General features: G+C 41.0%; 80 protein-coding genes (2 of these 80 cut by a window edge). 52 read left to right on the top strand and 28 right to left on the bottom strand.

Annotated features, from left to right (window positions below):
* From R2S10_RS17255 to R2S10_RS17275, 5 genes are all read left to right on the top strand, one after another.
* Positions 1-231, top strand: partial view of an OmpH family outer membrane protein gene (locus R2S10_RS17255; protein WP_316841650.1) — the final stretch only. Its footprint begins 300 nt before the window's first position; 231 of the gene's 531 nt are visible here — the last part of the coding sequence; its start codon lies beyond the left edge, outside the window; its stop codon occupies positions 229-231.
* A 51-nt stretch (positions 232-282) separates the two neighbouring features.
* The gene (locus R2S10_RS17260; protein ID WP_316841651.1) at positions 283-837 is read left to right on the top strand and encodes an OmpH family outer membrane protein; all 555 of its coding nucleotides are present in this window, start codon (positions 283-285) and stop codon (positions 835-837) included.
* 63 nt (positions 838-900) lie between these two features.
* Positions 901-1,731, top strand: coding sequence for a glutamate racemase (gene murI / locus R2S10_RS17265; protein ID WP_316841652.1), 831 nt, complete (start codon positions 901-903; stop codon positions 1,729-1,731).
* A 226-nt stretch (positions 1,732-1,957) separates the two neighbouring features.
* The gene (locus tag R2S10_RS17270) at positions 1,958-2,497 is read left to right on the top strand and encodes a GIN domain-containing protein (RefSeq protein ID WP_316841653.1); all 540 of its coding nucleotides are present in this window, start codon (positions 1,958-1,960) and stop codon (positions 2,495-2,497) included.
* A 213-nt stretch (positions 2,498-2,710) separates the two neighbouring features.
* Entirely contained in the window at positions 2,711-4,612 is a 1,902-nt protein-coding gene (locus R2S10_RS17275) for an amidophosphoribosyltransferase (protein ID WP_316841654.1), read from the top strand.
* Between the two features lie 57 nt (positions 4,613-4,669).
* On the opposite strand, the gene R2S10_RS17280 is transcribed toward R2S10_RS17275, so the two are convergent.
* Complete coding sequence (locus R2S10_RS17280) at positions 4,670-5,296, bottom strand: LysE family translocator (RefSeq protein WP_316841655.1); 627 nt, start codon at positions 5,294-5,296, stop codon at positions 4,670-4,672.
* A gap of 198 nt (positions 5,297-5,494) precedes the next feature.
* Between R2S10_RS17280 and R2S10_RS17285 the strand changes: the two genes are divergently transcribed.
* Genes R2S10_RS17285 through R2S10_RS17305 form a run of 5 tightly spaced genes read left to right on the top strand, consistent with a single transcriptional unit; the run spans position 5,495 to position 11,558 of the window.
* Complete coding sequence (locus R2S10_RS17285) at positions 5,495-7,102, top strand: MFS transporter (RefSeq protein ID WP_316841656.1); 1,608 nt, start codon at positions 5,495-5,497, stop codon at positions 7,100-7,102.
* 60 nt (positions 7,103-7,162) lie between these two features.
* Positions 7,163-7,627 (top strand): dCMP deaminase family protein, encoded by a 465-nt coding sequence (locus R2S10_RS17290; protein ID WP_316841657.1) that lies wholly within the window; start codon positions 7,163-7,165, stop codon positions 7,625-7,627.
* Positions 7,628-7,670: 43 nt separating this feature from the next.
* Positions 7,671-9,203, top strand: coding sequence for a glutamine-hydrolyzing GMP synthase (gene guaA / locus R2S10_RS17295; RefSeq protein WP_316841658.1), 1,533 nt, complete (start codon positions 7,671-7,673; stop codon positions 9,201-9,203).
* Positions 9,160-10,389: an amino acid ABC transporter substrate-binding protein gene (locus R2S10_RS17300; RefSeq protein WP_316841659.1), complete on the top strand. Its 1,230-nt coding sequence runs from the start codon at positions 9,160-9,162 to the stop codon at positions 10,387-10,389. The genes guaA and R2S10_RS17300 overlap by 44 nt, the downstream gene beginning before the upstream one ends.
* Positions 10,386-11,558, top strand: coding sequence for an RsmB/NOP family class I SAM-dependent RNA methyltransferase (locus R2S10_RS17305; RefSeq protein WP_316841660.1), 1,173 nt, complete (start codon positions 10,386-10,388; stop codon positions 11,556-11,558). The genes R2S10_RS17300 and R2S10_RS17305 overlap by 4 nt, the downstream gene beginning before the upstream one ends.
* Positions 11,559-11,636: 78 nt before the next feature.
* Here the strand turns inward: R2S10_RS17305 and R2S10_RS17310 are convergent, their stop codons facing one another.
* From R2S10_RS17310 to R2S10_RS17320, 3 genes are all read right to left on the bottom strand, one after another.
* Positions 11,637-12,203, bottom strand: coding sequence for a MarC family protein (locus R2S10_RS17310; protein ID WP_316841661.1), 567 nt, complete (start codon positions 12,201-12,203; stop codon positions 11,637-11,639).
* 136 nt (positions 12,204-12,339) lie between these two features.
* Entirely contained in the window at positions 12,340-14,040 is a 1,701-nt protein-coding gene (locus tag R2S10_RS17315) for an amino acid permease (protein ID WP_316841662.1), read from the bottom strand.
* Between the two features lie 132 nt (positions 14,041-14,172).
* A complete protein-coding gene (locus R2S10_RS17320; protein WP_316841663.1) occupies positions 14,173-16,473 on the bottom strand; it encodes a sodium-translocating pyrophosphatase in 2,301 nt (766 codons plus the stop codon).
* Between the two features lie 443 nt (positions 16,474-16,916).
* On the opposite strand from R2S10_RS17320, the gene R2S10_RS17325 reads away from it, so the two are divergent.
* Positions 16,917-18,380, top strand: coding sequence for an APC family permease (locus tag R2S10_RS17325; protein WP_316841664.1), 1,464 nt, complete (start codon positions 16,917-16,919; stop codon positions 18,378-18,380).
* A 57-nt stretch (positions 18,381-18,437) separates the two neighbouring features.
* The gene (locus tag R2S10_RS17330; RefSeq protein ID WP_316841665.1) at positions 18,438-19,019 is read left to right on the top strand and encodes an XRE family transcriptional regulator; all 582 of its coding nucleotides are present in this window, start codon (positions 18,438-18,440) and stop codon (positions 19,017-19,019) included.
* A 29-nt stretch (positions 19,020-19,048) separates the two neighbouring features.
* Here the strand turns inward: R2S10_RS17330 and R2S10_RS17335 are convergent, their stop codons facing one another.
* Positions 19,049-19,252, bottom strand: coding sequence for a DUF5808 domain-containing protein (locus R2S10_RS17335; RefSeq protein ID WP_316841666.1), 204 nt, complete (start codon positions 19,250-19,252; stop codon positions 19,049-19,051).
* Positions 19,253-19,384: 132 nt separating this feature from the next.
* Entirely contained in the window at positions 19,385-19,525 is a 141-nt protein-coding gene (locus tag R2S10_RS17340) for a hypothetical protein (protein ID WP_316841667.1), read from the bottom strand.
* A gap of 142 nt (positions 19,526-19,667) precedes the next feature.
* Between R2S10_RS17340 and R2S10_RS17345 the strand changes: the two genes are divergently transcribed.
* Positions 19,668-20,432 (top strand): DUF1269 domain-containing protein, encoded by a 765-nt coding sequence (locus R2S10_RS17345; RefSeq protein WP_316841668.1) that lies wholly within the window; start codon positions 19,668-19,670, stop codon positions 20,430-20,432.
* Between the two features lie 32 nt (positions 20,433-20,464).
* Here the strand turns inward: R2S10_RS17345 and R2S10_RS17350 are convergent, their stop codons facing one another.
* The 4 genes from R2S10_RS17350 to R2S10_RS17365 form a co-directional block, all read right to left on the bottom strand.
* A complete protein-coding gene (locus R2S10_RS17350) occupies positions 20,465-21,367 on the bottom strand; it encodes a DMT family transporter (RefSeq protein WP_316841669.1) in 903 nt (300 codons plus the stop codon).
* A 70-nt stretch (positions 21,368-21,437) separates the two neighbouring features.
* The gene (locus R2S10_RS17355) at positions 21,438-22,007 is read right to left on the bottom strand and encodes a Crp/Fnr family transcriptional regulator (protein WP_316841670.1); all 570 of its coding nucleotides are present in this window, start codon (positions 22,005-22,007) and stop codon (positions 21,438-21,440) included.
* A 5-nt stretch (positions 22,008-22,012) separates the two neighbouring features.
* The gene (locus R2S10_RS17360; protein ID WP_316841671.1) at positions 22,013-22,639 is read right to left on the bottom strand and encodes a chloramphenicol acetyltransferase; all 627 of its coding nucleotides are present in this window, start codon (positions 22,637-22,639) and stop codon (positions 22,013-22,015) included.
* A gap of 27 nt (positions 22,640-22,666) precedes the next feature.
* Positions 22,667-23,356, bottom strand: a complete 690-nt coding sequence (locus tag R2S10_RS17365; RefSeq protein WP_316841672.1) for an HAD family hydrolase — start codon at positions 23,354-23,356, stop codon at positions 22,667-22,669.
* A gap of 172 nt (positions 23,357-23,528) precedes the next feature.
* Here R2S10_RS17365 and R2S10_RS17370 point away from each other — a divergent pair, with 172 nt between their 5' ends.
* The 4 genes from R2S10_RS17370 (at position 23,529) to R2S10_RS17385 (ending at position 27,198) form a co-directional block, all read left to right on the top strand.
* Positions 23,529-24,350 carry a universal stress protein gene (locus R2S10_RS17370; RefSeq protein WP_316841673.1) on the top strand — a complete coding sequence of 274 codons (822 nt, stop codon included), beginning with the start codon at positions 23,529-23,531 and terminating at the stop codon, positions 24,348-24,350.
* 194 nt (positions 24,351-24,544) lie between these two features.
* A complete protein-coding gene (locus R2S10_RS17375) occupies positions 24,545-25,012 on the top strand; it encodes a RidA family protein (protein WP_316841674.1) in 468 nt (155 codons plus the stop codon).
* A gap of 15 nt (positions 25,013-25,027) precedes the next feature.
* Positions 25,028-26,050 carry a sugar kinase gene (locus R2S10_RS17380; protein WP_316841675.1) on the top strand — a complete coding sequence of 341 codons (1,023 nt, stop codon included), beginning with the start codon at positions 25,028-25,030 and terminating at the stop codon, positions 26,048-26,050.
* A 29-nt stretch (positions 26,051-26,079) separates the two neighbouring features.
* Positions 26,080-27,198, top strand: a complete 1,119-nt coding sequence (locus R2S10_RS17385) for a D-TA family PLP-dependent enzyme (protein ID WP_316841676.1) — start codon at positions 26,080-26,082, stop codon at positions 27,196-27,198.
* A gap of 2 nt (positions 27,199-27,200) precedes the next feature.
* On the opposite strand, the gene R2S10_RS17390 is transcribed toward R2S10_RS17385, so the two are convergent.
* Positions 27,201-27,977: a DeoR/GlpR family DNA-binding transcription regulator gene (locus tag R2S10_RS17390; protein WP_316841677.1), complete on the bottom strand. Its 777-nt coding sequence runs from the start codon at positions 27,975-27,977 to the stop codon at positions 27,201-27,203.
* A gap of 58 nt (positions 27,978-28,035) precedes the next feature.
* The gene (locus R2S10_RS17395) at positions 28,036-30,660 is read right to left on the bottom strand and encodes a family 20 glycosylhydrolase (protein WP_316841678.1); all 2,625 of its coding nucleotides are present in this window, start codon (positions 30,658-30,660) and stop codon (positions 28,036-28,038) included.
* Between the two features lie 141 nt (positions 30,661-30,801).
* Between R2S10_RS17395 and R2S10_RS17400 the strand changes: the two genes are divergently transcribed.
* The gene (locus R2S10_RS17400; protein ID WP_316841679.1) at positions 30,802-33,180 is read left to right on the top strand and encodes a family 20 glycosylhydrolase; all 2,379 of its coding nucleotides are present in this window, start codon (positions 30,802-30,804) and stop codon (positions 33,178-33,180) included.
* 13 nt (positions 33,181-33,193) lie between these two features.
* A complete protein-coding gene (locus R2S10_RS17405; protein WP_316841680.1) occupies positions 33,194-34,507 on the top strand; it encodes a gluconate:H+ symporter in 1,314 nt (437 codons plus the stop codon).
* On the opposite strand, the gene R2S10_RS17410 is transcribed toward R2S10_RS17405, so the two are convergent.
* Together R2S10_RS17410 and R2S10_RS17415 are read right to left on the bottom strand one after the other, a co-directional pair.
* Positions 34,504-35,145, bottom strand: coding sequence for a hypothetical protein (locus tag R2S10_RS17410; RefSeq protein ID WP_316841681.1), 642 nt, complete (start codon positions 35,143-35,145; stop codon positions 34,504-34,506). The two genes, R2S10_RS17405 and R2S10_RS17410, sit on opposite strands and share 4 nt — an antisense overlap.
* Positions 35,146-35,540: 395 nt before the next feature.
* Positions 35,541-36,173: a hypothetical protein gene (locus tag R2S10_RS17415; RefSeq protein ID WP_316841682.1), complete on the bottom strand. Its 633-nt coding sequence runs from the start codon at positions 36,171-36,173 to the stop codon at positions 35,541-35,543.
* A 154-nt stretch (positions 36,174-36,327) separates the two neighbouring features.
* Between R2S10_RS17415 and R2S10_RS17420 the strand changes: the two genes are divergently transcribed.
* From R2S10_RS17420 to R2S10_RS17440, 5 genes are all read left to right on the top strand, one after another.
* Positions 36,328-36,894, top strand: coding sequence for an RNA polymerase sigma-70 factor (locus R2S10_RS17420; protein ID WP_316841683.1), 567 nt, complete (start codon positions 36,328-36,330; stop codon positions 36,892-36,894).
* 95 nt (positions 36,895-36,989) lie between these two features.
* On the top strand, positions 36,990-38,174 hold the full coding sequence (locus R2S10_RS17425) for a FecR family protein (protein WP_316841684.1): 1,185 nt from the start codon (positions 36,990-36,992) through the stop codon (positions 38,172-38,174).
* Between the two features lie 104 nt (positions 38,175-38,278).
* Complete coding sequence (locus tag R2S10_RS17430) at positions 38,279-41,791, top strand: TonB-dependent receptor (RefSeq protein WP_316841685.1); 3,513 nt, start codon at positions 38,279-38,281, stop codon at positions 41,789-41,791.
* A gap of 35 nt (positions 41,792-41,826) precedes the next feature.
* Positions 41,827-43,713 carry a RagB/SusD family nutrient uptake outer membrane protein gene (locus R2S10_RS17435; RefSeq protein ID WP_316841686.1) on the top strand — a complete coding sequence of 629 codons (1,887 nt, stop codon included), beginning with the start codon at positions 41,827-41,829 and terminating at the stop codon, positions 43,711-43,713.
* A 152-nt stretch (positions 43,714-43,865) separates the two neighbouring features.
* A complete protein-coding gene (locus R2S10_RS17440) occupies positions 43,866-45,323 on the top strand; it encodes an aminoacyl-histidine dipeptidase (protein ID WP_316841687.1) in 1,458 nt (485 codons plus the stop codon).
* A gap of 136 nt (positions 45,324-45,459) precedes the next feature.
* Here the strand turns inward: R2S10_RS17440 and R2S10_RS17445 are convergent, their stop codons facing one another.
* The 5 genes from R2S10_RS17445 to R2S10_RS17465 form a co-directional block, all read right to left on the bottom strand.
* Positions 45,460-46,536, bottom strand: a complete 1,077-nt coding sequence (locus tag R2S10_RS17445; RefSeq protein ID WP_316841688.1) for an SO2930 family diheme c-type cytochrome — start codon at positions 46,534-46,536, stop codon at positions 45,460-45,462.
* Between the two features lie 3 nt (positions 46,537-46,539).
* Entirely contained in the window at positions 46,540-47,823 is a 1,284-nt protein-coding gene (locus R2S10_RS17450; protein WP_316841689.1) for a parallel beta-helix domain-containing protein, read from the bottom strand.
* 23 nt (positions 47,824-47,846) lie between these two features.
* Positions 47,847-50,600 carry a TonB-dependent receptor gene (locus R2S10_RS17455; RefSeq protein WP_316841690.1) on the bottom strand — a complete coding sequence of 918 codons (2,754 nt, stop codon included), beginning with the start codon at positions 50,598-50,600 and terminating at the stop codon, positions 47,847-47,849.
* Between the two features lie 121 nt (positions 50,601-50,721).
* The gene (locus tag R2S10_RS17460) at positions 50,722-51,324 is read right to left on the bottom strand and encodes a TetR/AcrR family transcriptional regulator (protein ID WP_316841691.1); all 603 of its coding nucleotides are present in this window, start codon (positions 51,322-51,324) and stop codon (positions 50,722-50,724) included.
* Between the two features lie 192 nt (positions 51,325-51,516).
* On the bottom strand, positions 51,517-52,035 hold the full coding sequence (locus tag R2S10_RS17465) for an OmpA family protein (RefSeq protein ID WP_316841692.1): 519 nt from the start codon (positions 52,033-52,035) through the stop codon (positions 51,517-51,519).
* A gap of 104 nt (positions 52,036-52,139) precedes the next feature.
* Here R2S10_RS17465 and R2S10_RS17470 point away from each other — a divergent pair, with 104 nt between their 5' ends.
* Positions 52,140-53,483 carry a deoxyguanosinetriphosphate triphosphohydrolase gene (locus tag R2S10_RS17470; protein WP_316841693.1) on the top strand — a complete coding sequence of 448 codons (1,344 nt, stop codon included), beginning with the start codon at positions 52,140-52,142 and terminating at the stop codon, positions 53,481-53,483.
* 91 nt (positions 53,484-53,574) lie between these two features.
* Here R2S10_RS17470 and R2S10_RS17475 read toward each other — a convergent pair whose 3' ends face one another.
* A complete protein-coding gene (locus R2S10_RS17475) occupies positions 53,575-55,131 on the bottom strand; it encodes a protein adenylyltransferase SelO (RefSeq protein WP_316841694.1) in 1,557 nt (518 codons plus the stop codon).
* Positions 55,132-55,483: 352 nt separating this feature from the next.
* Between R2S10_RS17475 and R2S10_RS17480 the strand changes: the two genes are divergently transcribed.
* From R2S10_RS17480 to R2S10_RS17525, 10 genes are all read left to right on the top strand, one after another.
* The gene (locus R2S10_RS17480; protein WP_316841695.1) at positions 55,484-56,080 is read left to right on the top strand and encodes an RNA polymerase sigma-70 factor; all 597 of its coding nucleotides are present in this window, start codon (positions 55,484-55,486) and stop codon (positions 56,078-56,080) included.
* Between the two features lie 101 nt (positions 56,081-56,181).
* Positions 56,182-57,219: a FecR family protein gene (locus R2S10_RS17485; RefSeq protein ID WP_316841696.1), complete on the top strand. Its 1,038-nt coding sequence runs from the start codon at positions 56,182-56,184 to the stop codon at positions 57,217-57,219.
* A gap of 248 nt (positions 57,220-57,467) precedes the next feature.
* Entirely contained in the window at positions 57,468-60,905 is a 3,438-nt protein-coding gene (locus R2S10_RS17490; RefSeq protein WP_316841697.1) for a TonB-dependent receptor, read from the top strand.
* Positions 60,906-60,907: 2 nt separating this feature from the next.
* Positions 60,908-62,587, top strand: coding sequence for a DUF4397 domain-containing protein (locus R2S10_RS17495; RefSeq protein WP_316841698.1), 1,680 nt, complete (start codon positions 60,908-60,910; stop codon positions 62,585-62,587).
* Between the two features lie 8 nt (positions 62,588-62,595).
* Entirely contained in the window at positions 62,596-63,792 is a 1,197-nt protein-coding gene (locus R2S10_RS17500) for a hypothetical protein (RefSeq protein ID WP_316841699.1), read from the top strand.
* 9 nt (positions 63,793-63,801) lie between these two features.
* A complete protein-coding gene (locus R2S10_RS17505) occupies positions 63,802-64,884 on the top strand; it encodes a fasciclin domain-containing protein (protein ID WP_316841700.1) in 1,083 nt (360 codons plus the stop codon).
* 20 nt (positions 64,885-64,904) lie between these two features.
* Positions 64,905-66,140, top strand: a complete 1,236-nt coding sequence (locus R2S10_RS17510) for a fasciclin domain-containing protein (protein ID WP_316841701.1) — start codon at positions 64,905-64,907, stop codon at positions 66,138-66,140.
* A gap of 36 nt (positions 66,141-66,176) precedes the next feature.
* A complete protein-coding gene (locus tag R2S10_RS17515) occupies positions 66,177-67,169 on the top strand; it encodes a fasciclin domain-containing protein (RefSeq protein ID WP_316841702.1) in 993 nt (330 codons plus the stop codon).
* A 55-nt stretch (positions 67,170-67,224) separates the two neighbouring features.
* Positions 67,225-70,446: a TonB-dependent receptor gene (locus R2S10_RS17520; protein WP_316841703.1), complete on the top strand. Its 3,222-nt coding sequence runs from the start codon at positions 67,225-67,227 to the stop codon at positions 70,444-70,446.
* Between the two features lie 9 nt (positions 70,447-70,455).
* Positions 70,456-72,684: an IPT/TIG domain-containing protein gene (locus tag R2S10_RS17525; protein ID WP_316841704.1), complete on the top strand. Its 2,229-nt coding sequence runs from the start codon at positions 70,456-70,458 to the stop codon at positions 72,682-72,684.
* Between the two features lie 73 nt (positions 72,685-72,757).
* Here the strand turns inward: R2S10_RS17525 and R2S10_RS17530 are convergent, their stop codons facing one another.
* Both R2S10_RS17530 and R2S10_RS17535 read right to left on the bottom strand, forming a co-directional pair.
* Positions 72,758-73,246 (bottom strand): SRPBCC domain-containing protein, encoded by a 489-nt coding sequence (locus R2S10_RS17530; RefSeq protein ID WP_316841705.1) that lies wholly within the window; start codon positions 73,244-73,246, stop codon positions 72,758-72,760.
* A complete protein-coding gene (locus R2S10_RS17535; RefSeq protein ID WP_316841706.1) occupies positions 73,233-73,574 on the bottom strand; it encodes a metalloregulator ArsR/SmtB family transcription factor in 342 nt (113 codons plus the stop codon). Before R2S10_RS17535 ends, R2S10_RS17530 begins: the two co-directional genes overlap by 14 nt.
* Positions 73,575-73,881: 307 nt before the next feature.
* Between R2S10_RS17535 and R2S10_RS17540 the strand changes: the two genes are divergently transcribed.
* Positions 73,882-74,448 carry a hypothetical protein gene (locus tag R2S10_RS17540; RefSeq protein WP_316841707.1) on the top strand — a complete coding sequence of 189 codons (567 nt, stop codon included), beginning with the start codon at positions 73,882-73,884 and terminating at the stop codon, positions 74,446-74,448.
* A gap of 5 nt (positions 74,449-74,453) precedes the next feature.
* On the opposite strand, the gene R2S10_RS17545 is transcribed toward R2S10_RS17540, so the two are convergent.
* On the bottom strand, positions 74,454-75,152 hold the full coding sequence (locus R2S10_RS17545) for a porin family protein (protein ID WP_316841708.1): 699 nt from the start codon (positions 75,150-75,152) through the stop codon (positions 74,454-74,456).
* Positions 75,152-76,333, bottom strand: coding sequence for a S41 family peptidase (locus R2S10_RS17550; protein WP_316841709.1), 1,182 nt, complete (start codon positions 76,331-76,333; stop codon positions 75,152-75,154). The genes R2S10_RS17545 and R2S10_RS17550 overlap by 1 nt, the downstream gene beginning before the upstream one ends.
* A 175-nt stretch (positions 76,334-76,508) precedes the next feature.
* Here R2S10_RS17550 and R2S10_RS17555 point away from each other — a divergent pair, with 175 nt between their 5' ends.
* The gene (locus tag R2S10_RS17555; protein ID WP_316841710.1) at positions 76,509-77,465 is read left to right on the top strand and encodes a TIGR01212 family radical SAM protein; all 957 of its coding nucleotides are present in this window, start codon (positions 76,509-76,511) and stop codon (positions 77,463-77,465) included.
* Here the strand turns inward: R2S10_RS17555 and R2S10_RS17560 are convergent.
* Positions 77,444-77,926, bottom strand: coding sequence for an SRPBCC family protein (locus R2S10_RS17560; RefSeq protein WP_316841711.1), 483 nt, complete (start codon positions 77,924-77,926; stop codon positions 77,444-77,446). The genes R2S10_RS17555 and R2S10_RS17560 overlap by 22 nt on opposite strands.
* Before the next feature lie 318 nt (positions 77,927-78,244).
* On the opposite strand from R2S10_RS17560, the gene R2S10_RS17565 reads away from it, so the two are divergent.
* The 3 genes from R2S10_RS17565 to R2S10_RS17575 all read left to right on the top strand — a co-directional run bounded on the left by R2S10_RS17565 (position 78,245) and on the right by R2S10_RS17575 (position 81,419).
* Complete coding sequence (locus R2S10_RS17565; protein ID WP_316841712.1) at positions 78,245-79,621, top strand: ammonium transporter; 1,377 nt, start codon at positions 78,245-78,247, stop codon at positions 79,619-79,621.
* Positions 79,622-79,729: 108 nt separating this feature from the next.
* Positions 79,730-80,749 carry an outer membrane beta-barrel protein gene (locus R2S10_RS17570; RefSeq protein ID WP_316841713.1) on the top strand — a complete coding sequence of 340 codons (1,020 nt, stop codon included), beginning with the start codon at positions 79,730-79,732 and terminating at the stop codon, positions 80,747-80,749.
* A gap of 70 nt (positions 80,750-80,819) precedes the next feature.
* Positions 80,820-81,419 (top strand): DUF4468 domain-containing protein, encoded by a 600-nt coding sequence (locus tag R2S10_RS17575; RefSeq protein WP_316841714.1) that lies wholly within the window; start codon positions 80,820-80,822, stop codon positions 81,417-81,419.
* Here the strand turns inward: R2S10_RS17575 and R2S10_RS17580 are convergent, their stop codons facing one another.
* Positions 81,420-81,893, bottom strand: coding sequence for a ribonuclease H-like YkuK family protein (locus R2S10_RS17580; RefSeq protein ID WP_316841715.1), 474 nt, complete (start codon positions 81,891-81,893; stop codon positions 81,420-81,422). It lies immediately after the preceding gene.
* Positions 81,894-82,283: 390 nt separating this feature from the next.
* Between R2S10_RS17580 and R2S10_RS17585 the strand changes: the two genes are divergently transcribed.
* The 8 genes from R2S10_RS17585 to R2S10_RS17620 all read left to right on the top strand — a co-directional run bounded on the left by R2S10_RS17585 (position 82,284) and on the right by R2S10_RS17620 (position 106,787).
* Positions 82,284-82,502: a hypothetical protein gene (locus R2S10_RS17585; RefSeq protein WP_316822485.1), complete on the top strand. Its 219-nt coding sequence runs from the start codon at positions 82,284-82,286 to the stop codon at positions 82,500-82,502.
* 67 nt (positions 82,503-82,569) lie between these two features.
* Positions 82,570-83,877, top strand: a complete 1,308-nt coding sequence (locus tag R2S10_RS17590; RefSeq protein WP_410478999.1) for a DEAD/DEAH box helicase — start codon at positions 82,570-82,572, stop codon at positions 83,875-83,877.
* A 50-nt stretch (positions 83,878-83,927) separates the two neighbouring features.
* A complete protein-coding gene (locus tag R2S10_RS17595) occupies positions 83,928-84,176 on the top strand; it encodes a DUF1456 family protein (protein ID WP_316841717.1) in 249 nt (82 codons plus the stop codon).
* Positions 84,177-84,627: 451 nt separating this feature from the next.
* Positions 84,628-101,799: a gliding motility-associated C-terminal domain-containing protein gene (locus R2S10_RS17600; protein ID WP_316841718.1), complete on the top strand. Its 17,172-nt coding sequence runs from the start codon at positions 84,628-84,630 to the stop codon at positions 101,797-101,799.
* A 21-nt stretch (positions 101,800-101,820) separates the two neighbouring features.
* Complete coding sequence (locus tag R2S10_RS17605; RefSeq protein ID WP_316841719.1) at positions 101,821-102,816, top strand: type IX secretion system membrane protein PorP/SprF; 996 nt, start codon at positions 101,821-101,823, stop codon at positions 102,814-102,816.
* Positions 102,817-102,831: 15 nt separating this feature from the next.
* On the top strand, positions 102,832-104,826 hold the full coding sequence (locus R2S10_RS17610; RefSeq protein ID WP_316841720.1) for an OmpA family protein: 1,995 nt from the start codon (positions 102,832-102,834) through the stop codon (positions 104,824-104,826).
* Positions 104,827-105,090: 264 nt separating this feature from the next.
* The gene (locus R2S10_RS17615; RefSeq protein ID WP_316841721.1) at positions 105,091-105,957 is read left to right on the top strand and encodes an ROK family protein; all 867 of its coding nucleotides are present in this window, start codon (positions 105,091-105,093) and stop codon (positions 105,955-105,957) included.
* 8 nt (positions 105,958-105,965) lie between these two features.
* On the top strand, positions 105,966-106,787 hold the full coding sequence (locus R2S10_RS17620) for an alpha/beta hydrolase family protein (protein ID WP_316841722.1): 822 nt from the start codon (positions 105,966-105,968) through the stop codon (positions 106,785-106,787).
* A gap of 102 nt (positions 106,788-106,889) precedes the next feature.
* Here the strand turns inward: R2S10_RS17620 and R2S10_RS17625 are convergent, their stop codons facing one another.
* Positions 106,890-109,430, bottom strand: coding sequence for an ATP-dependent Clp protease ATP-binding subunit (locus R2S10_RS17625; RefSeq protein ID WP_316841723.1), 2,541 nt, complete (start codon positions 109,428-109,430; stop codon positions 106,890-106,892).
* A gap of 549 nt (positions 109,431-109,979) precedes the next feature.
* Here R2S10_RS17625 and ettA point away from each other — a divergent pair.
* Positions 109,980-111,659: an energy-dependent translational throttle protein EttA gene (gene ettA, locus R2S10_RS17630; RefSeq protein WP_182956710.1), complete on the top strand. Its 1,680-nt coding sequence runs from the start codon at positions 109,980-109,982 to the stop codon at positions 111,657-111,659.
* Positions 111,660-111,754: 95 nt separating this feature from the next.
* Here ettA and R2S10_RS17635 read toward each other — a convergent pair whose 3' ends face one another.
* Positions 111,755-112,672: a TIM barrel protein gene (locus R2S10_RS17635; RefSeq protein WP_316841724.1), complete on the bottom strand. Its 918-nt coding sequence runs from the start codon at positions 112,670-112,672 to the stop codon at positions 111,755-111,757.
* 235 nt (positions 112,673-112,907) lie between these two features.
* On the opposite strand from R2S10_RS17635, the gene R2S10_RS17640 reads away from it, so the two are divergent.
* The 3 genes in view from R2S10_RS17640 to R2S10_RS17650 are tightly spaced (at most 48 nt apart) and all read left to right on the top strand, a layout consistent with a single transcriptional unit that may run on beyond the window.
* The gene (locus R2S10_RS17640) at positions 112,908-113,873 is read left to right on the top strand and encodes a formylglycine-generating enzyme family protein (protein WP_316841725.1); all 966 of its coding nucleotides are present in this window, start codon (positions 112,908-112,910) and stop codon (positions 113,871-113,873) included.
* Between the two features lie 48 nt (positions 113,874-113,921).
* Positions 113,922-115,241: a Gfo/Idh/MocA family oxidoreductase gene (locus R2S10_RS17645; RefSeq protein ID WP_316841726.1), complete on the top strand. Its 1,320-nt coding sequence runs from the start codon at positions 113,922-113,924 to the stop codon at positions 115,239-115,241.
* Positions 115,242-115,253: 12 nt separating this feature from the next.
* A protein-coding gene (locus R2S10_RS17650; protein WP_316841727.1) for an FAD:protein FMN transferase crosses the window boundary here: on the top strand, positions 115,254-115,343 show its 5' portion. The gene runs 924 nt beyond the window's last position; 90 of the gene's 1,014 nt are visible here — the first part of the coding sequence; its start codon is at positions 115,254-115,256; the stop codon falls past the right edge of the window.

The raw sequence follows: 115,343 nt of genomic DNA on the forward strand, positions 1-115,343 counted from the left end.
AGAATCTTCGGCCCGGATGGGGAGCTTTTCCAAAAACGTGGTAAGTTATTAGGTCCGATTCAGGACAAAGTAACCAAGACGATTACAGAAGTGGCTAAAGGCAAACAACTGGACTTCATCTTCGACAAGAGTAGTGAAGCAACCATGATGATTTATGCCAGCAGCAACTATGATGTCAGCAATGATGTGATTAGATTACTTGGTTTTAAACCAGGAACGATCCTTAAATAAGCAAACACAAATAGATAAACAAGTAAAAACAATTTATTAAGACAAATAGAAATGAGAAAGTCAATTAACGCATTTTTTATCGTAGCGGGGTTATTGTTTACTGCTAACGTAGCAAATGCACAACAGAAATTAGCGCACTTGAACTCGGCATTGATCATTGAAGCTATGCCAGAGGTTAAAGAAGCCAGAACTAAATTAGAGGCGTTTGGTAAAACTAAACAAGCTGATGTGGAGAAAATGATTACTGAATACCAAGGTAAACTAACTGCAGCTGAAGCAAAACAAAAAACATTGAGCGAAGCTAACAAAGAAACTGTTGGTAAAGAATTGCAAACAATGGGTGCTGAATTACAAGATCTTCAAAAACGTATCGAAGATGCAAGAGCTAAAGCACAACAAGAAATGGAAGCTAAAAATGCGGAATTGTTTAACCCTATTCAAGTTAAAGCTGATGCAGCAATTAAAGCTGTTTCTAAAGAAAAAGGTTTTGCTTACGTATTTGATACTGCAAACCAAGCTTTAGTTTACTGGGATGGTGGTGATGATATCACTGCTGCTGTTAAAGCTAAATTGGGTATCACTGCAACTGCAGCACCAAAGAAATAATTAGAATTAAAATATATAAATTGCGGGATGGGGTGATAAAACTCCATCCCGCTTTTTTTTACAATGAATACTGGACAATCTATAGGCGTTTTTGATTCTGGTTATGGCGGTTTAACTGTGTTTAAATCGATAGCCAAGCAACTGCCGCAATACAATTATATTTATCTGGGCGACAATGCCCGTTCTCCTTATGGAGACCATTCCTTTGAAACGGTTTATCAGTACACTTTAGAGTGTGTAGAATGGTTGTTTGAGCAAGGCTGTCCTTTGGTGATCCTTGCTTGTAACACGGCCTCTGCAAAGGCGCTACGTACCATTCAGCAAAAGGTGCTTCCGGTTAAGTATCCCAATCATCGGGTACTCGGAGTCATCAGACCAACAGCTGAGGTGGTGGGTCAGTATACGCGCGATAAAACAGTGGGGGTAATGGGAACCCGTGGTACGGTCAACTCGCTCTCTTATCTGATGGAAATCAATAAGTTTTTTCCGGAGGTAAAAGTACTACAGCAGGCTTGTCCGATGTGGGTTCCGCTAATTGAGAACAATGAACACCTCAATCCTGGTGCTGATTATTTTGTACAGAAGTACCTGGATGAACTGTTGGAACAAGATGCTGATATTGATTGCATCCTTTTGGCTTGTACACATTATCCATTGTTGATTCCTAAACTGAAAGCGATTTTACCAGTTGGAATTGAACTACTCGGGCAAGGGGATATTGTAGCAAATAGCCTGGAGCTATACCTGAAAAACCATCCTGAGATTGTAGCGAAAATTGATCGGGAAGGGATAAGGAAGTTTTTTACTTCGGGGGATAGGCAGGCCTTCGATCAACATGCTTCCATTTTCTTTGGCGAAGCAGTCCAATCGGATCAGATGCATTTAAAACTTTAACTCATTTATTGGAGGCGGTCAATGACCGCCTTTTTCATGTCTTTTTTATAAGGCTTGCCTGTCTCGACCAATCGACGAAATAATTTCGTCGATTGGTCGAGAAGTTATGGGCGTTCGTCGAGAGGTACACTGTTGTGGTCTAAAGCGTCAAAAACCGCTGAAACGTTTCTCCCATGAGGACGTCTTAATTACAAAACAACCTTAAAAACTTAAAAAATTAAAAGATATGAAAACTGCAATCAAAACTCTAATCGCTTCAACATTAACAGCCATCGTTTTAACTTCTTCAGCCTTTGCTACCATCGCTAAAGATAAACCGGCAACGAGCATCACTGCTCCGGTAAAATTCAATAAAGTAGTAGTTACCGGAAATGCCAATGTGGTTCTGGTACAAGGAAGCAGACAAGACATCAAGAGCTTTGTTGCGATCGATGAGAATAACAACAGTGTGAAACAAAAAGGCTATACCTTATACATCAATTCTACTGATCAAAGCACGATTTATGTATATGTGAAAGACCTGCAAAGAATTGATGTGGCTAACACCGCAAACGTTAAGACCAGTGGTAACTTTGATTTAGCAGTTCTTCAGGTCTTCTTAAAAGACGAAGCTAAAGCAAACTTAAACGCTACAATAGGCAGTCTTTATACAGACATTAGTGGCTCATCTGACTTGAAATTGACTGGTTCTTCACAAGAACATGCATTGGTTAGAAATGATGTTTCTAAGTTAAATCTGAATGACTTTGTGATTGCTAAACTTTAATATAAACGGATAACATTTAAAAAGTTCAGCTGATTTTTATGCAAAACCGCTCCCTAAAGAGCGGTTTTTTTATGGCATAATAACTCATTCTATTCCCTGCTAAACGCTTTAAACTGGATTTTTTTGGGCGATTATAATCTTAATGAAAGATTGTATTTCTTTCTAGGTTCTGATAATTATTAACGGTAAATTTGCGGCTCAAATCACACACCAATGAGCGACTCGATCAAGCACGAATGCGGTATTGCCTTTATCCGCCTTTTAAAACCTCTCTCATACTACCAGGAAAAATACGGTACCACCCTTTACGGCCTTAATAAGCTTTACCTTTTGATGGAAAAGCAACACAACCGTGGACAAGATGGCGCCGGTATTGCAACCATTAAACTTGATGTTAAACCAGGTCACCGCTACATTAGCAGGTACAGGTCTATGGCTCAAAACGCGGTTTCAGATATTTTTGGATATGTACAAAGTAAATTTGTAGACATCCAGAATGAAACGCCTGAGCTAATGCAAGATTCTGAATGGTTGAAAACCAATGTTAGTTTTATCGGAGAAGTTCTACTAGGTCACCTTAGATATGGTACCCATGGTCAGAATAGTATTGAAAACTGTCACCCTTTCCTACGTCAGAACAACTGGATGACCCGTAATCTTGTGATTGCTGGTAACTTCAACATGACGAATGTGGAAGAGTTGTTAGAGCAACTTTATGAGCTTGGACAACACCCGAAAGAAAAAGCGGATACAGTAACCGTACTTGAAAAAATCGGTCATTTCCTTGACGATGAGAATCAGGAACTTTTCGATGCTTATAAGAAAGAAGGTTTAGATAACGTAGAAATCACTCACAAAATCTCTGAAGGTTTAGATATTGCTAAAATCCTTCGTCGTTCTGCGAAGAACTGGGATGGTGGATATGCGATTTCTGGTATCGTTGGTAATGGTGATGCTTTTATTCTTCGTGATCCTTCTGGAATTCGTCCCGCATTCTACTATGCAGATGATGAGATTGTAGTGGCTGCTTCTGAAAGACCAGCTATTCAAACTGCTTTCAACATTCCATTTAAAGATGTGAAAGAAATCCAACCTGGACATGCTTTGATCGTTAAGAAAAACGGTAAAGTAACAGAGGAAATTTTCAGAGAGCCTCAGGAAAAAAGAGCGTGTTCATTTGAACGCATTTACTTCTCTAGAGGATCTGATGCAGATATCTATAAAGAAAGAAAACATTTAGGCGCATTATTATGTGATCAGATTCTGAAAGCAGTTAGTGCAGACCTTAAAAATACGGTATTCTCTTTTATCCCAAATACCGCTGAAGTTTCTTTCTACGGAATGGTAGAAGGCTTACACAGCTATATCAGAGACGTACAAAAAGACACTTTACTGAATCGTAAAGAACAATTGAACGATGAAGAACTGAATGAATTGCTATCCATGAATCCAAGAGTGGAGAAACTGGCAATTAAAGATGTGAAGCTAAGAACGTTCATTACACAGGATGCCGACAGAAGTGATATGGTAGCTCATGTTTACGACACGACTTATGGCGTGATCAAAAACGGTACGGATACTTTAGTAGCAATTGATGACTCGATCGTTCGTGGAACTACTTTGAAACAAAGTATCATTAAGATCATCGACAGGTTGCATCCTAAGAAGATCATTATTGTTTCTTCTGCTCCACAAATCCGTTACCCGGATTGCTATGGTATCGATATGTCTAAAATGGGACAGTTCGTTGCATTCGAAGCAGCTATTCAATTGTTGAAAGAACGTGGTCTTGAACACATCATCGAAGAAGTTTACCAGAAATGTAAAGCTTCTTTATTGTTGCCGAAAGAAGAGATTGTTAACCATGTGAAAGACATTTACAGACCTTTCACACAAGAAGAGATCTCTGCGCAAATCACGAAAATCATTACTCCTGAAAACATCAATGCAGAGGTAGAAGTGATTTATCAGACTTTGGATAATTTACACATAGCTTGTCCTAATCATACTGGTGATTGGTATTTCTCTGGAAATTACCCAACACCTGGTGGTAACAAAGTTGTGATTAAAGCTTTCGTAAACTGGAAAGAAGGAAACAACCAAAGAGCGTATTAATTCAGCGCTTTAATAAAATACAATCCCCGTCCAGCTTAAATGACTGGCGGGGATTTTTTAATTATAGTGTTTTAATAAGACTTCTATGAATAAGCGGATGGCAAAGATGATGATCACTGCCCCGGCAACCCTGTTGAGGTTTTGTATGGTCTTCTCTTTAATGCGGTACCTGAGTTTGGCCGCGTAATAGGTTTTTACGCCATCTACAGTCAGCTGTGTGGCCATCGCGACAATAAAGAAAACCACTTTCTCCGCCATCGTTAAATGGAGTTGTACGGAGATAATACCGCCCACCATAATCCAGAACATCAATGTAGTTGGGGATAAGAGGCACATTAAGAATCCTTTAAGGATGTATCCGCGCTTTTTGATCTTCGCAATTTCACCCACATCATAACTTACTTTTACCTTGTTAAATAGGTAGTATAATCCAATCCCAAACAAAAAGAGGCCTCCAACGATGCCTATATATTGAAAATACTCTGATTTATAGTCTACAAACTGAGCGCTGAAAATGGTAAGTGTGATAAAGATAATGTCACTAAAAATCACGCCTACCGCAAGAGAAAACCCGGCTTTGAAGCCTTTCTCAATGCTAGTTTTAATCATGGAAAAGAAAACAGGACCCGTCAAAAACGAAAATAATATACCTGCACCTACTCCCTGTAATATTGCTTCAAACATTCACCTAACTTCTAAAATTATGCTAATATGCGATTTTATGAATAAAATCACCCTTATTATTTTAATAGTCTCCCTGCTATACCCATGTAATATCCCCTATAAAAGGGACATAGGAATTGTCAGTGTGTAAACATTACACTTTAGCAAACAGTTTTTTTTATTTATGTTTAGCGCACCAAAATAAGTTATCAAGATTATATGGAACAACAATCTAAAAAAAATTATGGCACCGCTTTGTACACAATTATTACTGTGTTCTTTTTCTGGGGCTTTGTTGCTGCTTCAAATGGTATTTTTATACCATTCTGTAAGGCGCACTTTAATCTGACTCAATTCGAGTCTCAACTTATAGACTTTACTTTTTACGGTGGATACTTTATTGGGTCGCTGTTGTTGTATTTCGCTTCTCAAGCCAGTAAAGTAGATATTCTGAATAAAATCGGTTACAAAAAAGGGATTATTGCCGGTTTGTTGATCTCTGCAGTAGGTGCATTGATCATGATTCCCGCAGTTCATTCCGGATCATTTATCTTTATCTTATTTACCTTTTTCGTGATTGCCCTGGGTTTCTCCCTTCAGCAAACTGCAGCTAACCCTTTCGTGGTAGCTTTAGGTGCGCCAGAAAGTGGTACACACCGTTTAAACCTTGCCGGAGGTATCAATAACCTGGGTGGTTTAATGGGGCCGGTAATCGTGAGTGTGGTTTTATTCGGTACGGCAAATGATGCCATCCCAAAAGCAGTAGAAATCAGTTCTATTAATAACCTGTACTTAATTCTTGCAGGTTTGTTTATCGCTGTAGCCATCTTCTTCGCGATTTCTAAATTGCCAAAAGTAACCAGTGATGAAAAAGTAGAAGCCAGTCCTAAGCCTAACGGTCCATTGGTAGTGATGATTCTTGGTTTCCTAATGGTAGCCGCTGCAGGTCCTCTAGCCAATGCAACCGGTATTCCTGCTTCAGTATTTGTATACTCTTCATTGGCCATTATTCTTGGTGCTTTGTTGTTCGCTTATACTGTTAAAAAAGACAACCCTGAAAAATGGGGCGCGATGCAATACCCTCAATTGGTATTGGGAATGCTAGCGATTTTTATGTATGTAGGTACAGAAGTAACGATCCAGAGTAATCTGGGTGCTTTGTTAAACCTGAAAGAATTTGGAGGTTTAGCCGAATCTGAAATCAAACAATACATCTCTCTATATTGGGGAAGTATGATGATCGGACGTTGGACAGGTGCAATCTCGGCATTTAGCATGTCTAAAATGTTAAGAAATGTATTAACTGTGATTGTTCCTTTCGTTGCTTTTGGAGTGATCTTAGTGGTAAATCACTTTACCGGAACGGATGTAGGTAACTTATATGTATATGGAATTTGTATCGCGATCATGATAGTTGCTTTTTACCTTGGACAAGAGAAACCAGCCAAAACATTGGCGATTTTTGGAACCTTAGGTGCTATTTCTATGCTGATTGGTTTATTCACTACTGGTCATGTGGCGATTTTCGCTTTCGTAAGTGGTGGATTGTGCTGCTCGATTATGTGGCCTTCGATCTTTGCTTTATCGATCACAGGATTAAACAAATACACGAGTCAGGGTTCTTCATTCTTGATCATGATGATTTTAGGTGGTGCGATTATTCCACCAATTCAGGGTGAACTGGCCGATGCAATTGGTATCCATAGTTCTTATATTGTTCCTGCAATCGGTTTTGCTTACCTGATTTTCTTTGCATGGAGAGTAAGTGCCGTGTTGAAAAGCCAGGGTATTAATGTAGAAAATATTGAGGCCGAAGGAGGTCACTAATTATAATTGAACAGAAAAGCTTCCCATTTATTCAATGGGAAGCTTTTTATTTATACGTATATGAGTAAAAAAAGTTTCGATCATATTTATATGAACTTGGCAGTAGATCTTGCTGCGCGTTCGCATTGTGTAAGGGCGCATGTTGGTGCTGTGCTGACAAAAGATACAAGGATCATTTCTATCGGTTATAACGGGCCACCACCGGAAACACACAACTGTGATGAGGAATGGCCGGAAACGGGTTGCGACAGAGATTCCAGGGGCAGTTGTTCCTTAGCCCTCCACGCAGAAGAAAATGCAATTTTATATGCCTCTAAGAATGGTGCAAAAATAGAAGGGGCTACTTTATATACTACGCTTTCTCCTTGTATCGCTTGTGCGAGATTGATTTTATCTTCCGGAATAAAAAAGGTTTTATATCAGGATTCTTATGCTGAGTACAAAGGATTGCCCAGCGACGAAGGCGTAGATTTTCTGAGAAGGTTCGGTGTAGAGGTAAATAAGTACCAAATCGAGGTTAATTGACATTCTGTCTTGTACCAGCAGGTAAGTTTTCTTAACTTTGGCCATGCTAGAAAAAATCATAATTCTCGATTTTGGTTCCCAATACACGCAGCTAATTGCCCGCAGGGTACGCGAACTAAATGTGTATTGCGAAATTCATCCCTTCAATAATATTCCTGAAATCACATCAGACGTAAAAGGTATTATCTTTTCAGGTAGTCCATTCTCGGTTCGTCAAGCAGACGCTCCACAGATTGACCTGACTAAATTCCACCTTAAATTCCCAGTATTGGGCGTTTGTTATGGTGCGCAATATATGGCGCAACAACTTGGTGGTGAAGTTCAGGCTTCATCAACTCGTGAATACGGCAGGGCTAACCTGAATTTCGTAGCTAGCGGAAATAAATTATTTAAGAACATCAATCTGGATTCTCAGGTATGGATGTCTCATGGAGATACCATCACTAAAATTCCTGAAAACTTTGAACTAATTGCAAGTACCGACAGCGTAAAAGTTGCGGCTTATCAGATTAAAGATAGTGAAACGTATGCGATTCAGTTCCACCCGGAAGTGACTCACAGTACAGACGGAAAGCAATTGTTGGAAAACTTCCTTGTAGATATCTGTGGATGTCACCAGGAGTGGACTTCTGAAGCTTTCGTAGAAACGATTATTGCTGATTTAAAAGAAACTATTGGTGATGATAAAGTTGTACTAGGCCTTTCAGGCGGTGTTGACTCTAGCGTTGCTGCAGTATTATTGCACAAAGCTATTGGTGCAAACTTACACTGTATTTTTGTTGACAACGGATTACTTCGTAAAGACGAATATGAAAGTGTATTGGAACAATATAAACACCTTGGTTTAAACATCAAAGGTGTGGATGCTAAAGATCGTTTCTTAAGCCAGTTGGCTGGTGTTACAGATCCTGAGTTGAAACGTAAAGCAATCGGACGTGTATTTATCGAGGTTTTCGATACAGAAGCGCACCTGGTTGAAGATGTGAAATGGTTGGCACAAGGTACTATTTACCCAGACGTAATTGAGTCTATCTCTGTAAATGGTGGCCCTTCAGCAACGATTAAATCTCACCATAATGTAGGTGGATTGCCAGATTTTATGAAACTAAAAGTAGTGGAGCCATTGAAGACTTTATTTAAAGATGAAGTAAGAAGAGTAGGTACTTCATTAGGATTAGAGCATTTCATCATTGGCCGTCATCCTTTCCCTGGTCCAGGATTAGCGATCAGAATTCTTGGTGAGGTAACTCCAGAGAAAGTAGCTATCCTTCAGGATGCGGATGCGATCTATATCAATAACTTAAAAGAAGCAGGTCTATATGATAAAGTATGGCAGGCAGGAGCAATCTTCCTTCCAGTACAATCAGTAGGTGTAATGGGTGATGAACGTACTTACGAGAATGCCATCTGTCTTCGTGCAGTGGAATCTGTAGACGGTATGACTGCCGATTGGTGTCATTTACCATATAACGTACTCGCCAAAATTTCTAATGAAATTATTAACAAAGTAAAAGGAATAAACCGCGTAGTATATGATATCAGTTCAAAACCACCCGCTACAATTGAGTGGGAATAAGTATTGGCTGATCATTTGTATTGCTTTCTTATTTTCGGCCTGTTCGCCGAAAATAAGAAAGTCTGCAAATAAAAACCCAGAAGGCCAGGGCAAAGAGAAAGAAATAGAAAAAGCTGTAGAGCGGTTTACACAGGCTAATATTTCCTTACTGATCCCTTTCCGCCTAAATCAAATCAATCTGAAAACAGCTTCTAAAGCTGAGGTCGATAAATCTGCAATGGCCATAGACTTTTACCAGGGTTTTAAACTGGGAGTAGATTCGGCAGCAAGTTTGGGCTTAAACTTCAAATTGAATGTTTACGATACCCGTGATTCAAATGCACAGATTGACGCCCTGCTGAGCAGAGGTACCTTAACCTACAGTAACCTGATGGTAGGACCCGTATTTCCTCAAGGCATTAAACATATCACTTCCTATTCTATTGCCAGAAATATTCCGGTAATCTCACCATTGGCAGCTACACATCCTTCAGAATTTAACAATCCTAACCTGATCTCGGTAGTCAATAATATCGACCTCCATGCAGCTAAAATTGTCAATTATATAGCCAAAAGCTATGCTCCTGAAAACACGATAGTAGTGTTGATTAATCCAAAAACCTCCAGTGATGAGGTGGTAGCAGGACCTTTGCGTCAATATTTTAAGACCAACAAAAAGGCTTTTGTGTTGCAGGAATATCCTTCGGTGTTTAGTATGGAAACGAAAATGCAGAAAGGTAAAGAGTATGTAGTGATTGTGACATCCTCCGACCGCAAGTTTGTGGTTCCAACCTTAGATAGGCTGCTGAAGATCAAAAATAAAGGTTATGACCTGAATTTATTCGGCCATCCGGATTGGATCAAACAAAACTATAATGTCGATAAATTACAGGCTTTAAATACGAGTATTACCTCTTCTTATCATGTAAATTACCGCAGTGCAAAGACGGTTGAGTTTATTAAAAAATATAGAGAAGCGTTCAGATTTGAGCCTTCCGAGTATTCTTTCAAAGGCTTTGATATCGGATTTTATTTTGGTAAATTATTTGCTGAACATGGAGCGGATTATTTGAAGTACCTGACTAAAGAAAAGTATGAAGGATTGCATAACTCCTTTGACTTTTATCACGATGATAAACTGGGGTATATCAATACCAGTTTAATGCTTTTACGCTATAAGAATTTTGCTATAAATATTGTAGAATGAGAATAGAACACCAGATCCGGGCATTTGAGCAGATTTTTAAAAGCTACGATGGGCATTTGCCTTTACATCGGTTTTTACACCTCTATTTCAAACAGAATAAAAAGATGGGCTCTTCGGATAGAAGATGGTCCAGCCGTTATATATATAGTTTTTTCAGGTTAGGAAAAGCCTTGATTAAAGAACAGCAGGTACTTCGCCTGGCGATTGCAGATTTTCTTTGCAATACCACGCCTAGTTTGGTGGTGGATACATATCTCCCAAACCTGGCTGCTCAAATCGAATTGCCATTGAAGGAGAAACTGGACATCATCCGTGCGGAATTTCCAAGCTTCGAATTATCGGATGTTTTTTCTTTTCATCAGAACTTAAGCGCGGCAGTGGAACAGGAGGATTTTTTTGAATCATTCTTTATCCAGCCAGACTTATTTCTAAGGATAACCAAAGGACACCTGAAGGCTTTACTGGCTGATTTGAAAGCACATGAAGTACCAGTAAAAGAACTTTCTGAAACGACATTGATGTTGCCGAATGGCACTAAACTGGAAAATATATTTCCCAATCAGAAGTTTTATCAGGTACAGGATCTTTCTTCTCAAAAGACAGGTTTATTTTTTGAACCTAACACGTATGATCGTTGGTGGGATTGTTGTGCCGCCTCAGGGGGTAAATCCCTGCTGCTACACGATCTTGAGCCTACAGTGCAACTCGTGGTGAGTGATGTTAGAGAAACGAGCTTAAACAACCTCGATGATCGTTTTCATGAGGCGGGTATTAAGAAGTATCAAAAGAAAGTACTGGATCTGTTGCAAAACAATGAGCAGGACTTACACGATTATGAATTTGATGGCATTGTACTCGATGCACCTTGTTCAGGTTCGGGTACCTGGGGACGTACACCAGAAATGCTGTACTATTTTGATGCGCATAAGATCAGCATGTACACCCGTTTGCAGAAAGGAATTGCCAGTAATGTAGTCAAATACCTAAAAGTTGGAAAACCATTGGTTTACATTACCTGTTCGGTATTTAAACAGGAAAATGAAGAAGTAATCCGCTTTCTGGAAGAAAACCTTCCATTGAAATTGGAGAAAATGGAAGTAATTAAGGGATATAAAGACCGTGCAGATACCATGTTTGTGGCACGTTTGATTAAAACTGAAAGCGTTTAGGCCCACCTTAAAAGGTGCAATGCCCCCAAAAAGTTAGACACTTTATGGGGGCATTTTTATGTAGGAATGGCTTTCCGATTATAAGCCCGTATTGTTTCTGAACAGTTTAATGGCGATGGCCAATAGAATGATCCCAAAAGCCTTTCTTAGGACATTTAGTCCGGCTTTACCAAGAAGGCGCTCTAAACGATTGGTATTTTTTAATACAAAATAAACAAAGATCATATTGATCAGAATACCCGCAATAATGTTTTGTGTGGCATATTCCGTCTTTAATGACAAAAGGGTAGTCATGGTTCCGGCTCCTGCAATTAATGGGAATGCCAATGGTACAATAGACACGGTTTCAGGAACATCTTCATTGAAAATCGTGAGTCCAAGAATCATTTCCATCGCAATGACGAAAATCACAAATGAACCTGCAATCGCGAATGATTCTACATCCAGGCCGATTACTTTTAATAAGGCTTCTCCCGCAAAAAGAAAGATAATCATCAATGCTGTAGCTACAAGTGTTGCTTTTTCAGATTGAATATGACCGGCTTTCTTTCTAAGTTCGATCACCACTGGGATGGCACCCAGAATATCAATAATCGCGAACATGATCATTGAGCAAGAGAGGATTTGACTGAAATTAAATTCCATAGCAGCTGTTTTATGCTGCAAAGGTATATTATTTTGTAATAAGAAGGTGACAAGCTGGAAAACAAAAAGGCCTGAGCTTCATGAAATGAACCCAGGCCTTTTTGTTTAAAAGATGCCTTCCCTTAGTAAAGGAGGCTTATAGTTTAGCTTTCACGTTTTTAGACGTGGCAGCACGGTATACGTAAATGAATATATGCACCACGGCAAATACCAGAGAGAAATAATATAATCCAGTATCAGTTCCATTGGTGGTATGGTGGTGAATGATCGCCACAATAATCAACAATACCGCTAAGGCCAGACCGATATAAGAAACTACTTTATTACTTCTTGCCAGTGTTACCGGATTGTTGTCAGATAATAAACTGTTTTTGATTCCATAGAACAAGTAAACGTTTACTCCAATAATCATCCATACCAATAAACGAACCCAGGTATCTAAAGGTAGGAACACCATCATACCTAAACATACTGCTACCCCTAAGATTGGGATTAGTGGTACCATAGGTACTTTAAATGCTCTTGGAAGATCTGGCATACGTTTTCTCAGGATAATGATACCGATACATACCAGAATAAAGGCGAATAATGTACCGATACTGGTCATTTCACCTACTACTCTTGCCGGAACAAAAGCTGCAAATAAACTCACAAATACCATGAATAGGATATTGCTTTTCGCAGGAGTACTGAATTTAGGGTGAACTTTAGAGAATACACCAGGTAATAAACCGTCTTTACTCATCGAGAAGAATACTCTTGATTGACCCAATAACATCACCAGGATTACAGAAGCATAACCACCCAGAATTGCCAGGATAATTGCTTTGTTTAACCATGGATAAGCTGGAGTAACGATTCCTGCGGCATTTTTAACACCCATATTGTCAATCGCAACAGCAACCGGTGCAATACCATCCTGACCTTTGAATAAGTCGTAGTTGGCAACACCTGTCATTACGTGTGCAAATAAGATATAAAGAACAGTACAGATGAATAAAGAAACCAGGATTCCAATTGGCATATCTTTCTTCGGATTTTTAGCTTCCTGTGCTGCAGTAGATACCGCATCAAAACCAATATAAGCGAAGAATACAATACCTGCTGCTCTGATCACACCACCCCATCCATTTTCAAAGAAACTGGCATGACCTGGTTTATCCGCAGGGATAAAATATGGAGAATAGTTGTCTGCATTGATGTATTTCCATCCTAAGAAGATAAAGATGAACACAATTACTACTTTAACTGCTACAATAACACCGTTGATGATTGCAGATTCTTTAGTACCTCTGATCAACACCAATGACATCAATACGATGATAAATACTGCTGGTAGGTTAAACATACCGTTAACGATCGTTCCATCGGCAAGGGTAGCAGAATCAAATGGTGACATCACTACCTGTGCAGGGAGGTGTAGGTCGTAATATTCGAGAAACTTGACCAGGTATCTGCTCCAGCTAATGGAAACAGTAGCCGCACCAACCGCATATTCCAATACCAAATCCCAACCAATAATCCAGGCAACTAATTCGCCCATTGTGGCATAAGAATAGGTATATGCACTTCCCGCAACAGGAATCATGGAAGCAAATTCTGCATAACATAAACCTGCAAATCCGCAACCTATTGCTGCAATGATAAAGGAAATGGTAATAGCCGGGCCGGCATTATTGGCTGCTGCTGAACCGGTAATGGAAAATAATCCAGCACCGATAATGGCTCCAATACCCAAAGCGACCAGATTTACGGGGCCTAGGGTCCTCTTCAGTGCCCCTTCTCCGCTTTCGGAAGCTTCTTTTGTAAGTAAGTCGATCGACTTTCTAAAATTCATAGTTTAAAGTTTAGTAAAAGGTTGTCTATAGTCTTTTTGGTTTGTAATCTGATTGTCAAACCTAAATAAAGATGTTTAAAAATAAAAGGGATTTTTATTCAAAATCCCTTTTATTTAGTAACAATCGTGAAATTATGGTTTGACCGGGATCGTATCCAGCAGGTTCTTTAAAGTGTCAATATGCTCTAATCCATTCCCATCTATTGTTTTCATCACGCGGACTTCTTTGATGACTTCCTGTTGCGCTTTAATTTTAGGCATACCGCTTATAGCAATATAAGGGGCGATAACAAGTGATACAATAGACATTAGCTTGATTAAAATGTTCATAGAAGGCCCTGAGGTGTCTTTGAACGGATCTCCTACTGTATCTCCGGTAACTGAGGCTTTATGTGGTTCAGATTTTTTATAGAACATCTCCCCGTTAATTTCTACTCCTTTTTCAAATGACTTTTTAGCATTGTCCCAGGCACCGCCTGCATTACTCTGGAAAATTCCCATCAGTACGCCGGAAACGGTGACCCCTGCCAGTAAACCACCCAACATTTCTGCAGAACTTACCGAAGGAAATACGCCTTTAAATCCGAAACCTACTATGATCGGTGCCAATAAAGCAATTGCACCTGGCAACATCATTTCGCGAATGGAGGCTTTGGTAGAAATGGCTACGCATTTTTCATACTCAGGTTTGGCTTTGTATTCCATAATTCCAGGAATCTCGCGGAACTGGCGACGCACTTCCTGAACCATTTCCATCGCTGCTTTTCCTACCGCTGCAATACATAAGGCCGAAAAGATAAATGGAATCATCGCCCCAACAAATAAAGCGGCCAGTACCGGTGCTTTGTAAATGTCGATGGCATCAATACCTGCAACGCCCACAAAAGCGGCAAATAAAGCCAGTGAGGTTAGGGCAGCAGAAGCAATAGCAAATCCCTTGCCCGTGGCGGCAGTAGTGTTTCCTACGGCATCCAGGTTGTCGGTACGCTCACGAACTTCTGGTGGTAGCTGACTCATCTCTGCAATTCCTCCGGCATTGTCTGCAATTGGACCAAAAGCATCAATGGCGAGTTGCATAGCAGTAGTAGCCATCATACCTGCAGCAGCAATTGCTACGCCGTATAAACCAGCAAAAGCATAGGAGAAGATAATTCCTCCCGCTAGTACGAGGATAGGAGCTACAGTTGATTTCATCCCTACTGATAAACCGGCAATAATATTGGTCGCATGACCGGTTCCAGATTGTTGTATAATTGATTTTACCGGGCCTTTACCCATTGCGGTATAATATTCAGTAATCATACTCATGAGTGTTCCCACTACAAGACCTACTAAAATGGCGTAATAAACATCCAGTTTTGTAAAACTCACACCGCGAAGGTGTAAATGTGGTGGCAACATAAACATCACAATGAAATAACAGGCAATAGCTGTTAGGATAATTGAACTCCAGTTGCCCAGATTTAATGCGTTTTGTACGTTGGAATCTTCTCCTTTAATGCGCACAAACCAGGTTCCTACGATAGAGAACAGAATGCCAAGGCCGCAGATGACCATTGGTAACAATACGGGTGAAAAGCCATTCAGATTATCCAGGGGAATACCATTTAACTGGTCTACAACGATTTCTTGTCCCAATACCATAGTGGCTAAGATAGTCGCTACATAAGAACCGAATAAATCGGCACCCATTCCGGCTACATCACCAACATTATCACCTACGTTATCGGCAATAGTGGCCGGATTTCTTACATCATCTTCTGGAATTCCAGCTTCTACTTTACCCACTAAGTCGGCACCTACATCGGCAGCTTTGGTATAAATACCACCACCAACACGAGCAAATAAGGCAATTGATTCTGCACCTAAGGAGAAACCTGTAAGGACTTCAATAGCTGTTTTCATTTCGGTGCTGTTGGCACTTACCACATTAAATACCTGTAGAAAAACAATAAATAAACCACCTAAACCTAATATTGCTAATCCGGCTACACCGAGGCCCATGACCGTTCCACCGGTAAAGGAAACCTTTAATGCTTTGGATAAGCTGGTTCTTGCGGCCTGTGTGGTACGTACATTCGCTTTAGTGGCCGCTTTCATGCCGATATATCCTGCGGTAGCAGAAAATACAGCACCAATAATGAACGCAACGGCAATGATCCAGCTGGAATGTAAGGCCAGGCCATTAATCTCGTGTATGTTTCCTGAATAGGCGAGTAATGCTGCGGTAAATACAACGAAAATACTGAGGACTTTCCATTCGGCTTTTAAAAAGGCCATTGCTCCATCAGCTATATATCCTGCAAGTTCCTGCATTTTGGCATCACCAGCATCTTGTTTGTTGACCCAGGCACTCTTTATGGCCATCACCATAATGCCAATTAAACCCAGCAAGGGGATAAAGTAAATTAGATTTTTTTGTAAGAACTCCATACTTAGTTTAAGTTTATTTGGTTATTTAGTTGATTCACTTGGTATAGATTTACTCCCTTAGCAGGGGAGCAGCGCGTTCACAGATCAGATAGAGCTACGTAAAATTAACAGTGTTCTTTTAAAAAGCAAATTTTTAATGAACTGATTATTAAGGTTTTTTTAGAAAAAATAATTTAATGTTTGGAATGCCTTTTCAGCTCAGCAGTTTTTAATTTTTTTAAATATATTAGCACAAACTAACCAAACAAAATGAAAGCATCAAATTGAACCACAATTAATTGTATGCCTTTAGATCTCTACGCTCAGACAGGACTGGATCGCCTGCTTAATTCTGTCAATAGTCGCTTACATTTTGAAAACCAACAACCAAACCTGAGGTATTCTTTGAAGGTCCTTAACCGGTGTTTAAGAATAAAGAATCCCTCATTTTAAAAAACAAACAAATGGAAAAAGAAAGTCAAGATGGCTCTTTCAAAAGAGAACTTGGATTATTAGATGGTACCATGCTGGTCGTAGGATCAATGATCGGCTCTGGTATTTTTATTGTTAGTGCTGATATTGCCAGACAGGTAGGCTCAGCGGGATGGCTCATTGTCATCTGGGTACTGACCGGCCTGGTCACTGTCATTGCTGCGGTGAGTTATGGAGAGTTGAGTGCCATGTTCCCTAAAGCAGGAGGGCAATATGTTTACCTGAAAGAAGCTTACAATAAGCTGATTGCTTTTTTATATGGATGGAGCTTTTTTGCCGTCATACAAACGGGAACTATCGCGGCGGTAGGTGTTGCTTTTTCCAAGTTCGCCGCTTATTTATACGAACCTTTTAGTGAAACGAATATCCTTTGGCAGTTGCAAACGGGAACTGCTGCAAACGGAGCTGCAGAGTATTTTTCTTTGAGTGCTGCACAGCTGGTTTCTATTGTCACTATTGTGTTCCTGACTTACCTGAACAGCCGTGGTGTAAAAGACAGTAAAACCCTACAGACTTTCCTAACTATTATTAAAATACTATCACTCTTTGGTTTGATTGTTTTTGGTTTTACGCTTGGCGCAAAAGCAGAAGTATGGAATGCCAACTGGTCTGATGCCTGGAGTTTAAAATCGCTGAATGTAGAAAGCGGGTCTTGGGTAACCATTGGTGGTTCGGTACTTTTTGCCGCTATTTCGGCCTCTTTGGTTGGTTCTTTGTTTTCCAGTGATGCCTGGAATGGCGTTACTTTTATTGCCGGCGAGATCAAGAAACCAGAACGTAATGTTGGGCTCAGCTTATTTCTGGGAACCTTTATTGTGAGTGTGATCTATGTACTGGCCAATCTGATGTATGTGGCTGTGATTCCTATAAATGACATTGCCACTGCCAAATCGGATCGGGTAGCCGTAGTAGCGGCCCAGCATATTTTTGGGAATGCAGGAACCATCATTATTGCCTTAATGATCATGATCTCTACTTTTGCCTGTAACAACGGATTAATTATGGCGGGAGCCAGGGTATATTATACGATGGCTAAAGATGGCCTTTTCTTTAAGAAGGCTGCGACATTAAATAAAGCGAGTGTACCGGCATGGGCACTATGGATTCAGTGCTTTTGGGCATCAGCATTATGTCTTACGGGGAAATATGGTGCATTGCTTGATTTTGTAATGATCATTGTGATGATCTTTTATATCCTTACAATTTTGGGCATTTTTATTTTGAGAAGGAAGTTGCCTAATGCAGAACGTCCATATCGTGCTTTTGGGTATCCGATATTGCCGATGTTGTACATCATCTTCGCGACGGTTTTTTGCGTATCCTTACTCATCACTAAAATGAGCACCTGCGGATGGGGTGTGGTCATTATGCTGGCTGGAATTCCGGTATATTACCTGACAAAGCAAAAAGAGATAGACAGCCCTCCTGCAAATTAAAACGATTAGCTGATGATGCGGTTATAATTTGATTATTTTTGGCCAATATAATTTATTATGGAAGAGGATGTAATCCTGAAGATCAGTTACCGGATAAAAGAAATTAGAAAAGATAGAGGCATTACCATTCAGGAATTGGCAGATCGGGCGGGAGTAAGCAAAGGCTTGATTTCCCAGATTGAAAATAACCGTACGGTTCCTTCTCTGATGGTACTGATTGACATCATTAAGTCGCTTGATGTGGACTTAAACCAGTTTTTTAAAGACATATCTGATAGTGCGAACAAAGCACCAGTAGTAGTCAAAAGAAAATCGGAGTATGAGTCATTTGAAAAGGAGCAGGCATTGGGATTCTTATACCAGCGCATCCTTACCAAGTCAATTAAAAACTCTACGGTTGATATTGTCTTATTGGAGCTGGAACCAAATGCTTCAAGGCCGATGGTCAGAACGGAGGCTTTCGAATACAAATATATCCTGGCAGGAAGTGTGAAATATCATTTTGAAGATCAGGAGATTGAATTGTTTGCAGGAGATTCCTTGCTTTTTGATGGTCGTTTACCGCATACCCCGAGTAATATTGGGAAGGATAAAGCCATCATGTTAATCCTTTATTTCTTTGAAGAGGTAAAGTCTTAGATCATATATCCCTTATTTACCTGCGGTCATTAAGCCACCGGAAGGTAAATAAGGGTATAAATAAATAGTGCACTTATCACCAGTAAAATGAGGATATTCATTTTATGTGCAAAGTTCAGCGTGTATCCCATTGATCTTTCCCGTTTGGGTACGAAGAGTCTCGAATCTTGAGGGTTCCAATAGATGAATCCCATCTTATAATTAACAATATTGTCTACAGGGTCTATATTCATTACGAGCGTATTTTTTTAAGCGTTATTTATTTAAATATATGATTTTCAGTTAATTTAAAAAACTCTGTTAAAAAAATATTTGCAGTTTTTACAAATAAATATACTCCTGTTTATTTCATTATTTTTTCAAGGTTAAGGGCTGTTTTTAGCTTGTTTTACAGGCACCTTTTTAGCGTCTTTCGCGGAAGTTTGGTTCTCTGGCTCCGCAGCTTTAGCTTTTCGACTTGCTGCTTCCATTTCTTTCTCCCGGGTTTTATTCTTTGGATTTTTCATAGTAGTATTTTTTAGTGTCAAACCTATATAGATAAACAAGTAGAAAATAATTTGGTTTAAATAGGGCTGGGCTGGGAATTGAAAAACAAAATATCTGCTGATTTGTAGTTATATCACTTAATTAAGAATAAAAAGCATTTCCATGGAAAAAATGATTCAAGCCTTATTCAATACTGAAGTTGAGGCATTCAAAGGTTTAAAAGCGTTGCAGGAACTGAACCTGTCTAACGATATTTCAGTCGGTGAAACCTATATATTAACACGTGATGAAGATGGAAAAGTAAATATCCGATCGGCAAAAAATGAGTCGGTAGGGAATGGAACACTGACCGGTGGCGTGATTGGTGGTTTGATCGGCCTGTTGGCTGGTCCGCTTGGCTTTATTGTTGGCCTTGCAGGTGGGATGATTGCCGGATCTGCTGGCGAAACGTTAAAAGCAGAAGGAGTATCGGATTATCTGGATCAGATTTCTGCGAACATTCCCGATGGCAAATCAGTTTTGATTGCGCATGTTTGGGAAAGTTGGGAAACTCCGGTAGATGCATTACTAGGGCCTTTGAGCATTGAGCTGAAACGCTTTAATCTGAATGAGAAAGTATTTGTTCCAGTAAAAACGGAACTTGATAAATTGGAATCTGATATTGAGGAGGTAGAAAATAAACTCAAAGATGTTGCTGAAACTGAAAGGGCAGAATGGGAAAGTACCCTGGCGGATTTAAAAGCTAAGCGTGCGGCATTGGAAGATAAATTAAAAACGCACAATGCACATCAGGAAAAACAATATGAGGACTGGATCAATCAATCTCCTGCTGATCAGCAATTAGAGGATGCGGAAAAGCAAGCCCGATTGGAAAATAGAATCAAAGAGCAGAAAAACCGCCTTGATGAATTAAAAAATGATAAATAAGGAAAGGGAAAAATAAAGCACCAAAGCGGGTTTTAAGCCCGCCTTGGTTTTTCTATATTCATTAAAACTACTGCGCCGAGTATCAGGACAATTCCTGTCCATTGGACAATATTTACCGGTTCTTTAAGGAGAAAGTGTGCCATAAGTACCGAAACGGGTATTTCCACGGCTGCGATGATCGTTCCAAGTCCGACTCCCGTAAGGGGCATTCCCATCGTAAAAAGTAGGGGTGGGAGGATGGTTCCAAAGAGCGAAAGAACAATTCCCCATTTCCAGAAAATGTCAAAGGAGAAATTCATGTTCAAAGAAGAATGGAAGATGAGCATAATGATGATCAGTCCTCCTAATACTAAATAAAGACTTCTTCTCACGACCGGTAAATGGAGGGCTATTCCATTGGAAGCATACACGGTAATGGTATAAGACAAAGCAGCGAGCATTCCCCAGCCAACGCCACGCCAGTCGATGGTAACAGATGATTGCAATAAATTGGTTGCCAATACTGTTCCAGCTATGATGATGAGTACAGAAAGGATCTTCCGGTTTCCAGGGCGCTTTTTATGTAGAATCATTTCCAGAATAACACCCATCCATACCGTTTGCATCAGCAATACAATACCCACACTTACGGGGATGTATTGAACCGATAAATAATAGAAAGTACTGGTTAGTCCCATTGCCGTTCCGGCAATCATTAGTTTCAATAGACTTTTCCAATTAGAGCCTGCTGTTGCAGCGTTGCCTGCTATGTTTTGTCGCTGGCTGAACATACTGATGAGCAATATGCCAATAACGCCTATCGTGAATTGTGAAATGGTGACTTCGGCCGTACTATAACCTTCCTTATAGGCCATTTTAACAAATGTAGCCAACATACCATAACTCGCTGAACCCAGCGCCACTAGAATACTTCCTTTTATTAAGTTGTTTTTCATCAGATCCCTAAAATATTGCTGCAAAGAACGCGCTTTTTTAGGAAGGAAGTGTTTACATAGGTTGAGGCTTTTACAATTCCGCTCTTATTCTGCTCAGTTGTGTGGGCGTTACACCAAGATAGGAGGCGATGTGGTGCAATTTTAATCGTTGTAGCAATTGCGGATGCTTTTGTTTGAAATCTGCGTAGCGTTGTCCGGCGGTTTCATACTTCAGACTGATTTCGCCGATTTCTTTTTCAATCACCCAATGCTGTTCCAGGTAATGGATATAAAATCTGGAGATGTCTGGAAAATCCAGGGTAAGCTGGCGAAACTGATCAAAAGGATAGCTGATGATTTCCGTTTCTTCCAATGCCTGGATGGTAAATTTGCTGGGTTCCTGTAAGAGTAGGGCACTTGTAGAAGCGACCAGTGTTTGCTCCGGGAAGAATTTCTTGATCACGGTGGCTCCATCCTTGTCGGTATAAAAATAGGAAAGTAGCCCTTTTTTTATAAAAGAGACCCTTTTAGGAATACTTCCTTCTGCCAGCAAGTACTCCTGTCTGCCTAGTTTCTGTTCTTTTAGCAATTGCTGCCAGGCCTCCTGTGCAGCAATTGAAATGGTCGCATATTGATTGATGTAGTTCCAAAACTCTTCCATCAGCTTTAGGCTTCGTTTAGCAGCTCCTGGTAGCGCTCAATAAACTGCCCAAGATGGTAACCATCCATTAAAGCATGGTGTACATGGATTGATACCGGCATGGTTCTTTTTCCTGCGGATTCGGTCATCTTGCCAAAAGAAATTTTCGGACTGCTATCTGCGAAAGTAAAGCTTCTGGCATGGGACAATGAAGTAAAATCTATCCAAGGCAATGCCGAAAAGTGAATCACACAGTCTCCTGATCTGGAAGGGAAAAGTGAAGTTCCTTGTCTTACTGTTTCTATTTCTGTTTGAGCGATCACTTTAAACTTTTCAAAATCCTCATCGTAATCTATGTGAGAGAAGCCAAAAGTGCCATTTGGCCTGTCTACGGTAGATGAAGCATCGACCTGGTCATAAACCCAGACCTGATCTTCCACAATGCGGTAGCGGAAAGAAGGGATTTGATTTGCTGCCTGTAATGATTTATGCAGGTAATGTAGGAAAAAGGAAATGCCTTTTGCTTTTGCAGTTGCATAGGCAATGGTACAGTCTATATTGATGGTTGCTCCAAAAAAAGGTTCTTCAAACTGGCTGAAGAACTGGAAATGGTCTTTTCTTGCCCAGGTATTTAAGTCTAATATTTGTGTCATGGTAATCGGGTGTAAAAAAGGGTATGCTTAAAGTAGTTGTGGTAAAATTTCGGCTAATGATTTAACCTGATGGAAGTTTTCATGCTCCAGGGTATGGTCGATCTGTTCATGTGCCCATGTGGTATGGTATGGAATATGAACGGCATGACCACCAATTTCTAATACAGGCATTACATCTGATTTTAGTGAATTCCCCAGCATCAGGAAGTTTTCAGGTTTGCAGTCCAGGTGTTTCAGGAGTTTCAGATAATCCTTTTCTTTTTTATCACTCATGATCTCAATATGGTGGAAATAGGGAGCCAGCCCTGACTTTTCTAACTTTCGTTCCTGGTCTAGCAGGTCACCTTTGGTAGCTACAACCAATCGATATTTTCCTTTTAAGGCTTCCAGTACCTGCTGTACTTCCTCCAATAATTCGATTGGTTTATTGAGTAGTTCTTGCCCGTATTGAATGGTTTTATGAAGGATTTCAGGGTTTGCCGTATTATCTGTTACCCGGAGTACGGTCTCAATCATACAAAGCATAAAGCTTTTCACACCATAGCCGTATAAAGAAAGGTTCTGCATTTCCGTTTTAAACAGCTCCTGAGAAACGGTGTGGTGTGGTAGGTAATCTTCTAATAAAGCACAGAATTTTTGTTCTGCTTCTAAAAAGTAAGGTTCGTTTACCCAAAGGGTATCATCTGCATCGAAAGCAATTACTTCTATATTTTTCATGGCATTTATTTAAAACGCTTCAAATATCGGTTTTTTACCTAAAATATCAGGTTTGTCATTGTAAATTGAGTTTACAGTTTGTCTATTGTCAAATTAATTTCTATTGGGGTCTTAAAGTATGTTTTGGTAGAAACTATTAGTTAATTTACGGATAACCTATTTATTATATCTTATGATTACAATCATTGTCGCAACAGATTTTTCAGATGTCGCAGAGAATGCAGTAGCTTATGCTGCCGCAGCCGCAAAACATAGCAAGGCAAGACTGATTTTATTCAATTCTTACGTCCTTCCTCACCATGCTTCAAATACCATTTTACCCGCCTCCAGTGTTCAGAAATTAATCGATGATAACAACAACCATTTGCAGGAACGTGCATTGGGGATTGCAAAAGATTATGGAATAGAAGTAGGCTTTGAAACTCGATTTTCCTTTGTTGGCGATGAATTAGGTGATTTAATCCAAAAGTATGAGGCTGACCTGCTCATTCTCGGGATGGGTGCTAAAACGCTGGAACAAGACCTGATCGGAAATACCACTACAGCGGCAATCAAGCAGCTTAAATTCCCAGTGATCGCAGTTCCTATCGGTGCTAAGTTTGAAGGGTTGAAAAAGATCCTGTTTGCCTGTGATGTGTTGCGTGGCGTTCCTGCCCAGATATTGAAAAGGATTCAGGAGTTGGCCATAAGCTTAAATGCAGAAGTGGAAGTTTTCCATGTGAATAACGCAATTGAAGAATTACAAGCTGGAGATCAGCCATCATCTGAAAAAGATGCGATTGGAAACGGTTTGGCAGGAGTAAGCTATTACTATAAAAATGTGAAGTCTAATGCTGTAATTAAGGAGATTGAAAAAGAAATAAAAGCCTTTGATGCTGACCTTCTGATCATGATTCCTAATAAATACGGCTTCTGGGCTTCTTTGGTGCATAGAAGTAAAACAAGAATAATGGCCTCAGGACTTGAAATACCTTTGTTCTCTATTCCACTTTAAACAAATCGCTGGAAATACCTGCTGATAAACAAGATCGGCTTATTGCAAATATTTTGCAGTAAGCCGATCTTGTTGTATCTGGTTAACTGTTTTTTTAGTAATACTAAATTTAAACTGCTTATTTGTGCAAAATTTATGCAAATTGGCATGGGATTGATATATTTGATAAATTAGTATATCCTAATCAATTTATCATGAATACATCTGCTCAAGACCGATTTTTAAACTTAGGCTTAACCTTGCCTCCGGCTCCAAAACCACTGGGGATCTATAAACCTTATCTTATAGATGGTAAATATCTATACCTCTCCGGACATGGTCCTGTTCAGGATGACGGCTCTTTAATTATTGGACGTGTTGGCGACGATATGGACAAAGACCAGGGCAAACTGGCTGCCCGTCAGGTGGGCCTGACTATGCTTTCTACTATTGTGACCAATCTTGGAAGCCTGAATTCGATAAAACGCGTCATCAAAGTATTGGGAATGGTGGGTTGTACTCCCGATTTTGGGAGTCATCCGTATGTGATCAACGGTTGCAGCGAACTCTTTGAATCCGTATGGGGTGCTGAAAATGGAATTGGGGTGAGAAGTGCAGTAGGAATGGGTTCTCTTCCCGACCATATCCCTGTAGAAATAGAGGCATTATTTGAATTGGTTTAAGCTAATTTAGGAACCATGAATGCTACTCCACTTATTACCTGTTTTGGCGAGATCTTATTGCGTTTTAATACGCAAATGGGTTTGCGATTTATACAGTCAAATGCTTTTAATGTCCATGTTGCCGGTGCGGAGGCAAATGTTGCCGTATTATTGGCCAGGCTAGGCCTGGACAGTAGGATGGTGAGTAAAGTACCGGATAATGACCTGGCAGAAATGGCCCTAGGAGAATTGCGAAAATACGGGGTAAATACCAATGGAATAGCCAAAGGAGGAGAGCGAATGGGGACTTACTACGTAGAAAATGGCAATCATATACGGCCAACTCAAGTCATTTATGACCGTTCCGGTTCTTCCTTTTCTCAATTGAAAACAGGAATGATCGACTGGGGGAAACAACTTGCAGATACTTCTTTGTTTCATTGGTCGGGCATCGCGGCAGCAGTGTCTGCCGGCGCTGCGGAAGTTTGCAAGGAAGCTATCGAATGCGCACATCAAAAAGGAATTACCATTTCTGCAGATTTCAATTACCGGAGGAAATTGTGGAACTATGGCCAGGATGCAAAGGAAGTGATGCCGGATTTGCTGCGGTATTGTAAAGTAGCAGTTGCAGATCTGGACAGTGCCGCTATTTACTTTGGCATCAAAATGAAAGAAGGACTGTCGCTCAGAGAACGTTTTGAGTACTGCTTTTCCTTCCTTAAAGATAAAATGCCATTGCTCCGTACTTTTGCGATGAGCTTTAGGGTAGTGGAGGGATTAAACCATGTTTATTTTGCCGGTTTGGCACATGAAGGGCAGTTTTATTATTCTACTATCCATACCATTCCATACGTTACAGATCAAATAGGAACCGGCGATGCTTTTACAGCAGGACTGCTTTATGCACTTTCTTCGGGTTACGGCCCGGAAAAAATGATCAATTGGGCAGCTGCCTGTGGGGTGATGAAACAAAGTATTCATGGAGACTGGGCATTAATCAGCAAGGCAGAGATTGAATCGTTTATACAAAGTGGAATCTCCACTAAAATCAATAGATAAAACTGTTGTAATCAACAAAAAAAAGAAATATGGAAAACTGGCAGGAAATATCTAATCTGGATCAATATGATACCCCGCTGTTTGTGGTGTATGAAGACCGCATTAAACAGAATATTGAAATGGCAATCGGCTTGCTTTCTGGCGAGGTGTCCAGGTTCAGGCCCCATATTAAAACCCATAAAATGGGGGAAGTACTAGAGCTTTTCGCTGCTTATGGGATCTATAAAATTAAGTGTGCTACCATCGCCGAAGCCGAATTGGCTGCTTTAAATGGCATGACAGATGTGATGATCGCTTATCAACCTGTAGGATTTAAGATCCATAGACTGATGAATCTGATCTCCGGTTTTCCTGATTGTAGTTTCTCTTGTCTGGTAGATAATCTGGAAACTGCAGAGGCCATTGCCGCTGTAGCAAAGGACCTAGGACTAGGGGAAGAAATAAAGGTTTACCTGGATCTGAATACAGGGATGAACAGAACTGGTTTTCCGGTAGCCGAAAATGTAGTTGAGTTTGTAAATAACTTAAGAAAGATTGATGGCTTAAAGTTTATGGGCTTACATATTTATGATGGCCATATTCATGATCCTGATCCGGCTGTCCGTGCTGCGCGTGCCAAACCAGCGATGGATAAAGTGCTTGCCGATGCAGATGAACTGATTAAACAGGGTTGTACCGCATTGAAAATCGTTGCCGGAGGTTCGAACACGTTTACTTATTATGCAGGAATAGAAAGGCTGGAATGTAGTCCGGGAACATTCGTGTTTTGGGATGAGAATTATAACAGATTAATACCGGAGTTGAACTTTAAACCTGCTGCGGTGCTGGTATGTACTGTGATTTCTCTACCTGCCCCAGGACTGCTATGTGTAGATCTGGGCTATAAATCGGTTTCCTCTGAAAACCCTATTGAGAAGCGTGTAGTTTTTCCATGGAATGATGACCTTAGTCCAATTGGCCATTCTGAAGAACACCTGACCCTGAAACATATTGGTCCAAGGGAATATAAGGTTGGAGACCGTATTTATGGTCTCCCTTACCATGTATGTCCTTCCTGCGCCTTATATGAAGAAGCACAGGTGGTAAATAATCATCAGATTGAAAAAAGCTGGAGAATTAAAGCCAGAGATAAAAAGATCTCTATCTAAAGCTATAGAAAGGTCAGGTTAGGATTAGATCTTTTATAGGGATCGAGTAATGGGGCATCCGGTGGAAGCTCCGTTACAATGTAATCCACTTCCGATAGGTTGGCAATTTTGATTTTCATCGTAGAGTTTAGTTTCTCGGAGATGGATACAATGGCTACCTTATCGGAAGAAGCCAGCATGGCTTTTTTTACTTGTACGGTATCCCAGTCGGAGTCCGAAAATCCACCTTCAATATCAAGTGCATTAGTACCCAGGATACAAAGATCAGTTTTTAGGTGCGAAAGCTGATTGAACACATCCCCGCTAAAGCACATCTGACTATATGTAGAAATTTGTCCGCCGAGCATAATCGTTCTCACATTAGGCTTGTCCAGTAACTCTACCGCAGATAATACGCTTGCAGTTAGGATAGTAATCCTCAGGTTCCCAGGAATCAATTTTATGAATTCTCTGATGGTGGTACCGCCGCCAAGCAATAGCAGCATATCTTTCTTTAATAAGGGCAACAGCTTCTGTGCAATCGTAATCTTATCGTCTTGGGAATAAGCTTTTTGCTCTGAAGTATGGTGATAAGCACTGGCCATCGCTCCACCTTTTACCTTAATCACCAGGTTCTCTTTTTCCAGCTCATTAATGTCTCTTCTAATGGTGTCTTCGGAGACATTAACGATCAATGCCAAATGTTCAAATGTAGCGCGGGTATGGATGTTAATTTCTTTAACAATGAGCTGCTTACGCTGTGCTTTTGTTAATGGAGCTGCTTGTTGGTCGGTAGTCATTACTGATGATATAATTACAATAATACGTCTTAATTATAAAAAATAAGCAATTTTGTGTTTAAGGTAATTGCTTCGGACTGCTTGTCCAGTTCTCCTCAGGAAGGATATCGCTGGCTTTTCCTCCTCTTCCTTTGCTGTCAAACGTGCGGAACCTGATCAGTCCTTTTGCCGGAATAGGTTTCGTATAAACAGGACTGTCCATTGTAGGTTCAGTCTGGTCTGTGGTATATCGAACCGTTAGTCCAGGGAATTGTATATTCAGGTGTAGCAGGCCGTCTTTAACGATGGCACCAGCAGGAGGGAGTCTGTAATTCATGGAATTAAATGCGGCATCAATTCTTGGCAATTCTTTCTTGCCCACTACATTTACAAACTCAGACCATGCTCGGTTGTACAGTTGTTTTCTTTTGATAGAATCTGGTTCATTTGCCCATATCGGGTCAGTAGCCCAGGCTCTTTCAGCCAAGCCCAGTAATTTAGGCATAATCATATATTCCAGATCCTTAGCTCCTTTGATGGTTTCACTCCATAATAATCCCTGTAAACCGATGATATTGGCTTTTCCTTTCTCAGTTAAACGCTCTTTTGAATCGTAAAATCCTTCTTTTAAAGTGTTGCCAAACTTGTCTTTATTGGTGTTCAGGAAAGAATTGAAAGGAATGAAATTGAAAGCCTTGTCGATGTCTGCATATTCCCCCCAGTAATAGCCAGGTTCGTCAAATGATTTTTTATAAGCCATATCAAAGTAGAAGTTACTTACCCCACCTAAGATCACTTTATAACCAACATTGGCCAGACGGTAAGCAAGATCTTCAGCTCCCCATCCTATAATGTTGTTCCATACATTCAAATGAATGTTTTTATCTGCAAGGCCTGGATTGATGACATATGATTTCTTTCCAGCAGTTACTACAGGTTGCATTCCTACTTCCTCCCAACCAGATAGAAACATGTTTTTTTGCTTTAACATATCGTCCAGTTTGCTGTAAAAGTATACCCATAAACCATTTACATCTTTTAATTCCGGATGGGCTTTTACGAAAGCTAAACTCGATGGAGAACCTTCCCAGGCACCATCAGGAACTTCATCTCCACCAAAGTGAATGGTTTGTAAAGGTGCATTTGCAGCTTTATACATAGCGATAATTTCATCACTAACTTTTTCCATAAAATGATAGACTGAAGGAAGTGAAGGATCCATCACATTGTCGTTCCAGTTTTGGACAGAACGGTAAGTAGAACGGTCGTTAAGGTCTTGTAAAAGGTATTCAGACGCGGCTTTTGGTTGCCCAGCTTTCATGAATTTATGGTAACGTGCTTCCATGGCACGGATAGAGGCTCTGGCATGACCAGGTGCTTCAATCTCCGGGATCACCCTGATATGACGCGCATTGGCATGTTTTAGAATCTCGATGAAATCGGCAGTGCTGTAATGACCAGTTCCATGTGGATTGTTTAGAAAGGGACCAGAACCAAATGATGGAATCAAATGATTGGCATTACTATCTAAAGGATGAGCCCTTCTTGCACCAACTTCTGTGAGTTCAGGCAGTCCTTTGATTTCCAGTCTCCAGCCTTCGTCGTCAATCAAATGAAAGTGTAAAACATTCAACTTATACATCCCCATCAAGTCTAATAACTTGATGATTTCTTCTTTGCTTTGGAAGTTTCTGGCTACATCAATCATCAATCCTCTGAATGGGAAACGTGGACGATCCTCAATCATTGCATTCTGAATGGTGATATTTGCTACTTTAACACCTCTTTTTTGTGGAGGTAAAATGCTGAGTAAGGACTGAACACCATAAAATATACCGGTAGGATCAGCAGCGCTAATGCTCAGGTTATTTGCATTGATTTCGATCTTATAGCCCTCATGAGCAATTGATTTATCCAGTTTTAACAGGATAGAATTACCACTAGTATTTGCTTTTCCTTTTGCAGCTGCTACTGCCACTTTCTTTGGATTTAATAAACGGCCTAGCATGTCGTTTAAAAACGCGCTTTCTGTATGGAATAACGGATCTGCAGTTATTTTTACCGCTTTGTCAAGAATGAATGTGCCCTGTTTTTTTTCATAGCTTACCGGAGTAGGGAAAACTTTTTGAAGTTCTTTTTCCGGAAGATTAACAATGCTTTTGTTCTCTTCATATATAAGTTGGGGGGTGATGGCAGGAACACGATCCTGTTTGTTTCTGGCAAATTGCGCCGGACTTGTGGAAGGGATAGCCTTTACCTGATTTATAGGAAGGGGTTTTAGCGGGTCATTGTCGTAGATCAGATAAAAACCTTCCGGAGCATCGGTATGATTTACTGCCCAATCACTGGAAGCAAATTCTATATTTACAGAAGCGCCATTTTTTATAGGAACGAATTTATCTGTTGGACGAATGTAATATAGATCCCCATTTACATGCACGATCTCTACTTCTCCGCTAACTGTTTTCGCAATAATTCTTCTCGCAAAATTGAAATATAACTTCCAATTCTTATTCGATAAAGGAATTATATCCTTGTTCTGAATATTCAATGATGACAGGAATTGTCCTGCACCAGCATGATTATTTTCTATTATTTGCCAATTAATTGCAATGTTTTTTGCATTTACTGCGTCTTTTTTGACTTGTGCAGTGGCTAAGAATACCAATAAGAGCATTGGTAACAGTGACAGTATTCGTTTCATTTTTACAGATTAATTAGCCTAATATAGGGTTTTGTAGATCGAACTGCAAATCAAAAAACTTCATTTGAATAAATTAATTGAAGAGCAGAAACTTAATTATTTAATTCTTATGTTTGAAACGCGTGTTTTGTTGCAAAAAATATGCAAACCAAATATATAGGTATGATTTTCGGAAATAAACGGAATACCAGAAGTCAAGATGTAAAGTTTCACTTTAAGTTGATACTGGTTTTAGGATTACTTTTTTCAAGCATGGCTTTACATGCTCAGGATTCTTTATTTAAGGTGATTCCTGAACCAGTTTATGCCAAAAGCACTGGACAAGCGATGGAGATTCATCCTGAAAGCAGGATCGTTTACTCCGAATCATTAGCGGCCAATGCAGCCTTGCTTAATGAGGCCATTCGCTCTTATACGGGCTATTTACTTTCTTTAAATGTGGAGGGAGATGATGCGACAGCACTTAACTCGGACTTAGGAAAAGCAGGGTTTGGAAAGCAACAGTTGGTATTGTTACTGGACTCCATCAAGGTAACAGAGAAAAGTGGATACCATCTTTTGATTCAAAAAGACCAGATTTCTATTGTTGGACATGACCCATCCGGTGTATTCTATGGCATACAATCGCTGATTCAGCTGTTACAGCGCTCCGATAAAAACATCCTATCCCTGCCTCAGGGAGAAATCAGAGATTATCCCCGGTTTAATTATCGAGGGATGCACCTGGATGTGGGGAGGCATTTATACACTGTAGATTTCCTGAAAAAGTTTATTGACCTCTTATCACTTTATAAATTCAATATTTTTCACTGGCACCTTACAGAAGATCAGGGCTGGAGAATAGAAATAAAGAAGTATCCTAAGTTACAATCAGTGTCGGCATGGCGCTCAGGAACGATTATCGGTCATAAAAAAGAAACGCCTCATACTTTTGATGGTAAGAAATATGGCGGATACTATACGCAGGAACAGATTAAAGAAGTAGTAGCTTATGCAAGTTCTAAATATGTAAATGTATTACCTGAGATCGAAATGCCTGGTCACGCACTTGCTGCGCTGACTGCCTATCCGGAACTGGGTTGTACAGGTGGTCCTTATCAGACCGCACAATTCTGGGGCGTATTTGATGATGTCTTTTGCGCGGGAAATGAACAAGTCTACAAATTTATGGAGGATGTGTTAGATGAGGTGGTTAGCCTGTTTCCTTATGCTTATGTACACATTGGTGGAGATGAATGTCCTAAGTTAAAATGGAAAAATTGCCCGAAATGTCAGCAGCGTATTAAAACCGAAGGCCTTAAAGATGAACATGAACTTCAGGGTTATTTTATGAACCGTATAGAACGGTACCTTGCTACTAAAAATAAAAAAGCAATTGGTTGGGACGAGGTATTGGAAGGTGGAATTTCTAAAAATACCACCATTATGAACTGGAGAGGCGAGCAGAGTGGTATTGCTGCGGCGAAAGCGGGTTACGAGGTCATCATGACTCCAGAAAACTTGCTTTACCTGGATTATTATCAGAGTTTAAATACAAATGAACCGGTGGCTGCGGGTAATTATACGCCGCTATCAAAGGTCTATGCTTATGAGCCTGTTCCTGATGCATTGAGTCCGGAAGAAGCGAGTTATATTAAAGGAATTCAGGCTGGAGTCTGGACAGAATACATGGGTGATGAAAAACACCTGGAATATATGGTTTTCCCGCGTGCATTGGCGGTATCTGAAATCGGCTGGTCGGAAAAGGGCAGGAAAGATTACTCCTGGTTTTTAAAGAAGTTGCGTCATCAGGAGAGCTTGCTGAAAAAGAAAAAAGTTAACTATTTTCCTTATTATGATGAGATTACTGCAAATTGGCAAAATGGGAAAACCATAACGGTAGCGCTAAATAGCACTTTGCCGAATGCATTAATCAGGTATACTACCGATGGTTCTAAACCCTCTGCTACCAGTAAGCCATATAAACAAGCCATAACATTAGATCGTTCTGCGGAGTTGAAAGCACAGTTATTTATTGGAAAACGCGCTATAGGTAGGGTATTTAATCAGCATTTCCAACATCATTTGGGGTTGGGAAAAGAAATTACACTGGCGAATCCGCCTGCAGGAAAATACAGCTTTCCTGCAAAGCTCCTCTTGAATGGATTAGAAGGGCATCATCGCTTTAATGACAGTCAATGGCTAGGTTTTAGTGCAAAGGACCTGGATGTAATCGTGGATTTAGGAAAGCCAACATCGGTGTCAACAATAGGTATCAATGTTCTAAATTACCACTGGCAACGGATGTGGGCACCAAAACGTCTTCGTTTTATGGTGTCGGTGGATGGAAAAATTTATAAAGAAATATTTACCCAGGAAAAGTTCGATCTTAACGGGATCAATAAAGTAAACGCCCGGTTTCCAACACAGCAGCTGAGATATGTGAGGGTGCTAGCTGAAAATGTAGGAATAATTCCGAAAGGAGAATATGGAGAAGGAGAAAAGGCCTGGCTGATGGCAGATGAAATTATAATCAATTAAAACCCCTTGATTCATGACCTTATTTATCGTTGTAGGCTGTATTTTGTTACTTGTTTTGCTCACCACCTGGGGCAAAGTAAATGCTTTCATTGCTTTTCTATTGGTGTCAATTTTGGCAGGATTATTACTGGGGGTTCCCTTATCGGGCATTACTAAATCGCTGCAAAAAGGGGTAGGAGACATCCTGGGTTCGCTGGTGATGGTGATCGTGTTTGGTGCAATGCTGGGTAAATTGGTGGCCGCAAGTGGTGCTGCACAAAAAATTGCCTCAGTCATGATGAAAGTTTTTGGACGTAAATACATTCAATGGGGGTTGATGACGACAGGTTTTATCATTGGAATTCCCTTGTTTTACAATGTCGGTTTTGTGTTGATGGTACCCCTGATCTTTTCGGTGGTGTATAAGTATAAGCTACCTGCTGTTTATCTGGGCTTACCTATGTTGGCTGCTTTGTCGGTTACCCATGGTTTTTTGCCGCCACATCCTTCTCCTGCCGCATTGGTGCTACAATTTCATGCGAATATGGGGATGACTATGTTTTACGGGATTTTATTGGCCATTCCTGCAATTGTAATCGCCGGTCCATTGTATGCAAGAACATTGAAAGCTATTGTAGCTGTCCCTTTAAAAACCTTTCAATCTGAGGATTTACCTGAAGACAAGCTGCCGGGTGCCTGGAACAGTTTCATTTCTGCTTTATTACCTGTCATTGTAATGGCGATAACTACGGTATGTGTGTTGCTGTTTAAAGACAATTCTTCAGTGACCACATTTGCTGGATTTTTAGCAGAACCTTCGATAGTAATGCTGCTCACCTTGTGTCTAACCACTTTTACATTAGGGATAAAAATGGGTAAAAGCATGAAGGAGGTGATGTCGATTTATGGAGAGGCAGTAAAAGATATAGCGATGATTTTATTAATTATTGCGGGTTCCGGAGCCTTAAAACAAATTCTTTCAGATAGTGGAGTGAGTCTGGAAATTGGTAATGTATTGGCGGCATGGTCTATAGAGCCTTTGTTTTTGGGTTGGTTGATTGCTGCGGTGATCCGGGTATGTCTGGGTTCCGCAACAGTTGCAGGCTTAACTGCTGCGGGGATTATTGCACCACTTATGATCAATTCTAATGTAAATCCAGAGCTGATGGTACTCTCCATTGGTGCAGGAAGCTTGATGTTCTCTCATGTGAACGATCCTGGATTCTGGATGTTTAAAGAATATTTTAACCTGAGTATTAAAGAAACCATCCGTTCATGGTCGGTAATGGAGACTTTGGTAGCGGTAATAGGCTTATTTGGCGTACTGATTTTAAACCAACTGATTTAGTCTTGAGGATTTAAAACCGGTTGGTATTCGGGTCTTGGGCTTTCAGGGCTTTCCTGCAGCTGGAAATACAGAACAAGGACTTTAGTTAGCCAGGAGAAAAATATCAGTAAATAAGCGCTGAGCAACACGGCAATAAGGTAGAATTTCCAAATGAAATCAGTAGGAATGATAAAGAAAAATATTTCCAGTAGGAATATTTGAAGCAGATACCTGACATAATGCACCGCATTAATGGCGCGGTTTTTCTCCCGATTAATCAAAAAGAAGTAAAAGGCATTACTGATCGTATAGCCAAGAGCAGCTGCATACCAGTACTTCAGGTGTAAGGTTTCAACGGAAATAAAGAGTTGAGAAACACAAAATAAAGCCATAAGCTGTGGGAAATAACGCCAGAGGCTTTGTGTTTTTGACTGTTTTACCTGTTCCTGCATCACCCATTCCTGTAGAATCAATAGGAAGGTCAGGAATAGGAACAACAATCTGAAAAAAGAAGGGCCTGTGAGGAAATGGATGAATTCAGGATATGAATTGACCAATCTTAAATTGCCAGGGATTTCAAGTGCCAATCTGAAAAAGCTTAAGCTGATTACTGTACCATACATCACCTGTACAAATACAGGCATTTTCTCTTTCCTCATCCTCATGTAAGTATTGCTTATTTTGATATCATCCCCTTAGCAGTTTACAAAATTACGTTAATTGCAAAATACTTCCAAATCAATTAGTTGTCCTGCGATTTATGCTGAATTCAGCCTGTGTTTTTTAAGCTTGCTTCAAGAGTAGCAAAAATTTAAAGGCTCCTGGTTTTGGAGTTGAAGAGACCTGGGTTCAGTTAGGGTTCGGATAGGGTTGGCTTAGGGTTAGTATAGGTAAAGAGTATTGCAACCCTAAGCCAACCCTAACTGAAGCCCTTCCCAAACCTATCCGAACCAGCCACTCTTCCCGAATACAATATGGATTCTTTTTCAATTATTAATTGTCAGAAATGCTTGTTTTTTTAGAAGAATGGGTTTAATTTCAGTTCAGCAATTTGCTACGAAATTGTGGGCTGACTACTGATTCTGTCTTTTCTTTTTTTCAAAATATACTTCAGCAAAATGCTGGCGACGATCAGGAAAATGATCACATTTAGATAGCCCCAGAAAACCAGAAAAACCAGGATTCCGGTTGCATATGGAAGCCATAACCAGGTGTTTTTAATCAGTTCCTGAAAGTGGTATATGGAGACTAGAATCAGACAGCTGATCATTAGGAATAGCGGTAATCTGGAGTTGAAATATCTGGTTAAAATATCAAACCAGGCGGGTTGAATGGTATGTTTATCACTGTGGATCCCATAAAAACGAGGGCTATCCTTTTTTTTGTAAACTGTAATTTCTGTGCCTGATTTTAAGTCTTTGGCAGTAGGGTGCGGCGCATACCACCACATCGGATAATCCTGTTCCAGCAAGCTTTCTTTTTCCCGAAGTTTTAGAGAGACCGTATGGTTGTTTTGATAATAACCCATACCAATTTTGGCGGTATCAATTGTTCCCCTTTCTTTTTCATAAAATAAATTGGGAGCGGCGGCTTTGAAGAAGCCGAAAAATAAGCAGAAACTGAAAATGAGCATCAATATCAGTCCAGGCCAGCTTGTTTTATAAAATAAAATGGCTTGTTTATACATTTAATAATTTTCTTGTTAATGTACAAATAACACTATAGATTAGGACAAGTAACAGTTTTAAAATCAGAAAGTTCTATTTTATGTAAATATAGAAATATTTGGATGGTATCGTAAAAATGTTACATTTGAATTAATCAAACCAAACCAAACCACAATGTCCAAGCATTCATCCGACTTAAATAACCTGATTAGTCACATTGCCTTGTATGATAGCGCAACTGCATACAAACAGTTCTTCAAATATTTATTTCCGGTATTGTATCGTTTCAGTTATTGTCTCTTGAAGTCTAAAGAGTTGTCGGAAGAAGTGGCCAGTGATGTCATGATCACCCTATGGAAAAACAGGAAGAATTTACCGGAAGTAGAAAATGTGAAGGTTTATGCGCTGGTGATTGCAAGGAACCTTTCTTTGAATGTTTTAAACAAACATGCCAGGCATGAACTGGTTTCTATAGATGATATTGAGGTCGAAGTGGCATTAGATTCTTTAAATCCAGAACAATTGCTGATCAATGGAGAGCTAAAGAAAAGATTGGAACGGGCCACCCAATCCCTTCCTGATAAGTGTAAAATGGTATTCAAACTGATCAAAGAAGATGGCCTCAGCTATAAAGAAACGGCTAATCTTTTGAATATTTCTGTCAAAACTGTAGATGCCCATTTGGTCACTGCCCTAAAAAAACTGGCAGTAGTTTTACAGATGGAAGTACACCTCCAATAATTTATTTTATTTTTTTTACGAATCCACTAGGGAGTTTTCTGAAAAATATTGTCCTATACCTACAACCAATATAAACTTCAGAACGAACCATCCTTATGGATAATAACAGAATCATAGAACTGTTGGCCCGTAAACAGGCTAATGAGGCTACGGCGCGCGAATTGGAAGAGTTAAAAGTACTCATGACTTCCTTTTCCGATGCAGTGCATTTTGACGAAGTTGTCTCTGAAATCTGGGCTAAACAGGATGGAATGTCCGAGATGGATGAGCAAGAGCTGGATGCCTTTTATGAGGCACATGAGCTGAAATTCAGGGCTGAACTTGGATTTAAGTCCCCGGAATCCGAATCTAATCCATCACCCTTAGGGAAGGAAAAATCCTCAGGCCTAATCGCAGCTCAAAAAGCTGTGTCAGAAGAAAATTTAACATCGGAACAAGCTCCGGAAGGGAAAATCATTAAACTTAGCTCCTGGTTCAAAACACACCTCAGCCTTCTTGGTGTTGCCTGCGGAATATGCATCATTGCTATGGCTTCTTTCTTTTACCTGAAAAATAATGCTAAAGAATTTGATACGCAGGTGTTCAGCGGTAAGGGGACTCGCAAAAAGATCTTACTTCCTGATGGCACACTGGTGTGGCTTAACGCAGAAAGCAGCTTGTCTTATGATAGTCAGCTGGATGATCAGGCACAGCGGATAGTTTACCTTGATGGAGAAGCCTTTTTTGATGTGTCGCACCGTAAGAATAAACCTTTTTTAGTGCGTACAGAAAAGCTATCGGTCAAAGTATTGGGAACGGCATTCAATGTAAAAGCTTATGCAAAAGATAAGGGGACGGAAGCTACCCTGTTGCGAGGTTCTATAGAATTGTCTATGAACGACCAACCCGCTCAAAAGATCATTCTGAAACCTTCAGAAAAGTTTGCGACCAGTACACCACAAAAAAAGCACTTAAATAAAAACGGAAAACAGGAAGAAGATATGCCATTGGATCTTATGGTGGAGCATGTTATACCGGTTCGTATTGCCGGATCTGAATATATAGAAGAAACCTCCTGGAAAGACAATATGCTAGTGTTTCAAAATGAATCACTGGAAGATTTAAAGCCAAGGTTAGAGCGTTGGTTTAATGTACATATTGAACTCGGTGCCAGTATTCCTAAGGATTATCGCTTTACGGGAGTACTGAAAAATGAAAATATTAAAGAGGCCTTAACCGCCATGCAATTAATCAAACCATTTCACTTTAAACTAAAAGCAGATGACGTAATTATTTACTAACAAAAAAAGGGAGTAAATGCGCCAACATTTTCCCCCTTTCCCAACCTTCAAGCGGTAGTTAAAACTACCATTATCAGATTTTTAACTTTGAAATTGACAAATCTATGAAAAAAAAAGAACTGTGCAATAAAGTTCTATGTGCCGGATTTTCCCGAAAAAAAATTCTATTGATGTTAAACTGGAGCTTTGTTTTGTCGTTCGTCTTGTGTTTGCAAGTTTCGGCGTCTACTTATTCACAATATTCTAAGGTTGATCTCGACCTGAAAAAGGTGAAGTTAAAGGATGCCTTGAGCATCCTCCAAAAGAAAGGGAATTTCAGACTGTTATACAGTGAAACCGACCTGCCCCTTAATAAAAACATTACCCTTGTAGAAAGCGATATCCTGGTGCTGGATGCACTGAAGATCTTTTTAGAAGGTACTGGATTGAAATTTCAAACCTTGGAGAACCAGTTAGTGGTGATCCGCACACAAAATTCTGGAATGGCAGAAGTGATCGTGAAAGGAGCGGTTACTGATGCCACAGGAGGAGGTGTTCCTGGGGTGAGTGTTAAACTTAAAGGGGGTACACAGGGAACTATGACAGATGCTAAAGGAAATTATAGCATTAAAGTTCCTGATAATGGTACCCTTATTTTTACCTATATGGGTTATGTAACCCAGGAGATTCCGGTAAATAATAGGCCTGTGATCAATGTAACCATGTCTGAAAAGGCAGAAGACCTTTCCGAAATTGTAGTGGTAGGTTATGGTACGCAGAAAAAAGCAGTCGTTTCTGGTGCAATTGCTTCTGTGAAAGGCTCAGAATTGGCGAAATCGCCTACGGCAAACCTTTCAAATTCATTAGCAGGACGTATGCCGGGGGTAACTGCTATTCAATCTAGCGGTGAGCCGGGCTATGATGGTTCTGCCATCCGTATTCGTGGAGTGAACTCTTTAGGAAATAACGACGCTTTAATTGTAATAGATGGAGTACCAAACAGAGCAGGAGGTTTAGAGCGTCTAAATCCTAACGACATAGAAAGTGTTTCTGTTTTAAAGGATGCTTCTGCCGCCATTTATGGTTCCAGAGCAGCAAATGGGGTAATCCTGGTAACTACAAAACAAGGTAAAAGTGGTAAACCACAGTTCTCCTACGATTTCTCTTATGGTTTACAACAACCTACGCGGACGCCAAAAATGGCCAATTCTGTGCAATACGCAGAGATCTTAAATGAACTGAAAATCTTTAGTTCGGATTTACCGGTTAATCAATGGGATGCGGCATGGAAAGCCATAAAAAATACAGGGGAATATCAAAGAACGGATAATAATAGAAAAGTAACGGCAGCTTATCTACCAGCAGAAATGCAAGCCTTTCGTGATGGATCTGATCCTTTACGTTACCCAAATACAGATTGGTTCAAAACCACACTTAAAAACTGGTCGCCTCAACAAAGACACAATATTCAATTGAGCGGAGGGGCAGAAAACATCAGATACCTGGTTTCTATGGGATACCTGGATCAGGACGGTTATTATAAAAAATCAGCTACTGGATATAAGCAGTACGACATGAGGGTGAACCTTGAAGCCAAGCTGAATAAGTACATCACCACCTCATTGGGGGTTACCGCAAGAGAAGAATTGAGAAACTTCCCTACCGTAGGTGCCGGCGATATCTTTAGAATGATCATGCGTGGAAAACCTACACAGATGGAGGTTTGGCCAAATGGCTTACCAGGACCAGCAATTGAGTTCGGATATAATCCTTATGTGACCACAACAGATCAAACCGGATACTTAAAAGATACCAGAGATTATTTTCAAACAACTGGTAAGGTGGAGATCAAAATCCCTGGAGTGGAAGGCTTAAAGTTTACCGGAACAGCAGCTATTGATAAATTTGCCGGTCGCGCGAAGAGATGGCAGACCCCATGGACATTGTATTCCTGGGATAAGACTTCTTTCGAAGCAGATGGAAAAACGCCATTACTCGTAGGTACAGTGAGTTCAGAGCGCAAAGACGCCAGTTTATCGGAGACCGCAGGTGGGCAATTGGCCATTAACTTAACTTCGATGTTGAATTATGATAAGAAGTTTGGCGAGCATTCACTGGCTTTAATGGCTGGTGTAACCAGTGAAAAGGTGAATAACGATGGATTCAATGCCTCCAGAAGGTATTTTCTATCCACTGATTTAGAAGAACTATTGGCTGGTGATGATCAGGAACAAACTGTTGGTAATCCAACCGATGCACCTAATAACTTGTTCAAAAGAGCCCGCTTAAGCTATTTTGGGCGTGTAGGCTATAACTATAAAGAAAAATACCTGGCAGAGTTCCTTTGGAGGGTAGACGGTTCTTATATCTTCCCGCCAAACAAGCGATTTGGATTCTTTCCTGGCGTATCTGTAGGCTGGCGTATGTCTGAAGAGCCTTTCTTCAAAGAAAATGTAAGCTTTGTAAACAACTTGAAATTTAGAGGTTCTTGGGGACAAATGGGTGCCGAAGCCTATTTTGGCTCGGCATTGGCAGAATACCAATACCTGAGTACAGGTGGCTTCTCTAACTATGTGATCAACGACAAGATCACCAGAACTGTCTTTGAAGCAAGTGTACCCAATCCAGACTTTACATGGGAGGTGGCCAATAACCTGAATGTGGGTTTAGATGCTTCCTTCCTCGACAATAAGCTGGCTTTTGAATTTGATTATTTCTACAATAAAAGGACCAATATCCTGATTAGAAAGGATAAGTCGGTACCGGAAAGTTCAGGAATCACGGAAAAATTGCCTCCAGTAAATTTGGGGAAAGTAGATAACCGCGGTTTTGAGTTTAAGCTGAGCTATAATGATCAGGTTGGTGAGTTGGGATATGGGGTAAGCGTAAACGGTGGTTATTCTAAAAATAAGATCGTGTATTGGGATGAAACACCTGGTGCCCCGGAATGGCAACGTTCTACGGGTATGCCAACAGGAACAGAATTGGCTTATACTTTTGCTGGTGTATTTAGAGATCAGGCCGAGATTGATGCAAATAAGATCAACTATAGTGCGATTACGCCAAACTTGTTGCCTGGTGATATGAAATTTGAAGATCGGAATGGCGATGGGAAAATCAATGCTGATGATCAGATTAGATTGGATAAAACCAGTACACCAACCTTTACAGGTGGTTTGAATTTCAACCTGCAGTATAAAAACTTCGACCTTTCTGTATTGGTGCAGGGGGCTACTGGTGGCGTTCAGATTATTGGTTTAACGGAGTCAGGAGATATCGGAAATTTCCTGGAATGGTCTTATAAAAACCGCTGGACGATTGACAACCCAAGTTCGGAAAACCCGCGTTTATCTAACCGTGGAAAGACGTATTATACCGACATGAACAATGCTGCGAGAAACGACTACTGGATTCGTAGCAATAATTATGTGCGCTTGAAAAACGTGGAATTGGGCTATTCTTTATCAGATAAAATCAGTAAAAAATTAGGACTAACCGCATTGAGGTTTTATGTCAGCGGACTTAACCTGTTTACCGTGGATAAGATCAAAATTTGGGACCCGGAATCAACAAATTCCAGTTCACAATATTATCCTCAGGCAAGGGTAATTAATACCGGTGTTAAAGTTACTTTTTAATGGAATCCTGATCAGGAATAAAAACATATAGAACGATGAAATCAACCATAAGAAATAAATATATATTCTCAATTGCGATAATGGCAGTTCTGGTGTCAGGCTGTAAAAAGGACTTCCTGAATGTACCCCCACCAGATAAGATCGATGCTGAGCAGATCTGGAAAGACGGTGGCCTGGCTCAGGCTTTCGTGACAGACATTTACCGTGGCCTTAATGACGGCGGATTCTCTGAGCAGATGCTCAGTTCAGTGTCTGATGAGTCTTTATTTACACACCCAAATCGTGGAATTGATTTGATCAATTCCAGTACAATCAACCCATCAACATTAGGTTGGGTAGACGATACATGGGGTTATAAAAAGATGTACAACCGCATTCGAGATTGCAACATGACTATTGAAAGATTAGGAGGTACAAATAATGGCATAACAGATCAGTCACTGAAAGATAGGTTGCTGGGAGAAGCCCATTTTATGCGTGCTTATTTTTATCATCAGCTGTTGAGGTATTACGGTGGTATTCCACTGGTGAGTAAAACTTATGTCCTTACTGATGATTTTAAGATTAAAAGATCAACATACAAAGAATGTACAGACTTTATCCTGAAAGATTGCGAGGACGCTCAACGCTTGTTATCAAAAAGAACCATGGATAAAGGAAGAGGTACTGAGTTAGCTGCTTTGGCTTTGAAATCAAGGGTACTATTGTATGCAGCAAGTGATTTACACACCAGAACAGGACTTTCGAAATTAGACTTCGGCGGTCCAACCCCAACTTCTGAAGTATTGGCATTATTGGCTTATGATGACACTGATAGTCAGGCGCTACGTTGGAAAGCCGCAAAAGATGCAGCACAAGTGGTAATGAATGCCGGTAAAGGATACAAAATGGGACTTACCGCTCCGGAGACTCCTGAAAATGGTCGCTTGAATTATAAAAGTATTGCAATGGCTGGAGGAAGTAAAGCGCCAGGAATGGATATTGCGGCAGCTTCAGAACTGATCTTTGCAAGGTACTTTATTGACCGAAGTGACATGCGTTTCGGTAGAGCAAATGGCCCGAATGGTTACCGCAATTGGGCAGGAAATACACCTATTGGTTTATTGGTAGATGATTATGAGATGATCGATGGTACCAAGTTCAGTTGGTCAAATCCAGCGCAAAAATCAAATCCTTACCAAAACCGTGATCCACGCTTTTATGCCACAGTATTGTATGATGGTGCAGGTTGGAAACCAAGAAATAAGGTGGTTGGAGACTTAGATCCCGCCAATCAGATTCAAACAGGAGAATATGATTTGATGGTGAAGGATAAACTAGTTACCTACAAAGGTCTGGACACTCGTTCCAGCGAGATTGAAGATTGGAATGGTAGCTGGACCGGTTATTATACTCAGAAATTTACGGATCCTGATCCTAATATTGTAGATGCTTCTAATCCTCAGTTCGTACCCTGGCCTTTCTTTAGATACACAGAAGCGGTGATGAACTATATTGAGGCATGTATCGAATTGAATGAGTTGCCTGAAGCGAAGAACTGGTTAAACCAGATTCGTTTCAGATCCGGGATGCCTGCTATAACTGTCGCTGATAAAGATGGATTAAAGGCAGCCTACCGTCAGGAACGCAGAATTGAAATGGTATATGAAGAACAACGCTACCATGATGCAAGAAGATGGCTGATCGGCAAAGAAGCTCTTGGTCGAAAAACAGACTACATCAAGGTAACCGGTAAATTTAAACCAGGTAAAACACTGGCAACGACTTATCGTTATGATCCTACAATTTACGATTATACCTATACGCCTACTGTAGAGACAGCGCAGGAAAACCGCATATGGTTGGATAAAATCTATTTCAGACCTTTCAGTAGAGATGAAGTGAATAAGAATACCTCCCTGTTACAAAATCCAGGATATTAATGTAAACAAACCTTGTTTAATATCTGAAGGCTGTGCCGGTTGTTTCAAACACCGGTACGGTCTTTTTTTATGCCCCGACTTTTCATTTGGGATCATTTGCAGAAATATCGCCCTAGTTTTTCTAGCTTTGCTCCAAATAACAAAGAGATTTAATGGAAGTCAAAAATTTAGAACCTCAGGAACTTTGGAGTAATTTTGCTGCTTTGAATGCAGTGCCTCGCGCTTCAAAAAAAGAAGAACGTGTGATTGAATTCATGGTTCAATATGGCCACAGCTTAGGGCTGGAGACCATTCAGGACAAGACAGGTAATGTGGTGATCAAGAAGCCCGCTACTCCAGGTATGGAGAACAGGCAAACGGTGATCATGCAATCACACCTGGACATGGTTCATCAAAAAAATGGCGACCGCAACTTTGACTTCGCTACACAGGGAATTGAAATGTTTGTGGATGGCGATTGGGTACGTGCTAATGGAACAACATTAGGAGCTGATAATGGCATCGGTGTAGCCACCATTATGGCGATCCTTGCTTCTTCAACCATCGTACACCCTGCTATTGAAGCGATGTTTACCATCGATGAGGAAACCGGTATGACCGGCGCTAAAGAATTAGACCCTTCAAACTTTACAGGAACCATTTTGTTGAACCTGGATACAGAAGAAGATGATGAATTGACCATTGGCTGTGCCGGTGGAATAGATACCAATAGTATTTATAACTATAAACAACTTCCAGTAACGAATGACCATTTAGCTTACCAAATTACTGTTAAAGGCTTATTAGGTGGACATTCAGGAATGGACATTCACAAAGGAAGAGGTAATGCAAATAAACTGATGAACCGTATATTCTATGCGGCGCTTAAAGCCTCGAACCTGCAATTGTGTATGGTAGATGGTGGCAGTCTAAGAAATGCGATTCCTCGCGAATCTAAAGCCATTGTTGCGGTTCCTATGGCAGAAAAGGAAGCTTTCTTATCTTGCTTCGCAGATTTCACTGCGGTATTAAAAGAAGAATATAAAAGTATTGAAACGGCGATGAACATCAACATCGAAGAAATTGAACTTCCGAAATTTGGAATGACAAAAGTGGACTTCGTAAAAATCGTTAATGCGATTTATGCCTTGCCAAATGGTGTATTCAGAATGAGCCCAGACATTAAAGACCTAGTAGAAGCTTCTTCAAACCTGGCAAGAGTGATCATCAAAGGTGGTGAATTTATCACACAATCATTACAACGCAGCAGTGTGGAAAGCACCAAAGATGATGTGGCTTTCGCAGTAGGTGCAGCATTGGAAAACATGGGTTGCGATGTTTCCCGTAGCGGAGATTATCCAGGCTGGAAACCTAATGCAGATTCAGATATTCTAAGGTTAATGACCAAATTATATCAGACTACATTTAATGCAGAACCAAATGTAAATGCTTGTCATGCGGGATTAGAATGTGGTATTTTGGGTGCCCATCTTCCAGGTATGGATATGATTTCTTTTGGCCCTACGATTCATGGTGCCCACTCTCCTGATGAGTGTGTCAAAATCTCTTCTGTACAGAAGTTCTGGGGGTACTTATTACAAGTTCTTCAAGAAATTCCGGAAAAGAAATAAAACTTTATAGATCATATATTCTTAACCTGAACTTTACAATGCAACCTTAGTTTTGCGCTATAAATATTTGGTTAGTATTTATAAGTTTAGGTTTAGTTGATACAAAAGCCCCGATGGATGTCAGGGCTTTTGTTTTTTATTTGGTTTTTGGCAAGCTGTTGATCCATTCCCTGATCAAATTAACTCCTTCCTTATGAGTCAAGGTACGCGCAAGTTCCGGCATGGCTGTTCCTGGTTCTGTACTGTTCATTCGGTAGTATAAAATCGACTGATCTGCATTCCCTGGAATAATGTCATAATCCAGTCCACCAGCACCACCTCCGGCAGATACCGGTGCTTTTTTAAAGCCTAAATGATCTGGATTCTTTTCTGTGTAATCCAGAAAAAGCCCCGTATTGTAAGCATCACCGCCTTTAGTATGACAATGCGCACAGTTGATGTCCAGATAAGCCCTTGCTCTTTGCTCCAAAGTAAAGTTCTTAGCATCCGTCCAAACTGGCAATTGATGTACTTTGCTTAGCTCTGGTAAACCTGTGAGTTGTCCATGAGCAACCCATTCGCTCAATTGGTTCTTCGTTTGCCCCGGCAGGGTAAAGTTCAGATTTCTAGCCTTTGGCCCAATTGGCGTTAAAATACCATCCTTAATGTGACAACGCTTACAATCATTGGTATTAGGTACCTGATAATTGGTGAAATACTCTTTCCCTTTATCATCTAATAAAGTAATAGGCACCTTAGCTCCGGTAATGTGTTTTTTTGCATCTGTTTGCTCTTTATTCCACAGATAATTCATCACTTTCCAGTTTTTATCTTTCGGATCTTTAACCAGTAATCTAGTTTCAATCATGATCTTTTGATGGGCTACATTAGTATAAGCGAAGTTTTTAACGATAATTGTGGAGTCCGGAAAATCCAGGGCACCCTCTTCGGTATACTTGATTTTAGCGCCTGCTGGCAAAACGATAAAACGATCTTTTATAGCATAATCGGTAAACAATGGGGTGCTAAGCTCATAATGTATGATACCGGAATCAGGCTTTAAGTCTGTAAGCTTCCCTTTAAAAAATCCATAATCAGATAGCTTTTCTTTAAACTGAAAATCTGTTGTTGCAGCGGATGTATTTGTCGTTTTGTTTTTGCATCCCTGTTCTGTCAGCACCGATAAAAGGATGCCGAACAGGATCAGGGAGCCAAAAATATAGGTCTTTCGCATTGTTTATTTACATTGGAATGGGCTGATATTTGTATTGGGTTTCCAGTTTGCAGGATTGGCAATATTCAGGAAATCTGCATTCACGAAGACATTGTCGCCCGGCTGTTTGATGCAGATAGAATCTGGATTAAGTGCTGTACCCTTAGTCAGGACATTACTGGTGATTCCATCATACATGATCAATGGAATCCTTTTGTTCTTACGAGTAGGATCAAGTTTGTTTAGCTGTGCCTCTGTAGCCACTAATAGCTGACCAATACGGTGTTCGTAAGCAGGTTTCGGGAAAGCCGGACCCATTTCTATCGTATTGTCATGGATATTAATGTTTTTAGGAATAGGAGAGTAGTTTGCATTTATTTTTTCTCCTGCCTTCTCATCCACAGCAAAACCGGAGGCAATAGTAATAGATGAGGTATTGTTATTGGTGATCTTATTGTTATAAATTTCAATATCAGACGCGGCCAGAATAATGATTCCGCTACCAGGTGAAGCATTCCCTACACCCCATGTGGTTCCGAAACTACCTGCTTTTGCGAAATTCCTGAAATTATTGTCATGGATATTGTTGTTATAGACCTTCACATGCCCCCCTCTTTGGGAAAGGTCAGGTAAGTCAAAGATTAAGAACCCTGCAGTATTGTTGTAAAACTCGTTGTCATAAACCTGCGCATTGGAAGTGTTTTCTATCTCACAACCGGCCACATTTTTAGCTGCTTTACATTTTCTCACGATGGCACTATCCGTCTGACCTACATAAATACCCGCATCAGAAGAACCCTCTGTATAGCAGTTTTCAATCAGTACATTTTTACACATCACCGGATAAATGGCATAGCCACCACTGGTAGAATCAGCTTTGCTCCAAACCGCATGTAGGTTGGTTACTGTCACATCGCGACTTTTATTAATTTTCAAGAGATCTCCTTTGGAATCTTTAATGGTCATCGCATCAATCGTAAAGCCTTTTACATCTGTTACACGTATCCCTTCGCCACCCTGACTCTGACTAGAGAAATCAAGGATGGTTTTATCATGGCCTTCCCCCTGAATCAAAATGTGGTTGACTTGTGCAATACTCAGGTTGTCGAATTTATAATTTCCAGCTTTCAGCATAATGCTGGTGCTATCTTTTAATGATAAAAAGGCCTCTTCAATTTTAGCTTCTTCCCCAGGGTTGAAGGTAAGGACGGTTTTGTACTGGTTCTGCGGGCCTGACTTTTGAGTACAGGAACTCCACATTCCTGTGGCCAGGAGCAAGAGGAATACCGCGCGGATAGATTGTTTCATATTTGATTTTTTGTGTTTAGCGATTAAAAAATATTGTAGGCATAAGTCACATAATAAACGGCTCCGATATTAGGATTGGCAATACCGGTAGAGTAGTATTTATTGGTGATATTGGTTGCGCCTAGTCTGATACCAGAACGGGCCTTGATTAATTTATAACTTACTTGTGCATCAAGTACTGCTGAGCTAGGTACATTTCCTGTTGCCAGACCGCCAGAAACCACATATAAATAACCTGGTTTATAACGTAGACTGGTATTGAACGACCATACTTGTTTTTTTCCAAAGCCACTGTTGCCAAACTCCAGATTGATATGGTAATTTGGCGTATTGAAATTGTTCACCTGACTATTGTTTTTATTTTTCAGATGATCAGAAAAATAGTTCACTTTGGTCAGGAAATTATAGCCAAGGTCTACACTCACACTGGCAGCATAACCATAGGTGTTTACAGTCTGGCCACCATTAAAGGCAATATTATAAATGGAATAAGTGCTTTGGTCATTAAAGGCTGTTACATCATTAGTGCCCGGGGTATTGGCTACATTGGCATAGCCGATGAAATTTTTCCAGGTAGAAAAATAACCGAGTACATCAAAAATCACTCTTTTACCGATCAGTGCGGCATAGCCCAATTCAAAAGCATTCACAGACTGTGGTTTAATGTCATTGTATTCGAAACGCTGCAATACACCTGCATCACCAGTTTCACGGTATTTATTGACGCTTTCCAAGGTGTATGGTGGGTATTTGTCGAACTCATATGTTCCGTTAAGCAGTAAGGTAGAACCTCCGGAAGAATAACTGTTGACACCATTCAATGTGCTTTGTAAGGCCTGGATATTCGATGGGAAGCTATAAGCATTCTGGTAGGAGAAGCGGATGAAGTTTTCTTTGGCGACTTCAAATACGGCCGAAGCTCTCGAAGTTACTTTCGGATCAGAGAATAAGCTGTTTTTATCGTAGCGGAACGAGGTGCTTAAACTCAGTTTATCATCTAATACCTTTTTCGCCAACTGCACATAGGCACTATATTCTTTTACATTGATCGGTTTATTTTTATCTGGGAATAGTGTGTTTTTACTATTTAAGCTATATAATCGCCAGTTTACACCTGCAATTACACTCATAAACTTGATCTCTTCTGCAAAATTGTATTGTGCTTCCGCATTGTAAAGCTTACTGCGGTCTAAAAACAAGGTTCCTCCTTCAGAGATTGGCGTGCCGCTGATGCTATCTTTCAAATGATTAAAACGTGGGGATCCAACGTCAGGACGACCCCGATCAGCAAAGCTTCGGGCAGCAAGATTGGCATCCAGGAAAGAAGCGCCGCCTGCTAGTGAAGTAATTAAACCTTCTGTGTATTCAGGATACCAGCCACCCATACCACCATCATAGCTGGTTTTCCATGCTTCATTGATCAACTGTGCTGTAGGACCTGCAATGACCGTCCGACCGGAGTTTTCGGAAGTGGTATAGGCACGTACAAACCAGTTGTCGCTTTTTACTTCTGCGCGATACTGGCCTACTTTAAAGCCTTTCAATTGATATCTGGTATCATTGGTGTACACGATATTCCCTGTGCCATATGTACCGGATAAAATACCTTCTACCTTTGAATTGAATTTATACCTTAATTCGGCATTAGCTTTAAAAAGTTTGGCTTTATTATCCAGGTACCCATACTCAGGATAACCGGTTCTGGCCACATAGTTTTGTTTGGTTAATAAAGGCTGGATTAGCGGTGCAAGATCAGGGTTTCCCGCTAAAGCAGCCTCTAGGAATGGGTTGATATTTACAGAAGTAGCACTGCCATACATATTTACTCCATCGTAGTTTGGATCGGTAAGCGCATCACCCGGACCTCGTTTATTGTCCATATTATTGGCTACCCAATCTTTTGCCTGTGTATATTGGGCATTGACTTTAAATGCAAACTTTTCATTTACTTTCTTTGCATAACGGATCGTCCAATCGTAATAGGGAGAGGCAGGAACGGGGTCATTGTGTTTCTTATTGTTCACATGGTTCACACCCTGAGTAACCAGTACGCTTAAGCCCTGGTATTTAAATGGGTTTTTACCCGTCATGACCATGGTGCCATTCAAGCCTCTTGATCCGTAAAGGGCAGAAGAAGCACCGGAAAGCACCTCTATATTGTCTACATCCAATTGTGTTAAACTAATTGCTGAACCTAGTGGGAAATTCAGACCGGGAGCCTGGTTGTCCATACCATCTACTATCTGTGTGAAATTCGTGTTCCCGCTGGTATTGAAACCTCTGGTAGAAATACTAGTAAAACCGATACTGGATACGGTTACATCCACGCCTTTTAAGCCTTGAATCATGTCCATATAATTCAGCTGAGGGGAATTGACGATATCTTTTGTGCTGATTTGTTCAATGGTAACGGGGGAGGCCAGCTTCTTTTGTACGGTTCTACTGGCAGAAACCACTACTTCCTGTCCGAGCATAGAAGCTGGTTCTATACTGATATCCAGATTTTCAGAGAAACTTTGAACAGTTACTTCTTTAGATTCGTAACCAATGGAAGAAATGAGTAGCGTAATGGGGAGCTTTTTGGAAGTCTTCAGTTGGAATCTTCCCCGATCGTCAGTATAAGTACCTTCGGTGCCGTTTTTGATGCGTACGGAAACCGCATAAGCGGGTTCCTTTGTCACATTGTTTTTAATGCTTCCCTTGATTAGGCTTTGTGCCCAGGCGGAATCGGGCATAAAGAAATAAAGCATCACGCTGAGTAACATGATCTTGTTCATATTTGGTTGGTTTTGGTTGTCTTAAAAAAAAATCAACGTAAAATGCTGCAAAGCACCCTCACACAAATAGAACCTCCATGTTGATCAGCGTTAATCTTGATGAACTGGTTTTAGAGTTGTTCTATTTTTTTATCCCTTTAAATATCAGTGAAACCAGAAATTTAATGTCCTGGAGACTCTGGGTATAATCAATTTCCGTCTCACCTTTTAAAATTGCCTGTTGCTCTACACTATGTTTCAAAGCATCAGTAAGGTTGATCAATACGGAAGCTGTGTTTTCCAAATCCGTCATATACACTTCTCCATCTTCAACGGCCTTGCCCAATAACTGGGTTACAAATATTTTTTCCCTTTTCATTAGGGCATTGTACAATTCAAAGAAACGGGGTAAGATCTTGTTCAGCGTATCCACCGAAACGCGGTTCATGTTCAATACGTTTTTATAATAATTAAACCGTGATTCCAGATAAAAAGCAATCCGGTTTTCAATCCCTTCTTTAAGTAGGGTAGCTTCCTGTAAAGAGTTGATAAAATCTTCTCCTTCTTTAAGGGCCACCTCAATGAATATGTCTTCTTTGTTCTTGTAATAGTAATATAGCGATGCCTTATTAAGTCCAACTGCTTGAGCAATATCATCAAGCGTAGTTTTATCTAATCCGAATTTTGCAAAGCATTGCATGGCTGATCTTCCGATCTTTTGTTTTACCAGTTCTTTTTTACTCATGTTCCTTACCTTAAAACTATAAACATATTTTCAATAATCCAAATGTTTTAACAAAACGTTTGAAAATTGAAAAACACCGTGTTCAGTTTGTAAACTTAAAGTATTCAGGGGAATAAGAAAGGGGTATTTTGAGGAAAAGGTGGAACCGGGGGCAGAATCCCCCGGAGGAGGGTTTAAAGATCCAGATGGACCTTATGGTTTTAAGAGGATGATTTCTACTCTTCGGTTCAGTAATCTTCCTTCTTTTGTCTTATTGTCGGCAACAGGTTTGGTATCACCCAGGCCAGCAGTTTTAATTCTGTTTGCAGGGATTCCCTGACTAACCAGGAAATTTTTCACTGATACTGCACGTTTATCTGATAACCATTGGTTATAAGTAGCTGTTCCGGTTTTATCAGAATGTCCTTCAACCAGGATTTGATTCGCCTGCTCATCCTTGATCACATTGGCAACTGCTGCAATTCTCTTTTTAGCAGGTTCATTTAAGTAAGAGGAATTGGTAGGGAATAATACTTCCGAACTAAAGGTAAACTTGATTCCGCCATCCGTACGTTCAATCTGGTCATCAGGCAAATCTTTTTTCATTTTATCAAGCTCTTTGTCACTACCTTGTGCTACTGGAGCAGGGGTAGCTACGATGGTCTTTTTTGTTTTACAAGAAAGGGTTACGGTAAGCAATAAAGCTAAAATAAGGTTGGTTTTGTGTGTCATTGGGAAAAGAAATTAACCGTAAATATAGCCATTAATCAGGCCATTGTTACCTTTACCTTTGTATCAAGTTTAATGAACTAGGAATTAACGATTGAATCCATTATATGAATTGGGAAAAATTATTGTCGGCAAAACGCTGGGGAAATGAAGATAGGTTTGCTGGAAATCAAAAGGAAGCAAGGTCAGAATTTCAAAGAGATTACGACAGGATCATTTTCTCCTCGCCCTTTCGCAGGCTGCAGAATAAGACCCAGGTATTCCCACTTCCTGGGAGTGTATTTGTACACAACAGGCTTACTCATAGTTTAGAAGTAGCCAGTGTAGGCAGGTCTTTAGGGACAATATTTTATAATAGATATAAAACACAAGATCCAAATGTGGATGAGACTTGTCCATTGATGTGTGAAATAGGTAATATTATTGCCTCCGCTTGTCTGGCACATGATTTGGGAAATCCTGCATTTGGCCATTCCGGAGAAGCAGCGATCTCTCATTATTTTACCGATGGTGATGGTAAAGCTTATCAGAATCAGGTGACTAAAGCTGAATGGGAAGACCTGATCAATTTTGAAGGAAATGCCAATGCTTTGAGGATCCTGACACATCCTTTCGCAGGAAAAGGTACCGGTGGCTTTGCGCTTACCTATGCCACACTCGCCGCAATTGCTAAATATCCTTGTGCAGCGCTTGCCGGACATAACAAAGCCAATATCTATACCAAGAAATATGGCTTCTTTCAATCGGAGCAGAGTGGCTTTGAAAAGATTGCCATAGAAATGGAGCTGATAAAAGTACAGAATGATCCAATGGTATATAAACGTCACCCATTGGTGTATTTGGTGGAGGCTGCCGACGACATCTGCTACAACATCATTGATCTGGAAGATGCCCACCGATTAAAAATCCTTTCTTACTCAGAAGTAGAAAACTTGCTGATGCCCTTATGTAATGATCCTAAATTACCTGCTCGTCTGGCTACTATTGAAGATGATGATGCTAAAATTACCCTAATGCGGGCGAAATCAATTAACACACTCATCGGTTTATGTTCTAATGTATTTTACGAACAACAGGAAGCGATCTTAAATGGTGATTTTAATCAAAGTCTGATGGATGCCATTGAGGAGCCGTTCCTTTCGAAAATGAAAGTGATCGAAAAGGTTTCATATAAAAAGATCTACAATTATGCCTCTGTCGTTCAGATTGAAGTAGCCGGCTATAAAGTAATGGGTGGTTTGCTGGAGGAGTTTATTCCTGCCTATCTACAGAACGAATCAAAATACCATAAAAAACTAGTGGAACTGATCCCTAAGCAATTTCTAACCCAGGAAACAGCTACTTACGCCAAGATTCGAAGCGTGCTTGACTTTATCTCCGGCATGACCGATATCTATGCGGTGGAGCTATTCAGGAAGATTAAAGGAATTTCTTTTCCATCAATGAGTTAATCAAAAAGATCGCTCATAAAATGTAAAATGCCTCCAAAATTCAGAAAATTATGGAGGCATTTCTATAATATAGGCTCAATGATTTGTTATGCTAAGAGCTGCAGGAAAGTGTAGCGCTACCAGGTTGTTCATTTGCCCATTGCGGTCTTAATACAAAAAACTCATCATGTTCATCACTATATGGAGTTTGCAATGCTTTTTGAAGCTTTTTGAAGAGCTGATCATCTCCCTTTTCTAATTCCTGAATCGCTTCATATAACAGGTAATTTCTTAGGATAAACCTTGGGTTATTTCTTTTCATTTCAGCATTGGAAATGCTCCTTGAACTGTTGTTCTTCGCCATGCGTTCCTGATAAACAATAATGTTTTTATGAAGTAATTCCTGCTGAGGTGCTGTTAAAGAATAGTAGAAGGAAGGTTCAAAATGAGCATTAATACCAATAGTGTCGGTCAAATCTTCTGGAAGCTCAGCCATGAGTTGATAGAAGATGGTCATGTCTGGTTGAATCTCCGCCAATAGGTTTTCTAAATCATCAATCAGTTGGATTTCTTCGGCTAGTACCTGATCTAATCCCAGCTTGGCGGCTTTCATCGCATAAAACTTTTCATAGAAAACGGGGCCAAAACCTTCCACTGTACTGATCAGTTCTTTCGGATCTTCAAATAAAGGCGAAATCGCATTGGCCAGACAAGTCAGGTTCCAGTAAGCAATGGAATGTTGTTTGCCATAGGCATAACGACGTCCGGGATGGTCTGTGGTATTCGGACTAAAATTCAGGTCATAAGCATCAAGGAAAGAAAAAGGACCATAGTCTATCGTTAGTCCAAGAATCGACATATTATCTGTATTCATTACCCCATGTACAAATCCAACCCTAAGCCATTCCACTACCATAGTCGCAGTGCTTTCCATGACTTTTTTGAACCATTGCAGGGTTTTATCAGTACCTGTCAGCTCCGGATAAAACTTTTCAATTGTCCAGTCGACCAGTTGTTGTAAATGATCATATTCTTTTCTGGCGGATAGCATTTCAAAATTACCAAAGCGTAAAAAGCTTGGCGCTGCGCGCATTACAATTGCTCCGGGTTCTGGGGCAGGACGACCATCATAAAACATATCTCTTCTCACCTGGTCACCGGTTGCCACCAGACTTAATGCCCTGGTAGTTGGAACTCCCAGGTGATGCATTGCCTCACTCATCAGGTATTCCCTAACAGAGGATCTCAATACGGCTCTTCCATCTGCTCTACGTGAATAGGGGGTAAGCCCAGCACCTTTTAACTGCAATTCCCAGGTTTCGCCATTTGCTAATGGCCATTCACCAAGGGTGATTGCTCTGCCATCACCTAACTGACCTGCCCAGTTCCCAAACTGATGACCTGCATAGCATGCGGCATAAGGCTTCATCGTAGGATTCACCGCATTACCGCCAAGTATATTCAGGTCCTTTTCATCAGGATCGCTAATGCCCAATTCGGCAGCAAGATCTGTTGTCCATGCCAATAATTTTGGTTCCCTTACCGGGCTGGGTAAAACCCTGCTGTATAAAACTCCGGGAGTTTGACGGGGTTCCGGATCGCCGCTTTGATCTCCATCAAAAGCTTCAGTAAAATCATTGACAAAGTTATGGGTACTCAGGTGCTGCATAATTAATCGGTGTCTTTTTTATAAAGACAAATATCAGGTTAATTCAGGAGTTCTTTGTTGGAATCAATAGCTTAACTGTTAAATTTTTACGGTAAACAGACTGATTTTATGTCAATGTATTTAGATACTTATGTGTTTTGATGTAAAAGCGTATTGATTTATAGATTTAAATAAATATTGATATTTAAATATGTTAATATATAGATGTTTTGATATCTAGATATACATTTAACGAAAGACTAATGTGCATATGCTTACCGAGTTAAAGTGTTCTCTATAAGTTAATATTCCCTTAATATACCCTCGCGTCTGTCCCACTATTTTTGTTTCGAAGAGTTTCTTTCATATCAGTATGTCGAAAACAATTACCGTATTAGGGGATAAAATATTATTAGAGCAGTATCATCAGGGAAATACTACGGCTTATAACGTGCTATTTAAACGTTACTATGGCCCACTGTATGGCTATGCCCTAAAAAATGTAAGGGAGACAACTATCGCAGAAGAATTGACTATGGATGTGATGCTCGGCCTTTGGAAAAAGAAAGGAGCCGTAGATATTGAAAATGACCTGAAAGCTTACCTTTACCGCTCCATTAAAAATGCCATCTATAACCATTACCGCAAAAAGATCTTAAGCACTGTTCCTTTGGAACAGGTCACTGAAAAGGCAACGCCAATATGTCGTTCTGCCGACCATGACTTGCACAGCAGGGAATTGGAAAAAGTATACCAAGAAAAGTTAAGCAAGCTAAGTCCGCAGCGAAGAAAGGTGTATCAAATGAGTAGGGAAGAAAACATGACCTATGCGGAGATCGCCGAAAATATGGACCTGTCTGTAAATACGGTAGAAAACTATATGGTGGCTTCTCTTCATTTTTTTCGCCAGCAATTGAAGGAACATGCGGATCTGATCCTGGGCTTCGTTATGCTGCTACTTCTGCAGTAATTCTTCTCTGGAATTAAAAATGCAGGTTCTTAAAATATTCTTCCTATCCCATAGGTGGTGTCCTCCAATAACTGTGTTATGGTAGTTGAAGGACAATAAGAATGGATCAAGCATACAAAAATAAAAACCTCATTAGAAAATACATCCATCAGCAATGTACTGTTGTAGAGTTGGAAGAAATAAAAGCATTGTTGCTACAGCCGGGTACGCAACAATTATTTGATGAGGTGCTTTCTGAAAACTGGACTGGCTTCCCTGAAATAGAGGGGCAGGTCGAAGCTGGACTGGATCAGCAGCTACAAAAATTCTATCAACAGCTGGAAGCCAGAGAAAACCTGGCAGTACAAAACGCAAGCGTTCCTGAGCCGATTTGGAGATCGTTGATGAAGCAAGCTTATCTGCCATATGCTGCGGTGTTGGCGTTAATGATCCTTAGCCTAAGTATATTCCAAATCTTTCCTTCAAAAAAAACTCCGGTAAAGGAGCAGATCGCTATGCGTGAATTGAACAATGCAAAAGGTCAGCGTTCCAAAATATTACTGCCGGATGGATCTACCGTATACTTGGGGGCAGGGAGTAAGCTTAGTTTTCCAGAGCAGTTTAAATCAGGTTCCAGAACCGTAAAATTAGAAGGAGAGGCCTTCTTCGAAGTTAGTCGCAATCCACATCAGCCTTTTATTGTCCATACAGGGACGATCCAAACTCGTGTCCTCGGTACTTCATTTAAGATTGAAGCTTTTAAAAACGAAGCCTTAATGGTGGCGGTGGCTACAGGGAAAGTTCGTGTAGATCAGTATGAAGGGAAGGAAAGTAAGGCTTTGGCTATCCTTAATCCTGGACAAACTGTCAGGTATAATGAGGGGGCAGTTCGCAAGAGTACTGTTGCCCCGGAAGAACTTAGTAACTGGAAGGATGCCCGACTCAGCTTTCAGCAGCAATCCCTGAAAGAAATCACCAACATATTAGAACGCTGGTATAATGTGACCATCAGTTTTGACAATAAAGCAAAAGAGAGGGAAAAGATCTCGGTCACTTTAAAAGCAGACATCCCACTTCATAAAATTATGAGAGTGCTGGCGGCGACCGGTCATTTTAACTATCGAATTGACGAAAATACAAGGAAAGTACGCGTCTATTAAAACACAAAATCAAGAAAGGAAAGCTATGTAAGATTGTCTACAAAAAAAACATTCCCTGCCCAAGAGAGCAGGGAACGAATTTAATGTCTATAAACCGTGTGATTTCGACGTCCTAACGGTTTAAATCAACCCGCCGCTGTAAAACAGTGACGGAATTTTTAACAGATCATCGCCTCGCAGCGAATTAACCAGTAATGTTCAAAAATATGCAAAAAGGATTAAAACTATATCCTTCAATTCGATTTATTATGAAATGCTCTTTTATCCTCATTGCGGTTCAGCTTACTTTTATAAGTGTCTTGCTGGCCAGTAATGTAAAGAGTCAGGATCTTGATCATAAAATAAGCCTGCGACTAGAGAATGTGACACTGGCACAGGGACTGTCTGCCATCGGTAAGGAAGGGAATATCCGTTTCTCACTGAGGGAGCAATCCATGCAAAAGGTGAAAAAGCCAGTCAGCCTGGTAGCCAGCCAGATCAGTGTTCGGGAAGCGATCAATAAACTATTGGCTAACACTGGTTTGCAATTTAAACTGGTAGAAGGTTACGTAGTGGTGGATAGCAAACCAGTTCCTATTATCATTACCGGAACCATCAGTGATCAGAAAACGAGGGAAACTTTAATTGGGGTAAGCATTAAGTTAAAAGGAACCAATAATGCGGTTTCTTCTGATGTAAACGGCGTATTTAAAATCACTATCCCCGAAAGTGGAGGGATATTGGTGATTTCCTATATGGGGTACCAATCCCGGGAAATGAAAGTAGATGCGCAAACGAAGGCCCTTTTTATCAACCTTTCGGCTTCTTCTACGCAACTGAGTGAAGTCACTGTTCAGGCGAGAAGAAAAGCAAATACGGAAGCTGCAGTACTCGATGAACGTAAAAAATCAGCAGTGGTACAGGACGGTATTTCTGCGGTCCAGATGGAACGTACCGGGAGTATTACCACCACACAAGCTTTACAAAGGGTTTCTGGGGTTACAATCACGGATGATAAATATGTCGCGATTCGTGGTTTAGGAGATAGAAGTGTGATTGGACAGCTGAATGGCGTTCGTCTGGCTTCTTCTGATCCGGATCGCAGTTCGATCCCATTGGATTTGGTGCCGGCTTCGTTATTAGACAATATCACGATTTATAAAACTGTAACCCCCGATAAACCAGCAGATGCTGCGGCAGGGATTGTGGAGCTAAAAACAAAATCTGTGCCTGATAGTATGGTATTCGATTTGATTATCCAGTCGGGATTTAATTCCAACATCGGGATTGGTGGCCAGCACAACAGCTTTTTTAATAGCGATATGGGCTTTTTGGGAGAAAAAATCAACAAGAAAAACCTTTCTCAGGATTTCCTAAACCTTGCTACACAATATAAAGGTGGGCTGCCACAAATCCAGAATATGATTGCCAATAGTGGCTATAGTCCGGAAATGAAGCAGGAAGTTAACCGCATCAACGGGATTATGCAAGGTTTTGATCCAGTGATGACCACGGGATACAAGCAAACGCCACTTAACCAATTGTACTCCGCTACGTTTGGAAACAGCTATACGCTCTTTAAAAAACACAAACTGGGCGTTATTGCAGGGGCAAACTATTATCGTCGTACTACGGATATCTCTGGTGGCGACATACAGCAATACAGCATTTATCAAGGGGTGGTGACTGGAAATGCACAGGTCAGCAGTCCGAGGAATATCCCGAATTACATTACTCCGAACAGCTTATTTATGGGTAAATACCAAACCTATAAGGAAAACACAGGTACAGAAACATTGAACTACGGGACTTTATTGGGGCTAACCTATCGTTTTAACCCACAACATGAGATCAGTATGCAGTACCTGGGTAGTTGGGGTGGAGAAACGCAAGCAACCAATATGTTTGGTAAATATGAATATACCGGTTTACCTGGTGAGGTAAACAGTACGATTTATTCGCTTAAACAATCCTACCGTACCCTAAACACCTTGAATCTTCAAGGAGAGCATAAGTTTCTACAAGGAGAATATTCACCACGATTGAGTTATAACATTGCCAGTTCAAAAGCGGGACAAAATGATCCGGATTATCGTTTTGTGACCCTTGCGGATTATATGCCGAGAGGCGGTGCTTATTATGGAAAACCAGCAACGGATCCCGGTAATACGAATGGCGAGTATGTTTATACGGATCATTTATATGCGCTTTCTTCTGGTTATGTCAATGGATTTGGTGCTTATGGCATCATCCAGGCAGAACCAAACGGTAGACGTTACCGTAATCTGGACGAAACGAATTACAATTATAAAGCGGATGTCAGCATTCCTTTTAAGCTCTTTGGAGAAAAACAGGAATTTAAAACCGGGTTTAACTATCTGAATCGCGACCGTGATTTTACAGAGAACGTACTGTTCCTTCCGGGATCAAACTTCTCTGCTATGGGCTCATTGCCACTTTACCGTGTGGATGGTAATTTGGATCGATTGGTAAGCTCAGATGTAATTGGTATCCGCCCGATGGCAGGAGGTGCAGGAGAAGGTGCGGCACCAGTTGGCGGATTTTTGTACAACAGTCAGAAATCTCCAAACAACTATACCGGCTTCTTTGAAACCAAGGCAGCTTATGCTATGGTGGATTTGAAAGTTACCAAAGCACTGCGGTTAACAGGTGGACTACGTTTTGAATCGACCAATATCCAATCTGCGGTAGATACTTCAGGGGTATTTCTAGATCCGGCTTTAACGGCACCAGGAGCAGGGGGAACAAGAATTCCATTGTCACTGACCAGTCCGAATTCTGTTTATAAAGTAGGGTACAAACCTTATTACTCCCTGAACGTAACCTATAACCTGCAGGACAAAATGAACTTCAGAGCAGGTTACAATACCACCCTTGCCAGACCGGAACTCAGAGAGATCACCAATGTATTTGAGTTTGATGCTTTCCAGATGGGATTGGTAGTGGGTAATCCAAACCTGATTAACCAACACACCCAGAATCTGGATTTCAGATGGGAATATTTCCCGAATAACGGAGAAGTGATCGCAGTCTCTTTATTTGGTAAGCGTATTGAAAACCAATTGTACAAAGTATTCAGTCTTCAAACCAGTGGCTTGGCAGCAACCTACCCGGAGTACCCAACCATCAGGTTCGAAAATGATCCTAACATTGGTAAAGTATGGGGTCTGGAGCTTGAAATTGTTAAAGATCTTGGTCTCTTATGGGATCCGCTTAAAAACTTCTTTATTGGTTCCAACTTGTTACTGGCACAAAGTGAGATTAAGAAATCTGCAGAACGATTGGAGGCGAACCGTTCTTTGGACAGGCATACGCCAAAAAACAGTCCTTTGTTTGAACAGGCACCTTATTCCTTGAATGGTTGGTTGAACTATAATAACAAGCGTTCAGGAACCAGTCTTACGGGGACATTTAATATGGTAGGCGAACGATTGGTACAAATCAACCTGACTGGTGAGCCGGATTTATATACGCGCCCGGTGCCGGTACTGGATTTTGTATTTAGCCAGCGTATCCTAAAACACGTGGTTTTCAAAGGATATATGAAAAATCTCCTCAACCCATCCATCAAAACAGTGTATGCTAATCCTGGAACCGGTGGTACCTGGTATGGTAATGAATACCTGAATCGCGGGTATAAAAGAGGTAGCGAATTTATGATGGGATTCACTTATAATTTGTTTTAATCATGAAAGAACTGAAAAAATATAGCCTGTTTTTCCTGATGCTCGCCACGGTGGCCTGTAAAAAAGAGAAGACAGATTTTGCATACGACAATCGCACAGTAACGGATACGCGCAAAAGTTCCTCTCTGAGGATTGTGAATCTTGCCGGCTACAATCAGGTGCAGGTAAACGGAGATACATTGACCAATTATGTAGTCAGAGGTATTAATGATCCAATGGCAGGAAAGTATCCGGGCACACTTTTCTTTCCTGACAATGGGAGACTGGGTACTACCTGGTCTATCCCTCAGCAACTTTTAAACAACGGTGCTGCAAAAGTACTATTAGAAACCAGGAGTTACGCTTTTGAGGGGAAACCGGTAATTCTGGATGTTAAAGAAGAGATTCGGGAAGGAGTAGATTATTACCTCTTGCCAACCAAAGACCTCGGAGTAACCGGGCAACCGGAATTTGTGAAAGTGCCAAGATCTGTTGCCCCTCCGGTAAACCCTTCGAATTTCAAAATAAGGATTCTGAACCTTTCGGCAAGCGTTCTTCCTGATCAGAATATGGAGAATTTATTGGGACCGATGAGCCTGAGCTGGGCAGATGGAACATCCGTAAGTTCAAAAACCAATAACATCCAACCGGGTCAATACTCAGAATATATTGAGGTTCCTTATGGCACCAATCAATTTAAAGTACTTACTCAGACTGGGATTCAGGTGCCAGGCGTAGGACCTGATGTATTGAATGCGGCAACATCTACCATTTTTGGTACTACACTTAGTTATGCGCCCATTAAAACTTATGCCCCTGGTGGGGTTTACACCATTGTTGTCGCCGCCAGATTGTTCAGCATACCTTACCTTGCCGGGAATCCTGGCGAAACGGTAACCGGATATCAGAATGGATTCCGGATCATCAACGACATATCAGAACCGGTAAACCTCAGCTACGGGAGACTACAGGCCGTAAACGCAATGCCTGGAAATAATGGTATGCAAGTTAGCGTAAATGGCAATCTGCTAGACAAAACCATCGATTATACCGCACATACTGAGCAAGCACGTTTCCTCATAGGAAATTATCAGGTAGAAGCAAAGAATGCTGCAGGTGCTGTGATTGCCACAACTAATTTTAAACTGGACCCAAATACCAGCCATACTTTTTGGGTGTATCCTGATGTAAATGGTAAAGCAGCCATCGCTGTAGTTGCGAATGATTTGAGTGGCGTATATGTTGATCCTGCCACTGATGATGCTTCCTATTCCAGATGGAAACAGGATTTTCCTTTTGCCATCCGTTTCCTTAATCTCTGTCCGGATATGCCTTATCTGACACTGACTACTAATAATGCTCAGGCATTTCCAAGTGTATTCGGTTTCAACACTTCCGCGGTCAATAACCTGAAGCCTGGTGTGATTCCAATAGAATACCCTTATGTGAGGCCTTTTACGGAGGCCAAGCCATACCAAATCATGGCTTTCCGCTCTTCGCCATCTGTAATCCCAGGAACCTGGGCCAGTGATATTCCGGTACTTACAGGAAGAGATCTGATTGCCAGACCAGAACTTTATGTTCGTGGCGAATTGCCTAATCATGAACCTGGTTTTTATACCATCGCGCTGGTAGGAAGCGCCAAATCTTCGGCAAATCCTGCCGAAAAAGCCAAAATGATCATTGTGAAACACAGTAAATAGCCTTTCTTATGCCACAGTTAAGATTACAATCTTTTTTATACTGCGCTGCAATTCTCCTGCTACTTGCTGGCGGATGTAGTAAAGTAGACTACGTAAAAATAGAAGATCCCGCTTATTTAAGGGTCTTCAATAACCTGAATTACTCCATCGGACTGAACAATAAAGACGAAGCCGTTCCTTTTTTAACGATGTTGATTGATCCTGAAATGGACGCTAATGGGATGCCTGTTAAAGCGGCAATTACCGGAGATTTCCTGGACCAGAGGGAGCCCTATGCACCGCCATATCCTTCCCATGTGGGTAGTAGCATTTCCTATAAAAACCCGGAATATCCTGGTAAGGAAAATGTGCTGGTAGGTCCGGTTTTGAATGGTTTTGACCTGAGCAGCTGGGCACAGATTCCATCCGGTAAACACCGCGTTGTTTTTATGTTCAGACCGGTCAACAACGTCCCTTTCTTTAACCTGGACAGTAGGCTGAAAAAAAACATACTCATAGATACGACTATGGTGTTGGATGCTAAAGAAGTGTATACGCTTCATGTTTTGCAAAAGAACTTCCAGACCAAGAAAAACGGCGTATACCTTCGAAAAGAGAATTTTCAAAAGCTCTCTTTATCGGATTCACTAGTATATGTGAATTTCTACAATATGAGTGCTAAAGGCTTTGAAGAAGCAGAAAATTCGGCGAAAACGGGGTATGAGAAGTCGGGTGCTTTAAGATATGGTATCAGAGAGCATATGAACATTTTCAGTTCTTTATTCACAAGTGAGCTAAGCATGCTCAAACCTGTGTATGCACATACTAATAAATTTATGGGTAAGCTGAGCAGGAATTCGGAAGTACTGGAGGTGAGCAAATATTATAGCTTTCCTTTGTTTGCAGATCCAAAATCCGATGGTATTCAAACAAATATCTGGCAACGTTTTGACCTGATGGCTCCTGGAATGAACCCGGAGAATAATCCTTACGAATCGATTTCTCTGAATACCGATAGAAACTGGGCACCGATCAATTGTATGTTGGATGGCAAAAGCCAATTGCAGGGAAATGATAATGCCGCACAACTCCCAAATATGGTGGTCAACATTCATTCCGGTAAATACAATCCCAGGTCTTTTGCAACAGTAAATACCATAGAGATTGTCAATGGTAATGTATACCTAACCACTATTCAGCGGAAATATCCAGCACCTATTTATTAAAAGAACCCCATGAACACTAGAAAATCTATAAAAAATATACTGCTGCTGATTCCTGCTTTGCTATTGGTTTTACATTCCTGTAAACACGATGACCTGGAAATTGAAAAGGAGAATGAAAATTTCAGAACAGCAACGGATTTCGTGAAAAACAATTATGAAATGACGCTTTTCTATGCAGCATTAGAGAAATCCGGCTTGGCAGAAAGGTTGAAAACAGCTGGTCCTTTTACAGTATTGGTTCCTAATGATGAAGCTTTCAAGGCCATAGGAATTCAGCGTGCTGCTGATTTCGACAAGATGAAACCAGACAGCTTGAAAGGATTGGTGGAGCGCCATATACTTAACGAGCGATTGTTATTTTTCGATGTGCCGCATAATGGGGTAGATGTTCGTTATCGTACCCTGGCAGGAACGGAAGTATATGCTTCTATGGCAGGATATGCCACTGGAAATAGTGCTTATCCTACCAACGACCTGTATTTTGACGGATCCAGTGTCATCAAAAAAGATGTTCCATTGGCCAATGGAACTTTACATATGCTCAATAAGGTGATGAAGAATAATACTAAAAGCACGGTGCAGGATTGGCTGGCTAAACGACCTCAGTACCGCATTTTTGTGGCTGGACTGAAAAAGTTTGGACTTTGGGATAAGCTCGCTACAGCAGGACCATTTAGTGTATTTGCGGTTAGAAATGAATTCTTTGAAGCCGCAGAAATGACTGAAGCCAGCATCGCGGCCATGGATCCACAAGATTATAATGGCGCACGTTTGTTTGGCGCTTATGTATTGCAAAAAAAACATTTCTTTCTCTCAGATTTTGAGGTCTTCAAAACGAATAATAAAGAACAGTTCATGACCAGATCGGTAGATGGAGACAGTTGGATTATTGCACTAAGTACCATTAGTAACTTCTTTACTAAAGCGGTTACCGGATCTATGTCGCTCAGAACAGCAGTCGAATATCCTTATGATCAGTATGGCACGATCACCATGCCAGTTCCGGGCCTAACAGACAACCTAACCGATAATGGAATTGTACATGATGCTCAGGGGCTTTTGTTAACACCTGAACAAGCTTTAAAAAATTGATATATCTAAAGACGATACAGATGAAACTGACAAATATATTTACGCTTTTCCTGCTAATTTCTATACTGGTATCCTGTAGAAAACAAGAGTTTATGCCGGAACCGGAAGGCGACAAAGTTCCATTCCAGGAAATCAATACCAGCCTGAAAGAAGCCATTACTGCTAGTCCATATGCTATTTTTAAAGCAGCCTGGGAACGCAGTAATATGGATGCCATCCTTAAAATTAAAGGAGCTAAAACTCCTTTAACAGTATTAGCGCCGAGTAATGAAGCCTTTATCGCCGATGGCCTGACTCTAGAAAAGATTAACGAGATGCCGGCGGCTTTGCTGGATAGTATCCTGTTGTACCACACCTTAACCGGAAACTATAACCCCGATGATTTTAACGGTCGTGAAGATAGTTTTATTGCAAAAACGATACTCGAAAATCCTTTCTTAAAAGTCAAACCAGCTATCTCTGGTTACTCCTTAGCTGACCCTTATTTTTATATTCAGGCGCTTAAGCTAAATGGTAAATCGCTTTTTATCAATGGTAAATCAGCAGGGGAATCCGCTCCCATCCAAGCAAAAAATGGGGTGCTATGGCCAATTAATAAGGTTTTACATAAACCCACAAAAACCATTTATGATGTATTAAAGGATGATGGCCGTTTTGGGATGTATGTAGAGCTGAACGAACGTGCTGATGCCTGGTTCCAGGAACTGACCTCTTATTCTATACAGCATGATTTTACAGAGGGATTGGTGGTCTCGACAGCAGGCGACTACAATATTATTTTTAATTCCATTTTTGCTATTACCGATGAGGCTTTTCATCAGGCAGGATTTCAAACTGTAGATGAACTGCTGGAACTGAACAACAGAAATCCATTGCCTTATATGGATTGGGATACTTACTCGGTTAAAGGAGCTTTTGCTACGGATAGTCTGATGGCCTATCACCGCTGGGGAACATCATTCGCTCCTAACGACCCAAACTATGGAGGTGGAGTAAAAAACCCAAACAATTTTTATACGAATGACCTGAACAATGTGTTGCTGTCGGATTATACGCTCGTGACTTCCAGTTATTATGGAACAGTAACTTACTTCAAAATGCCACTTGATTTTGGGAAAGAAGGAACACAGGTGACTGTAAAGGTTAAAGGCTCGGATCAACCGGCAGCGAAGATTACCGAAGGGGATATCAACACATTGATGGGCCCTATTCATGTAGTCGACAGACTCATTTTGCCGAAAGGTTTCAAATTGTAATGCCGGGAAAAACCATTAAGATTTAAATTAAACGCAATGAAAAACATTAAATATTTCCTTTTACCTCTGATGGCGATGAGTGTCTCATTTTTCAGTTGTAAGAAGGAAGATCAGTCCATTACCGCTCAGGATAACAATAAAATCGCTGCGGTAATTGCCGATAACTTTAACCTGTCAATTTTTAATACTGGATTGGTCCGCAGTGGATTGAAAGTGAAACTGCAAGAATCAGGACCCTTCACCGTGATCACGCCTTCGGATGAGGCCTTTAAGAAAGCCGGATTCGCGGATCCAGTAGCGATACTTGCTGCGGAACCTGCCAGAATCTCAGCTATCATGAACTACCATGTTCTCAATGGCAGTTATGAGTTGAACAAACTGCCTTTTCTTTTCAATCAGGAAATCCGTTCTGCAAATGGAGGGAAGTTGTTCGTGACCCACTGGGTAAAAGGACCAGATACGATTTTGACCGTCAATGGATCCAGAGTATTGGCGCAAAACATCAAAGCTTCCAATGGATTGATCCAGGTGGTAGATCAGGTATTGGAACCTTATGGGCATGAGCTGGTATTGAACGGCATGGCTTCCGATAGGAACCTGAGCCTTTTTTATCAGGCCATCCAAAGATCCGGATTAGTGCAATTATTAAATGGGAAAGGCCCATATACCATTTTTGCGCCTGATAACAACGCGATGACCCAATATGGACTTTCTTCATTGGAAGAAATTAACAAACTGGATCCTGCCCTACTTGCTATGATGATCCGCTATCATGTATTAACGGATCGCCGCTTTGTATACGATTATATCCTGAGTACCGGTGTTTCAGGGAAAAGTGAGCAGGCAATGCTGGACGGGAATTCTATCCAGATACAGCTGATTCCAGATCCGGCTGTTCCAACCAGCTTTACAGGTATTCAGTTAAAGGGAACCGGAAATACGGCTATGATCAAACTTACTAAAACAGATGTGCTGACCGGAAATGGCGTATTGCATACCATTAGCAGTGTATTGAAGATTACCCAGTAATTTAAAAATTAAGATTTCAGAGATGATTTTATATAAGATACTCAAAAAGATAAGTATGTTCCTGCTGCTGATGCTCCCTTTTGCAGTGCTGGGACAGGAAACGAGCGGTACCCTAAATGGAACGGTCTATGATGCTGCGGGGCAACCTTTACCAGGTGCTTCTGTAGTGGCCATCCATCAGCCATCCGGCACAAAATATGCGACCTCCGCAGATGCGAAAGGACGTTATTACCTGCCCAACCTTAGAATTGGAGGCCCTTATAGTGTGGAAGCGCTCATGATTAGCATGAAAACTGATAAAAAGGAGGCCATTACGATTCGCTTAGGTTCTGCGATATTGCTCAATTTTGCTTTAGCAGATCAGGCACAACAACTAGGAGAGGTGATGATTAAAGCTACAAAAAGAGGCGCACAGGCAAGTGCTTATGGTACAGGAAAAAACATCAGTGCCGAACAACTCAAAAATATGCCAACCGTTTCCAGAAGCATTACTGATGTGACCAGATTGGTGCCACAATCCAGCAAGGACAACAGTTTTGGAGGAACCAATTTTCGTTATAACAACGTCACCATTGACGGTGCGATTAACAATGATGCGATTGGTTTTAGCCCTTCTTTAGGCGGTCAGTCTGGTACCTCCGGAATGGCCGGAAGTTCTACCAGAACGAATCCAGTATCTCTGGATGCCATCGAAGATATGCAGGTTTATCTGGCACCTTATGATGTGAAAATCGGAAACTTTACCGGTGGATCAGTGAATGCAGTTACCCGCAGTGGCACAAATACCTTAAGCGGATCTGTGTATGGTTTTGGACGCAATGCTACGTTAACCGGTAAGGATAAAGTGGGAAGTTTAGGTAAAATGAACAGTGATTTCTACGATTACCAAACCGGTTTTCGCATCGGTTTTCCGATCATTAAAAACAAGCTTTTCTTCTTCAGTAATGAAGAGCTAACCAGAAGAAGAGATCCTTCGCAGCTGTTAGCCGGTCGCTCAGAAACTGCACATATCCTAAGTGCTGATGATGCTAAGGCAATCACAGGCGCTGATTTCTTCAATGCAGGTACAGCCGGAGAATTTAATACCTATTCTAAATCCCATAAGTTTTTTAACCGTCTGGACTGGAACATCAACGACCAGCATCAATTAGCCATCAGGAATAATACCATTATTTCTGAGGCTACTCATATGGATCGAGATCAGCAGGATTTCAGGTTTAGTAGCATGGCCTTTTTGCAGAAAAATAACCAGAGTTCTACAGTTGCAGAGCTGAAAAGTCGATTCAATAACCAACTTTCCGGGAACTTACTTGCAGGTTTTACAATGGTAAATGATTCTAGAAATCCACTGAGTAACTCTAGTCTGCCACAAGTGCAAATTGCTGGAAGAACTCCGGGAACCACCATTTACCTGGGCACAGACCGCGAAGCTAGTATCTTTGATATGAAACAACGCACGCTGGAGCTAACTGCAAATTTAAACTGGAATATCGGGAAACATACCCTGACCTTCGGTACGCACAATGAGTTTTATAATATCAGTTATGGTTTTGTGAATGCCTGGAATGGCAGGGTAGATTATTTAAGTATTGAAGATTACCTGAGCAATAACCCTTATCGCGTTCGTGGGGCTTATGGATATGATAACAACAACCGGGATTACCTTTTAAGCCATCCTTCCGCGAAATTCAATGTCAACTTATACAGCGCTTACTTTCAGGATGAGATCCGTGTTTCCGATAAATTAAAAGTGATTCCGGGACTTCGTGTCGATATGACTCATCTGCCGGAAAGACCAGAGTTGAGCGAAAAAACAAGAACAGCATTGGAAGATCCTTATTTTGGAACCAGCTATACTTATACCCCTTTAAAGCGGATTACGAACCGTTTTTTGAATAAAGTTCAGCTTTCCCCAAGGGTGGGATTCAGGTACGACTGGATGGGCGACCAATCGTTGATTTTACGAGGGGGTAGCGGCTTGTTTACCGGTAGAATCCCAATGGCATGGTTGGCTTATGCCTTTTATAATACAGGTGATAGTTTCGGTGGTTTTGACCAGAAAGCAGATCAGAAGCCATTTGTGCCGGGCAGCAACCCATTGGTGGGAGGGCCAAACGGAATTGCAGATTTCATTCAGCAAAATGGGGCAGTGATCAATAATCCGAATAGCGGAAAAACACAGATCGACTTAATTGACAATGGATTTGTGATGCCACAAGTATGGAGAACCAGCTTAGGCCTGGATTACAGCACAGCTGATCAATGGAAATTTGGACTGGAAATGATCTATACTAAAAACGTCAAGGATGTATTGTTCCAGCAACTCAATGTGCAGGACAATCCAGTATATTATGCTTACGACAAACTACGTCAGCAACCAGTTTATAGCGGAACAGTCGATCCTCGTTTCTCAAATACGTACCTTTTAAGCAATACGAGTAAAGGTTACCGCTACAGCCTGACAGGGACTGTCAGCAAAAGTATCGCAACAGTATTCCAGGCTTCTGTAGCCTATACTTATGGTCAGTCTAAAGATTTGTCCAATGGCGTGCGTAACTCTATGGAGTCTAACTGGCAGTTGAATCAATCTTTAGTACCAAACAATCCAAGCTTAGCCAATAGTAATTTTGACATCAGGCACCGTATCGTTAGCACCATCAGTTATCAAAAAGACTGGGGTAACACAGGAAAAACCAATGTGTCTTTATTCTTTAGTGCCCAGTCTGGCAGTCCATTTACTTATGGCGTAGTAAACAACAGTATTCAAGGTTTACCGCAACAGGTAAGTTTGGCTTATATCCCGGAACGTGAAGAAGCAATCCGCTATTTTCAGGATAGAAACATCGGCGGCAAAATTAGTACTGCAGGGCAACAGGCGGATCAGTTCAATTCTTTTATTGATGGTGATGACTACCTGAACGTTAGGAGAGGACAGTTTACAGAAAGAAACAAGGGGAGAACGCCATGGAATATACAGGCGGATCTTCATCTTTCCCATGACCTTTTTGTTGCTCCCGGTAAAAAGCAATTCATTACGCTGACTGCCGATATAATGAACCTGACGAACCTGATCAACAAAAATTGGGGCATTCAGTATTTCTCCCCAAACACCTTCAATTCAACATCAAGCGTAGGCTTAACCCCAGTGTTATTTCCACCTTCTCAAAATGCAGGAGGATACCCTTTATATGAGTTTAATACACCAGGTAAGCCCTATAGTGTGGACTATTATGGGTCAAGAAGTCAGGTACAGTTTGGTTTAAGGTATACTTTTTAAATAATGATGATGAAGCTAAATTTAATTAACAGGTTTAAAAAAGGCCTGGGAAAACTAAAAGTTTACCCACTTGTCTTCGGCTTATTATTGCTGACGATAACGGCCTGTAAAAAGGATAAAGTAGAGGTGGTTAAAACCCCAGTCACCGTAACCGATTACTATCCCAATAGTGGGAACCAGGGAACCTTGGTCACCGTAGAAGGAACAGGTTTTTCAACCAATCTAGCAGAAATCAGTGCTACATTTGCTGGAGTGTCTGCCGATGTGGTTAGTGCCACAGCCAATGCGGTGGTATTGCGCGCACCTTTAAAAGGAAGTACAGGCGAGCTAATGATGAAAATGAATGGAGAAAGTCTGAAAATCGGTCAGTATACATTTCAGAATTTAAGCGTACAACGCATTAGTCCTGCAAATGGAGGTGCCGGAGCGCATATCAGGGTTTCCGGTGCTGGATTTAGCAGCATAGCCGGACCTGCGCAGGTTTTTATCAATAACAAACTCAGTTTAGTGGTGAGTGCTTCTGATACTTTATTAGTAGTAGAGGTGCCAGATGCGGTAGGAACAGGTGTGGTGAAAGTGAAAGTAGATGGTAAAGAAGCGAGCGGACAAACTTTCAAATATCAGGCAATTTCAGGGATTAAACCTTTAACCGGTGGTAAAGGAACATTGGTACGAATTTCCGGAGAGGGCTTTGAAGAACTGGCCGAAGGAAACTACGTAGATTTCAATGGCAAAGCTGCTTTGGTGAAAGAAGCAACAGCAGATTACCTGATAGTTGTGGCACCGGATGATGTAAAAACGGGCCCCTTGTCTGTCAGTATCAACCAGCAAAAAATTACAGGCCCGATATTTACAGTGGTACCTCCTCCAACAATGGGAACAGTAAGCCCTTTAAGTGGGCCTGCAGGTTCAGTGATGACCATCAATGGGGAGAATTTTAGTACGATTGCTGAAGAAAATAAAGTGTTGATTAATGGAAAACAGCTTACGCTTAGTACTGCCACTGCCACCAAATTGACCTTAGTAATTCCTGGAAATACTGGTAATGGAAAGGTGATTCTAAGTGTAAACGACCAAGAGGTGACAGGTCCGGAATTTAAAGACCAGTCATTAGGAATCAATAAACTCAGCCCGGAGAATGGTCTGGCTGGAAGTTTGGTTACGATTACAGGAACAGGATTTAATTCCAATGCAGCACAGAATATTGTCAGTTTCAACGGGCTTGCGGGTACGGTGATCAGTGCTACAGAAACGAGCATCGTAGTGAAAGCACCAGTAGGCTTAAGCAGTGGGCCGCTAAAAGTGAGCAATAATGGGGCAGAAGCTATCGCACCAATGAGCTTTAATCGGGCGGGTATTGTGACCATTGCAGGCGGAGTAGGAAATAACTCTTTATCGCTCAATAATGGACGTACCAGTAGTTTAGCGATAGATGCTCAAGGCAATATTTTCGTGTTGGAGGTTGGATATCACCGCATCAAGAAAATAACCCCAAGTGGTACGGTGACTTTATTTGCTGGTAGTCCAAGCGGACAGTCCGGTCATAAAAATGGAAAGGGTATCGAAGCACTGTTTTCTTTTGGAACTAATCCGGGAATGGATATCGATGATCAAGGCAATCTCTTCCTGAGTGAAGGTGTGGGCAATATCCGTAAGGTATCCCCGCAAGGTGAGGTCAGCAATTTTGCAGTAGGCCTGGGATCAATCAATAAAATATCATTTGATAAACAGGGAGTCCTTTATGTATTAGGTTCATTTAATGGTGGTTGGAGAATCAATAGAGAGGGACTAAGAACTGCGATTAATCTGTTGTCTTTTGCGGATGAGTCCCGTCCGGCATTAAACAATAATGTGCTTTATAAATTAAATTATGAGGGTTATACGGTAGATGCTTATGACTTGAAAACCAATCAGAACCTGAATGCTATTGCTGGTGGAAACTGGGGATATGCGGATGGGGTTGGCAGAAATGCCATGTTCTTAAACATCAAGTCAATGACTGCGGATGGTTTAGGGAATCTCATCATTGCAGATGGCGGGGCAAATGCTTTCCGCAAATTGAATATCAGCACTAAAGAAGTGATTACAATTGTCAGATTTACTCAGGGAGCAGCTGTTGATGGTTCCTTTGCTGATGCCAAAGTGAGCTCCATTGGAGACACGATTTTGGATGCTGAAGGCAATATTTACTTCATTGATATCAATAACAATTCAGTAAGAAAGATCTTCCTTAAATAACCGATTCTTGCTTCCAATTTTTCCTTTACCGGGTCTGGCTTCTAGCCAGCCCGGTTTTTTATTTTAATACTTTTTATTTGCTGATCAGATTTTCCAGTTTATGAAACATTTTGATCCAGCTTTGATAGGCGCCGTTTTCTTTAGCAGAAGCTTCAGGGACGCTTTGATGAAGGGTAATTTTGGTTTGTTTTCCAACAGGACTAAAGGTTACGGTAGTTAGGATCTCCATGGGCCAGTCGCCAGGTTTTCCTGCTTCCATCGCTGCCAGTGTATCCCCGGCTTCATTGCTTAATGTCATAGAGAAAACCAACTTCTCAGGTGCTTTTACTTGTAAATACTTTCCTTTTACCCAACAATCTCCATGAATGGGATCCTGAATACAGGAATGAAAAGTTCCGTTTTCCTGGATATTTAGATCTTTGTAAGTAATGCTACAGCCATCTGGTGCATACCACTGTGTGAGCTGTTCGGGATTTGTCCAGGCCAGAAATACCATTTCAACCGGGGCATCAAAAAGGTATGTTAGGAACAACTCCTTTTCTTTGTTTTTACTGATTTCCATCGTCTTGGTGTTTAGTTTTTAAATCTTGGAGGTAATGATCAAGTTTCTCAAATTGATGTAACCATTGTTTTTTCGATTGTGTTACCCAACTGGCCACCTCATCGAGTTGTTCTAAGCGTGCTTCACAGTACCTTTCTCTCCCTTTTTGTGTGACCACAATCAGTCCGCATTCCGTTAAAATCTGAATGTGTTTGGAAATGGCCTGCCTGCTACTGTCGAAACTTTCCGCTATGGCATTTAGGTTCATAGGCCCTGCGGCAATCTTTTCAATGATTTGTCTGCGGGTAGGGTCGGCTATGGCTTGAAATACATCTCTTCTAATAATCATTATGCAACTATTTGATTGCAAATATAAATGCAATCATTTGATTGCGCAAATATTTTGACAATTGTTTTCATTTAACCTGTTGTTTTACAGGTTTTAGTGGATTTATTTAGGTCGGAATGATTAAAATTTATTAGATTTTCAGGAGGGCTTCCCTGGCAGGTGTTCCCGTTTATTTTTTAAAACCTCATATTCTTTTGCGAGTTGCCTGAATGCTTTGGTAGGTTTGGAACAATTAAGGATTAAAATAGGGGAAGGCATGAGGCTTGTCCGTATTTGTATTTCATATCTTTGCAAAAATGGAAGCTTAATGAGGAAATTGAACCGGTTCGTGTATACCTATTTATTGCTGTTGCCACTATTTGCCTTGATTGGTGTTCCAGTCTTTGCTCAGGAAGTGCTAGATTGCGAAAAGACATTAGATCAGGAGCCTTACTTTGTGCGGCATAAATCAGGAGCAAAAGATCAGGCTTTACTCCGGGATATTGAAATTTTAAAACGCTGCGGGAATTTTAGCCCGGTAGACAGTGCTTTTTTAAAAGGCAATATGTTAGGGATGTTAATGCTGCAGGAAGTGCGTGCCGGAAAACCTGCTACTTATCGTACCCTGGTTAACTTTTTTGAAAACTTTAGGAAAACAGCCGAGTATAAAGATTTCTCTTACGGTTTGGCATTGTATCGGAAAATAGGGACGAAGAAGGTGAATTTGGAAGACTGGGCAGTGGATCAGGAACTGTTCGTTAGAATGGGCTTTACGGTAAATGACCTGGAAGACTTTAAAGCGTTTATCTTCCGTCCGGAACATGCTGATCTGAGTTATTTGAAGGTGTTTTCTAAATATATGAACGAAATTGAAGGGATGCGCGTAGATAAATAAGATGCTTATTTCAAATCATAAGCAAGACCAATCGTTGTTGCAAAAGTTTGATTGTATTTCGGAGATTGAAATTCATTGCTTTGCTTTTGCTGGTCAGATATAGATTGATAATAGTGTCCTTTAAGTGAACATGAAACATTTTTTAAAATCCTATAGCTCAGTCCAACTTTAGCCAACCAGCCAAATTCGGAGCGATTATCCTGCGTAGCATTGAATTTGTAATTGGATTTGATATTTTCTAACTGAATCAATTCATCCCCTTCCGCATTGTTAGCAATATTGAAAACATTTGGCGCAATTCCACTGATATTGCTTTCCAGCCAATAGGCATAATACATCCCTAAAGCAGCAGACAACTTCAAGGGCTTTAACAAAGAGATCTCGTATTTAATATCCAATGGAAGATGTAGGTAGGTATTGTTTATATCCTGATAAATATTGTGCTTATTTTGAACGGTATAGTTTTTTTGGATGATCCCCGGCGTTGCTTCTATGGTTATCCATTTACTTAATTGTTTGGAAACGTTTATATTAACGAGGTATCCTGTTCTTTTTGAGAGTTTGAGGTCAGGGTTGTTGCTTTTAAACTGAAGCTGATTGTAGGTGATTCCCGCATCCACACCAATATTTAACTGCGCTTTTGCGCTGTTCATTAGCATCGCGCCAAAGAGAACAAGCAGAGATAATTGTTTTTTATTGATCATTACTTATTGGAGATTTTGATGGCTAACTCTAATTGGTTATCTCTTCCTGCAGCTAAATCCGTTAGGTTAAAGGGGACATATATATCCGGATTAAGGCCTTTATTTTCATAGAAGGTGCCATCTATTCCTTTAAATTCTACTGCCGAAGTTTTTACACTTAGAAAATTACCAATCGTAAAGGGACCGGAGTTAAAAATGTCAGCATTGGAGATTGCTCCGGTGGCACCATAGGTTTGCTCACCAATCACAAGGTTTTTGTCGGATTTCAGGGCAATCATCATGATCTCACTTAAAGAGGCCGAAAAGCGATCTGCCAATAGGATGATCGGAACATTGACCTGATATTCAGGATCGTGTTTTAACCTGGATTCCAGCCATGGCAGGTAGTTTAATTTCCCCATTCCGGTTTTGGCTCTGGTGTATCCAAAGCTGATGTCTTTATCGATAAGTTTACCGGCAAAGAAATTCAGGTCAGTAACATTACCTCCGTTGTTATTTCTCAGGTCGAGTATAATGGCTTTGATTGGAACTGGCGAACCTTTCAGTTGAGCGAAAAAGTAGGTTAAAATTTCCTTAGCCTTTCCCTCCTTTAAATCAAACGATTCTTTTAGGGCAAAGAAATTACAATGGAAATAAAGTAGGTTTTTATTGATGGTACCGGCAGTAAGGCTAATCGGAACTCCGGAGTCTGTAATGTCACCTTTTCCTGATAAGAAGCCTGCATCTAAATAAGTCTTTACAATAGGATCGTAATTAAATCTCCCTCGGAAATCTATCGCTTTAGACTTCCGGTCGTAGCCCGGATTAATGGTTACGTTTTTTAATGCACCTTCGTTAAAGGTAATATTGAAATGATTGTCGATCAGACCAGTAGATAGTTGTCTAAAATAAGATACTGCTTTTTGTTGATCAGCTTCACTGTTGCTTAATTTTTCAAAAAGAGGTTTATATTCTTTATATACTGCGTCCCAATTGGTCTGCTCCTTGTCCCAAAAAACATATTGATTGTTCATCTTATCCCAAAACTGCAGGAAGATCTTTTGAAAATTGTCGGGCTTTTCATTATAATCTATTGCAGTGCTTTTTTTGCAGGATACTGAAAAAAACAAAATAAACAGGAAGCAGATATTTCTATAATTAACCAGGCTTCTTCGGCGGTTAAAACATAGCGCGTTTATCATAGTGAATATTTAAGCAATAAGCAGGTAATCAATGTTACGGATTTTATGGCGAGCGGTCAAAAACTTTAATTTAAAATTCTGGCTAAATTCATCGGGAAGTAAATAGAAAATTTTGCTTAAGCCTTAGAAAAGGTATTAAAAATAAAAGCCGTACTTTTGTGAAAAATTAAAGCAATTGGGAACTCTACTGGACTTAGGAATAAAGGGATATAATAATTACGGAACGCACTTGAAAGAGAAGTACAAGGGGCAGCGTGTATTCAAAGTAATCGTTGATGGTGGGTTCACCTGTCCAAATCGTGATGGCAGTAAAGGCTATGGCGGTTGTACCTATTGTAACGTAGATTCATTTACACCAGAGCTTTCCAGAAGGCTACCTACAATCCGCGAACAGCTGGAGCAAGGGATAGAAAGAGGTAAAGGTTTTTATAAAGCGGATAAGTTTATTGTCTACTTCCAACCGAATACCAATACTTATGCACCTGTTCATTACCTGAAGATGATGTATGATGAAGCACTTTCTATCAATACAGAAGATGTAGTAGGTTTCTCTGTTGGTACACGTCCGGATTGTATTGATGCGGAAAAGGTGGCGCTTTTAGAAAGCTATGCCGACCGTTTTGATGTCGATTTGGAAATGGGAATGGAGTCTATTTATGACGAAACCCTGAATCAGATCAACCGTGGCTGTAGTCATGCTGAATTTGTTGCCGCAGTTAAATTGCTGGACAATTCTAAATTGGACCTATGTGTACATACTATTTTTGGTTTCCCATGGGAAACAGAAGAAATGATGTTGGGTTATATTCATGAAATCAACAAATTCCCTAAGATCAAATTTGTAAAATTCCACCACCTTCATGTGGTAGAAGGCTCTATTATGGGAGCGAAATATAAAAAAGAACCATTTAAACTTTTCAGTTTAGAAGAGTATACGGATTTCCTTTGCAAAGCAATTCCATTGTTACGTCCAGATGTGGTGATTCAACGTTTATTTGGAATTTCCGACTGGGATTTATTGATTGCACCAAACTGGGGATTAAATAAATCGGCCATTCAGACTTATATCGATAAAGAAATTGAACGTAGAGGAGTGGTACAAGGATCTGCTTATACTCCGGTAGCGGAATAATCACCAAACAGTTCAATTACCTTCTTTTTTCTAAACTCAAATATTTGTTGCAGTTCTGCTGCAGCAAATATACTATTGGCCATTCTTCCGAAAATGCCCATTGGCATGCCATAGGTTAAAATGTCGTTCATTTCTACGCCACCATCGATCGCAGAAAAGTGGTGCTGGTGGTGCCAAAACTGATACGGGCCAAAGCGCTGCTCATCTATAAAATATTCCTGTTCTTTTACCTGCGTGATTTCTGTCATCCAGTTCAGCTTAATCCCTAATAATGGAGATATCTTATAGGTAATAATCATTCCTGGATACATCTTTTCTTGTAGTTGTGTGCCTGATGTGACCTGAAAGGCCATTTCTGGAGGGGTGATCTTCGCTAAATTCATCGGAGAAGAGAAAAAATCCCAGGCTTCTGCAAGTGGAATGGGTAATCGCTGACTAAATTTCAATTGATATGCTTTCATGGTAAGTTAAAGGTACGATATTTCCCTGTTTTCGGTTTTTCTCTCATAATAATCTATAGGTCATGCTATTTTTATGTGTTTTTCAGTTTTTTGTGTTATTTATTTGTATAATTTCATTTTGTTACCCATGTTTTGTGGTGATTTTGTGATTATTATATATAAAACATGTTATTTTGTATTGTTTTGTTGGGTTTTGTTGTTATTTTTATATTGTTTTTGTGATTTTGTTGTGTTTTTGTTTCTTATAATTCTAATTAATCACTAGTTTTATGAAAAAATAAGAGTAAAACCAATTATAAATTTTAAAAACAGAGTATTATGGCCAAAATTTTATTAAAACAGGTGGGACCTTTTGCAGTTTTAGCAATAATTGCAATTTTAGCCCTTTTTGTACCCCTTCATCCGAACTTTGACGAAGGAAAATACAATACTTCAGACATTGCATTCATTTTAGTAGCAACAGCATTGGTGTTTTTGATGACTCCAGGCCTTGCTTTCTTCTATGGAGGGATGGTTCACCGTAAAAATGTGCTTTCTACGATGATTAAGAGTGTGGTTGCTGCAGGAGTAATCAGTGTTCTTTGGGTAACCGTTAGCTTTAGTCTGGCTTTTGGAGAAAGTATCAATGGATTGATTGGAAATCCATTAACCTATTTGTTCTTTCAGGGCGTAAACTCCGGGCCATCATGGAGTCTGGCACCAACTATTCCATTAACCTTATTTGCATTATTTCAATTGATGTTTGCAATCATCACACCAGGTTTGGTAGTTGGTGCAGTTGCAGAGCGTATCCGTTTCACTTCATATATCTTATTTATTGTCTTGTTTGCATTGTTCGTGTACTCTCCATTGGCACATTGGACCTGGCATCCGGAAGGCATCCTGTTTAAAATGGGTGTGCTTGACTTTGCAGGCGGTACAGTGGTTCATATTTCTGCGGGGATGGCTGCTTTGGCAGGTGCATTGGTCTTGAAAAGAAGAAGAAGTCACCAAGACCATCAGGAGGTTCCTCCTGCTAACATTCCTTATGTACTAATCGGTACCGGTTTATTGTGGTTTGGTTGGTTTGGTTTTAATGCAGGTTCAGCATTGGGCGCAAACAGTCTGGCAGTATCTGCTTTTGCAACTACTAATATCGCTGCAGGTGCAGCAGGATTGTCATGGATGTTCTTCGATGTGGCCAGAGGTAAAAAACCTTCTGTTCTTGGTTTCTGTATTGGTGCAGTGGTAGGTTTAGTGGCCATCACGCCAGGTGCAGGATTTGTAAGCATTCCTTCCAGTATTTTCATTGGTGCAGCGGCTGCAGTGGTTTCTAATCTTGCCGTAGTTTGGAAGTCAAAAACCAGCTTAGATGATACTTTAGATGTATTCCCTTGTCATGGAGTAGGTGGAATTGTTGGGATGTTGCTGACAGGTATATTTGCTACAAAAACGGTAAATGCTGCAGGTGTTGATGGCTTGTTGTATGGCAATCCAACCTTTTTCTTTACCCAGTTGAAAGGTGTGCTCATCGTAGCTATTTTCAGTTTCGTAGTCTCCTTCCTTATTTTCAAATTCATAAATGTCATTCAACCTATCCGTGTAACTTCTGAGGAAGAAGAAGCAGGTTTGGATGCGAGTCAGCATGATGAGAAATATTTCCAGGGCACTTTAATCGTAGCTGCAACAGGTGTAGAAATCGATAACGCAGACTAATTATTTCATCAAGAATAGCCATTAAAAACACTTTTGCCTATGTAACACAACTCCCCAGTACAAATGCTTTAACCCATTATTGATTCTATACCTCAAACCAACCAAACCATGAAACTAAAATCAATTTTTACCACTGCATCACTGTCCTTTGCTTCCTTTTCTTATGCTCAGGAAGCACCTTTGCAGATTTCCGGATCTGTCGATACCTATTATAAGTATGATTTTGCGAAACAACCTAATATCGGAACCAGCTTTGCCAGCGACCAAAACTCTATCTCTCTAGGGATGATAGATCTGGCGCTAAAGAAAACAACAGGAAAAGCTTCATTTGTAGGGGAGTTGTCTTTTGGACCACGAGGACAATATCAATCCCTGATCAATGGAGATGGGACTGATGACAATTCATTTCACATTCAGAATTTATATGCAGCCTATGCCTTTACAGATAAGTTTACCGTAACTGCGGGATATATGGGTACTTTTATTGGATATGAAGTGATTTCTCCGACAGGGAATTACAATTATTCCACTTCCTATCTGTTTACCAGCGGACCTTTTCAGAATGCCGGGATAAAAGGAAGTTATGCGTTCTCCAGTAAAGTGAGTTTGATGTTGGGATTGTTTAATGATTGGAATGTGTATAAAGACCTGAATGGGGTATCTCATATTGGGGGCCAATTAACAGTAAGTCCGGTTGAAGGTTGGACGGCTTACCTGAATGTGCTTTCCGGTAAATCTGCAGGAGTAGCAGGAACAGGAACCATCCTGGATTTAACCACTGCTTATCAGGTAACGGAAAAGGTGAAATTGGGTTTAAATGCTGCAGATTATTCTGTGACCAGGGATGGGGGAGGTTATAGTGGGGGAGCATTGTATGTGCAAAATGCCTTTACTTCTGCTTTTTCTTTAGGTTTAAGGGGCGAGTATTTTAATTGGAAAGGAACGGCTGGAGATAGTGATGAACATATTACTGCGCTTACGCTTTCTGCAAATGTGAAAGCCGGCGGACTTACTTTTATCCCAGAGGTTCGTTTTGATGATGGATCATCAGCGGTATTTGTGAAAAAGAACCTCAATCCAACTAAAAATGCCTCGCAATTTGCCTTGGCTGCGGTGTATGCTTTTTAGTCTCCGTTAATTTAAATATAGAAGAGGGTTGTTTTTTAAACAGCCTTCTTCCTTTAAAGATTGCTGCTTTATGAAAATAGTGATGGTATGTTTATGGTGTGTGATGGGATGTTCCAGTGTTTTTGCACAGGAAGCTCAGGAGCAGGTATTACCTCTTGATGAAAGAGGGAAATACATCTATTATGAAGTGGTTTCCCGAAAAGATAAAACTGCGGAAGCACTGAAAAATTATGCTAAAACTTATTTTAATAGTTCCTCGGCACCAAAAATTAAGCTTTCTGAAAAGGATTCCCTCTGGACTGGTAAAGGAAAACTGATCATTAATAAAACCGCATTTGTATTGATACGCCCATCCGGGGAACTGACTTATCAGTTGTTCCTGGATTTTAAGGATGGGAAATATCGCTTCTGGCTGACGGATTTCAACTTCATTCCTTATCAAAGAGATCGTTATGGCAATTTTGTGCCCGCTACTCCAATAGGAACGCCTTTGGAACAAAAACCAGGAAAATTAAACTCAGCGGACTGGACTTCTTATTTGAAGGTGACCGCTAAGGAAGCACAGCTGTTTGCAGAGAAATTTAAGAAAGGAATGTTGCTGGATACGGCAATAATTTATCCTACCGCTAAAGCGATTCCGGTACAGCGTACAAAAGATCAAAAATGGTAACTAGTGTACCATTTTATCTGCGCAGGTAGAGCTGGCAAAAGCTTCAGGCTTCGCTTTGAAAATAAAACCCATGCTCAGGATATATCCCATTGCCTCATTCAGGGCTTTGTTCGACTTAAACATAGGATTGGTGTTTATGTCTGCATGGACTTCCAGATCCACATCGTACAAGTCCAGTAAATCGCATACGGAATATGCCGTTTCAATGGATTTCTGTACTTCAACCAGCATTCTTTCCTTGATGCTCATCTTTTGTGGGGTTTTCTCCTGATGAATGTACATGAAACCTCCATGGTTTTCACGTAAGAGTACAATCACAGTGGCAAAATCAGTTAATGCCCCTTTTACCTGTGAGTCTGTACCGATACAGACCTTGAGGTGGAACCCTTTTTCGGTCTCCCTGATGATGGCTTGTTCTACTTCTTCTAAGATGGACGAGTGGATCACTTCGCCGCTAAATTTCTTCCAGGTCATACGTTATGTGGTGTTAGAGTAAACAACCCGTATTCAGGTTTCTTAAAAATACTGGTATTAAATTAAAAAACCATTAATTTAATGTGGTTTATTTGTCAACAAATACTTAATTTTCAACAGGTTGTGTGTTTGTTTTTCCTGTGGAATAAAATCTCTCTCCAGTTTTTTAGGCGCCTAATTTTGTTTTCCAGTACGTTATGAGCATTTTTCAGCAAAATCAGGAATAAGAAATCTGCGGAGATCCTGGGGAAAACAGGAAGAATTGGCGAAGAATGAAAACCCTTTATCTTCAGATTTGTTATACTATTCCTTCCTTAAGTATCGTTTCTTTAGTATAAGAATCAATCTTAATCAAGGGAAAAAAAGGTTGTTAACCTAAATATGAGGATTATGAAAGCAGAATTGATGAATGAGTTTTATTTACTACAACAAAGCCTGGCTCCTTATGATTATCGGGAGAAAATTGAAGAGCAAGTATACGAACCTTTAAAAAAGGCCAACCATAAAATGACCTCCTGGATTTATAGAAGAGGGAAGATGCTGATGATTCTGGACAGGAAAATGAACAGCTCCATGAAGCACTTGAGAAGGAAATATTTGAAATTTTAACCCTAATTTTATATTTCCTCTTCTTACCTGCTGACGTTTACTGGCTTAATTCCCTTATCTTTGTGCCATTATGGTAGAAAAGATACTGGAGAAATTAAAAATTACTTCTTTGAACGAGATGCAGCAGGCATCACTTGCGGCGACCGGAAAAGGAAGTGACGTGGTTTTATTGGCACCTACAGGTTCTGGTAAAACATTAGGCTTTTTGTTTCCTCTATTGAACAACCTCAATGCAGATGTAAAAGGAGTGCAGGCTTTAGTGCTGGTCCCTTCTCGTGAACTTGCTTTACAAATTGAGCAGGTATTCAAGCAGATGGGAACAGGTTTTAAAGTGAACTGCTGTTACGGGGGGCACCCTGTTAAAACAGAACGAAATAATTTAGAACAACCACCGGCGGTATTAATTGGTACACCGGGAAGAATAGCGTATCATTTACGTCATGAAAATTTCGATGAATCTCCGATCCACACCCTAGTGTTGGACGAGTTTGATAAGGCGCTGGAATTTGGTTTCCAACAAGATATGGCATATATCATCGCGAAATTACTTTCTTTAAAACAAAGAATTCTGACTTCAGCTACGGCGATGGATCAGATTCCTGATTTTACAGGCGTAAAAAAACCGGTAGAAATTGATTTCTTGAAAGATGTAAAGGTAGCACCAGATTTGAAGCTGAAAAAGGTCTTGACCACTGCGGCGGATAAATTGGACACCTTGTTTCAATTGATTTGTAAAATCGGAAATAAAACCACCTTGATTTTCTGTAACCACAGGGAAACGGTGGATAGGATCAGTGATTTGCTGATCGACAAAGATTTGGCACACGATATTTTCCATGGTGGGATGGAGCAGGATGAGCGTGAGCGTGCCTTGTTGAAATTCAGAAATGGTAGTATTAAAATCTTAATCACAACGGATCTGGCTTCACGTGGACTGGATATTCCCGAGGTAGAATACATCATTCATTACCAATTGCCTTACACGGAAGATGCATTCTTGCACCGTAACGGACGTACTGCCCGTATGAATGCAAAAGGAACCGCTTACCTAGTGATTGCTGATGATGAAAAGTATCCATTTTTAAAAGCAGACATAGAGACTGAAAACCTGAAAGGTAATTTTGCATTGCCTAAAGACAGTCAGTGGCAAACTTTATACATCGCAGCAGGTAAAAAAGATAAGGTTAATAAAATTGACATCGTTGGTTTATTACTTAAAAAAGGTGGTCTTGAAAAAGACGATGTTGGCCTGATTGAAGTGAAAGATACGGCTTCTTATGTGGCGGTAAAAAGAAATATGGTAGGCAGAGTATTATCCGCTTTAACTAACGAAAAAATTAAAAACAAAAAGGTGAAGATTGAAGTAGCGATGTAAATCGTAATATTTAATTACTGATCTGAATTTAATACATAAAGTTCAAAATAATGAGCAATAACGATATTTTTAAGAAATTACGCGTAGCACTGGAGCTAACAAATGATGATATCATCAAAATTATGGAGTTAGTGAACTTCAAAATCACTAAAAGTGAGCTTGGTTCCTTTTTCAGGAGCGATGACCATCCAAATTTCAAACCATGTGGTGATCAGATTCTAAGAAACTTTTTAAATGGTCTGGTTATTTATAAAAGAGGTCCTAGAGCGACTGAACCTACTGAAAAACCAGCAAACTAAAAATTAATTTTTTTGATTGAACCGCGGAGAAAAAAATCATTTTCTCCGCGGTTTTTTTATGCAAAAAAATCGTTTAAGGCGGTTAATCGGGGGTGTAATTAAGAAATTGTAAATTTTTATTAATAACTGATTGCTATATTGTCTAGATGATTTTTGTTTAAAATATAATAGTATAGTTTTGGTCATCTGCTAAAAATGACAATTTTTTGTATATTGTAAATAGCAATTAGTAGTTAGATGTCTTAAAAAAGGTGGGTAAATTCCCTTAAGGTGGAACGTAGATTGTAAAGGCTCAGTAACTTGTTGTTGGCAACGAAGAATACCTTTATTTATTATATCTACCCCTATGATTACAAATTTACCTCTCTATTTGGCTCCTGCCAGAGGATCTTCTGTATCCAAATCTCCGTCAAAATTATTTTCGTTAATCGCGTTGGCTTTTGCTGATAAAATGAAATTTTTGTTCTGTTTGTTGTTTTTTCTTGTTTTTAGCCAACAAGCAAATGCTCAGTTTACGATTACAGAGAACTTTAAAAGTAACTCTACAGGTAACGTGACGATTGGAGGAAATGCGGTGTTAACATCCGGATCTATTGATCCGGTGGGTAATGGTTGGCTAAGGCTAACCAATGACACGCAGTTAACGAATGGACAATTGGGCTATGGTTATGTAAATCAAAGTTTCCCCTCTACTTTAGGGGTGTCTATTGATTTTGAATATGTAGCCTGGAGAAGGACAAACCCTTCGGATGGGGCTGATGGTTTTTCCGTGTTTCTTTTTGATGCGGCTACCTCTACTTTTTCTATCGGTGGAGCAGGGGGCTCTTTGGGATATGCCAATAGTACTCGTGTTAATCAAACCAGCCCAGGACTTTCAGGTGGTTATATTGGGATCGGATTAGATGAATTTGGAAATTATTCAAACAGTGGAGATGGTAAAAATGGAGGGAATTCTGCTATAGGTAAAGATGCTGTGGTTCTGCGTGGCCCGGCACCTACTTACACTTATATTACTGCGCGAAATACACCAGCAAGTGTGGATTATGATGCAACTGTTAATCTGACTGGTCGCCCAGCACCAACTGCTTTTTATAGAAGGGTACAGATGGACATCACGCCGATTACCAGTGGAGTCGATATCGGTAAATATAGCATCACTGTAAGATGGAAAACCAGTACAGGCGGTGCATTTGTGACGATCTTACCAGCGACAACCATTGCACAAGCTCCTCCTAAAAATTTAAAACTGGGTTTTGCATCATCAACAGGAGGATTCACCAATTATCATGAGATCAGAAACGTAATCATTACTACTCCGGGTGGTGTTCGTGTAGATAAGACTGTCGACAAATCAAGTGCGGTTTCTGGCCAGGATGTGACTTATACTGTTAACGTTACTAACTCTACTGCCGCGGCAATTGCCAATTTGAAACTGGCGGATACCATAAGAAATTCCAATAATACCGTTCTTACTTCAGCTGACTTTACGATCAACAGCATTGCTTTCAGTAATAATGGTAATCCTGGAAATACATCACCTGGATATACGAATGGAACAGTAGTAGCAGGCGGAACAAATCCTTTCAATGCCACATTAAATATGGCGGCAAATACCACCAGTACTTTCACTATAAAAGGGACGATTAATAACAATTATAGCAATAGCATTCTTAAAAACTCGGTAGGAGTAGATCCCTCACTCACGGGAATTACGGATAGCGATTTAACCAATAACTATTATACGGTATCCACAAATGTATTAAGACAAAGTGTGGATGTCGCGATTTCTGGAACAGTAGATAAAACCTGTTATGTACCTGGTGGAAATACTTTCAATTATACGGTAACCAATCAGGGAGCGACTCAAACGGTTGGTTTGGTCACGGTAAGGTATACCCCTCCTCCAGGATTCACTGTAATAGGAACTCCTTCTGGTTCGGGTTGGACGTCTAGCTTATCCGGGGGAATTTATAGTTTTATTAGAACACTAGCTGATCCTTTGGCATCAGGTTTTGCTTATCCGCCAATTTCAATCAAGGCTTTAGGGCCTACTACGGGAGGCCCCTGGACAAATTCTGCAATAGTAAGTTATATAGGAGACACGGATGCGACAAATAATACTGCTTCGGTTCTGACCTATGCCATTCCTGCGGCACCAACAGTAGAAGCCACAACGGTAAACTATTGTTTAGGAGCAACCGCAGTGCCACTAACTGTGACGGGTACAAATCTAAAATGGTACACTGTTCCTGTAGGTGGAATGAGCAGTACCATTGCACCAACGCCATCAACAACTACAGTAGGTACTACAAGTTATTATGTGACCTCAAGTAACGGAACCTGTGAAGGGCCTATGACCACTATTAACGTGGTGGTACAACCTTTAATCACCGGAAATACCATAACAGCCAATCAGACGATCTGTTCAGGTTTGATACCAGCTAGTTTAACAGGAGGGGCGGTAAGCGGGGGATCTGGTAGTTATCTTTATTTATGGGAACAAAGCATTAATGGAGGAGCATGGACAGCAGCCAGTGGCCAGAGTAATCAGCCAAACTATTCGCCTCCCGCATTAACGGCAACTACGGCTTACCGTAGAAGTGTGACTGGTGGCGCATGTGTAAATACTAGTAACGTCGTAACGGTTACCGTTCAACCTGTAATCAGTTCGAACGCCATTGTTCCTCCAGCCAACCTGGCGCTTTGTGGTACAGGAGATCCTGGATTGATGACGGGTTCAGCAGCTTTGGGCGGTACTGGAACACCAAGCTATCAATGGCAATCCAGTACAGATAATGTAACCTATGTAAATATTGCTACTGCAAACGGAGTAAATTATGATCCTGGAAATATCACCGTATCAACCTGGTATCGCCGTCTGGCTTCATCAGGAGCTTGTTCAGTCGCAAATATCAGTAATGCAATTAAATTCACGGTGAATCCGGTATTAACTGCAGGAACTATTGGTGCAAATCAAGCCTTTTGTGAATCGGCCATGCCAGCAACATTTAATGAGGTAACTCCTGCTACGGGAGGAGATCAGATTTATGGGTATCAATGGCAAAGTAGTACAACGAGTGCGACTACAGGTTTTGCTGACCTTCCAGGTGCAACACAAATTAGCTATACCGTAAGCAGTCCAATTCGCCAAACTACTTATTACCGCAGAACGGTAATTTCAGCCGCTTCAGGCTGTGATCCGGTAAACAGTCCTGCGGTTACCGTTACGATAACTCCGGTAATTTCTGGAAACGCACTAACTACGCCAGTCGTAACAGCTTATTGTGGGCCAACCGATCCTGGTGTGATTACAGGTACGATACCAACTGGCGGCAATGGGACTTATGTTTACAAATGGGAAAAAAGTACCGATGCTGGTAATAGCTATACGGTAATAGGTGGCAATACAGCTAATTTAACTCCTGGAATTGTGTCTCAAATGACGCTATTCCGTAGAACGGTGACTTCTGGTTCATGTTCGTCTGTTAGTGTTCCAGTAATTATTTATATTGATCTTGCCCCAACACCTTCGAATGCAGGTGCTAATCAACAACAATGTGCCGTAGATTTATTCCAACTGAACGGAAATGTTCCGGTTTTAGGAACAGGAGTATGGGCCGTGGTATCAGGACAAGCCACTATTGACAATGTGAATCTGGCAAATACAACTGTGAACATTGCAAAAGGAAAAACAGCGACTTTGTCCTGGACCATTAGTGCTGGCGCTTGTCCATCATCAGTGAGCAATGTAACATTGACTAATTTCGATAATCCAACAACTGCAAATGCAGGTCCGGATATTATACAATACAATTCTGGAGCATTTACTATGAATGCCAATGTGCCAACTTCTGGAACAGGAGTATGGACCGTTAAAGCAGGAAGTACTGCAACAATTGCCACACCAACCGCAGCAAATACTTTGGTTACTATTGCGCCCGGAAGCACTGCAACCTTAATCTGGACAGTATCAAATGGTACTTGTGCTTCTTCTTCTGATGAAGTGGTAATCACTTATACCAGACTCGCAGATATTAAAGTAACGAAATCAGTAGTAACTCCTGGACCATTTGTTGCCGGACAACCGATTGTTTATCGCATTGTGGCCACTAATAATGGCCCGAGTGATGCTACCGGGTTAAAACTACTGGACAATGTGCCTGCTGATATTTCCGTATTGGCGATTAGTGCCAATGCCATGGGAACCGCTGCAATTACCCAGAATACTTCTGCTGGTAATGCCGTAAATATAACTGGTAACCTAGCTTTCGGTGCTGGTAACAGCATTACAGTAGATGTGAATGGTACTGTTGCTGCTAATTACTCCGGTAATCTGGTGAATACTGCTACGGTAACTTCTCCAATTATTCCAGATCCTGACGGAGCAATCTCTACAGTAACCAGTCCAGTGGATAGAAAACCAGTACTCGTGTTGGAAAAAGAGGGACCCTCGAATGTGATTGCGGGTGATGCGATTGCTTATAAAATCACAATAAGAAATACAAGTGCCAGTGATGCAATTGGAACTGCGATTCAAGATGTTATTCCATCAGAGATTAGCAATGTGAACTGGAGCTTAAGTAAAACCGGAACGGCAAGCTTTACTGGAAACAACAGTGGAACTGGAAATAATATCAATTTTAATGCAACAATCCCTGCGGGATCAGGTAATACTGTAGTGCTGAATGTTAATGGGACGGTACAGTCTTCCGTAAGATCAATCTTCCGAAATACAGCAACAGCAACTCCAACGGAAAATGTTCCTGCGGTAAATTCGAATACGGTAGTGACCTCTGTTGCTAGCGAATCAGGATTGTCGATGTTGAAAAACGGACCTGCCAATGCGCAGGCAGGAAGTCCGATTAGTTATACTTTGAAAGTGACCAATAACGGTTTGAGTGATGCCTTGAACGCATATATTACAGATGCTGTTCCTACCAATATAAAAACAGTGAGCTGGTCGGCAACTGTGCAGGGAACAGCTTCGATCATCGGAGCAAATAATGGAAATGGAAATTTCATCAATCTGAACGGAAATATCCCAACAGGAGCGGCAAATGCAATTTTGGTAACCATTAATGGAACGGTGGACCCATCTTTCAGCGGCAGTATCAGTAATACCGCTACTGCTGAGCCATCGGAGTCGATAGGTAACCCATCGAGTTCTACAGTAATCACTCAGGTGAGTCGTACCCCAGTATTAACGATTACTAAAACCGGTGCTACTACTTTAGTTGCAGGTCAACAAGTTAGTTATGTAGTTACCGTAACGAATACCAGTACTGCAGATGCGAAAGCTTTAGTGATCACAGATGCGGTACCTGCTGATCTGAGTAATGTAACCTGGAGTACTAGTACACAAGGGACAGCCTCGGTAGTTGGTACAGGAAATGGAACCGCTAATGCGATTAGCGTAACTGGAAACCTTCCTGCCGGTGTGGCCAATAAAATCATCATTAATATTACGGGAACTTTAAGTTCTGCTTTTTCGGGTAGCTTAGCAAATACGGCTACAGCTACTCCTGCAGAGCCTGGGACAGTCCCTAAATCGGCAACAAGTACAGGGCAAGTGAGCAGGGTACCAGTGTTGAGTATTTTGAAAACAGGTCCGGCAACCATTCCAGCAGGACAGCAAATTACTTATACGGTTACGGTAACCAATACTGGTGCTTCTGACGCTGTTGACCTACAAATTGCAGACATGGTTCCGGCAGTGGTTAAAAATGTAACCTGGACTTCTACGGTTGGAGGAACGGCTATTATTGATGCAGGTGGAACAGGAATTGGGAATAATATAGCTGTAGTGGCAGATATTCCGGCAGGAGCAGCTAATAAAGTGATCCTGACCATCAGAGGCACGGTAGATCCTGGTTATGGTGACAATTTTACCAATACAGCTACGGCAACACCTTCAGAAAGCACTGGAGTACCAGTTAGCTCTTCTGTCATGACTATCGCCATGCGTAAACCGGAACTGAGCATTACCAAAACCGGTCCTGCAACATTACTTGCCGGACAAAACATTACCTATGCTATTATAGTAAATAATTTTAGTAGCTCCGATGCCATAGCATCTGCGATTACAGATCAGGTACCGGCAACAATTACTGGGGTAACATGGTCGGCAATAGCTGGTGGAGCAAGTGTCATCAATGGTACTGCCACTGGAAGTGGAAACGCAATTAGTCTAAATGCAAACCTTCCGGCGGGTGCTAATAATACTGTTACCTTAACGGTGAAAGGTAAAGTCTCTGCTTCATTTGCTGGAACATTAAGTAATACTGCAACAGTTACTCCTATAGAGTTTGGATCGGTGGCTAAATCGGCAACCAGCAATACAACAATTAATAAAATACCGGTATTAGCGATCCAAAAAACTGGTCCTGCAACGATTTCTGCAGGTCAGCAAATCAATTATACTTTAACAATTAATAATACAGGAACTTCGGATGCAAGTAATGCAACAATTACAGATGCGATTCCAGCAGGAATTACCAATGTAAGTTGGACGGCAACAGCCGACGCGGGAGGTACTGCTACAATCCTAGGTGCTACATCAGGAAATACAAATGCTTTGACTTTTAATGCAAATATTCCTGCGGGCTTAACTAACGTGATCCGGGTAAATATCCAGGGTAATGTGAACTCGGCAGCAACAGGGAATTTAGTAAATACCGCTACTGTAACGCCATCAGAATCTGGTGCTAATCCATCCAGTTCTACGGTGACGACGACCTTGCAGTCTGTTCCGGGAATTACGTTGTCAAAATCTGGCCCTTCGCAGATTGCTGCAGGGCAAACAGTAACTTACACCCTAATTGCAGGTAATACTGGTCCTTCGGATGCTACTAACCTGAATATTACCGATGGCGTTCCAGTTCCTTTAACCAATGTAACCTGGACCGCAGTATCAGAAGGTACCGCAGCAATTACTACTGGAGCGACTGGTACAGGTAGCAGTGTAACCGTAATTGGGAACATCGCTGCGGGTAGCGGAAATAGAATCCTGGTCACCATCACTGGTCTGGTACCATCAAATACTTCGGCTACTACTTTTGCCAATGTGGCCAAAGCTAGTCCGTCGGAACCTGGTGTACCTTCGGTAAATTCAAATACGATTACGACTATCATCAATAAAAAAGTGACCATCTCTGCCGTTAAATCTGCAACAGCTGTACTTTCAGCAGGGGAGAACATCACTTATCGATTAGAAATAAAAAATACTGGACCTAGTGATGCGCAGAATTTATTGATTGCAGATCAGTTGCCATTAGGAATAACCAATCTCCAATGGACAACCGCTACCAGTGGAACTGCAACGGTCATCTCTGGCGTCACAGGTACCGGGAACTCCCTAAGTCTACGCGGTAATATTCCGGCAGGAAACGGGAATATAATTTTGGTCATGGTAACAGGTAAAGTAGATCCTGATTTTACAGGAACACAATTGGTGAATACCTTTACCGTTGATCCTTTGGAACCAGGAAATCCTACTGTAACATCAAATATTACCACTACCCTAATCAATAAAACCGCAGACCTGCAGATTTCAAAAACAGGCCCGGCAACAGCGATTGCAGGTAGAACGGTAAATTATACGATTACAGTAAATAACGTAGGCCCATCAAATACCTCGAATGCGAGTATTGTGGATCAGGTTCCTGCGGGAATTACAGGAGTATCCTGGACTGCTACCGCTCAAAATGGCGCGGTGATCAATACCAACCCGGCTTCAGGTTCCACAAATAGCATCAATATACTGGCGGCTATTCCTGCGAATTCAGGAACGGTAACGATCAATGTAAGCGGAACAATTGATCCAGGTTTTACAGGAAGCATACTAACTAATACTGCCACCGCCACTCCGGAAGTAGGCGTGATAGACCCAACACCGGCAACAAGTACTGTGGTTACCGCGATTAGCCGCTCTGCCAATGTGAGAATTACTAAATCTGGTCCAGCAAATATTACAGCCGGTGAACCGATTACCTATACTTTAAGAATTGTAAATGATGGACCTAGTTTCGCAACAGGAGTCCTGATCAGAGACTTATTCCCTGGAACTATTCCAAATTTTCCAGTGACCAGTGTTAGCTGGACGGCTCAGGCCTTAACCGGAGCAGCCTTAAACGGTGGAGCAGCAAACAATATGGTTACTGGAAGTGGGGATGTAGCCTTTAGTGCTGATATACCTTCCAAAACAGGGGTAGTAGAAGTGATTATTAAAGGAACAGTGAGTCCGGCAGCTACGGGCGCATTTGTAAATACAGCCACTGCGCTTTTGCCTGCAGGAAGTCAGGTTGCAGATCCTGACCTGGGGTCTAATACGAGTTCTGTGACTACTGCTGTTGTCGTAGAAACGAATTTAGCAGTATCGAAAAGCGGACCAAGTAAGATCAATATTGGTGATCCGATTACGTATACCATAGAGATTAAAAATAATGGGTTGAGCAACATTACGGACGCGGCTATTACCGATGTGGTACCTAATTCTGTGGCCGTAAGCAGCTGGACTGCAGTGGCCTCAGATGGCGCGTTTATAGAGGGGGCGCTGAACGGAACCGTTTCTGGAACTGGTAATGCAGTCATCACTTATGGCGATATCCCATCTACAATAGCGGGGAATCCTCCTTCGGTGATCAGACTCACTATTCAGGGAATTGTGAAAACAACAGCTGAAGCGACCTTTACCAATACGGTTATAGTGGAAGCAAATGGCGTTAAAGAAAGTGCTGTGGTGACTGCTTTAAATGCTTCTACAGATCTGTACATTGAGAAAAATGGCCCTCAAAGTATTCTTGCTGGTTCTCCAATTAACTACCAGATAAAAATTGGTAATGATGGTCCAATAAATGTGGCAGGACTTAGCATTTCAGATGTAATACCTGCGGTTATTCAAAATGTAAACTGGACGGCTACAGCTTTCGGAACGGCAACAATTACTGGTGCAACTAATGGAAATACAAATGGCGTACAAACCACAGTTTCAATCGATGCGGATCCTGCCAATTACATTTTAATTAATGTTCAGGGGACAGTGGATCCAGCTACTAATGTGACTGCCATTAACAATACCGCAAGCTTAACACTTCCTGCTGGCGTGTCTGATTTTAATCTCACTAATAATACGAGTACTGCTTCAACAACAGTGGCTTCAAAATCTGGCTTGTCCGTACGTAAAATGGGACCTGCAGATGCTGTCGCGGGATCAGAAATCAGCTACACGATTATTGTAACGAATGCAGGACCTAGTAATGCCATAGGCACAGTAATTACTGATGCCGTTCCTGCAAACGTAAAAAATGTGACCTGGACTTCTTCTCAGGTTGGTGCTGCAAATATTACTTCAGGAGCAACAGGTACTGCAGGGGCAGATAACTTGGTTACGCTGACCGCGAATATTCCTGCAGGTGCAGGGAATGAGGTGGCCATTGTACTGAAAGGAACGATTGATCCTTCTTTTGCTGGCTCATTGGTAAATAATGCAGTAGCGACGCCTGCTGAACCAGGAAACCCGCCAGTAACTTCGCAAAATGTAACTACTACGGTAACGAATAAAACGGCATTGAACATTGTGAAAACAGGACCATCAAGTGTGGCTGCAGGAACAACAGTTCAATATCAATTGCTGTTGAACAACGCAGGGCCAAGTAATGCAGTAGGGATGGTTATCACTGATCAGATTCCTGCAGGCTTGACTAATGTGCGTTGGACTACGGCTACCACTACCGGTGCAGTAGTGACTGCAGGTGCAACCGGAAATGTAAACCCACTAACAGTAACCGCTAATTTCTTAGCAGGTGCAGGTAATCTGGTAGTCACGATTCTGGCAGATGTTCCAGCAAACAGCCAGTTGTCAACGGTGAGTAATACGGCCAGTGTGGCACCATTAATTCCTGATCCTAATAATCCACCAGTTACTTCTAATGAGGTGACCACAGGAATTGTGAAAGATGTAACACTGAGCTTAACAAAATCAGGCCCTCCAACCTTAAATTCAGGAGAAAATATTACTTATACATTAGCTATTAAAAATACAGGTCCTTCAAATTCTACTGCAACAAGATTAACAGATGCGGTTCCTGCAGACATCAAGAATGTTTCCTGGACGAGTACTGTTGGCGGTGGTACGTCAATTACCAATGGTGATATAGGATCTGGAAATAATATAGATTTAACAGCTGATATTCCATTAAACGGAACGATTCTGGTAAATGTGAAAGGAATAGTAGATCCTTTATTTGCAGGTATCTTAACGAATACCGCAGTGTTGAATCCGCAGGAAGTTGGCGAAGAGCCAGTGAATGCGGTTGCAGTAACACAGGTGAGTAAATTGACGAATTTACAGATTGGTAAAAGTGCAGTCAATACTGCAGTTGCAGGTCAGGTGATGACTTACCAGATTAAGGTGATCAATAACGGACCGAGTACTGCGCTGAATGCCTTGATTTCAGATGCGATTCCGGTACAGCTGCAAAACGTAAGTTGGACAGCGACAGGATTAGGTGCTGCAGTAATTACAGAAGGTGCTCATGGAACAGGGAATACTTTACGTGTGAAAGCAAACCTCCCTGCAGGTCAGCAAAATGAAGTCGTGATTGAAGTAACCGGAACTATCCTGGCTTCTTACGCAGGTACATTAAGCAATATTGCTACGGTGACTCCGGTAGATCCAGGGAATCCTCCAGTGGTGACACCGCCGGTAGAAACAGTAGTAACGAAAAAACCTGAAATCAATATTAGTAAAACAGGTTCTGCTACAGTTACCGCTGGTGGACAAATCAGTTATACCATTGAAGTCAATAATACCGGATTGAGTGATGCCAGTAACCTGGTCATCTCGGATGCGGTAAATTCAAATATTAAAAATGTGAGCTGGACCAGCAGTACTGCCGGTGCCGGTAGTATCATCAGCGGGAATCAAGGTACTGGAAATGCAGTATTGATTAAAGGAAACATTCCAGCTGGTGCCGCTAACAAAATCACAATTACCATTAAAGGTACCGTAGATCCTGCATTTGCAGGTACGCTGAGCAATATCGCCACTGCTACACCGGAAGAACCAGGTATTCCGCCAGTGGTTACGCCACCAGTAGAAACTGTGGTCAATCAGCTTCCGGTAATTGTAGTTAATAAAACAGGTCCTGCATCAGCCACTGCCGGTGGAGCCATCACTTATGTAGTAGAAGTAAGCAATACCGGTTTGAGTAATGCGAAGAACCTGAACATTACCGATCAGATTGATCCGGCAATTACCGGAGTGACCTGGACAGCCAGTACAGCAGGAACCAGCACGATTAATGGGGCAAGTTCTGGTACTGGAAATGTGGTGTTAAATGCGAATATTCCTACTGGTGCGGCTAATAAAATCAGCATCAGCATAAGCGGAACGATCAATCCTGCTGCACAAGGTAAATTGGTCAATATGGCCATTGCGACGCCTGCAGAACCTGGAATTGTTCCGGTAAACAGTAACCCTGTAGAAACTAATATCGATCAAAAACCAATAGTAGTGATCACTAAAACCGGACAACCTACGGCTACGGCAGGGGGAGAGGTAACTTATATCATTACTGCGGTAAACAATGGATTGAGTAATGCTTCCGGGTTAATCATCGTGGATGATGTACCTACTGCATTACAGAATGTAAGCTGGACTTCTGTTTCAGGAGGAGCAGCATCGATTCTTGCCGGAGGTACTGGGACTGGTAACTTTATGGCACTAACCGCCAATATTCCAGCAGGTAATGTCAACAATAAAATCACGATTACTCTAAAAGGAACGGTAAACCCTGCTTTCTCTGGAAAACTGGAAAATGTGGCCACTATTGCAGTGCCATTAATTAACTTCCCCAACGTAATTACGCCGCCAGTAGAAACTGTAGTGGACGCCAAACCTGGTATTACGCTGGTTAAAACGGGGCCAGCTGCGGTCATCTCCGGATCGGAAATCACTTATACAATTGTTGCAGGAAATACCGGATTGAGTAATGCAACCGCATTGGCCATTACGGATGCAGTGCCTGCTTTACTGAGTGATGTGAGCTGGACCAGTGTAGCTTCCGGAGCCGCCGTGATCAATACCGGTGCTGCCGGTACGGGAAATGTGCTGCTCTTAAACGGTGATATTCCTACAGGTGCTAATAACCTGATCACGATTACAGTAAAAGGAAAAGTTGATCCTTCGTACAATGGTAACCTGAGTAATACTGCAATTGCTACGCCATCAGAACCGAATACGGTACCGGTAAATGCCTCAACTACGGCTATTGTTAGCAAGACGCCAGTGTTGGCCATTACGAAAAACGGGCCGGCTACTATTGCTGCAGGAGGGGAAATTGTATATACCCTAAGCATTAGCAATACAGGAAAAGCCAATGCAGACAATGCCACCATTACTGATGTGATTCCTGCAAATATCACCGGGGTAATCTGGGATACAGTCGCAAAAGGAGGTGCAGCTGTCATCAGCGGTGCAACAGGAAATACCAATAACCTTTCTATAAATGTAAATGTTCCTGCAGGTGGGGGAAGTACCATACTGGTCACCATTAAAGGGATAGTTAGCCCATCTGCAACCGCAGATCTGGTGAATAAAGCAACCATCACCCCCGCAGAAGACGGAACAGTTCCTGCAAGTTCAACAGTAACCACTACTTTAAACTCTGTCTCTTCGGTGAGCCTGGTTAAAACAGGCCCATCACAGATTTCAGCGGGTCAGACGGTAACTTATACCTTACTGGCAGGAAATAACGGTCCTTCTGATGCCCGTAACCTTAGTATCACGGATGCAGTGCCTGCCGGATTAACCGGGGTAGCCTGGTCAGTAGCAACACAAGGAACGGCTACAGTAAGTACAGGTGCAAATGGAACGGGCAATAATGTGCAGCTGACAGGAGATATTCCTGCCGGTTCGGCCAACCATATTTTAGTAACCATTACTGGAAAAGTGCCAGCTTCGGCTGCTGCCGGAACATTGACAAATGTGGCCATCGCTACACCTTCGGAACCAGGCAATCCTCCGGTAACTTCCAATACCATTACCACTACTGTATCTCGTACTTTGGGGATTAGAACAGTGAAATCTGTGCTAGGTTCAATTGCTGCCGGTGAAACCATCAATTATTTCCTTCAGGTTTATAACGATGGCCCTGGGGACGCAGTTAATCTGGCGATCACTGATGTGGTACCTGCAGGAATTAACAATGTGACCTGGACAAGCAGTACAAGTGGAACTGCAAGTGTGGTCTCGAATGGTACTGGCAGCGGAAGTAATGTAGACCTATTGGTAAATATTCCGGCAGGAGCTGGAAATATCATTTGGGTATCGATCAAAGGACAGGTAGATCCAGGCTTTACTGGAGCCTCCCTCAAAAATAGATTTACTGCAACGCCATCGGAACCAGGAAATCCTCCAGTAACTTCTGAAGAAGTAACGACGGATGTGGTTAAAATTGCAGACCTGCAGATCTCGAAAACAGGACCTGCCGCTGTTGTCGCAGGTTCTGATATCAGCTATACGATTAATGTGAAAAATGCAGGTCCGAGTAATGTAACGGCTGCAACTATTGCAGACAATCTGCCGGTTGGTTTTACCGTACAAAACTGGACTGCAACCGGACAAAATGGTGCGGTAATTAGTGGTCCGGCTAGTGGAACTGGTAATGTAAGCCTAACTGCGGCAATTCCTGCAGGGAATGCAAGCATACAGATTGTGGTGACCGGAAAAGTGAATGCGAATTTTACAGGTACCAGTCTGATCAATACTGCATTAGCTACCCCAGAAGCAGGAGTGACAGACCCAACACTGGCGACTAGTACGGTAACGACTTCGATCAGTAAGGTCGCGAATGTCAGAATCACTAAATCAGGTCCAGCAGATATTGCGGTTGGAGAAATGATGATTTATAACCTTCGTATTGTGAATGATGGCCCAAGTGATGCGGTTGGTGTATTGATCAATGATGTGATCCCGCCAAATCTGGAAGCAGGAGCAACCTGGACTAGCACCCTTCTGGGTGGAGCCAGCTTGAGTCAGCCTTCAGGAACCGGTAACATCAGCCTGATTGGCGGAATACCTTCAGGAACAGGTGTCATTGAAATCAGTATCCTTGGAAAAGTAAAAGCAAATAATTTAGATAAAACAGTGTTTACAAATACGGCTACCGCTTATTTCCCTGCTGGCAGCCTGATTATTGATCCGGATCTGGGTTCAAATACCAGTACGGTGCCAACAATAATCAACAATGATCCAGTGCTTAAAGTATCGAAAAGTGGTCCGGCAACGGTGAATATCGGCGATCCGATTGAATACACAATTGTCGTAAGAAACGGTGGTGCAGGAAATATTGTCAATGCAATGATCTCCGATCCGGTACCTAATGATGTAGCGGTAACCAGCTGGTCTGCTACCGCAACAGGTGGAGCAACGCTGAATGGAGCTGCTCAGGGTACAACCAATTCAATCGTAACTTCTGCGGATATTCCTGCTGATGGGAATCCGAATACAACTGTATTGATTATGGTGAAGGGTACTGTAAGAGCTACTGCCAACGCGGTGTTTACAAATACGGTGACGGTAACTGCCAACGGAGAACGTAAAAGCTCTGTAGTTACTGCCGTGAATCAGTCCACAGATATTAAGGTAGAGAAATCTGGTCCACAGGCAGTGATCTCCGGATCTGCGATTACTTACACGATTAAAGTAACCAACCAAGGGCCAAGAGATGTGGTTGGATTAACGATCAAGGACAATGTTCCATTGGAGATTGGTCAGGTCAGCTGGACGGCTCAGGCAGTGGGTAATGCGAGCGTTAATGGAGCAACTACCGGTACGACCAATGCGGTATTAGTGAACGGTGATGTGCCGGTTGGTGCAGCCAACTATGTGCTGATTACCGTGAACGGTACGGTGAATGCCAATATGCCTTCTGGAAATATCAGCAACATCGCTGCGGTGACTTTACCGGTAAGTATTGTCGACTTTAACATGGCCAACAATACCAGTGAAGTGAAAACAGTAATCAGTTCCGTTTCTGGATTAACGATCAGTAAGGCTGGTCCTCAGGATGGACTTTCTGGATCTGCGATCACTTACACAATCAAAGTACGCAACAATGGATTAAGTAACGCAAATCAGGCACAGATCAGAGATGTGGTGCCGGCAGGAATAAAAGCGGTAAGTTGGACAGCCACTGCTACAGGCAATGCGCTGATCAATTCTGGAGCTACTGGAACAGGAAATACAGTAGCCGTAAATGCAGATATTCCCGCAGGTATTAATGCTGAGGTGACGATTACGGTTAATGGTACGATCGATGCAAGTTTCAGCGGACCAATTGTAAACACCGCTACGGTGACGCCTGCTGAACCAGGTAATCCAGCGGTAACTTCTCCACCAGTCACCACGAATGTCTTGAATAAATCTGCACTGAAAATTGTGAAAACAGGACCGAATATTATTGAAGCAGGTAAAACTGTGAATTATACACTGACCATTAATAATGCTGGTCCGGGTAATGCGGTAAATGCGGAGATTTCAGATGCGATTCCTGCTCAATTAACCAATGTAAAATGGACCAGCAGTGTTGCTGGCGCGGCGGTCATCAACTCAGGTGCAAACGGACAAGGCAATGCGCTGTTGATCAGGGCAGATCTTCCAGCTGGAAATGGCATCATTACCGTAAATATCAGCGGATTGGTTCCTGGAGGAACTACCGCTGGAAATATCAGCAATACGGCAACAATTAAGCCTTTAGAGCCGGGTAATCCATCAGTTCCTTCTAATACGGTAACGACAGCAATTGTAAATAATGCAAGTTTAAGTCTGGCGAAAAGTGGTCCTGGCACATTAAATTCAGGAGAAGCTATCAGCTATACACTGACGATTAGAAATGAAGGGCCATCAGACGCGATAGGTGTTAAAGTATCGGATTTGGTAGATCCTGCGGTAACGAATGTTTCCTGGACTACGAGTCTGAATGCTGGGGCAACCATTAGTTCAGGGGCTACGGGCAATGTGAATGCAGTAGCATTGACGGCGAATGTTCCTGCAAATGGCAGCATCCTGGTCAACATCATCGGTAAGGTAAATCCTACTTATACCGGAGTATTGGTCAATAAAGCAACATTGACGCCTGCAGATCCTGCTAAACCAGTAATTAATGCGCAGGTGAGCACGACGGTAACGAGTCTTTCTGCACTGAAAATCACTAAAACAGGAGCTTCGACAATAACCGCAGGTGGCCTGATGAATTACCAGATTACGGTGGTTAACCATGGCCCGGGGACTGCGCAAAATGCAGTGATCAAGGATGTGGTTCCAGCACAGTTAACCGGGGTAACCTGGACGGCTGTTGCGAATGGAGCAGCAACGATTAGTAATGGATTAACCGGAACAGGAAATGCGTTAAGCGTAACAGCTACAATTCCTCCCGGTGCTGCAGATGGTGTGGTGATTAACCTGAGCGGAAAAGTAGATGCAGCTTATTTGGGTACCTTAAGTAACACAGCTACGGTGACGCCAACAGAACCGGGTAACCCCCCAGTAGTGACACCTCCAGTAACCACCGTTACTGTTGCTAAACCATTACTGAACATTAAGAAAACTGGCCCGGCTACCATCAGTGCAGGTGCAAATATTACCTATGTGATTGAAGTTGGAAATACAGGATTAAGTAATGCTAAAGGAACGCTGGTGACCGATAATGTGCCTGCGGAAATTACCAATGTGAAATGGACAACTACTACTGCTGGAACTGCTGCAGTAACTGCCGGTGCAACCGGATCAGGTAATGCGGTAACAGTAACAGGAGATATCGCAACAGGTGCGGCTAATAAAATAACCATTACCGTAACGGGAACAGTAAATGGAGCTTTCGCAGGGACGCTAAGCAATATTGCTACAGCAAAACCTGCTGAACCAGGCATTCCTCTGGTAGTTACCCCGCCATCAGAAACAGCAGTCAGTAAAACACCAGCGGTGACGCTAAGTAAAACTGGCCCGGCGCAATTGAAATCTGGTGAGACGATTACTTATGTGGTAGAGGTGCTGAATCCTTCTCTAAGTAATGCGGATAATTTAACGATTACCGATTTGGTAGCTTCCGATATTCAAAATGTAAAATGGACTGCTGAAGAGATTGGTGCTGGAAAGATTCTTTCCGGTAGCACAGGTGCAGGTAGCCGCGTAAATCTGGTCGTAGATCTGCCAGCAGGAACAGCAAATAAAATTTTACTGACAATTACAGGTACAGTATCTAAATCGTTTACCGGCCAACTGGTGAACACCGCAAGAGCCATATCTGCAACGGGTACTCCGGAAGTAAATAGTAATACAGTATCCACTACGGTAGATAACGCTGATTTTATCATTCCGAATATCATTACACCAAATGGTGATGGCAACAACGATACTTTCAAAATCAAAGGACTAGAGAATTATTCGGGCACTCAGGTGACGATTTTTAACAGATGGGGTAATGAGGTGTACCGCTCCGACAACTATAACAATGATTGGGATGGTAGTCAGCTGAATGAAGGTACTTATTATTACCTGATATTGAGAAGAGAGAAATCCGGATCGACAACATCGTTTAAAGGTTGGTTATTTATTAAAAGGTAGAACATTTAAGAAGACGCTTCAATGAGAGATTTAAAGAAATATGGTTTAGTATCACTGTTCGTACTTGGTATGAGCAGTGCATACGCACAACAGACGATCCAGTTTAGTCAGTATGTTTTTAATGGTCTAGCTGTGAACCCCGCTTATGCCGGTTATAAAGAAGATTGGACAGCGAATTTTAGTTTCCGCTCGCAATGGGTGGGGATTGATGGTGCGCCACGTACAGGTACGGCTTCTTTTGATGGTATTATCGATTCGGAAAGAAAGAAAATGGGGATTGGATTTATTGCTTCCACCGATCGTTTGGGACCCCAGAATACTTCTGCCTTTTATGTGAATTATGCTTACCGTTTACAGCTGGATGCAGAAGATACGAAACGTTTGAGTTTTGGTATAGGTGTGGGAGCTACACAATATAATCTGGATGGTTCAAAATTCATATCTACCGATCTTGGCGATGGGGTGATCCCAATAGGAAATGAAAGTAAATTGAGACCGGATGTACGGGTTGGGGTTTATTTTTATACACCGAAATTCTATATTGGAGCTTCTGTTTTGGATTTACTATCTGGGATGAGGAGTAATGATATTGCTACTGAAGGAGACTATAAAGTGCTTCGTCAGGTACGGCACCTGTATGTGACTGGTGGAGTCATGATTCCTTTGTCGGAATCTTTGGATTTGAAACCTAGTTTTATGCTGAAAGAGGATTTTAAAGGGCCTACAAATTTAGATTTAAACGCTTATTTATTGATTAGTAAAGTGGTTTGGTTAGGGGCTTCTTATCGTACAGGGGTAACTTTATGGGATAAGAAAAATCTGCAGAGTGGATTGAATCAGAGCGATGCCATTGCGGGAATTGTAGAGCTTCAAATGAGTAATCGTTTCCGTCTGGGTTATTCTTATGATTATACCACCAGCAGACTTTCTAGTTACCAAAGTGGATCACATGAATTTTCATTAAGCATGAGTTTCCCTGGAAAGAAAGCAAGGGTATTGAGTCCACGTTATTTTTAAGCTGCAAAGAAGGATATGAACAGAACAGCATTTAAAAGTCCAGATCGTTTTATGACCAGGCTATTGATCATTGGAATACTGGCGCTATTTTTAGGGAATTATGCGATGGCTCAAGAACAATTGAGCCGAAAACAACAAGCAGATGTGTTTTTTAACCGTTATGAGTATTATCCGGCATCCAGATTATATCTGCCATTGGCAGAGCGGAAACATCCAGATGTGAAACTATTGGAGAAACTGTCCACTTGTTATAGAATGATGAATGATTATGACAATGCCGAAAAATGGTATGCGAAAGTAGTAGCAGACCCTAAGGCCAGTCCATTGAGTCATTATTATTATGCAGAAGCGCTGCAAAGGAATGAAAAGTTGGATCTTGCCAAAGTTGAGTATTCGAAGTATGCTGAGCTTTCTGGAAAGCCAAAAGAGGTCGAGCTAAAAATAGCATCTTGTGATAGCGCAGCTTTATGGATCAGGATGCCTAAAGATATCAAGATTAAAAATATAGCATCCTTAAACACTAAATCTGCGGATTGGGGATTAACTGCCTTTGGAAATGATGGCTTTGTATTTACTTCTGAGCGCCCTTTAGCTAGAGAAACCAAAGGAAATGATCTATATAAATGGAATGGGAATCCATGGTTAAAAGTATTCAGTGCAACTGCTGATGGCCAGTTAAAAGGAGAGCTTCCTATCGTTACAGAAGACAATAGCCCCGCCAAAGCAGAGTATCATGTAGGCCCCGTAGTATTTAATAGTACCGGAGATTTGGCCTTTGTGACAATAGCTACTAGAGCGCCTGCGAGCTTGATCCCTCTAGACAAAACAAAAGGAGGAGATCGTTTATATACCCGTCGACTGGAGTTGGTAATAGCCCGGAAAAATGGAGATAGATGGGATTTGAAATCCTTCCCCTATAATGATGTAAAAGCTTATTCTCTTGGACATGCGGCAATTGCTAATGATGGAAAAGTAATTTATTTTGCGTCCGATATGCCTGGGGGATTTGGTAAGTCAGACCTCTGGTTTTCCGAGCTGCACACAGATGGTAGCTGGGGGAAACCCATAAATTGTGGTGCAGAAATCAATACTCCTGAAGAGGAAGCTTTTCCAACCTTAGGGCCTAAGGGAGAATTGTTTTATGCTTCTAAAGGCAAGATTGGAATGGGAGGATATGATATTTATCGAGCTATTGGATCGCAAGCGCAATGGAGTAAATCTGAAAACCTAAAGTATCCTCTGAATTCTACTAGTGATGATTTTTACTTGTTTACGAAGGATGGTAAGTTTGGATATTTGTCTTCTAACAGGCAAGGTGGTGCTGGTGATGATGACATCTATAGCTTCTCTGATCAAACTCCTCCAGTCATGATATTGGCCCTGGCAGGTACTGTCTTTGACCAGCAAAGTAAAGCTCGTTTGGCAGATGTATCAGTTACTTTAACTGATGGTAACGGAAAACAAGTGAATACTAAGTTGACCGAGCAGGATGGTAATTTCTTTTTTGGATTAATAATAGATCAGGACTATAACGTAACCTTTAATAAATTAGGATATACACAGGATTTAAAAACTTTAAGTACTAGAGGCTTGACTAAATCTGATACTTTAACGATGCAGGCCTTCCTGGATAAAGAGAAGTTTGAACCTGGTAAGACTTATGTGTTGAAAAACATTTATTATGATTTTGATAAGTCGAATATTAGGCCGGATGCTGCGAAAGAATTAGATAAACTACTGGTTATTCTAAAAGAAAACCCTGCAATTTCTATTGAATTGGGATCGCATACAGATAGTAGGGGAGCCGATCAATACAACCAATGGCTATCTCAAAGAAGAGCAAATGCCGCAGTACAATATTTAATAGATCATGGTATCGACCGTTCTCGCATTTATGCTAGGGGATATGGAGAAACGATGTTGCTCAATAAATGTGGAAATGGTGTGAAATGTGACCATGCAGAACATCAAATGAATAGAAGGACAGAATTTAAAATTATCAAAAACTAGATTTTTTGAAATAAATAAGAGCAGCCTGTTTTCTTTTTTTAAGATGACAGGCTGTTTTTTTTATGGTCTTTTTGCCGGAGATGAGTGTTCAGGGCTTTTACAGTTGGCTATAGGGGAGAGGGATCGAAATCAGTTTAGCTTTAATTCGATAACCTCCTGAATTATATCGCTTAAAATAACTGCTAAAACTATTTAATAACAATTAGATAATCTAAAAGGAATTATTTAATTTGCTGAGATTTTAAAAAATAGAGAACGAATACAATGAACTCAAATTCAACAAAACTTCCTTATATAGGTGTGGATATAGGAGGCTCTCACATTACTGCCGCTCATGTTGATGCAACCACATTTAAGGTAATTGAAAACACGCTGAAAAGAGAAAGAGTAGCGGCTATGGATAGTGCTGAAGTGATTCTGCAGTCCTGGTTGAATGTCCTTTCTGCGTTGATTATACGTGTGAACGGTGAAAATTCTAAAATCGGTATTGCTATGCCTGGACCTTTTGATTATGAAAAAGGGATTTCCATGATGCAGAATCAGGAAAAATATGATGCTTTGTATGGGGTAAATGTGAAAGAGATCCTGGCGCAACGTCTGGAGATCGCTGAGGAAGATATTGTATTCATCAATGATGCAGAAGCGTTTCTAAGAGGCGAACTGGCATCTGGAGCTGCAGCCGATAAGGAAAGAGCAATTGGGATCACCCTGGGTACTGGATTAGGCTCTACGAGTAACGGTAGCGGTGTGACGGTAGATATGAACTGGGCATTTCGTCCGTTTAAAGACAGTATTGCAGAAGAGTATATTTCTACGCGTTGGTTCCTGAAAAAGTATAAAGAGATTACCGGTAAGGAAGTTAAAAATGTAGAGGTTTTGTTGGATGAAGCTGATGAAGCTGTTAAAAATGAAATATTTGAAGAGTTTTCAGACAATCTAAGTATCTTTCTGAATGATTTTATCGCACAGGAGCAACCGCAGGTTGTGGTGATTGGTGGTAATATCGCAAAGACCTGGAATCATTTTATTGACCTGTTGAATGCTAAAATTACAGATAAAACAGTAGCTATCAGACAAAGTGAAATGTGGGAAGATGCGGCACTTGTAGGTGCAGCTAATGCATTAGCTTAATTGAATATATGAAGAAATACTTTTTTATTGCAGGGTTGTTGTACCTGCTTAATCCTATTTCTGCTGTGCTTGCAGCAAAGGTAGATACACTGCAGACCTATAGCACTGCAATGAAAAAGAACATCAAAGCGGTTGTGATACTGCCTGAGAATTACGATCAGCAGAAGAGTTTTCCTACCGTTTATTTGTTACATGGATATGGAGGTAGTTATAATGCCTGGATAAATAACGTACCGAATCTTAAGAAGTATGTGGATGAGTTCCAAATGATTCTGGTGTGTCCAGATGGGAATTTTTCCAGCTGGTATTTTGATAGTCCGGAGGATCCCAAATGGAAGTATGAAACCTATGTGGCTGCAGAGCTACCTGTGCAGATCGATGCCAAATACAAGACAATTAAAGATCGAAAAGCCCGTGCAATTACCGGCTTGAGTATGGGAGGCCATGGTGCATTATATCTTGCTTTTAAGCATCAGGATGTATTTGCAGCTGCGGGAAGTATGAGTGGTGGTGTGGATATAACACCTTTTCCTGGTAATTGGGACATTGCAAAAAGATTGGGTAGCTATGCAAAACATCCAGAACTCTGGAAAGCGAATAGTGTGCTGAATATGACGCATCTCCTGATTCCAAACCAATTGGCATTGATCATTGATTGTGGAAAGGATGATTTTTTTCTTGCTGTCAATAAGAAGTTACATGAAGATTTGAACTACCGTAATATTCCCCACGATTTTACCATCAGACCGGGATCACATAATTTCGATTACTGGAAAAATGCAATAGGCTATCAGTTGCTGTATTTCCGTGATTTCTTTGATAAAGGATAATCAGTAGATAAACTAAAACTGTTCCCGTTGGAAAAAGTGATAGAAATGAAGAAGCCCCTTACAGTTGAGCTATAAGGGGCTTCTTTATTGTTGTTGATCGTATTATTCGATACTTCCTTCTTCTTTTTTCTTTTTCTTACCTGGGCTTTTATTTTCTACCACTATAAGATCATCTTCTTTGTTGTAATCAATCTCCAGCGTATCGCCATCATTGATTTCGCCTTTTAAAATTTCTTCTGCAATAGGGTCTTCCAGGTATTTCTGAATGGCACGTTTTAAGGGCCTTGCACCAAAGTTAATGTCAAATCCCTTATCTGCGATGAAGTCTTTTGCTCTGTCAGTTAATTTCACTTCATAACCTAAGTTATGTACACGACCGAACAATGATTTCAACTCAATGTCAATGATTTTGAAGATTTCATCTTTACCTAAGGTATTGAAAACTACTACATCATCTACACGGTTTAGGAATTCTGGAGCAAAGGCACGTTTTAAAGCATTCTCAATTACGCCTCTTGAATGTGCATCTACCTGGTTTGTTTTAGCTGTAGTAGAGAAACCAACCCCTTGTCCGAAATCTTTTAACTGGCGTGCGCCAATATTAGAAGTCATGATGATAATGGTATTTCTAAAATCTACTTTGCGACCAAGACTATCTGTCAGCTGACCTTCATCTAATACTTGCAATAAGATATTAAATACATCCGGGTGTGCTTTTTCAATCTCATCCAATAGGATTACTGCATAAGGTTTACGACGTACTTTTTCAGTCAGTTGTCCACCTTCTTCATATCCTACGTATCCTGGAGGCGCACCCACTAAACGGGATACTGCAAATTTCTCCATGTATTCACTCATGTCGATTTGAATCAAGGAATCATCGCTATCAAACATGAAACGCGCAAGTTCTTTCGCTAATTCAGTCTTACCAACACCAGTAGGGCCTAAGAAAATAAATGAACCAATTGGTTTCTTTGGATCTTTCAATCCTGCTCTGGTACGTTGAATAGCTTTGGTAAGCTTTTTAATCGCTTCATCCTGACCAATAATTTTCGTTGCTACAGTATCATACATATTCAACAGTTTCACACTGTCTGTTTGTCCTACACGTTGCAGCGGAATACCAGTCATCATAGAAACTACCTCAGCTACGTTATCTTCTGTTACTGTATAACGTTTAGTTTTGGTATCAGCTTCCCATTCTGCTTTTGCACGATCCAGCTCCTCTAAAAGATTCTTTTCTGTATCTCTTAGTTTTGCCGCCTCTTCATATTTCTGGCTTTTTACTACTTTATTCTTTTCAAGTTTGATTTCCTCAATCTTGTTCTCAATATCAATGATGTTCTCTGGAACGTGGATATTAGTTAAATGCACTCTTGATCCAGCCTCATCTAAAGCATCAATCGCTTTGTCAGGTAAGAACCTATCGGTAATATACCTTGAAGTCAGGGCCACACAAGCATTAATTGCTTCATCCGTATAAGTTACGCCATGATGATCCTCATACTTTTCTTTAATACGATTCAGGATCTCAATGGTCTCATCAGGTGTAGCAGGTTCAATCATTACCTTTTGAAAACGACGGTCTAATGCACCATCTTTCTCAATATATTGACGATATTCATCTAAGGTAGTTGCACCAATACATTGAATTTCACCCCTTGCCAAAGCAGGTTTGAACATATTAGATGCGTCTAAAGAGCCTGAAGCGCCACCAGCGCCTACAATGGTATGGATTTCATCAATAAACAGGATCACATCTGTAGATTTTTCCAGCTCATTCATCACCGCTTTCATACGTTCTTCAAACTGACCACGGTATTTAGTTCCTGCCACTAAAGAGGCCAGATCTAGGGTTACCACACGTTTGTTGAACAATACTCTGGACACTTTACGTTGAACAATACGCAAAGCAAGACCTTCTGCAATCGCAGATTTACCTACTCCCGGTTCACCAATTAAGATTGGATTGTTCTTTTTACGACGCGATAAAATCTGAGACACTCGTTCAATCTCTTTTTCACGACCAACTATAGGATCCAGGCGGTTTTCTTCTGCTGCTTTCGTTAAATCTCTTCCGAAATTATCTAATACTGGAGTCTTAGATTTAATATCCGAAACCTTCTTAGGACTGCTAAAGCTTTCTTCTTCACGATAATCATCATCACCACCGGTTGATGCGCTATTTTGAGTCTCATCTCTGAAACCGTTTTTATTCACTTCAACTTCCTGTTTGAAAATCTCATAATTGATGCTGTACTGCAATAAGATTTGAGAAGCAATATTATCATCATCACGTAAGATGGACAACAACAGATGTTCTGTTCCAATCAGATCGCTCTTGAAGATTTTAGCCTCCAGGTATGTGATCTTTAAAACTTTTTCGGCTTGCTTAGTCAATGGGATATTCCCCAGGTTGACCGTTACACTGGACGTACCTCTCACTGAATCCTCTATCGAGCGACGTAGTTTTGAAGTGTCTACACCCAGCGATTTTAATATCTTTATGGCCATACCATCGCCTTCGCGAATAAGGCCCAACAAAAGATGTTCTGCGCCTATGTAATCGTGACCTAATCTCAGGGCTTCTTCCCTGCTAAAAGATATCACGTCTTTTACTTGTGGAGAAAATTTAGCTTCCATATATACCTTTCTAAATCGGGAATGCTCTAAACTATAAAATTTGTTTTATAAAAAGGCAGCCCCCGATTCTTTTATTTTATCAACAATTACGCCATAGGGAAGGAAATGGATGTTGGAACTGCCGATATTTCATGAATCTTACCAATTGCTGACTTAATTGGCTACTTTCCCTAACCCCTAAGCAAATATGTCAGTATAAATATACGAATTTCTAAATTGAGGTTAGGGGCTTTCTTTTTCAGGTTCAATAGGTTGTACAATTATTGTACTGTGGAATGTCGGGGAATTAACAGACCTTTTTCTTTATTTTAATTTCGATGTAGAAATTAGAGCTCCTTTCTTTAGGTCGGGAGCGGTCGGGCTAGGTTGATTTCTTTAGCAGAGGCATTAGGAGTTGCTGGTATATATCTGCTAAACAAATTTTATAATGGACATTTCCTGCTTATCTTTGCAAGAAATGGACCTGGTAAAATGAGGCCGGTCTCTTTTTTTAAATATTCGATCACTAAAGTAACCGCCTTTTATAGGCATGAAATATAATCAGTAACTATGTCAGACGAAAAAATAATATTTTCAATGGCGGGGGTAAATAAGATTTATCCACCCCAAAAGCAAGTTCTAAAGAACATTTACCTGTCCTTCTTTTACGGTGCCAAAATTGGTGTAATCGGTTTGAACGGATCGGGTAAGTCCTCTCTTTTGAAAATTATCGCCGGTTTGGACAAATCCTTCCAGGGAGAAGTAGTATTCTCTGCTGGATATACCGTTGGTTACCTGGCTCAGGAACCAATATTGGATGAAAACAAAACCGTTAGAGAGGTCGTAGAAGAAGGAGTCGCTGAAATTACGGCAATCCTGAAAGAATACGAGTCTATCAACGAGCAGTTTGGATTGCCTGAAGTTTATGAAGATGCAGATGCAATGGATAAACTGATGACTAAACAAGGGGAGCTACAGGATAAAATCGATGCTTGTAATGCCTGGGAATTGGACAATAAACTGGAGCGTGCCATGGATGCTTTACGTTGCCCAGATCCGGATGCTAAAATTGGTGTATTGTCTGGAGGTGAACGCCGTCGTGTAGCGATGTGTCGCTTGTTGCTTCAAGAACCAGATGTACTACTATTGGATGAGCCTACGAATCACTTGGATGCGGAAAGTATCGATTGGTTAGAGCAATTCTTAAAAGACTACAAAGGAACTGTGATTGCGGTAACCCACGATAGGTACTTCCTTGATAATGTAGCTGGATGGATTTTAGAGTTAGACAGAGGTGAAGGTATTCCATGGAAAGGAAATTATTCTTCATGGTTAGAGCAAAAAGCTAAACGTTTGGCTCAGGAAGAGAAAACTGAGAGCAAACGTCAGAAAACGTTGGAACGTGAGTTAGAATGGGTACGTATGGCACCAAAAGCCAGACATGCAAAATCTAAAGCACGTCTATCAAACTATGATAAACTAGCTTCTGAAGACTCTAGAGAAAGAGAAGATAAGTTGGAGCTGTTTATTCCTGCAGGACCAAGATTGGGGAATGTAGTGATTGAAGCAAATAACATTACCAAAGCTTATGGCGATAAATTGTTGTTTGAAAACCTAAGTTTCTCTTTACCTCCGGCAGGGATTGTTGGAATTATCGGCCCCAATGGTGCAGGTAAAACCACTTTATTCCGCTTAATTACACAACAGGAAACTCCTGATACCGGAACTTTCCGTGTGGGTGAAACTGTAGCTTTAGGTTATGTGGATCAAATGCATAACGACCTTGATCCGGATAAAACCGTTTATGAAAACATTACTGATGGTTTAGACAACATTCAGTTGGGTAATAAAGCAGTAAGCGGAAGAGCTTACGTTTCAAAATTCAACTTTAATGGTGGTGATCAGCAGAAGAAAGTAGGTGTACTTTCTGGTGGAGAGCGTAACAGGGTTCACCTTGCTATTACTTTGAAAAAAGGTGCTAACGTATTGTTACTGGATGAGCCTACCAATGATATTGACGTAAACACATTAAGGGCATTGGAAGAAGCATTAGAAAACTTTGGTGGATGTGCGGTAGTGATTAGTCACGATCGTTGGTTCTTAGACCGTATCTGTACGCATATTCTTGCTTTTGAAGGTGATTCTCAGGTTTACTTCTTCGAAGGAAACTACAGTGATTACGAAGAGAACCGTAAGAAAAGGCTAGGTGATGTGACACCGCATCGTCTTAAATATAAAAAACTAGTGTAGTAACCTGGTTTTAGAAAATGCAAAAAGCGGCTGTTTCGAAAGGAGACAGCCGCTTTTTAATGACAATGCTTTTTCTTAGTTCTAATTTAAAATTGCTAGAATTTACGTCTTATTTTTTCTAATAACTCTTTGGTCTTTTTAACACCTTCATCTTCTGATAACACACTTCCCTCATATTCTATCCCTACAATTCCTGACCATTTTGCAGCTTTTATGATCTCAAACATCCTGGTATAATCAATATCTTTTTCTTCTCCATCAGGAAGGAAATCATGAGATTTGGCACTCACCCCTTTTGCATAAGGCATCAATTCCTGAACACCTAGATATTTATCATATTCCTTGTCAGCGCTGATTCTGAAATTCCCAAGATCAGGTAAGGTGCCGCAATAAGGGTTGTTTACTCCCTTGATTACCGAAGAAAGCCATTTCCCATCTGAAGAATATCCACCATGATTTTCTACAATCACATTAATTTTCTGTTTCTTTCCGTATTCACTTAATTTTCCTAATCCATCAATTGCTGCATTTTTCACTTCATCAGCTGTGCCTTTGCCAGCTGCATTGACACGAATGGTTTTACAGCCCAGATATTTGGCGGCATCAATCCATTTGTAATGATTCTCTACTGCCGTTAACCTTGCTTTATCATCTGAATCACCTAAGTTACCCTCTCCATCAATCATGATCAGGTGATTTTGAATCCCCTCACTGTCTGTACGGTCTTTAAGTTCTTTTAAATAACTTTTATCAGTTTCCTTCTTTTTGAAGAAAGGACTTACATATTCAACGATATGAATATCGAACTCCTTTTTTGCTTTTAATGGGAAGTCCATATTTGTCAGCTTTCCAGCAAAGAGTGCTTTGTGAAAAGACCACTCTGCCAATGAAATTTGAAAAAACTCTTTCTTTTCAAAAGCAAAACTATCTAAAGGTAAAACAGAAGACAGACCTGCAGCGGCAGACAATAAGCCCAGATCTTTAAGAAATTTTCTACGGTCGTTTATTTTCATTTGTGTTTGGTTTAGGGGGTTGATCTTACAAGGTATTAATTTCTTATTGTAAAAAAAACACTTTCTTGAAAAGGGGTATAAACACTTGTCAGAAGCAGAATTTGGAATAACTTAGTGTGGTTTTAACACATTTTCTTAATTAAAGTATCTTCAAATTTTGCATTCTAGGTAAATGCTTCTATTTTAGAGATGAAATAGGTTAGTGAAAAATATCAATTGTATCAAAATCTTATAAATGAAACTCAATAAATTATTAGCAGTTCCGCTTTTGTTGGCTGCTTTTTCTTCCTCCGCTCAGGAGAAACATCAACCTTACAAACAGCAGATTGATGGCACAAAGTTAAACTTCGAAATGCAGGCCATCCCAGGTGGAGAATTCCAAATGGGAGCTAAAAAAGGAAAACAAGATGAGATGCCGCTACATAAGGTAATCCTCGATCCTTTCTGGATGAGTACCTATGAAGTGACCTGGGATATTTATGAACCTTTCTTATATAAAGATTACGAAACTACCCATAGTACAACTGCAGTTCCAGCAAATGTGGATGCAGTAACTCGTCCAACTAAACCTTATCTGGACATGACTTTTGGAATGGGAAAAGAAAACCATCCTGCTTTAGCGATGACAAACTACAATGCCATTCAATACTGCAAATGGCTATATGCCAGAACTGGCGTATTTTATCGTTTGCCAACAGAAGCCGAGTGGGAATATGCCAGCAGAGCAGGTAGCACCAATGATTATGCTTTTGGCAATGAAACTTCCAAATTAGGAGATTATGCCTGGTACAAAGAAAACAGCAGTGGTAAAACCCATGAAGTTGGAAAGAAGAAACCTAATCAATGGGGACTTTACGATATGTACGGTAACGTTGGAGAGTGGACTTACGATCAATACCAGCCTGATTTTTACGCCAGTGTAAAAGGAGAAAAAGCGAAGAATCCGGTAGCTGAACCTGATAAATTATATTCACATGTGATCCGTGGAGGATCTTATGATGATGGCGCAAAAGAATTACGTTCTGCTGCCAGGCTAGCTTCGGATCCGGTATGGAAACAATTAGATCCTCAAATTCCAAAAAGTAACTGGTGGTTCCCTGAAGCTCCTTTTATAGGAATGCGATTGGTAAGGCCGGTTACACCTCCTTCAAAAGCAGAAATCGAAGCTTATTATAATAAGCCAGTCATTACTGACTATTAATGAAAAGAGCTCACACATTAACAACCACATAATAAACCAAACCAAACTATGAACAACGAAGAATTACGCGATAAGCGCCGTGACTTTTTAAAAACTTCTGCCCTGGTTGCAGGAGGTGTTATGCTGAACCAATTTGCTTTCGCAGGAGGACATTCCTCGACCGATGATACGATTAAAATCGCATTAATTGGTTGTGGAGATCGCGGAACAGGTGCTGCTTTTCAGGCGTTAAGCACTAAACAAAATATTAAACTAGTGGCCATGGCTGATGCTTTCCAAGATCGCATGGATAACAGTTATAAAGTGCTTTCTGATAAATTTAAAGATAAAGTTGATGTTCCTGTAGAACGTAGGTTTGTTGGTTTTGATGGATATCAGAAAGCGATTGCACTTGCAGATGTAGTACTATTAGTAACACCTCCAGGATTCAGACCTACTCATTTTGAAGAAGCGGTGAAACAAGGGAAACATGTGTTCATGGAGAAACCAGTAGCAGTAGATGCTCCAGGTGTTCGTAAAGTCCTTGCTGCTGCAGAACTGGCTAAAAAGAAAAAATTAAACGTAGTAGTTGGATTACAACGTAGGTACCAGGCTAACTATAGAGAAACCTTAAAACGTATTCAGGACGGCGCTATAGGTGAAGTGATGTCGGGACAGGTGTACTGGAATAGCGGTGGGGTATGGGTGAAAAAACGCCAGCCACAACAAACAGAAATGGAATATCAAATGAGAAACTGGTATTACTTTAACTGGTTATGTGGAGACCATATCGTAGAACAACACGTACACAATATAGATATTGCCAACTGGGTTAAAAATGCTTATCCGGTTTCTGTTCAGGGAACAGGAAGTCGCGCATGGAGAACAGGGAAAGATTATGGAGAGATCTATGATAATCATGCCGTTGAATTAACTTATGCCGATGGCGCAGTAATCTATAGCCAGTGTCGCCATTTTGAAGGAATTGCCAATCGTGTGGATGAAACATTCCAGGGTACAAAAGGCCGTACTTATTTATCAGCCGGAAACAACGGGGTAATCTGGGATCTGAAAGGTAAAGAAATGTTTAGTCACCCAACAAAAGGAAATGCAAATCCTTACCAAACAGAACATGATGAATTATTTGCTGCGATCGCAAAAGGAGATTATAAGTTTGCAGATGCAGAGCGTGGTGCTAAAAGCTGTTTCACAGCCATCATAGGTAGATACGCTACGTATTCTGGACAAACGATCAAGTGGGATGAGGCTTTACAGGCAAACAATAGTTTGATGCCTGATGAATTGAGCTGGACCGCAAATCCAAAACTAATGCCGGATGCAAATGGGTTATATCCAATCCCAACTCCGGGGAAATCTAAAATAATTTAAGCCGGATCTGCTTTGGCAGTAGTCCATAAATCGGCTTTGCTGTTTTTACCGCTGCTGATCGCGCTTTTTCCAAAGCAACATGATCAGCAGCAGTATAGCATT

The sequence above is a fragment of the Pedobacter gandavensis genome, assembly GCF_032678745.1.
GTDB lineage: Bacteria > Bacteroidota > Bacteroidia > Sphingobacteriales > Sphingobacteriaceae > Pedobacter > Pedobacter gandavensis_C.

Excerpts from the sequence above, each read along its gene's own strand:
- R2S10_RS17260 (WP_316841651.1), top strand. The coding sequence starts at position 283 with ATGAGAAAGTCAATTAACGCATTTTTTATCGTAGCGGGGTTATTGTTT.
- murI (WP_316841652.1), top strand. The coding sequence starts at position 901 with ATGAATACTGGACAATCTATAGGCGTTTTTGATTCTGGTTATGGCGGT.
- R2S10_RS17270 (WP_316841653.1), top strand. The coding sequence starts at position 1,958 with ATGAAAACTGCAATCAAAACTCTAATCGCTTCAACATTAACAGCCATC.
- R2S10_RS17275 (WP_316841654.1), top strand. The coding sequence starts at position 2,711 with ATGAGCGACTCGATCAAGCACGAATGCGGTATTGCCTTTATCCGCCTT.
- R2S10_RS17280 (WP_316841655.1), bottom strand. The coding sequence starts at position 5,296 with ATGTTTGAAGCAATATTACAGGGAGTAGGTGCAGGTATATTATTTTCG.
- R2S10_RS17285 (WP_316841656.1), top strand. The coding sequence starts at position 5,495 with ATGGAACAACAATCTAAAAAAAATTATGGCACCGCTTTGTACACAATT.
- R2S10_RS17290 (WP_316841657.1), top strand. The coding sequence starts at position 7,163 with ATGAGTAAAAAAAGTTTCGATCATATTTATATGAACTTGGCAGTAGAT.
- guaA (WP_316841658.1), top strand. The coding sequence starts at position 7,671 with ATGCTAGAAAAAATCATAATTCTCGATTTTGGTTCCCAATACACGCAG.
- R2S10_RS17300 (WP_316841659.1), top strand. The coding sequence starts at position 9,160 with ATGATATCAGTTCAAAACCACCCGCTACAATTGAGTGGGAATAAGTAT.
- R2S10_RS17305 (WP_316841660.1), top strand. The coding sequence starts at position 10,386 with ATGAGAATAGAACACCAGATCCGGGCATTTGAGCAGATTTTTAAAAGC.
- R2S10_RS17310 (WP_316841661.1), bottom strand. The coding sequence starts at position 12,203 with ATGGAATTTAATTTCAGTCAAATCCTCTCTTGCTCAATGATCATGTTC.
- R2S10_RS17315 (WP_316841662.1), bottom strand. The coding sequence starts at position 14,040 with ATGAATTTTAGAAAGTCGATCGACTTACTTACAAAAGAAGCTTCCGAA.
- R2S10_RS17320 (WP_316841663.1), bottom strand. The coding sequence starts at position 16,473 with ATGGAGTTCTTACAAAAAAATCTAATTTACTTTATCCCCTTGCTGGGT.
- R2S10_RS17325 (WP_316841664.1), top strand. The coding sequence starts at position 16,917 with ATGGAAAAAGAAAGTCAAGATGGCTCTTTCAAAAGAGAACTTGGATTA.
- R2S10_RS17330 (WP_316841665.1), top strand. The coding sequence starts at position 18,438 with ATGGAAGAGGATGTAATCCTGAAGATCAGTTACCGGATAAAAGAAATT.
- R2S10_RS17335 (WP_316841666.1), bottom strand. The coding sequence starts at position 19,252 with ATGAATATAGACCCTGTAGACAATATTGTTAATTATAAGATGGGATTC.
- R2S10_RS17340 (WP_316841667.1), bottom strand. The coding sequence starts at position 19,525 with ATGAAAAATCCAAAGAATAAAACCCGGGAGAAAGAAATGGAAGCAGCA.
- R2S10_RS17345 (WP_316841668.1), top strand. The coding sequence starts at position 19,668 with ATGGAAAAAATGATTCAAGCCTTATTCAATACTGAAGTTGAGGCATTC.
- R2S10_RS17350 (WP_316841669.1), bottom strand. The coding sequence starts at position 21,367 with ATGAAAAACAACTTAATAAAAGGAAGTATTCTAGTGGCGCTGGGTTCA.
- R2S10_RS17355 (WP_316841670.1), bottom strand. The coding sequence starts at position 22,007 with ATGGAAGAGTTTTGGAACTACATCAATCAATATGCGACCATTTCAATT.
- R2S10_RS17360 (WP_316841671.1), bottom strand. The coding sequence starts at position 22,639 with ATGACACAAATATTAGACTTAAATACCTGGGCAAGAAAAGACCATTTC.
- R2S10_RS17365 (WP_316841672.1), bottom strand. The coding sequence starts at position 23,356 with ATGAAAAATATAGAAGTAATTGCTTTCGATGCAGATGATACCCTTTGG.
- R2S10_RS17370 (WP_316841673.1), top strand. The coding sequence starts at position 23,529 with ATGATTACAATCATTGTCGCAACAGATTTTTCAGATGTCGCAGAGAAT.
- R2S10_RS17375 (WP_316841674.1), top strand. The coding sequence starts at position 24,545 with ATGAATACATCTGCTCAAGACCGATTTTTAAACTTAGGCTTAACCTTG.
- R2S10_RS17380 (WP_316841675.1), top strand. The coding sequence starts at position 25,028 with ATGAATGCTACTCCACTTATTACCTGTTTTGGCGAGATCTTATTGCGT.
- R2S10_RS17385 (WP_316841676.1), top strand. The coding sequence starts at position 26,080 with ATGGAAAACTGGCAGGAAATATCTAATCTGGATCAATATGATACCCCG.
- R2S10_RS17390 (WP_316841677.1), bottom strand. The coding sequence starts at position 27,977 with ATGACTACCGACCAACAAGCAGCTCCATTAACAAAAGCACAGCGTAAG.
- R2S10_RS17395 (WP_316841678.1), bottom strand. The coding sequence starts at position 30,660 with ATGAAACGAATACTGTCACTGTTACCAATGCTCTTATTGGTATTCTTA.
- R2S10_RS17400 (WP_316841679.1), top strand. The coding sequence starts at position 30,802 with ATGCAAACCAAATATATAGGTATGATTTTCGGAAATAAACGGAATACC.
- R2S10_RS17405 (WP_316841680.1), top strand. The coding sequence starts at position 33,194 with ATGACCTTATTTATCGTTGTAGGCTGTATTTTGTTACTTGTTTTGCTC.
- R2S10_RS17410 (WP_316841681.1), bottom strand. The coding sequence starts at position 35,145 with ATGAGGAAAGAGAAAATGCCTGTATTTGTACAGGTGATGTATGGTACA.
- R2S10_RS17415 (WP_316841682.1), bottom strand. The coding sequence starts at position 36,173 with ATGTATAAACAAGCCATTTTATTTTATAAAACAAGCTGGCCTGGACTG.
- R2S10_RS17420 (WP_316841683.1), top strand. The coding sequence starts at position 36,328 with ATGTCCAAGCATTCATCCGACTTAAATAACCTGATTAGTCACATTGCC.
- R2S10_RS17425 (WP_316841684.1), top strand. The coding sequence starts at position 36,990 with ATGGATAATAACAGAATCATAGAACTGTTGGCCCGTAAACAGGCTAAT.
- R2S10_RS17430 (WP_316841685.1), top strand. The coding sequence starts at position 38,279 with ATGAAAAAAAAAGAACTGTGCAATAAAGTTCTATGTGCCGGATTTTCC.
- R2S10_RS17435 (WP_316841686.1), top strand. The coding sequence starts at position 41,827 with ATGAAATCAACCATAAGAAATAAATATATATTCTCAATTGCGATAATG.
- R2S10_RS17440 (WP_316841687.1), top strand. The coding sequence starts at position 43,866 with ATGGAAGTCAAAAATTTAGAACCTCAGGAACTTTGGAGTAATTTTGCT.
- R2S10_RS17445 (WP_316841688.1), bottom strand. The coding sequence starts at position 46,536 with ATGCGAAAGACCTATATTTTTGGCTCCCTGATCCTGTTCGGCATCCTT.
- R2S10_RS17450 (WP_316841689.1), bottom strand. The coding sequence starts at position 47,823 with ATGAAACAATCTATCCGCGCGGTATTCCTCTTGCTCCTGGCCACAGGA.
- R2S10_RS17455 (WP_316841690.1), bottom strand. The coding sequence starts at position 50,600 with ATGAACAAGATCATGTTACTCAGCGTGATGCTTTATTTCTTTATGCCC.
- R2S10_RS17460 (WP_316841691.1), bottom strand. The coding sequence starts at position 51,324 with ATGAGTAAAAAAGAACTGGTAAAACAAAAGATCGGAAGATCAGCCATG.
- R2S10_RS17465 (WP_316841692.1), bottom strand. The coding sequence starts at position 52,035 with ATGACACACAAAACCAACCTTATTTTAGCTTTATTGCTTACCGTAACC.
- R2S10_RS17470 (WP_316841693.1), top strand. The coding sequence starts at position 52,140 with ATGAATTGGGAAAAATTATTGTCGGCAAAACGCTGGGGAAATGAAGAT.
- R2S10_RS17475 (WP_316841694.1), bottom strand. The coding sequence starts at position 55,131 with ATGCAGCACCTGAGTACCCATAACTTTGTCAATGATTTTACTGAAGCT.
- R2S10_RS17480 (WP_316841695.1), top strand. The coding sequence starts at position 55,484 with ATGTCGAAAACAATTACCGTATTAGGGGATAAAATATTATTAGAGCAG.
- R2S10_RS17485 (WP_316841696.1), top strand. The coding sequence starts at position 56,182 with ATGGATCAAGCATACAAAAATAAAAACCTCATTAGAAAATACATCCAT.
- R2S10_RS17490 (WP_316841697.1), top strand. The coding sequence starts at position 57,468 with ATGAAATGCTCTTTTATCCTCATTGCGGTTCAGCTTACTTTTATAAGT.
- R2S10_RS17495 (WP_316841698.1), top strand. The coding sequence starts at position 60,908 with ATGAAAGAACTGAAAAAATATAGCCTGTTTTTCCTGATGCTCGCCACG.
- R2S10_RS17500 (WP_316841699.1), top strand. The coding sequence starts at position 62,596 with ATGCCACAGTTAAGATTACAATCTTTTTTATACTGCGCTGCAATTCTC.
- R2S10_RS17505 (WP_316841700.1), top strand. The coding sequence starts at position 63,802 with ATGAACACTAGAAAATCTATAAAAAATATACTGCTGCTGATTCCTGCT.
- R2S10_RS17510 (WP_316841701.1), top strand. The coding sequence starts at position 64,905 with ATGAAACTGACAAATATATTTACGCTTTTCCTGCTAATTTCTATACTG.
- R2S10_RS17515 (WP_316841702.1), top strand. The coding sequence starts at position 66,177 with ATGAAAAACATTAAATATTTCCTTTTACCTCTGATGGCGATGAGTGTC.
- R2S10_RS17520 (WP_316841703.1), top strand. The coding sequence starts at position 67,225 with ATGTTCCTGCTGCTGATGCTCCCTTTTGCAGTGCTGGGACAGGAAACG.
- R2S10_RS17525 (WP_316841704.1), top strand. The coding sequence starts at position 70,456 with ATGAAGCTAAATTTAATTAACAGGTTTAAAAAAGGCCTGGGAAAACTA.
- R2S10_RS17530 (WP_316841705.1), bottom strand. The coding sequence starts at position 73,246 with ATGGAAATCAGTAAAAACAAAGAAAAGGAGTTGTTCCTAACATACCTT.
- R2S10_RS17535 (WP_316841706.1), bottom strand. The coding sequence starts at position 73,574 with ATGATTATTAGAAGAGATGTATTTCAAGCCATAGCCGACCCTACCCGC.
- R2S10_RS17540 (WP_316841707.1), top strand. The coding sequence starts at position 73,882 with ATGAGGAAATTGAACCGGTTCGTGTATACCTATTTATTGCTGTTGCCA.
- R2S10_RS17545 (WP_316841708.1), bottom strand. The coding sequence starts at position 75,152 with ATGATCAATAAAAAACAATTATCTCTGCTTGTTCTCTTTGGCGCGATG.
- R2S10_RS17550 (WP_316841709.1), bottom strand. The coding sequence starts at position 76,333 with ATGATAAACGCGCTATGTTTTAACCGCCGAAGAAGCCTGGTTAATTAT.
- R2S10_RS17560 (WP_316841711.1), bottom strand. The coding sequence starts at position 77,926 with ATGAAAGCATATCAATTGAAATTTAGTCAGCGATTACCCATTCCACTT.
- R2S10_RS17565 (WP_316841712.1), top strand. The coding sequence starts at position 78,245 with ATGGCCAAAATTTTATTAAAACAGGTGGGACCTTTTGCAGTTTTAGCA.
- R2S10_RS17570 (WP_316841713.1), top strand. The coding sequence starts at position 79,730 with ATGAAACTAAAATCAATTTTTACCACTGCATCACTGTCCTTTGCTTCC.
- R2S10_RS17575 (WP_316841714.1), top strand. The coding sequence starts at position 80,820 with ATGAAAATAGTGATGGTATGTTTATGGTGTGTGATGGGATGTTCCAGT.
- R2S10_RS17580 (WP_316841715.1), bottom strand. The coding sequence starts at position 81,893 with ATGACCTGGAAGAAATTTAGCGGCGAAGTGATCCACTCGTCCATCTTA.
- R2S10_RS17585 (WP_316822485.1), top strand. The coding sequence starts at position 82,284 with ATGAAAGCAGAATTGATGAATGAGTTTTATTTACTACAACAAAGCCTG.
- R2S10_RS17595 (WP_316841717.1), top strand. The coding sequence starts at position 83,928 with ATGAGCAATAACGATATTTTTAAGAAATTACGCGTAGCACTGGAGCTA.
- R2S10_RS17600 (WP_316841718.1), top strand. The coding sequence starts at position 84,628 with ATGAAATTTTTGTTCTGTTTGTTGTTTTTTCTTGTTTTTAGCCAACAA.
- R2S10_RS17605 (WP_316841719.1), top strand. The coding sequence starts at position 101,821 with ATGAGAGATTTAAAGAAATATGGTTTAGTATCACTGTTCGTACTTGGT.
- R2S10_RS17610 (WP_316841720.1), top strand. The coding sequence starts at position 102,832 with ATGAACAGAACAGCATTTAAAAGTCCAGATCGTTTTATGACCAGGCTA.
- R2S10_RS17615 (WP_316841721.1), top strand. The coding sequence starts at position 105,091 with ATGAACTCAAATTCAACAAAACTTCCTTATATAGGTGTGGATATAGGA.
- R2S10_RS17620 (WP_316841722.1), top strand. The coding sequence starts at position 105,966 with ATGAAGAAATACTTTTTTATTGCAGGGTTGTTGTACCTGCTTAATCCT.
- R2S10_RS17625 (WP_316841723.1), bottom strand. The coding sequence starts at position 109,430 with ATGGAAGCTAAATTTTCTCCACAAGTAAAAGACGTGATATCTTTTAGC.
- ettA (WP_182956710.1), top strand. The coding sequence starts at position 109,980 with ATGTCAGACGAAAAAATAATATTTTCAATGGCGGGGGTAAATAAGATT.
- R2S10_RS17635 (WP_316841724.1), bottom strand. The coding sequence starts at position 112,672 with ATGAAAATAAACGACCGTAGAAAATTTCTTAAAGATCTGGGCTTATTG.
- R2S10_RS17640 (WP_316841725.1), top strand. The coding sequence starts at position 112,908 with ATGAAACTCAATAAATTATTAGCAGTTCCGCTTTTGTTGGCTGCTTTT.
- R2S10_RS17645 (WP_316841726.1), top strand. The coding sequence starts at position 113,922 with ATGAACAACGAAGAATTACGCGATAAGCGCCGTGACTTTTTAAAAACT.